At 65.1% G+C, this 114,305-nt stretch carries 99 protein-coding genes, 3 rRNA genes and 3 pseudogenes (1 of these 105 running past the window's edge); 28 read left to right on the forward strand and 77 right to left on the reverse strand.

The window, feature by feature from the left end; all coding sequences use genetic code 11:
• Window positions 1-28: 28 nt before the first annotated feature.
• The 5 genes from rrf to tyrS all read right to left on the reverse strand — a co-directional run bounded on the left by rrf (window position 29) and on the right by tyrS (window position 7,863).
• Window positions 29-145 (reverse strand): 5S ribosomal RNA (gene rrf / locus E3O06_RS09280).
• 122 nt (window positions 146-267) lie between these two features.
• Window positions 268-3,396, reverse strand: a 23S ribosomal RNA gene (locus E3O06_RS09285).
• Between the two features lie 474 nt (window positions 3,397-3,870).
• Window positions 3,871-5,404: ribosomal RNA gene (locus E3O06_RS09290) — 16S ribosomal RNA — on the reverse strand.
• Together the 16S, 23S and 5S rRNA genes form the textbook arrangement of a ribosomal RNA operon.
• 562 nt (window positions 5,405-5,966) lie before the next feature.
• A complete protein-coding gene (locus tag E3O06_RS09295) occupies window positions 5,967-6,530 on the reverse strand; it encodes a GNAT family N-acetyltransferase (protein ID WP_241980025.1) in 564 nt (187 codons plus the stop codon).
• Between the two features lie 31 nt (window positions 6,531-6,561).
• On the reverse strand, window positions 6,562-7,863 hold the full coding sequence (tyrS, locus tag E3O06_RS09300; RefSeq protein ID WP_134503040.1) for a tyrosine--tRNA ligase: 1,302 nt from the start codon (window positions 7,861-7,863) through the stop codon (window positions 6,562-6,564).
• Window positions 7,864-8,008: 145 nt separating this feature from the next.
• On the opposite strand from tyrS, the gene E3O06_RS09305 reads away from it, so the two are divergent.
• The 3 genes and pseudogenes from E3O06_RS09305 to E3O06_RS18410 form a co-directional block, all read left to right on the forward strand.
• Complete coding sequence (locus E3O06_RS09305) at window positions 8,009-8,668, forward strand: DNA-binding protein (RefSeq protein WP_134503042.1); 660 nt, start codon at window positions 8,009-8,011, stop codon at window positions 8,666-8,668.
• Window positions 8,665-9,264, forward strand: coding sequence for a hypothetical protein (locus E3O06_RS09310; protein WP_134503044.1), 600 nt, complete (start codon window positions 8,665-8,667; stop codon window positions 9,262-9,264). Before E3O06_RS09305 ends, E3O06_RS09310 begins: the two co-directional genes overlap by 4 nt.
• Before the next feature lie 243 nt (window positions 9,265-9,507).
• Window positions 9,508-9,717 (forward strand): annotated as a pseudogene (locus tag E3O06_RS18410) (CPBP family glutamic-type intramembrane protease); the annotation flags it as partial.
• Between the two features lie 59 nt (window positions 9,718-9,776).
• Here the strand turns inward: E3O06_RS18410 and E3O06_RS09320 are convergent.
• The 8 genes and pseudogenes from E3O06_RS09320 to argC all read right to left on the reverse strand — a co-directional run.
• A pseudogene (locus E3O06_RS09320) lies at window positions 9,777-10,241 on the reverse strand (DNA-3-methyladenine glycosylase); the annotation flags it as partial.
• The gene (argH, locus tag E3O06_RS09325) at window positions 10,241-11,677 is read right to left on the reverse strand and encodes an argininosuccinate lyase (RefSeq protein ID WP_166788162.1); all 1,437 of its coding nucleotides are present in this window, start codon (window positions 11,675-11,677) and stop codon (window positions 10,241-10,243) included. The gene argH and the pseudogene E3O06_RS09320, both read right to left, overlap by 1 nt.
• 7 nt (window positions 11,678-11,684) lie before the next feature.
• Window positions 11,685-12,884 (reverse strand): argininosuccinate synthase, encoded by a 1,200-nt coding sequence (locus E3O06_RS09330; protein WP_134503052.1) that lies wholly within the window; start codon window positions 12,882-12,884, stop codon window positions 11,685-11,687.
• 203 nt (window positions 12,885-13,087) lie between these two features.
• Window positions 13,088-14,017: an ornithine carbamoyltransferase gene (gene argF / locus E3O06_RS09335; protein WP_134503054.1), complete on the reverse strand. Its 930-nt coding sequence runs from the start codon at window positions 14,015-14,017 to the stop codon at window positions 13,088-13,090.
• A gap of 105 nt (window positions 14,018-14,122) precedes the next feature.
• Window positions 14,123-15,304, reverse strand: a complete 1,182-nt coding sequence (locus E3O06_RS09340; protein ID WP_134503056.1) for an acetylornithine transaminase — start codon at window positions 15,302-15,304, stop codon at window positions 14,123-14,125.
• The gene (argB, locus tag E3O06_RS09345) at window positions 15,301-16,215 is read right to left on the reverse strand and encodes an acetylglutamate kinase (RefSeq protein WP_134503058.1); all 915 of its coding nucleotides are present in this window, start codon (window positions 16,213-16,215) and stop codon (window positions 15,301-15,303) included. The genes E3O06_RS09340 and argB overlap by 4 nt, the downstream gene beginning before the upstream one ends.
• A 2-nt stretch (window positions 16,216-16,217) precedes the next feature.
• Window positions 16,218-17,399: a bifunctional glutamate N-acetyltransferase/amino-acid acetyltransferase ArgJ gene (gene argJ, locus E3O06_RS09350; RefSeq protein WP_134503060.1), complete on the reverse strand. Its 1,182-nt coding sequence runs from the start codon at window positions 17,397-17,399 to the stop codon at window positions 16,218-16,220.
• Entirely contained in the window at window positions 17,396-18,442 is a 1,047-nt protein-coding gene (gene argC, locus E3O06_RS09355) for an N-acetyl-gamma-glutamyl-phosphate reductase (RefSeq protein WP_134503062.1), read from the reverse strand. The genes argJ and argC overlap by 4 nt, the downstream gene beginning before the upstream one ends.
• A gap of 824 nt (window positions 18,443-19,266) precedes the next feature.
• Between argC and E3O06_RS18415 the strand changes: the two are divergent.
• Window positions 19,267-19,404, forward strand: a pseudogene (locus tag E3O06_RS18415) (type IV toxin-antitoxin system AbiEi family antitoxin domain-containing protein); the annotation flags it as partial.
• A gap of 297 nt (window positions 19,405-19,701) precedes the next feature.
• A complete protein-coding gene (locus E3O06_RS09360; protein ID WP_134503064.1) occupies window positions 19,702-20,271 on the forward strand; it encodes a hypothetical protein in 570 nt (189 codons plus the stop codon).
• A gap of 164 nt (window positions 20,272-20,435) precedes the next feature.
• Here E3O06_RS09360 and pheT read toward each other — a convergent pair whose 3' ends face one another.
• The 7 genes from pheT to E3O06_RS09395 all read right to left on the reverse strand — a co-directional run bounded on the left by pheT (window position 20,436) and on the right by E3O06_RS09395 (window position 29,179).
• Entirely contained in the window at window positions 20,436-23,063 is a 2,628-nt protein-coding gene (gene pheT / locus E3O06_RS09365) for a phenylalanine--tRNA ligase subunit beta (protein WP_134503066.1), read from the reverse strand.
• Window positions 23,063-24,088 carry a phenylalanine--tRNA ligase subunit alpha gene (gene pheS, locus E3O06_RS09370; protein WP_134503344.1) on the reverse strand — a complete coding sequence of 342 codons (1,026 nt, stop codon included), beginning with the start codon at window positions 24,086-24,088 and terminating at the stop codon, window positions 23,063-23,065. Before pheS ends, pheT begins: the two co-directional genes overlap by 1 nt.
• 101 nt (window positions 24,089-24,189) lie before the next feature.
• On the reverse strand, window positions 24,190-25,113 hold the full coding sequence (locus tag E3O06_RS09375; RefSeq protein WP_134503068.1) for an amino acid ABC transporter permease: 924 nt from the start codon (window positions 25,111-25,113) through the stop codon (window positions 24,190-24,192).
• Complete coding sequence (locus tag E3O06_RS09380) at window positions 25,110-25,757, reverse strand: amino acid ABC transporter permease (RefSeq protein ID WP_092111701.1); 648 nt, start codon at window positions 25,755-25,757, stop codon at window positions 25,110-25,112. Before E3O06_RS09380 ends, E3O06_RS09375 begins: the two co-directional genes overlap by 4 nt.
• A gap of 125 nt (window positions 25,758-25,882) precedes the next feature.
• A complete protein-coding gene (locus tag E3O06_RS09385) occupies window positions 25,883-26,749 on the reverse strand; it encodes a glutamate ABC transporter substrate-binding protein (RefSeq protein WP_134503070.1) in 867 nt (288 codons plus the stop codon).
• A gap of 37 nt (window positions 26,750-26,786) precedes the next feature.
• Window positions 26,787-27,575 (reverse strand): amino acid ABC transporter ATP-binding protein, encoded by a 789-nt coding sequence (locus E3O06_RS09390; protein ID WP_134503072.1) that lies wholly within the window; start codon window positions 27,573-27,575, stop codon window positions 26,787-26,789.
• 131 nt (window positions 27,576-27,706) lie between these two features.
• Window positions 27,707-29,179, reverse strand: coding sequence for an MFS transporter (locus E3O06_RS09395; protein WP_338144839.1), 1,473 nt, complete (start codon window positions 29,177-29,179; stop codon window positions 27,707-27,709).
• A gap of 142 nt (window positions 29,180-29,321) precedes the next feature.
• On the opposite strand from E3O06_RS09395, the gene E3O06_RS09400 reads away from it, so the two are divergent.
• Window positions 29,322-30,167, forward strand: coding sequence for a helix-turn-helix transcriptional regulator (locus E3O06_RS09400; RefSeq protein WP_134503074.1), 846 nt, complete (start codon window positions 29,322-29,324; stop codon window positions 30,165-30,167).
• Between the two features lie 61 nt (window positions 30,168-30,228).
• On the opposite strand, the gene E3O06_RS09405 is transcribed toward E3O06_RS09400, so the two are convergent.
• From E3O06_RS09405 to E3O06_RS09425, 5 genes are all read right to left on the reverse strand, one after another.
• Window positions 30,229-31,401, reverse strand: coding sequence for an acyltransferase family protein (locus tag E3O06_RS09405; protein WP_134503076.1), 1,173 nt, complete (start codon window positions 31,399-31,401; stop codon window positions 30,229-30,231).
• Window positions 31,398-33,137, reverse strand: coding sequence for an FAD-binding oxidoreductase (locus E3O06_RS09410; RefSeq protein ID WP_134503078.1), 1,740 nt, complete (start codon window positions 33,135-33,137; stop codon window positions 31,398-31,400). Before E3O06_RS09410 ends, E3O06_RS09405 begins: the two co-directional genes overlap by 4 nt.
• A complete protein-coding gene (locus E3O06_RS09415) occupies window positions 33,134-34,408 on the reverse strand; it encodes a VCBS repeat-containing protein (RefSeq protein WP_198415805.1) in 1,275 nt (424 codons plus the stop codon). Before E3O06_RS09415 ends, E3O06_RS09410 begins: the two co-directional genes overlap by 4 nt.
• A complete protein-coding gene (gene wecB / locus E3O06_RS09420) occupies window positions 34,405-35,571 on the reverse strand; it encodes a non-hydrolyzing UDP-N-acetylglucosamine 2-epimerase (RefSeq protein WP_134503080.1) in 1,167 nt (388 codons plus the stop codon). The genes E3O06_RS09415 and wecB overlap by 4 nt, the downstream gene beginning before the upstream one ends.
• A gap of 66 nt (window positions 35,572-35,637) precedes the next feature.
• On the reverse strand, window positions 35,638-36,321 hold the full coding sequence (locus E3O06_RS09425) for a hypothetical protein (protein WP_134503082.1): 684 nt from the start codon (window positions 36,319-36,321) through the stop codon (window positions 35,638-35,640).
• Between the two features lie 237 nt (window positions 36,322-36,558).
• Here E3O06_RS09425 and E3O06_RS18420 point away from each other — a divergent pair, with 237 nt between their 5' ends.
• From E3O06_RS18420 to E3O06_RS09440, 3 genes are read left to right on the forward strand one after another with little or no spacing between them, the layout of a single operon-like run.
• Window positions 36,559-37,383, forward strand: coding sequence for an alpha/beta hydrolase fold domain-containing protein (locus tag E3O06_RS18420; protein WP_166788165.1), 825 nt, complete (start codon window positions 36,559-36,561; stop codon window positions 37,381-37,383).
• On the forward strand, window positions 37,380-37,910 hold the full coding sequence (locus E3O06_RS09435; RefSeq protein ID WP_134503086.1) for a hypothetical protein: 531 nt from the start codon (window positions 37,380-37,382) through the stop codon (window positions 37,908-37,910). Before E3O06_RS18420 ends, E3O06_RS09435 begins: the two co-directional genes overlap by 4 nt.
• Entirely contained in the window at window positions 37,907-38,833 is a 927-nt protein-coding gene (locus E3O06_RS09440; RefSeq protein ID WP_166788166.1) for an LLM class flavin-dependent oxidoreductase, read from the forward strand. The genes E3O06_RS09435 and E3O06_RS09440 overlap by 4 nt, the downstream gene beginning before the upstream one ends.
• Window positions 38,834-38,836: 3 nt before the next feature.
• Here the strand turns inward: E3O06_RS09440 and E3O06_RS09445 are convergent, their stop codons facing one another.
• The 4 genes from E3O06_RS09445 to infC all read right to left on the reverse strand — a co-directional run bounded on the left by E3O06_RS09445 (window position 38,837) and on the right by infC (window position 41,134).
• Entirely contained in the window at window positions 38,837-39,637 is an 801-nt protein-coding gene (locus E3O06_RS09445) for a TrmH family RNA methyltransferase (RefSeq protein WP_134503090.1), read from the reverse strand.
• 138 nt (window positions 39,638-39,775) lie between these two features.
• Window positions 39,776-40,168 carry a 50S ribosomal protein L20 gene (gene rplT / locus E3O06_RS09450; RefSeq protein ID WP_104196972.1) on the reverse strand — a complete coding sequence of 131 codons (393 nt, stop codon included), beginning with the start codon at window positions 40,166-40,168 and terminating at the stop codon, window positions 39,776-39,778.
• Between the two features lie 50 nt (window positions 40,169-40,218).
• On the reverse strand, window positions 40,219-40,413 hold the full coding sequence (rpmI, locus tag E3O06_RS09455; RefSeq protein WP_092111710.1) for a 50S ribosomal protein L35: 195 nt from the start codon (window positions 40,411-40,413) through the stop codon (window positions 40,219-40,221).
• Window positions 40,406-41,134 (reverse strand): translation initiation factor IF-3, encoded by a 729-nt coding sequence (gene infC / locus E3O06_RS09460; protein ID WP_420898876.1) that lies wholly within the window; start codon window positions 41,132-41,134, stop codon window positions 40,406-40,408. The genes rpmI and infC overlap by 8 nt, the downstream gene beginning before the upstream one ends.
• Window positions 41,135-41,321: 187 nt before the next feature.
• Here infC and E3O06_RS09465 point away from each other — a divergent pair, with 187 nt between their 5' ends.
• The gene (locus E3O06_RS09465) at window positions 41,322-41,687 is read left to right on the forward strand and encodes a DUF1844 domain-containing protein (protein WP_134503092.1); all 366 of its coding nucleotides are present in this window, start codon (window positions 41,322-41,324) and stop codon (window positions 41,685-41,687) included.
• A gap of 77 nt (window positions 41,688-41,764) precedes the next feature.
• On the opposite strand, the gene E3O06_RS09470 is transcribed toward E3O06_RS09465, so the two are convergent.
• The 8 genes from E3O06_RS09470 to E3O06_RS09505 form a co-directional block, all read right to left on the reverse strand.
• Window positions 41,765-42,553 carry a DNA-formamidopyrimidine glycosylase family protein gene (locus E3O06_RS09470; protein WP_134503094.1) on the reverse strand — a complete coding sequence of 263 codons (789 nt, stop codon included), beginning with the start codon at window positions 42,551-42,553 and terminating at the stop codon, window positions 41,765-41,767.
• A complete protein-coding gene (locus E3O06_RS09475) occupies window positions 42,546-47,219 on the reverse strand; it encodes an ATP-dependent helicase (RefSeq protein ID WP_134503096.1) in 4,674 nt (1,557 codons plus the stop codon). The genes E3O06_RS09470 and E3O06_RS09475 overlap by 8 nt, the downstream gene beginning before the upstream one ends.
• A 55-nt stretch (window positions 47,220-47,274) precedes the next feature.
• Complete coding sequence (locus tag E3O06_RS09480; RefSeq protein ID WP_134503098.1) at window positions 47,275-48,132, reverse strand: SseB family protein; 858 nt, start codon at window positions 48,130-48,132, stop codon at window positions 47,275-47,277.
• Window positions 48,132-48,878 carry a bifunctional 1-(5-phosphoribosyl)-5-((5-phosphoribosylamino)methylideneamino)imidazole-4-carboxamide isomerase/phosphoribosylanthranilate isomerase PriA gene (priA, locus tag E3O06_RS09485; RefSeq protein ID WP_134503100.1) on the reverse strand — a complete coding sequence of 249 codons (747 nt, stop codon included), beginning with the start codon at window positions 48,876-48,878 and terminating at the stop codon, window positions 48,132-48,134. The genes E3O06_RS09480 and priA overlap by 1 nt, the downstream gene beginning before the upstream one ends.
• A gap of 94 nt (window positions 48,879-48,972) precedes the next feature.
• Window positions 48,973-49,605, reverse strand: coding sequence for an imidazole glycerol phosphate synthase subunit HisH (gene hisH / locus E3O06_RS09490; protein ID WP_134503102.1), 633 nt, complete (start codon window positions 49,603-49,605; stop codon window positions 48,973-48,975).
• The gene (hisB, locus tag E3O06_RS09495; protein WP_134503104.1) at window positions 49,602-50,225 is read right to left on the reverse strand and encodes an imidazoleglycerol-phosphate dehydratase HisB; all 624 of its coding nucleotides are present in this window, start codon (window positions 50,223-50,225) and stop codon (window positions 49,602-49,604) included. The genes hisH and hisB overlap by 4 nt, the downstream gene beginning before the upstream one ends.
• 9 nt (window positions 50,226-50,234) lie before the next feature.
• A complete protein-coding gene (locus tag E3O06_RS09500; protein ID WP_134503106.1) occupies window positions 50,235-51,359 on the reverse strand; it encodes a histidinol-phosphate transaminase in 1,125 nt (374 codons plus the stop codon).
• A gap of 30 nt (window positions 51,360-51,389) precedes the next feature.
• Window positions 51,390-51,809: a LysM peptidoglycan-binding domain-containing protein gene (locus tag E3O06_RS09505; protein ID WP_134503108.1), complete on the reverse strand. Its 420-nt coding sequence runs from the start codon at window positions 51,807-51,809 to the stop codon at window positions 51,390-51,392.
• 288 nt (window positions 51,810-52,097) lie between these two features.
• Between E3O06_RS09505 and lexA the strand changes: the two genes are divergently transcribed.
• The gene (gene lexA, locus E3O06_RS09510) at window positions 52,098-52,805 is read left to right on the forward strand and encodes a transcriptional repressor LexA (protein ID WP_420898878.1); all 708 of its coding nucleotides are present in this window, start codon (window positions 52,098-52,100) and stop codon (window positions 52,803-52,805) included.
• Window positions 52,806-52,904: 99 nt separating this feature from the next.
• Here the strand turns inward: lexA and metE are convergent, their stop codons facing one another.
• From metE to hflX, 3 genes are all read right to left on the reverse strand, one after another.
• Entirely contained in the window at window positions 52,905-55,244 is a 2,340-nt protein-coding gene (metE, locus tag E3O06_RS09515) for a 5-methyltetrahydropteroyltriglutamate--homocysteine S-methyltransferase (RefSeq protein ID WP_134503112.1), read from the reverse strand.
• A 90-nt stretch (window positions 55,245-55,334) separates the two neighbouring features.
• On the reverse strand, window positions 55,335-56,300 hold the full coding sequence (locus E3O06_RS09520) for a methylenetetrahydrofolate reductase (protein WP_241980031.1): 966 nt from the start codon (window positions 56,298-56,300) through the stop codon (window positions 55,335-55,337).
• Between the two features lie 222 nt (window positions 56,301-56,522).
• A complete protein-coding gene (gene hflX, locus E3O06_RS09525; RefSeq protein WP_134503114.1) occupies window positions 56,523-58,100 on the reverse strand; it encodes a GTPase HflX in 1,578 nt (525 codons plus the stop codon).
• A 40-nt stretch (window positions 58,101-58,140) separates the two neighbouring features.
• Here hflX and E3O06_RS09530 point away from each other — a divergent pair, with 40 nt between their 5' ends.
• Window positions 58,141-58,749: a class I SAM-dependent methyltransferase gene (locus E3O06_RS09530; protein ID WP_134503116.1), complete on the forward strand. Its 609-nt coding sequence runs from the start codon at window positions 58,141-58,143 to the stop codon at window positions 58,747-58,749.
• Window positions 58,750-58,849: 100 nt separating this feature from the next.
• Here E3O06_RS09530 and dapF read toward each other — a convergent pair whose 3' ends face one another.
• From dapF to thyX, 15 genes are all read right to left on the reverse strand, one after another.
• Window positions 58,850-59,731, reverse strand: a complete 882-nt coding sequence (dapF, locus tag E3O06_RS09535; protein WP_134503118.1) for a diaminopimelate epimerase — start codon at window positions 59,729-59,731, stop codon at window positions 58,850-58,852.
• Between the two features lie 9 nt (window positions 59,732-59,740).
• On the reverse strand, window positions 59,741-60,736 hold the full coding sequence (gene miaA, locus E3O06_RS09540) for a tRNA (adenosine(37)-N6)-dimethylallyltransferase MiaA (RefSeq protein ID WP_166788167.1): 996 nt from the start codon (window positions 60,734-60,736) through the stop codon (window positions 59,741-59,743).
• A 4-nt stretch (window positions 60,737-60,740) separates the two neighbouring features.
• A complete protein-coding gene (miaB, locus tag E3O06_RS09545) occupies window positions 60,741-62,345 on the reverse strand; it encodes a tRNA (N6-isopentenyl adenosine(37)-C2)-methylthiotransferase MiaB (RefSeq protein WP_134503120.1) in 1,605 nt (534 codons plus the stop codon).
• A 50-nt stretch (window positions 62,346-62,395) separates the two neighbouring features.
• The gene (locus E3O06_RS09550) at window positions 62,396-63,169 is read right to left on the reverse strand and encodes a regulatory protein RecX (RefSeq protein ID WP_166788168.1); all 774 of its coding nucleotides are present in this window, start codon (window positions 63,167-63,169) and stop codon (window positions 62,396-62,398) included.
• 82 nt (window positions 63,170-63,251) lie between these two features.
• Complete coding sequence (recA, locus tag E3O06_RS09555) at window positions 63,252-64,397, reverse strand: recombinase RecA (protein ID WP_134503124.1); 1,146 nt, start codon at window positions 64,395-64,397, stop codon at window positions 63,252-63,254.
• Between the two features lie 310 nt (window positions 64,398-64,707).
• Window positions 64,708-64,929 carry a DUF3046 domain-containing protein gene (locus tag E3O06_RS09560; RefSeq protein ID WP_134503126.1) on the reverse strand — a complete coding sequence of 74 codons (222 nt, stop codon included), beginning with the start codon at window positions 64,927-64,929 and terminating at the stop codon, window positions 64,708-64,710.
• Window positions 64,930-65,044: 115 nt separating this feature from the next.
• Window positions 65,045-65,353 (reverse strand): helix-turn-helix domain-containing protein, encoded by a 309-nt coding sequence (locus E3O06_RS09565; RefSeq protein ID WP_092111752.1) that lies wholly within the window; start codon window positions 65,351-65,353, stop codon window positions 65,045-65,047.
• A 155-nt stretch (window positions 65,354-65,508) separates the two neighbouring features.
• A complete protein-coding gene (locus tag E3O06_RS09570) occupies window positions 65,509-66,069 on the reverse strand; it encodes a CinA family protein (protein ID WP_338144841.1) in 561 nt (186 codons plus the stop codon).
• Complete coding sequence (pgsA, locus tag E3O06_RS09575; RefSeq protein WP_134503129.1) at window positions 66,062-66,655, reverse strand: CDP-diacylglycerol--glycerol-3-phosphate 3-phosphatidyltransferase; 594 nt, start codon at window positions 66,653-66,655, stop codon at window positions 66,062-66,064. The genes E3O06_RS09570 and pgsA overlap by 8 nt, the downstream gene beginning before the upstream one ends.
• A 3-nt stretch (window positions 66,656-66,658) precedes the next feature.
• On the reverse strand, window positions 66,659-69,598 hold the full coding sequence (locus tag E3O06_RS09580) for an FtsK/SpoIIIE family DNA translocase (protein WP_134503131.1): 2,940 nt from the start codon (window positions 69,596-69,598) through the stop codon (window positions 66,659-66,661).
• Between the two features lie 124 nt (window positions 69,599-69,722).
• Window positions 69,723-70,952, reverse strand: a complete 1,230-nt coding sequence (locus tag E3O06_RS09585; protein ID WP_134503133.1) for an ABC transporter permease — start codon at window positions 70,950-70,952, stop codon at window positions 69,723-69,725.
• A complete protein-coding gene (locus E3O06_RS09590; RefSeq protein WP_134503135.1) occupies window positions 70,949-71,644 on the reverse strand; it encodes an ABC transporter ATP-binding protein in 696 nt (231 codons plus the stop codon). Before E3O06_RS09590 ends, E3O06_RS09585 begins: the two co-directional genes overlap by 4 nt.
• Window positions 71,641-72,699 (reverse strand): permuted SH3 domain-containing protein, encoded by a 1,059-nt coding sequence (locus E3O06_RS09595; protein ID WP_174843218.1) that lies wholly within the window; start codon window positions 72,697-72,699, stop codon window positions 71,641-71,643. Before E3O06_RS09595 ends, E3O06_RS09590 begins: the two co-directional genes overlap by 4 nt.
• Before the next feature lie 338 nt (window positions 72,700-73,037).
• The gene (gene dapA, locus E3O06_RS09600; protein ID WP_092111788.1) at window positions 73,038-74,015 is read right to left on the reverse strand and encodes a 4-hydroxy-tetrahydrodipicolinate synthase; all 978 of its coding nucleotides are present in this window, start codon (window positions 74,013-74,015) and stop codon (window positions 73,038-73,040) included.
• Between the two features lie 44 nt (window positions 74,016-74,059).
• Window positions 74,060-74,770 (reverse strand): FAD-dependent thymidylate synthase, encoded by a 711-nt coding sequence (thyX, locus tag E3O06_RS09605; protein ID WP_134503349.1) that lies wholly within the window; start codon window positions 74,768-74,770, stop codon window positions 74,060-74,062.
• 128 nt (window positions 74,771-74,898) lie between these two features.
• On the opposite strand from thyX, the gene E3O06_RS09610 reads away from it, so the two are divergent.
• The 4 genes from E3O06_RS09610 (at window position 74,899) to E3O06_RS09625 (ending at window position 77,329) form a co-directional block, all read left to right on the forward strand.
• Window positions 74,899-75,369: a TlpA family protein disulfide reductase gene (locus tag E3O06_RS09610; protein ID WP_134503137.1), complete on the forward strand. Its 471-nt coding sequence runs from the start codon at window positions 74,899-74,901 to the stop codon at window positions 75,367-75,369.
• A complete protein-coding gene (locus E3O06_RS09615; protein ID WP_134503139.1) occupies window positions 75,362-75,841 on the forward strand; it encodes a DUF4395 domain-containing protein in 480 nt (159 codons plus the stop codon). Before E3O06_RS09610 ends, E3O06_RS09615 begins: the two co-directional genes overlap by 8 nt.
• A 154-nt stretch (window positions 75,842-75,995) precedes the next feature.
• Entirely contained in the window at window positions 75,996-76,427 is a 432-nt protein-coding gene (locus tag E3O06_RS09620; protein WP_134503141.1) for an OsmC family peroxiredoxin, read from the forward strand.
• 11 nt (window positions 76,428-76,438) lie between these two features.
• Complete coding sequence (locus E3O06_RS09625) at window positions 76,439-77,329, forward strand: TIGR01777 family oxidoreductase (protein ID WP_134503143.1); 891 nt, start codon at window positions 76,439-76,441, stop codon at window positions 77,327-77,329.
• Between the two features lie 15 nt (window positions 77,330-77,344).
• Here E3O06_RS09625 and E3O06_RS09630 read toward each other — a convergent pair whose 3' ends face one another.
• The 4 genes from E3O06_RS09630 to E3O06_RS09645 all read right to left on the reverse strand — a co-directional run bounded on the left by E3O06_RS09630 (window position 77,345) and on the right by E3O06_RS09645 (window position 80,613).
• Window positions 77,345-77,788 (reverse strand): tetratricopeptide repeat protein, encoded by a 444-nt coding sequence (locus E3O06_RS09630; protein WP_134503145.1) that lies wholly within the window; start codon window positions 77,786-77,788, stop codon window positions 77,345-77,347.
• Complete coding sequence (dapB, locus tag E3O06_RS09635) at window positions 77,785-78,552, reverse strand: 4-hydroxy-tetrahydrodipicolinate reductase (RefSeq protein ID WP_134503147.1); 768 nt, start codon at window positions 78,550-78,552, stop codon at window positions 77,785-77,787. Before dapB ends, E3O06_RS09630 begins: the two co-directional genes overlap by 4 nt.
• Before the next feature lie 50 nt (window positions 78,553-78,602).
• Window positions 78,603-79,205, reverse strand: a complete 603-nt coding sequence (locus tag E3O06_RS09640; RefSeq protein WP_134503149.1) for a histidine phosphatase family protein — start codon at window positions 79,203-79,205, stop codon at window positions 78,603-78,605.
• A 64-nt stretch (window positions 79,206-79,269) separates the two neighbouring features.
• Window positions 79,270-80,613 (reverse strand): M16 family metallopeptidase, encoded by a 1,344-nt coding sequence (locus E3O06_RS09645; protein ID WP_134503151.1) that lies wholly within the window; start codon window positions 80,611-80,613, stop codon window positions 79,270-79,272.
• Window positions 80,614-80,826: 213 nt separating this feature from the next.
• Between E3O06_RS09645 and E3O06_RS09650 the strand changes: the two genes are divergently transcribed.
• The gene (locus E3O06_RS09650) at window positions 80,827-81,417 is read left to right on the forward strand and encodes a TetR/AcrR family transcriptional regulator (protein WP_134503153.1); all 591 of its coding nucleotides are present in this window, start codon (window positions 80,827-80,829) and stop codon (window positions 81,415-81,417) included.
• A gap of 20 nt (window positions 81,418-81,437) precedes the next feature.
• Here the strand turns inward: E3O06_RS09650 and E3O06_RS09655 are convergent, their stop codons facing one another.
• A complete protein-coding gene (locus tag E3O06_RS09655) occupies window positions 81,438-82,457 on the reverse strand; it encodes an aldo/keto reductase (protein WP_241980032.1) in 1,020 nt (339 codons plus the stop codon).
• Window positions 82,458-82,838: 381 nt separating this feature from the next.
• On the opposite strand from E3O06_RS09655, the gene E3O06_RS09660 reads away from it, so the two are divergent.
• Window positions 82,839-84,452 (forward strand): peptide chain release factor 3, encoded by a 1,614-nt coding sequence (locus E3O06_RS09660; protein ID WP_134503155.1) that lies wholly within the window; start codon window positions 82,839-82,841, stop codon window positions 84,450-84,452.
• 66 nt (window positions 84,453-84,518) lie between these two features.
• Here the strand turns inward: E3O06_RS09660 and E3O06_RS09665 are convergent, their stop codons facing one another.
• Window positions 84,519-86,204, reverse strand: coding sequence for a ribonuclease J (locus tag E3O06_RS09665; RefSeq protein ID WP_134503157.1), 1,686 nt, complete (start codon window positions 86,202-86,204; stop codon window positions 84,519-84,521).
• A 263-nt stretch (window positions 86,205-86,467) separates the two neighbouring features.
• A complete protein-coding gene (locus E3O06_RS17550) occupies window positions 86,468-86,644 on the reverse strand; it encodes a hypothetical protein (RefSeq protein WP_166788170.1) in 177 nt (58 codons plus the stop codon).
• Window positions 86,645-86,940: 296 nt separating this feature from the next.
• Between E3O06_RS17550 and E3O06_RS09670 the strand changes: the two genes are divergently transcribed.
• Window positions 86,941-87,444: a glutathione peroxidase gene (locus E3O06_RS09670; protein ID WP_134503159.1), complete on the forward strand. Its 504-nt coding sequence runs from the start codon at window positions 86,941-86,943 to the stop codon at window positions 87,442-87,444.
• A gap of 89 nt (window positions 87,445-87,533) precedes the next feature.
• Here E3O06_RS09670 and E3O06_RS09675 read toward each other — a convergent pair whose 3' ends face one another.
• The 5 genes from E3O06_RS09675 to E3O06_RS09695 all read right to left on the reverse strand — a co-directional run bounded on the left by E3O06_RS09675 (window position 87,534) and on the right by E3O06_RS09695 (window position 93,843).
• On the reverse strand, window positions 87,534-88,316 hold the full coding sequence (locus E3O06_RS09675) for an HpcH/HpaI aldolase/citrate lyase family protein (protein WP_134503351.1): 783 nt from the start codon (window positions 88,314-88,316) through the stop codon (window positions 87,534-87,536).
• A 137-nt stretch (window positions 88,317-88,453) separates the two neighbouring features.
• Complete coding sequence (locus E3O06_RS09680; protein ID WP_134503161.1) at window positions 88,454-88,960, reverse strand: MaoC family dehydratase; 507 nt, start codon at window positions 88,958-88,960, stop codon at window positions 88,454-88,456.
• Window positions 88,961-88,992: 32 nt separating this feature from the next.
• Window positions 88,993-90,159: an acyl-CoA dehydrogenase family protein gene (locus E3O06_RS09685; protein WP_134503163.1), complete on the reverse strand. Its 1,167-nt coding sequence runs from the start codon at window positions 90,157-90,159 to the stop codon at window positions 88,993-88,995.
• Window positions 90,159-92,231: an acetyl/propionyl/methylcrotonyl-CoA carboxylase subunit alpha gene (locus E3O06_RS09690; RefSeq protein ID WP_134503165.1), complete on the reverse strand. Its 2,073-nt coding sequence runs from the start codon at window positions 92,229-92,231 to the stop codon at window positions 90,159-90,161. The genes E3O06_RS09685 and E3O06_RS09690 overlap by 1 nt, the downstream gene beginning before the upstream one ends.
• A gap of 4 nt (window positions 92,232-92,235) precedes the next feature.
• Window positions 92,236-93,843 carry a carboxyl transferase domain-containing protein gene (locus E3O06_RS09695; RefSeq protein ID WP_134503167.1) on the reverse strand — a complete coding sequence of 536 codons (1,608 nt, stop codon included), beginning with the start codon at window positions 93,841-93,843 and terminating at the stop codon, window positions 92,236-92,238.
• 80 nt (window positions 93,844-93,923) lie between these two features.
• On the opposite strand from E3O06_RS09695, the gene E3O06_RS09700 reads away from it, so the two are divergent.
• The gene (locus tag E3O06_RS09700) at window positions 93,924-94,523 is read left to right on the forward strand and encodes an SACE_7040 family transcriptional regulator (protein ID WP_134503169.1); all 600 of its coding nucleotides are present in this window, start codon (window positions 93,924-93,926) and stop codon (window positions 94,521-94,523) included.
• Window positions 94,524-94,591: 68 nt separating this feature from the next.
• On the opposite strand, the gene E3O06_RS09705 is transcribed toward E3O06_RS09700, so the two are convergent.
• The 4 genes from E3O06_RS09705 to pdhA all read right to left on the reverse strand — a co-directional run bounded on the left by E3O06_RS09705 (window position 94,592) and on the right by pdhA (window position 99,056).
• Window positions 94,592-95,254 carry a VOC family protein gene (locus E3O06_RS09705; RefSeq protein WP_134503171.1) on the reverse strand — a complete coding sequence of 221 codons (663 nt, stop codon included), beginning with the start codon at window positions 95,252-95,254 and terminating at the stop codon, window positions 94,592-94,594.
• A gap of 213 nt (window positions 95,255-95,467) precedes the next feature.
• Window positions 95,468-96,886 (reverse strand): dihydrolipoamide acetyltransferase family protein, encoded by a 1,419-nt coding sequence (locus E3O06_RS09710; protein ID WP_134503173.1) that lies wholly within the window; start codon window positions 96,884-96,886, stop codon window positions 95,468-95,470.
• Window positions 96,883-97,842, reverse strand: a complete 960-nt coding sequence (locus tag E3O06_RS09715; protein WP_241980068.1) for an alpha-ketoacid dehydrogenase subunit beta — start codon at window positions 97,840-97,842, stop codon at window positions 96,883-96,885. Before E3O06_RS09715 ends, E3O06_RS09710 begins: the two co-directional genes overlap by 4 nt.
• A gap of 98 nt (window positions 97,843-97,940) precedes the next feature.
• Entirely contained in the window at window positions 97,941-99,056 is a 1,116-nt protein-coding gene (pdhA, locus tag E3O06_RS09720) for a pyruvate dehydrogenase (acetyl-transferring) E1 component subunit alpha (protein WP_134503177.1), read from the reverse strand.
• 131 nt (window positions 99,057-99,187) lie between these two features.
• On the opposite strand from pdhA, the gene E3O06_RS09725 reads away from it, so the two are divergent.
• The 7 genes from E3O06_RS09725 (at window position 99,188) to E3O06_RS09755 (ending at window position 106,994) form a co-directional block, all read left to right on the forward strand.
• Window positions 99,188-99,652, forward strand: a complete 465-nt coding sequence (locus tag E3O06_RS09725; protein ID WP_134503179.1) for an Lrp/AsnC family transcriptional regulator — start codon at window positions 99,188-99,190, stop codon at window positions 99,650-99,652.
• 182 nt (window positions 99,653-99,834) lie between these two features.
• Window positions 99,835-100,320 (forward strand): NADH-quinone oxidoreductase subunit B family protein, encoded by a 486-nt coding sequence (locus tag E3O06_RS09730; protein ID WP_134503181.1) that lies wholly within the window; start codon window positions 99,835-99,837, stop codon window positions 100,318-100,320.
• Entirely contained in the window at window positions 100,317-102,395 is a 2,079-nt protein-coding gene (locus E3O06_RS09735; RefSeq protein ID WP_134503183.1) for a proton-conducting transporter transmembrane domain-containing protein, read from the forward strand. The genes E3O06_RS09730 and E3O06_RS09735 overlap by 4 nt, the downstream gene beginning before the upstream one ends.
• Window positions 102,392-103,345, forward strand: coding sequence for a respiratory chain complex I subunit 1 family protein (locus E3O06_RS09740; protein ID WP_134503185.1), 954 nt, complete (start codon window positions 102,392-102,394; stop codon window positions 103,343-103,345). Before E3O06_RS09735 ends, E3O06_RS09740 begins: the two co-directional genes overlap by 4 nt.
• 12 nt (window positions 103,346-103,357) lie before the next feature.
• Window positions 103,358-104,017 (forward strand): hypothetical protein, encoded by a 660-nt coding sequence (locus tag E3O06_RS09745; RefSeq protein ID WP_134503187.1) that lies wholly within the window; start codon window positions 103,358-103,360, stop codon window positions 104,015-104,017.
• Window positions 104,017-105,465 (forward strand): proton-conducting transporter transmembrane domain-containing protein, encoded by a 1,449-nt coding sequence (locus E3O06_RS09750; RefSeq protein WP_134503189.1) that lies wholly within the window; start codon window positions 104,017-104,019, stop codon window positions 105,463-105,465. Before E3O06_RS09745 ends, E3O06_RS09750 begins: the two co-directional genes overlap by 1 nt.
• Window positions 105,465-106,994, forward strand: coding sequence for a hydrogenase large subunit (locus E3O06_RS09755; protein WP_134503191.1), 1,530 nt, complete (start codon window positions 105,465-105,467; stop codon window positions 106,992-106,994). The genes E3O06_RS09750 and E3O06_RS09755 overlap by 1 nt, the downstream gene beginning before the upstream one ends.
• Before the next feature lie 27 nt (window positions 106,995-107,021).
• On the opposite strand, the gene E3O06_RS09760 is transcribed toward E3O06_RS09755, so the two are convergent.
• The 5 genes from E3O06_RS09760 to rpsO all read right to left on the reverse strand — a co-directional run bounded on the left by E3O06_RS09760 (window position 107,022) and on the right by rpsO (window position 113,189).
• On the reverse strand, window positions 107,022-107,357 hold the full coding sequence (locus tag E3O06_RS09760; protein WP_241980047.1) for an ArsR/SmtB family transcription factor: 336 nt from the start codon (window positions 107,355-107,357) through the stop codon (window positions 107,022-107,024).
• Between the two features lie 74 nt (window positions 107,358-107,431).
• The gene (locus E3O06_RS09765; RefSeq protein WP_134503193.1) at window positions 107,432-108,283 is read right to left on the reverse strand and encodes an SGNH/GDSL hydrolase family protein; all 852 of its coding nucleotides are present in this window, start codon (window positions 108,281-108,283) and stop codon (window positions 107,432-107,434) included.
• A gap of 156 nt (window positions 108,284-108,439) precedes the next feature.
• The gene (locus E3O06_RS09770) at window positions 108,440-110,734 is read right to left on the reverse strand and encodes a polyribonucleotide nucleotidyltransferase (RefSeq protein ID WP_134503195.1); all 2,295 of its coding nucleotides are present in this window, start codon (window positions 110,732-110,734) and stop codon (window positions 108,440-108,442) included.
• Between the two features lie 492 nt (window positions 110,735-111,226).
• On the reverse strand, window positions 111,227-112,753 hold the full coding sequence (locus tag E3O06_RS09775) for an amino acid permease (protein ID WP_174843219.1): 1,527 nt from the start codon (window positions 112,751-112,753) through the stop codon (window positions 111,227-111,229).
• A 166-nt stretch (window positions 112,754-112,919) separates the two neighbouring features.
• The gene (rpsO, locus tag E3O06_RS09780; RefSeq protein ID WP_092112143.1) at window positions 112,920-113,189 is read right to left on the reverse strand and encodes a 30S ribosomal protein S15; all 270 of its coding nucleotides are present in this window, start codon (window positions 113,187-113,189) and stop codon (window positions 112,920-112,922) included.
• Between the two features lie 207 nt (window positions 113,190-113,396).
• On the opposite strand from rpsO, the gene E3O06_RS09785 reads away from it, so the two are divergent.
• On the forward strand, window positions 113,397-113,729 hold the full coding sequence (locus tag E3O06_RS09785) for a DUF7882 family protein (protein WP_134503197.1): 333 nt from the start codon (window positions 113,397-113,399) through the stop codon (window positions 113,727-113,729).
• Between the two features lie 33 nt (window positions 113,730-113,762).
• Here E3O06_RS09785 and E3O06_RS09790 read toward each other — a convergent pair whose 3' ends face one another.
• Window positions 113,763-114,305: the end of an aminotransferase gene (locus tag E3O06_RS09790; RefSeq protein WP_134503201.1), read on the reverse strand. 2,406 nt of this gene lie beyond the right edge of the window; only the last 543 of its 2,949 coding nucleotides appear in the window; its start codon lies off the right edge, out of view — the gene reads right to left on this strand; it ends in the stop codon at window positions 113,763-113,765.

Genomic DNA, 114,305 nt, shown 5'->3' on the forward strand with positions numbered 1-114,305 from the left:
GGGTGGCCTTTCTGGTGTTTCAAGTTAAGTCCGGCGGTGTCCTACTCTCCCACAGGGTCCCCCCTGCAGTACCATCGGCGCTGAGAGTCTTAGCTTCCGGGTTCGGAATGTGACCGGGCGTTTCCCTCTCGCTATAGCCGCCGAAACATCTTCCGATGAATCGATTCTATATTTTTTAGTTATAGCACTCCCCTGAAAGGAGTGTTGTTCTCGACCGTACATCGAGAACCACATAGTGGACGCTAAAGCAGCTTCTTCAAACTGAGTGTTATCAAATTATCGGCTTATTAGTACCGGTCAGCTCCATGGGTCTTTAGTCCCCACTTCCACATCCGGCCTATCAACGCAGTAGTCTAGCTGCGAGCCTCTCCCCCGAAGGGATGGAAATCTCATCTCGAAGCCGGCTTCCCGCTTAGATGCTTTCAGCGGTTATCCGTTCCGAACGTAGCTAATCAGCGGTGCTCCTGGCGGAACAACTGACACACCAGAGGTTCGTCCATCCCGGTCCTCTCGTACTAGGGATAGATCTTCTCAAATTTCCTGCGCGCGCAGCGGATAGGGACCGAACTGTCTCACGACGTTCTAAACCCAGCTCGCGTACCGCTTTAATGGGCGAACAGCCCAACCCTTGGGACCTACTCCAGCCCCAGGATGCGACGAGCCGACATCGAGGTGCCAAACCATGCCGTCGATATGGACTCTTGGGCAAGATCAGCCTGTTATCCCCGAGGTACCTTTTATCCGTTGAGCGACAGCGCTTCCACAAGCCACTGCCGGATCACTAGTCCCGACTTTCGTCCCTGCTCGACTTGTCAGTCTTACAGTCAAGCTCCCTTGTGCACTTACACTCGACACCTGATTACCAACCAGGTTGAGGGAACCTTTGGGCGCCTCCGTTACTTTTTAGGAGGCAACCGCCCCAGTTAAACTACCCACCAGGCACTGTCCCTGAACCGGATCACGGTTCGAAGTTAGGTATCCAATATGACCAGAGTGGTATTTCAACAATGACTCCACCTGAACTAGCGTCCAAGCTTCACAGTCTCCCACCTATCCTACACAAGCCACACCGAACACCAATACCAAGCTGTAGTAAAGGTCACGGGGTCTTTCCGTCCTGCTGCGCGTAACGAGCATCTTTACTCGTAATGCAATTTCGCCGAGTTCGCGGTTGAGACAGCTGGGAAGTCGTTACGCCATTCGTGCAGGTCGGAACTTACCCGACAAGGAATTTCGCTACCTTAGGATGGTTATAGTTACCACCGCCGTTTACTGGGGCTTAAATTCTCAGCTTCGCCTTGCGGCTAACCGTTCCTCTTAACCTTCCAGCACCGGGCAGGCGTCAGTCCGTATACATCGTCTTGCGACTTAGCACGGACCTGTGTTTTTAGTAAACAGTCGCTTCCCACTGGTCTCTGCGGCCTTCGAACGCTCCCGGAGCAAGTCCGTTCACGCCTCAGGCCCCCCTTCTCCCGAAGTTACGGGGGCATTTTGCCGAGTTCCTTAACCACGATTCTCTCGATCTCCTTAGTATTCTCTACCTGATCACCTGAGTCGGTTTGGGGTACGGGTGACTAAAACCTCGCGTCGATGCTTTTCTTGGCAGCATAGGATCACTGATTTCACCCTTACGGGCTACCCATCGGGTCTCAACCTTATATGAGAGACGGATTTGCCTATCTCTCGGCCTACATCCTTAGACCGGGTCAACCATCGCCCGGCTCAGCTACCTTCCTGCGTCACACCTGTTAATACGCTAACCGCACCAGCATAGGGTCGCACGCTAGGCCCCACGCTTCACCCCGAAGGGATCCATCTAGGGGATTCAGATGCTTAGCATTACTGGATTAGCTTGGGCGGTTTTTCGTCAGTACGGGAATATCAACCCGTTGTCCATCGACTACGCCTGTCGGCCTCGCCTTAGGTCCCGACTTACCCAGGGCGGATTAGCCTGGCCCTGGAACCCTTGATCTTTCGGAGGACGGGTTTCTCACCCGTCTTTCGCTACTCATGCCTGCATTCTCACTCGTGTGGCCTCCACGGCTGGTTTACACCGCCGCTTCGCTGGCCACACGACGCTCTCCTACCCATCAACACGGCTGAACCAACACCACAAGGGTGCGGCTAACCAAAAATATCAATGCCACAACTTCGGTGGCGTGCTTGAGCCCCGTTACATTGTCGGCGCGGAATCACTTGACCAGTGAGCTATTACGCACTCTTTCAAGGGTGGCTGCTTCTAAGCCAACCTCCTGGTTGTCTGTGCAACTCCACATCCTTTCCCACTTAGCACGCGCTTTGGGACCTTAGTTGGTGGTCTGGGTTGTTTCCCTCTCGACGATGAAGCTTATCCCCCACCGTCTCACTGCTGCGCTCTCACTTACCGGCATTCGGAGTTTGGCTGACGTCAGTAAGCTTTTGGGCCCCATCGGCCATCCAGTAGCTCTACCTCCGGCAAGAAACACGCAACGCTGCACCTAAATGCATTTCGGAGAGAACCAGCTATCACGAAGTTTGATTGGCCTTTCACCCCTATCCACAGCTCATCCCCTCCATTTTCAACTGAAGTGGGTTCGGTCCTCCACGACGTCTTACCGTCGCTTCAACCTGGCCATGGATAGATCACTTCGCTTCGGGTCTAGGACATGCGACTGAATCGCCCTATTCAGACTCGCTTTCGCTACGCATTCCCCTCTCGGGTTAAGCTCGCCACATATCACTAACTCGCAGGCTCATTCTTCAAAAGGCACGCTGTCACCAGAACAAAGCTGGCTCCAACGGTTTGTAAGCAAACGGTTTCAGGTACTATTTCACTCCCCTCCCGGGGTACTTTTCACCTTTCCCTCACGGTACTTGTTCACTATCGGTCATGTAGGAGTATTTAGGCTTATCAGGTGGTCCTGACGGATTCACACGGGATTTCTCGGGCCCCGTGCTACTTGGGATACTTCTCGGGCGATTGCTGCATTTCGACTACGGGGTTCGCACCCTCTATGACCAGGCTTTCAATCCTGTTCGTCTATACAACGTTCTAACCCTTACCATTCGGTAGAATAGGCAGAAAAGTCCCGCAACCCCGACCATGCAACGCCTACCGGCTATCACACATGATCGGTTTAGCCTCATCCGGGTTCGCTCGCCACTACTAACGGAATCACTGTTGTTTTCTCTTCCTGTGGGTACTGAGATGTTTCACTTCCCCACGTTCCCTCTACCCGCCCTATATATTCAGGCGGGAGTCACCAGGTCACCTCACGGGCCTGGCGGGGTTTCCCCATTCGGACATCCTCGGATCACAGTTCGTTTATCAACTCCCCGAGGCTTATCGCAGATTACTACGTCCTTCTTCGGCTCTACATGCCAAGGCATTCACCGTTTGCTCTTAAAAATTTGAAATCACATGAGTTTGAATCGATTAAGTATGCCGAATAAATTCGACATCGAAATTGACCAATGATCTAATTAATTAGATCTTTGTAATTGACCGCAGCATCCGAAGATAACTGCGGCAAATTTAAGATGCTCGCGTCCACTGTGTAGTTCTCAAAGTACGGGCGGTACCCCTCCACGCCGGCAAGTGATGCCAACGCACAGACGTCCAGAAGAATCAGATCACCAACACCGAAGTGTTCATGTTCCGGTCCCTCAGGACCCAACAGCGTGCATATACAAGTCTCTCTGACACCTACTTTTCCAACCCAGCTCTTGCGAACCAGGCGTACCGAGTAGATCTCAGCCGTTCTTGCATCAATGTCAATGTTCCACCCATGAGCGCCATCCAAGATCGTGCAGTTCAGTAAGAACCGGCGCCTTGGTATGACTGGCCGTCGTGTTCCGCTGTATACAGACGGGACGGCACGTGCTCCTTAGAAAGGAGGTGATCCAGCCGCACCTTCCGGTACGGCTACCTTGTTACGACTTAGTCCTAATCACCGATCCCACCTTCGACAGCTCCGTCCCTTACGGGTTCGGCCACTGGCTTCGGGTGTTACCGACTTTCATGACTTGACGGGCGGTGTGTACAAGGCCCGGGAACGTATTCACCGCAGCGTTGCTGATCTGCGATTACTAGCGACTCCGACTTCATGAGGTCGAGTTGCAGACCTCAATCCGAACTGAGACCGGCTTTTTGGGATTCGCTCCACCTTACGGTATCGCAGCCCTTTGTACCGGCCATTGTAGCATGCGTGAAGCCCAAGACATAAGGGGCATGATGATTTGACGTCATCCCCACCTTCCTCCGAGTTGACCCCGGCAGTATCCCATGAGTTCCCACCATTACGTGCTGGCAACATAGGACGAGGGTTGCGCTCGTTGCGGGACTTAACCCAACATCTCACGACACGAGCTGACGACAACCATGCACCACCTGTATACCGACCTTGCGGGGCGCCTGTTTCCAGGCGTTTCCGGTATATGTCAAGCCTTGGTAAGGTTCTTCGCGTTGCATCGAATTAATCCGCATGCTCCGCCGCTTGTGCGGGCCCCCGTCAATTCCTTTGAGTTTTAGCCTTGCGGCCGTACTCCCCAGGCGGGGAACTTAATGCGTTAGCTGCGACACGGAGACCGTGGAATGGTCCCCACATCTAGTTCCCAACGTTTACGGCATGGACTACCAGGGTATCTAATCCTGTTCGCTCCCCATGCTTTCGCTCCTCAGCGTCAGTTACGGCCCAGAGATCTGCCTTCGCCATTGGTGTTCCTCCTGATATCTGCGCATTCCACCGCTACACCAGGAATTCCAATCTCCCCTACCGCACTCTAGTCTGCCCGTACCCACTGCAGGCCCGAGGTTGAGCCTCGGGTTTTCACAGCAGACGCGACAAACCGCCTACGAGCTCTTTACGCCCAATAATTCCGGACAACGCTTGCACCCTACGTATTACCGCGGCTGCTGGCACGTAGTTAGCCGGTGCTTTTTCTGCAGGTACCGTCACTCCCAGGAAAACCCAGTCGCTTCTTCCCTACTAAAAGAGGTTTACAACCCGAAGGCCGTCGTCCCTCACGCGGCGTTGCTGCATCAGGCTTGCGCCCATTGTGCAATATTCCCCACTGCTGCCTCCCGTAGGAGTCTGGGCCGTGTCTCAGTCCCAGTGTGGCCGGTCACCCTCTCAGGCCGGCTACCCGTCGTCGCCTTGGTGAGCCATTACCTCACCAACTAGCTGATAGGCCGCGAGCTCATCCTTGACCAAAATTCTTTCCACCCCAGAAGATGCCTTCCAAGGTAATATCCGGTATTAGCTACAGTTTCCCGCAGTTATCCCAGAGTCAAGGGCAGATTGCTCACGTGTTACTCACCCGTTCGCCACTGATCCAAGGAGCAAGCTCCTCTTCACCGTTCGACTTGCATGTGTTAAGCACGCCGCCAGCGTTCGTCCTGAGCCAGGATCAAACTCTCCGTAAATGTTTGAATAGCTCACCAGCAAGCTGATGGCCCATCTAGTGCACCCACAGACCGGAATAGGTCTAGAAGATGCAAGTTTGAAACTGACAAGAACAAATCATTACTGACTTGCTTTGTTTAGTTGCCCAACCGAAGTCAGGACTTTTTCAATATTATTTCCAAAGGAATCTCATAAGCTGCACCCCGCTAGAAACGGGCCACAACCACGAGGTTTTTGGCATTTGACATTGTGCACGCTGTTGAGTTCTCAAGGATCGGACACACCCAGCCGCCGGCCACGAAGACCATTGCACTGGAGTACTTCTCTTATTTCTTGTCGCTCAGCCGAAAGTCAATTGCTTGAGCTTCAGGTGAACTTCATCAAGCCACTGTCGCGCGGAAAATTCCGGGCTATTTTGACTTGGGATTGGTCCCGCTTGAGGCCGGAAGCACTTGGCTTTTTCCGAACCTGTGGGGTGACTTAGATGACATTACGGTGAATCCTGATACCCCGCAACTCACTGCTACATCCCGGGCGTGTCGGGTGCGGACATCCGCTCGAAACATGCCCGAAACGCCACGGTCAGGGCTCGGGGGCGAACGCCACGAAGAGTTCGCTCACGGAGTTGTAGTACTGGTCGGTTCGGCCTTGGTGCGTCATTCCGATGCGCAGGCACACCCGCTGCGACGGTCGGTTACTCGGGGTCGTGACGGCAACGACCCGGTCGAGTCCCGTCTTCCAGCCCTCGGCCAGCACAGCGGATGCCGCTTCGGTTGCGTAACCCTGGTGCCACGCGTTCGGGTGAAAGTGCCAGCCGATCTCGGTGTCCCCCGACGGCTCGAGCGGGGTGAGCGCGCTGGACGCGGGGATGGACTTCAGCAGCAGGTTGCCGAAGATCTCGCCGGTATCGGCATCGGTCACCGCCCGGATGGCGTGAATGGGATGCTCCATTCCCTGCCAGCGCTTGATTACGGCCATCGCCTCAGCGCGGTCGGTCATGACCCGCGGGTGCAGTCCTATGTGTTGTTGCACAGACCACAGGGAATAGAGACCGAAGACGAAGTCGGTGTCATCGAGAGTCCAGGGGCGCAGCAGCAGGCGTTCGGTTCGGAGAGTTTCCACGTCGACATCTTGCCACCCGAGCATCCGCACCTCCTGCAACCGGGCCGCTAAACGGCTATTCGACGAAGATGCCCGCGAGCGTCTTCTTGCCGCGGCGCAACACCGCTACTCCCCCCGGCAGGACTGACCCTTCGATGGTCAGGTCGACACTCGTGACCTTCTCGTTGTTCAGGTACACCCCACCCTGTTGTACGGCTCGTCGGGCGTCGCCGAGGCTCTTCGACAGCTCGGTGTCGACGAGCAGCTGCAGCACGGTCGCGTGTGGCGCCGTCGTGGTGTGCGGCAGTTCGCGCAGCGCGGCCTCGAGGGTATCGGGGTCGAGTTCGGCGAGGTCGCCCTGGCCGAACAGTGCTTCGGCGGCGTGGATGGCAGCATCCGTTGCCGCTTGCCCGTGCACGAGACTGGTCACCTCGAGGGCGAGCCGGCGTTGCGCTTCGCGGCGGAACGGTTCGTTCCGGGCGAGCTCGGAAAACCCCTCGATCTCAGCGCGGGTGAGGAACGTGAAGACCTTGAGCCGGAAGACCACGTCGGCATCGTCGGTGTTGAGCCAGAACTGATAGAAGGCGTAGGGGCTCGTGAGGTTTGGGTCGAGCCAGACCGCGTTGCCCTCGCTCTTGCCGAATTTTGTTCCGTCGCTGTTGGTGATGAGCGGGGTGCCGATGGCATGCACCGTGCCGCTTTCGGCGCGACGGATGAGATCGGTTCCGCTCGTGAGGTTGCCCCACTGGTCGCTGCCGCCGGTCTGCAGCACGCAGCCGTAGCTGCGGAACAGTTCGAGGTAGTCCAGGCCCTGCAGAATCTGGTAGCTGAATTCGGTGTAGCTGATGCCGGCGTCGGAATTCAGGCGCGCGCTGACGGCATCCTTCTTGAGCATGGTGCCCACGCGGTAGTACTTGCCGATTTCGCGCAGAAAGTCGATGGCGCTCAGGGGCGCCGTCCAGTCCAGGTTGTTCACGAGCGTGACGGCGTTGTCGCCCTCCGAACTGAGAAACCGCGAGACCTGAGCCTGCAGGTAGCCGACCCATTCCGCCACGGTGTCGGTGGGAGTCAGCGTGCGCTCGGCCGTGGGGCGCGGGTCGCCGATGAGGCCGGTGGAGCCGCCGACCAGGCCGAGCGGATGATGCCCGGCCAGTTGCAGGCGCCGCATCAGCAGCAGCTGCACCAGGTTGCCGAGGTGCAGGCTCGGCGCGGTCGGGTCGAATCCGCAGTAATAGGTGATCGGGTCACCATCGAGCAGCGCTTTGAGCTCGGTCTCGTCGGTGGAGACGTGCACGAGGCCGCGCCAGTTGATCTCCTCCCAGACGGAATCGAAGGAGGGATCATTGGTCTGCTGGGCGAGGATGGTGGGGTCTGACACGCGTTCAGATTACCAGCCGGGGGCGTCTCGCCGAATTACCGGCGGCGTCCGCTCTGCTGCGGCACTGATTCAGGCTAGAGACTCAATTTAAGTTGATTTAGCCTGTGGGCTGAATTACACTGAATGCAGGACGGAGCCTCAGACCATGTTTGTCATCACCGCCGACCAGATCGACAGCCGCAACGATCACGATCGTGCGCGCGAGATGATCGCACAGCTCGTGGCGCAGAACCCGCACGCGTTCAGCCTGCCGCCGGACCAGACCGCGGGCGACGAGATCCAGCTGCTGGTGTCGGCTGCCGGGCCCGCGCTCGACGCGATTCTCGCCCTGCACCGCTCCGGCCACTGGAGCGTCGGTCTCGGCGTGGGAAGTGTGCGCACCCCCCTGCCGGCCTCGACCCGGCAGGCTACCGGCGACGCCTTCATCGCCGCACGCGACGCCGTGCTGCGGGCGAAGAAGACCGAAGCTCACTTTGCGCTCGAGCCGGGCCGAACGGATGCTGCCGCCGCTGATACCGCCACTGGCATCGAGGCGCTCCTCACCATGCTGCTGCTGTTGCGTCAACGGCGCACCCCCCAGGGGTGGCAGGCTGGCGACCTGTTCGAGAGCGGACTGGCCCAGACGGACATCGCCGAACGGCTCGGCATCACGACCGGGGCGGTGAGCCAGCGGCTCAAGGCGGCGCAGTACCGCGTCGAGCAGGCGGCACGGCCGGCGTTGGTTAGGCTGCTGGAACAGCTTGATGTCGCCTCGAACGCTGGCACGAACGAAACGGCCAATATCGAAACGGAAAGCAGGCCATGACCTTCACCATTCTCACGTTCCTGTACTGGGCCGCGCTGCTCCTGGTCACGCTCGCCTCGCTCACCTTCGCGGCGATCGCCTTCAAACTGCACCGCCAGCTTTACGCGATCGCCGCTATGGCAGGCCTTGCCGTTGCCCTCGTGCTCGCCGCCGTTCCGGTCGGAACCGGCCCGAGCGCCTTCGGCATTGTGCTGGGCATGCTCGCCCTCGCCCTCGCCGTGATCGGCGGCGGCCCGGCAGCGGTGCTCGCCCTCGATCTCGCGACCAACAATTCGGTACCGCCGGGCCAGCACGGCGGAATCATGGTGCGGGGCGCCGGCAAACCAGCCCCCACGATGGCCGAGGTCAACGACCCAGAAATCCACGAGGTGCTGCGCGGCGGGGTGACCATCGGCATCCTGGAGCGTCTCGCCGTGGCCGGAGCTATTCTGGCCGGTTTTCCCGAGGCGATCGCCGTGGTCGTCGCCATCAAGGGCGTAGGCCGGTTCACGGAGCTTGCCGCGGCAGAATCGCGAGAGCGGTTCATCATCGGCACCCTGTCGAGCCTCACCTGGGCGTGCGCTTGCGCCGCGCTCGTGCCGATGGCACTGGTCTAGACCCGGGATGTAGTGACTTTCGCCACTACCCCGCGCAACCCGCTTCGATTTGACTGAGGGTGGCAGCACGATCCGGCCGCGCCCCTCAACCGAACGCGCTTCTACGGACTGCGCCGAGCCGAGTCGAGAACCATACGCCTCACCGCGTTCTACCTGCCACTGTTCGCCCTGACCTTCTTTCAGTACGGCAAGGGCCTCAATCCCGACCTCGACGCTCAGGCGATTGCGATCGCCTGCATCCTGATGATCGGTGTCGGATTCGTCGAAGAGCTGATCTTTCGCGGCTTCCTGTTCCAGGCGATCCTGGCGAAGAAGACCGTACTCCGGGCCATCTACCTCAGCGGTATCACGTTCGGCTTGGGCCATATCGTCAACCTGCTGCGCGGCTATTCCGGCTTTGACCAGCTCATTCAACTGGTCGCGGCCATCGTGATCGGGATCGCGCTTGGTTACGTGGTCGCCATCACCCGCAGCATCCTGCCCGTCGTGCTGTTTCACATTCTTTTCAACATCAGCGGCGCCCTCACCACCCATGATGTCGTCTGGGAACGGCCCAGATCAGCACCGTCATCGCCGAGCACGATGCCGAGCGCCTTGGTCAGCCGGGCCGGGCCGCGTGCGAGGTCGGCATCCGTTTTTGACGTTGGGCGGCGAATGCGGGCCTCATCGATTCCCGCGATAACTTCACCGCCCCGCAGCAGCAACGCCGAGGCCTCTCCCTCCGGCGAGCAGACGACGTTGGCGCAGACGTGCATCCCGTAGCTGAAATAGGCATAGAGGTACCCGGCCGGGCCGAACATCGTCGCGGTGCGCGGCGTGCGCCCGCGAAACGCGTGCGAGCCCGGGTCGATTCGACCGAGATAGGCCTCGACCTCCGTGATGCGCACCGAAACGGCCCCGCGGGTGAGCACCGCGCCGAGCAGCAGCGGGGCGACCTCGAGTGCGGGTCGCTCCAGCACGCCCGGCGCGAACGGCACTACCGGCTGAGCGCGGCCGTCAGGTCGCGCACGCGAGCCACGAGGTGCGCGCGCTGCTCGGCGACGCGCACCGGGGCGGTGCCGCCGACGCCGTCGCGGCTGTCGACCGATCCGCGAATGGTGAGCACGTCGCGTACCTCGGGAATGAGGTGCGACGACAGCGCTTGAAGATCGTCGTCACCGACCTCGTGCAGGTCGAGATTGTTCGTCTCAGCGAACTTCACCAGGGACCCGGTGATCTCATGCGCGTCACGGAACGAGACGTGGCGTTTGACGAGCCACTCCGCGACATCCGTGGCGAGTGAGAAACCCTGCGGGGCGAGCTCAGCCATCCGCTCGGTGTGAAAAGTGAGGGTGGCGACCATGCCGGAGAAGGCAGGTAACAGCACCTCGAGGGTGTTGATCGAGTCGAGGACCGGCTCCTTGTCTTCCTGCAGGTCGCGGTTGTAGGCGAGCGGCAGGCCCTTGAGGGTGGTGAGCAGGCCGGTGAGGTTGCCGATCATGCGGCCGGACTTGCCGCGCGCGAGCTCGGCGATGTCGGGGTTCTTCTTCTGCGGCATGATCGAAGACCCGGTGGAATAGGCGTCGTCGAGGGTGACGAACCCGAATTCGCGGGTGTTCCAGAGAATGATCTCCTCGGCCAGCCGGGACATGTCGATGCCGATTTGCGCGGTGATGTAGGCGAATTCGGCGACCAGGTCGCGGCTCGCGGTGCCGTCGATGGAGTTCTCGACCACGGCGGCGAAGCCCAGGTCGGCGGCTACCAGGCGCGCGTCGAGACCGAGGGTGTTACCGGCGAGGGCGCCGGAACCGTACGGGGAGGCATCCGCTCGTCTTCCCCAGTCCGCGAAGCGGTCGAGGTCGCGCACGAGCGGCCAGCAGTGCGCGAGCAGGTGGTGGGCGAGCAGCACCGGCTGGGCGTGCTGCAGGTGGGTGCGTCCGGGCATGATGGCGTCTTCGTGCGCCTCGGCCTGGGCGGCGAGGGCATCGATCAGTTCGATCACGAGCGACGCAAGAATGGCGGCGTGGTCACGCAGCCACATGCGCACGAGCGTCGCAACCTGGTCGTTACGGCTGCGGCCGGCGCGAAGCTTGCCGCCCACCTCGACGCCGATGATGTCGATGAGGCCGCGCTCGAGGGCGGAGTGCACGTCTTCGTCGGCGTCGGCCGGCAGAAAGTCACCGGCGACGACGGCGCGCTCGAGTTCTTCGAGCGCACCGACCATCTGGGTCAATTCGGTGTCGGTGAGATATCCGGCGGCCGCGAGGGCCCTGGCGTGAGCGCGGCTGCCCTGCAGGTCGTATTCGGCCAGCATCCAGTCGAACTGGGTCGATTTGCTCAGCCGAGCCAGTTCCGGTGACGGTCCCCCGGCGAAACGGCCACCCCAGAGGGCGCCCGCCTTGCCGGCACGGTTCGCGTTCTTCTCACTCGACACGGATGCTCTACTTCGCGGCGGCGTCGCGTCGTGCGGCCACCTTGCTCGGCAGCGACCACAGTTCGATGAAACCCTTGGCCATGGACTGGTCGAAGGAGTCACCCGTGTCGTAGGTGGCGAGGTTGAAGTCATACAGGCTCGTCGTGCTGGAACGGCCAGTGACGACGGCACTGCCGGCGTGCATCTTCAAGCGGATGTCGCCGGTCACGTACTTCTGCGTGTCCTCGATGAACACGTCAAGGCTCTTCTTCAAACCGGAGAACCACAGCCCGTCGTAGACGAGCTCGGCCCACTTGCTTTCGACGCCGCGCTTGTAGCGGGCAACGTCGCGCTCCAGGGTCATGTTCTCGAGCTCTTCGTGCGCGGCAATCAACGCGATACCGGCCGGAGCCTCGTAGATCTCACGGCTCTTGATTCCGACGAGGCGGTCCTCGACGATGTCGACGCGGCCGACACCCTGGTCGCCGGCGAGACGGTTCATGAGCTGGATCATCTGCAGCGGGGTGACCTTCTTGCCGTCGATGGCGACGGGCACTCCCTGATCGAAGGAGATGACGACCTCGGTGGGCGCGCGGGTGACCGACGGGTTCTGCGTGTAGGTGTAGAGGTCTTCGATCGGCGCGTTCCACGGGTCTTCGAGGAATCCGGTTTCAACGGCGCGACCCCAGACGTTCTGGTCGATGGAGTACGGGCTCTTTTTGGACTGTGCAATGGGCAGGTCGTGCTTGGCGGCGTACTCGATGGCTTTGTCGCGGGTCAGCGCGAAGTCGCGCACCGGGGCGAGCGAGGTCAGTTCGGGGGCGAGGGCCGCGACGGCCGCTTCGAACCGCACCTGGTCGTTGCCCTTGCCGGTGCAGCCGTGGGCGACGCTGTCGGCGCCGAGTTCCTTGGCGGTGGAGGCGAGGTACTTGGCGATCAGCGGACGGCTGATGGCCGAGACGAGCGGGTAGCGCTTCTGGTACAGGGCGTTCGCCTTGAGCGTCGGCACGATGTAGTCGTTCGCGAACTCGTCCTTGGCGTCGATGACGATGGATTCGACGGCGCCGCAGTCGAGGGCGCGCTGACGGATCACGTCCATGTCTTCGCCCTCCTGTCCGACGTCGACAGCGAGGGCTACGACCTCTTTGCCGGTGGCATCCTTGAGCCAGCCGATGCCGACCGAGGTATCCAGTCCACCCGAGTATGCGAGTACAACGCGTTCCGCCATGGTTCTCCCTAAATCTTGATCTGTCTAAAGTTTACGTGCTGTGCAGGAACCCGCCGGTCGAGGCACGAGGTACGAGGTATCGAGACCAACCGAGCCGGGTCACGATCGCTCCTTCGTCGCGCCTCGACCAGCGACACCCGCCGGTCGAGGCGCGAGGCACGAGCGATCGAGACCAACCGAGCCAAGTCTCGACCAGCGAGATTTCAGGCCGCGTTTTGCGCGAGCAGCCAGACCAGCAGGGCTTTCTGGGCGTGGAGGCGGTTCTCCGCCTCGTCCCAGATGATGCTCTGCGGGCCGTCGATGACGTCGGCGGTCACCTCGTAGCCGCGGTCGGCCGGCAGGCAGTGCATGAAGTGCGCGCCCGGCTTAGCCAGCCCCATCAGCTCAGCGTCGACCCGATATCGGCCGAGATCGCCGAGCCGCGCGGCCTTCTCTTCTTCCTTGCCCATCGACACCCAGGTGTCGGTGATGACCACGTCGACGCCGGTGACGGCCTCACGCGGATCGGTGTACAGCGCGACGGAGCCGCCGGTGCGGGCAGCGATGGCCGTCGCATCCGCTACCACCTGGTCGGTTGGCGTGTAGCCAGCCGGGGATGCAATGCGCACGTGCATGCCGGCGGTCGCGCCGGCGAGCAGGTAGGACTGGCCCATGTTGCAGGCCCCGTCGCCGAGAAAGGCGAGGGTCTGGCCTTTGAGGTCGCCACGGTGTTCACGGATGGTGAGTAGGTCGGCGAGCAGCTGGCACGGGTGAAAATCGTCGCTGAGCGCGTTGACGACGGGCACGGTCGTACCGAGAGCCATTTCTTCGAGTCCGGCCTGGCCGTAGGTGCGCCAGACGATCGCGGCCACCTGGCGTTCGAGCACACGGGCGGTGTCGGAGGCGGTCTCCTTGCCGCCGAGCTGGCTGTTCGCGGTACTGATGATGAGCGGGCTGCCGCCGAGGTCGGCGATTCCGACCGCGAAGGACACCCGGGTACGGGTCGAGGACTTGTCGAAAATAACCGCGACGGTCTGCGGGCCGGCGAGCGGTCGCACCGCGAATCGGTCTCGCTTCAGCTCCAGGGCCAGATCGAGAATCTCGGCCTGTTCGGCCGGGGAGATGTCGTCGTCGCGCAGGAAATGGCGGGTCACGGTGTCACTTTCTCTTGGAGTTTAAACAGTGAGTGAGCGGATGCCGCTCCCCCGGTTGAAGCCTGCGCGCCGGCCCAGACCCGCGCAAAGTGGGATTCGTCCAGCCTAGAGGCTGGCGAGCGCACGCCCGAACCGCTCCTCGAAGTCGGCGAGTTCGGCGTCGCCGACGATCAGGGGCGGTGCGATGCGAATGCTGGTCTCGTTGGCGGCATTCACGATGAGACCGTTGGCGAGGGCGGCCGCGCTCAGTTTCAGCGCGACCGGTTCGGTCAGGCCGACGCCGAGCAGCAGGCCGCGCCCGCGTACCTCTTCGATCAGCGGCGAGTGGAACCCGAGAATGATCTCGCGCAGCTGCTGGCCGCGACGGGCGGCGTTGGCGGCGAGGTCGTCACGTTCGATCACGCCGAGCACGGCGTTCGCGGTTGCGGTGACGAGCGGGTTGCCGGCGAAGGTCGAGCCGTGCTGGCCGCGGCGGAACAGTTCCGAGGCCCAGCCGAAGGTGACGAGCGCTCCGATGGGAACACCGCCGCCCATCCCTTTGGCGATGGTGACAGCATCCGGAAGGATCTCGTCGTGGTTGTAGGCGAACCAGGCGCCGGTGCGGGCGATTCCGGTCTGGATTTCGTCGATGATCAGCAGCACGCCGTGCTCGGTGCACAGCTCGCGGGCGCGTTTCAGAAAACCGACCGGCAGGTCGATGACGCCGGCCTCGCCCTTGACCGGTTCGAGGAACAGGGCGGCGACGGTGTTGTCGATGGTCGCTTCGAGATCCTTGATCGTGCTGTCGATGTGTTCGACGCCGCCGGGCACCGGTTCAAAGGACTCACGCATGTGCGGTTTGCCCGAGAGGGCGAGGGCGCCCATGGTGCGACCATGAAAGGAATCGTGCAGCGCGATAATGCGGCCGCGGTGGCCCTTGTTGTTGAGCCTGGCCAGTTTGAACGCGGCCTCGTTCGCCTCGGCGCCCGAGTTGCAGAAGTACACCCGACCGTCGTCGCCCGCACCGGTGATGCGTTTCAGCCGTTCGGCCAGTTCGATCTGCGGCGGCGTCGCGAAATAGTTGGAAACGTGGCTGATGGTGCCGATCTGTTTGGTAACAGCTGAGACGACCTCGGGGTGGGCGTGGCCGAGCGAGTTCACGGCGATGCCGGCGAGAAAATCGAGGTACTGCGTGCCCTTGTCATCCCAGACATAGCACCCTTCACCGCGCACGAGCATGGCCAGCGGCGGGCTGAAGGTGCGCATCATCGAATCGGCGAATCGGTTCTGCCAGGAAACGTCAGTCATGCGGGTACTACCTCCGTGCCAATGCCGCTTCCAGTGAAAATTTCGAGCAGGATCGAGTGCGGCACTCGCCCGTCGATGATCGCGGCCTTGGCGACGCCGCCGTCGACGGCGTCGAGGCAGGCCGTCATTTTGGGAATCATGCCCGATTCCAGTTCGGGCAGCAGGCCGCGCAATTCGAGTACGTCGATGATCGAGACGAGCGAATCCCGGTTCGGCCAGTCGCGATAGAGCCCGGCGACGTCGGTGAGAATCACGAGTTTGGCCGCGCCGAGCGCGATCGCGAGTGCGGCAGCAGCAGCGTCGGCGTTGACGTTGAGGGACTGGCCCGGGACATCCGTATCGGGGGCGATCGACGAGACCACCGGAATGCGGCCGGCGGCGAGCTGCGCGAGCACCGCTTCGGGGTCGACGCCGATGACGTCGCCGACGAGTCCCAGGTCGACTTCTTCGCCGTCAATGACCACCCCGCGGCGGCGCCCACGGAACAAACCGGCGTCCTCGCCGGAGAGTCCGGCGGCGAGCGGGCCGTGCTGATTGATGTGGCTGACCAGGTCGCGGTTGATCTGCCCGGTGAGCACCATGCGCACCACGTCCATCGCCTCGGGCGTGGTCACCCGGTAGCCGCCGCGAAACTCGCTCTCGATGCCGAGCCGTTTCAGCATGGCGGAGATCTGCGGTCCGCCGCCGTGCACGACAACCGGGCGGATGCCGGCATACCGCAGGTAGACCATGTCTTCAGCGAAGGCGTGCTGGAGCTCTTCGCTCACCATGGCGTTGCCGCCGAACTTCACGACGATGATCTGGTCGTGAAAGCGTTTGAGCCACGGCAGCGCTTCGATCAGCGTTTCCGCTTTGACGGATGCTTCGGCCTGGCTGGTCTCGTCGGCGCTGGTTCTCGCTGTGTCGGTCATGATCAGCTCGAGTACGCGCTGTTCTCTTCGACGTAGTCGTGGGTGAGGTCGTTGGTCCACAGTGTGGCGGTTTCGCTGCCCGCGTGCAGGTCGATCAGCACAGTCACGCCGCGGCTCGAGAGATCGACGAGGTCGCGCGGCTGGTCCGGCTCGCCCGCGGTGCACACCTGCACGCCGTTGATGGCGACATCGATGCCATACGGGTCGAAGGCGGCGTCCTTGACCGGCACCGTTCCGGCGGCGGCGAGCACGCGGCCCCAGTTCGGGTCATTGCCGAAGATGGCCGATTTGAACAGGTTACTGCGTGAGACCGCGCGCGCCACGGTGACGGCTTCGTCCTCGGAGACCGCGTTGGTGACGGTGATCGCCACATCATGCGCGGCGCCCTCGGCATCGCCCTGCAGTTGCAGCGTGAGGTCGCGGCAGATTTCGACGAGCGCTGCCGTGAATTCGGTCAGGTCGGTGGCGACGCCGCTCGCGCCGGAGCAGAGCAGGCTCACGGTGTCGTTGGTCGACATGCAGCCGTCGGAGTCAAGGCGGTCGAAGGTGACCCGGGTGGCGGCGTGCAGGGCCGTGTCGAGTTCGGCCGACTCGAGCACGGCGTCGGTCGTGATGACGACGAGCATGGTGGCGAGACCGGGCGCGAGCATGCCGGCGCCCTTGGCCATGGCACCGATGCTCCAGCCGGCCGGCGACGTGTGCGCCGCCTGCTTCGGCCGGGTGTCTGTGGTCATGATGGCCTGCGCGGCCAGGAGGCCGGCGGCGGGCGTGGTGGCGGCATCCGTTGTGATGGCCGTGGTGGCGTCAAAGACGCCGGCGGTGACGAGGTCGAGGTTGAGCTGTTCCCCGATCAGTCCGGTAGAACAGACCAGAACGTCACCCGAGGAGATGCCGAGTCGCTTCGCCACGGCCTCGGCGGTGGCGTGCGTCGTCTGGAAGCCGATGCTGCCGGTGTAGCAGTTGGCGCCGCCGGAGTTGAGCACGATGGCGCTGACTCGGCCATCGCTCATGACCTGGGTGCTCCAGATGACCGGGTTGGCCTGGCAGCGGTTGCTCGTGAACACGGTCGCGGCGTTCTGCAGCGGGCCGAGGTTCTGCACGAGGGCGAGGTCGAGGCCGCCGGACTTCTTCAGGCCGGCGGTGACGCCGGCAGCAGCAAAACCGGCGGGAAGGGTGACACTCACGGAGCAACTCCATTCATGGTCAGACCGAGCGTTTCGGTCAGGCCGAGGGCGATATTGGCGGATTGGATGGCAGCTCCGGCGGTGCCCTTGACGAGATTGTCGATGGCGGTGATCGTGACGACGCGGCCGGCTGCTTCATCGACGGCCAGTCCGATCAGCGCGGTGTTGGCGCCGAGCACGTCATTCGTGCGCGGAAAGTGACCATCGGGCAGCAGGTGCACGAACGGCTCGTCGGCGTAGGCGTTCTCCCAGGCGGCGCGCACGGCTGCGGCGCTCGTGCCCGGCACCAGACGGGCGGTCGCCGTCGCGAGGATACCGCGGGACATTGGCACGATCACCGGGGTGAATGAAATGGTCGCCGTGGTGGTACTGCCGGCCCAGCGCAGCGACTGCACGATCTCGGGAATGTGACGGTGGGTACCGCCGACCGCGTAGGGGTTGGCGGAGCCGAGGATCTCGGCCGCGAGGTTCGGCAGCTTGAGGCTCTTGCCGGCGCCGCTCGGGCCGACGGCGAGTACGGCCACGAGGTCCTGCGCTTCGATCACGCCGGCGTGGATGCCGGGGGCCAGGGCCAGGGCCACCGTGCTGGCATTGCAACCGGGCGCGGCGATGCGGCGAGCGCCAACGAGCCGCTCGCGCTGTTTGCCGTGCCCGCTCGGCAGTTCGGGCACCCCGTAGGTCCAGGCGCCGAAGTAGTCGCCGCCGTAGAACGCCGCCCAGTCCTCGGCGCTTTCGAGGCGGTGGTCGGCGCCGCAGTCCACGACGAGGGTCTCGGCGGGCAGGTGCGCGGTGAGCTCGCCGGATTTTCCGTGCGGCAGGGCGACGAAGACCACGTCGTGGCCGCTGAGATTCTCCGGCGTCGTGTCGACCAGGGTCAGGTGCGCGAGGGAACGAAGCTGCGGTTGCACATCGACCAGGCGCTGCCCGGCATTGCTGTGCGCGGTGACCGTGCCCACCTCGAATTCGGGGTGACCGGCGAGCAGCCGCAGCAGCTCACCGCCCGCATACCCGCTCGCGCCCGCCACTGCTACCGAAAAAACCATGTGTTAAACCTAGCGCGGCCCCGGCGGCCCCGTTTCCGCGCCGGGCGCGGCGTCAGTCGGCTCGTGGCACGGGTTTGAGAAGCTGGCACGTGTTCAAACCAGTGCCAACCTCTCAAACGCGTGCCGCGACGAACGGGTGCGACTGGCTGGCCTCGGCGCGCGCCGATCGGCAGCCCACGGCATCCGTTCAAGGCAGCCGGCCCCGCCACCTCGTGGCCTGTGTTTGAGAAGCTGGCACGTGTTCAAACCAGTGCCAACCTCTCAAACGCGTGCCGCGACGAACGGGTGCGACTGGCTGGCCTCGGCGCGCGCCGATCGGCAGCCCACGGCATCCGTTCAAGGCAGCCGGCCCCGCCACCTCGTGGCCTGTGTTTGAGAAGCTGGCACGTGTTCAAACCAGTGCCAACCTCTCAAACGCGTGCCGCGACGAACGGGTGCGACTGGCTGGCCTCGGCGCGCGCCGATCGGCAGCCCACGGCATCCGTTCAAGGCAGCCGGCCCCGCCACCTCGTGGCCTGTGTTTGAGAAGCTGGCACGTGTTCAAACCAGTGCCAACCTCTCAAACGCGTGCCGCGACGAACGGGTGCGACTGGCTGGCCTCGGCGCGCGCCGATCGGCAGCCCACGGCATCCGTTCAAGGCAGCCGGCCCCGCCACCTCGGGGCCTGTGTTTGAGAAGCTCGCACGTGTTGAAACCAGTGCCAACCTCTCAAACGCGTGCCGCGACGAACGGGTGCGACTCCTCCACGGCCCAGACCGGAGCCAGCCCTCCACAGGTCGTGACCACACCGGCTCGTTGTGCATGGCTCGCGTCACACTGAGGACGTGCGCGACATTTTGGAAACCTGTGACGCCCGCTACGACGGCCTGATCCCTGCCGAGGCGCTGCGCGCTTCGGGCATGAACTCCCACGCCGTCGATTCACTTCTCAGACGCGGTGAGATCGTGCGGATTCGACGCGGGTGGTACGCTCTCGGCCCGCTCTGGAAGAACATCAGCGCCGATGGTCGATACCGCCTCTTCGTTCGGGCGACAGCAGCCCGGGCCGAGCGTGACTTGATGTATTCGCATCATTCCGCGGCCGTAATCCACGGATTGCCGCTGATTGGCCCGTGGCCCCAGGGCGTGCATGCCATCGATCCCGACACCGCCGGTGGCAGTAGCTCGAGGCTCCTCACAACTCATCGAGGGCCGGCAGACCCATCTCCCGTGGTTATCGACGGCGTCCGAGCAACGAGTCTGTCACGTACTTTGATCGATATGGCTGCGACGACGAGCTTTCTGGTCGGGGTCACGATGATTGACTACGTTCTGCATTGTGAAGCAGCACGGCTGAACGCCGGCCAGAGGTCAGGGAGCGTCGGGGCACCACCGATCACTCATTCGACCCTACTGACCGAGCTGGAGCGGGTGCACCCGAGAAATGGACACCGGGCAGCCGAGCGCGCCATCATGTTCGCCGACGGCCTCTCAGCTAATCCCGGCGAATCACTCGGGCGAGTGCGGTTCGAGGAATTGGGCTTCGTAATTCCCGAATTGCAAGTGCGCTTCGACGTTGACGGGCGCACGTACTACGTGGACTACTTCTGGCGAGGGGTACGCAAGATCGGCGAGTTCGATGGCCACATCAAGTACACCCGTGCGGCGGAGATGGCCGGTCGCGACATCGTGCAGGTTGTCATCGATGAAAAGGACCGGGAGAGCGTTCTACGGCCGGAGGTCAACAGCTTCGACCGGTGGGGATGGAAACTCGCGCTCTCGCCGCCAGCGTTCTATCGTTTCCTGATGGACAAGGGTGTGCCGCGAGCGCCAACCAGACGCCGCAGCTGACGGAGGCACGCTTAGTACCTCCGGCTGCCCGGCTGAGGCTTCGCGGCACGCGTTTGAGAAGCCCGCACGCGTTCAAACCAGTGCCGCCCTCTCAAACACGTGCCACGACGAGCGGATGCCGCGGACCGGCCCGAAAGGGCGACTCACGACATCCGCGTCCAGCGCTACTCGCGGAGGGTCGCTCCGAAGCGCTCGGCGGCGACCGCGACGCCGGCCAGGCGGGCGGCGCTGGCCTCGGCGGCGGTCAGCGTGCGCTCCTCGCCGCGAAAACGCAGCGCGAAGGTGAGTGACTTTTGGCCGGGTTCGACACCGGCACCACGATAGTCATCGACGAGCTCGATGTGCTCGAGCAGGTCGCCGGCTCCCTCTGCCACGGCCGTGCGCAGGGCTGCAGCCGGTACCGAGGCCGAGACGACGAGCGAGAGGTCCTGGGTGGCGGCGGGCATCGTGCGGATCGGCGTGACCGTAAGGTCACCGCCCGCCTGCGCGAAAACCAGCCCGAGGTTGATCTCGGCGACGGCGACAACGGCGGGCAGATCGTAGTCGTCGGCGACGGCGGGAAGCAGCTCGCCGGCGAATCCGACCGAGACCGTCGAGGCCGCAGCGGTCGCGGCCGGAACCGTGACGAACAGCTCCGCGGTGCGGCCCGGGTGCATCGCCGGGTGCCGACCCTGGCGCACCTCAATGCGCACGCCGGTGGCCAGCGCCACCTGCTGCACGGCGGCCAGCGCCGACTGCCAGCCGGCGGCAACCGCGGGCAGGCCTGGCTGGTGTCGCACGTCGTTGCCAACGAGAACGACGCCGACCAGGAGCGGCTGCGGTACGATTCCCGCGATCAACGAAGCCTCGGCCTCGGCGCTCGGGCGCTCTCCCCCGGCAGGCAGCACGGCCGTACCGTAGGTCACGCCGGCCTCGGGGCGAAAGACGAGTCCCTGCTCATAGATGGCGACGTCGACCAGTCCGCGTGACCGGTTCCGGTGCGCGATCTGCAACAGGCCGGGCAGCATCGAGGTGCGCAGGAACGGCGCCTCGCCGTCGAGCGGGTTCGCGACCTTCATCTGCGGAATCGACACCGGGACAGCGGATGCCGCGCCCCCGTCGGCCGCGATCGCGCCGGAATCCGCTTCGGCGGCGGAAACGGCACCGAGCGCTGCAACGCCCGCACCGAACAGGTTGTTGGCCTGCTCCGAAACGAACGGGTAGGTCAGCACCTCGGTGTGGCCGGTGGCCGCGAGGGTCTGCGCGACGGTGCGGCGCAGCGTCTGCGTGCGGGTCAGGCCGCGGCCGGGCGGGGCGATGGGCAGCACCGACGGGATGCGGTCATACCCGACGATGCGGGCGACCTCCTCGGCCAGGGTCCACTTGTCGGTGAGGTCGGGGCGCCAGCTCGGCGGGGTGACTTGCAGGTCACCATCCGCTTCGACCAGCGAAACACCGACGTCGACCAGAGCATCGCGCACCTCGTCGCCGGTGTAGGCCAGGCCGATGAGGCCCGACACGAACCCGGTTGGCAGCCGAATCGGTTCAGACGCGGGCGCCTCGTTGTAGACCGAGCCGAGGTCGTCGGCGGTTCCGCCGGCGAGGTCGACGAGCAGCTGCACGACGCGGGCGGCGGCAACGGCAGCAACCTGCGGGTCGACACCGCGCTCGAATCGCTTGCTCGCCTCGCTCGGCAGCTTGTGGCGGCGGGCAGAGCGTGCAATCGATACCGGGTCGAAGTTGGCGGCTTCGACGAGCACGTTGACGGTCTGCGCGCTGATCTCGGTGTTCGCCCCGCCCATCACGCCGGCCAGGCCGATCGGCCCGGATTCGTCGGTGATCAGCAGATCTTCGACACTGAGCGTACGGGTGACCGCGTCGAGCGTGGTAAATTTCTCGCCCGCGGTCGCGCGTCGCACGATGATGCCGCCGGTCAGCTTGTCGAGGTCGTAGCCGTGCAACGGCTGGCCGAGCTCGAACATCACGTAGTTGGTCACGTCGACGACGAGGGAGATCGAGCGGATGCCGACCAGCCCGAGACGGGCGATCATCCAGGCCGGGGTCGGTCGTGTCGGGTCGACTCCGCGCACGACGCGGGTCACGAACACGGTCGCGCCGTTTCGGTCGCGAATGGGTGCCTGGTCGTCGATCGTCACCGGGAACCGGGTGACCGGAGCCACGACCGTCAGGGCGAGCGCAGGGTCGCGGAACGCAACACCGGTCGCATGCGAGTATTCGCGGGCGACGCCGCGAATGGAGAAGGCGTAGCCCCGGTCGGGGGTGACGTTGATCTCGACGGCGCTGTCATCCAGGCCGAGCAGGGCGATCGCATCCGTTCCGACCGGGGCATCGATGCCGAGGTTCTTCAGCAGCAGAATGCCGTCGTGCTCGTCGCCGAGACCGAGCTCACGGGCCGAGGCGATCATGCCGTCGGACGTGTGGCCGTAGGTCTTGCGGGCGGCGATCGGAAATGGTCCGGGCAGCGAGGCGCCGGGCAGGGTCACGACGACCTTGTCCCCGACGGCGAAGTTGTGCGCGCCGCAGATGATGCCGTGCACGGCCGGGCCGCCGTCAGCGGCGAGCTCGCCATCCGGCGCCACGCGCACCTGGCACCAGTTGATGGTCTTGCCGTTGGTCTGCTCTTCGCCAACGAATTCGAGCACCTCACCAACCACGATCGGGCCGGAGACCTCGAATCGGTGGATCTCTTCCTCTTCGAGGCCGACGCTCACGAGTGCAGCGTGTACATCCTCCGGCGTGGTGCCGGGCGCGAGGTCGACGAATTCGCCGAGCCAGGACAGTGGCACCCGCATTAGACCGTCATCCCATACTGCTGGCTGAACCGGATATCGCCCTCGACCATGTCGTGCATGTCCTTTACGTCATTTCTAAACATCACTGCTCGTTCCACACCGACACCGAACGCGAACCCGGAGTAGACCTCGGGGTCGATTCCGGCCGAGCGCAGCACATTCGCGTGCACCATTCCGCAGCCACCCCACTCGATCCAGCGTGCGCCGTCCTTGAAGGTCGGGTGCCAGACGTCGAGCTCAGCACTCGGCTCGGTGAATGGAAAATAGTTGGGGCGCAGTCGAACCTTGGCTTCGGGGCCGAACAGAGCCTTGACGAAGTGGTCGAGCGTGCCGCGCAGGTGCGCCATGGTGAGGCCCTTGTCGATGGCAATGCCCTCGATCTGGTGGAACACCGGGGTGTGGGTCGCGTCGAGTTCGTCGGTGCGAAAAACTCGTCCAGGCGCGACGACGTACACCGGCAACTCGCGCGACAGCAACGCGCGCAGCTGAACGGGCGAGGTCTGTGTGCGCAGAACGAGGTGGGCATCCGTCGGTTCGACGAAGAAGGTGTCCTGCATGGCGCGGGCGGGGTGATCTTCGTCGAAGTTGAGTCCGTCGAAGTTGAACCATTCGCTCTCGAGCTCCGGCCCTTCGGCGACTTCCCAGCCCATCGCGACGAATACGTCGGCGGCACGCTCGCTGAGCAGCGAGATCGGATGCCGCGCCCCGGCCTTCCAAGCGGATGCCGCAGCGGTCACGTCGACCGTTTCGGCGAGCAGGCGGGCGGCCGCTTCGGCCGTGCCGATTTCGTCTTCGCGAGCGGTCAGCGCTTTGGTGACGCCGCCGCGGGCCTGGCCGACCAGCTTGCCGGCTGCGGCCTTCTGGTTGCCGGGAACGCTGCGCATGAGCGCGTTGAGCTTCGACAACGGCGACGACTCCCCCGCGTGCTCGCTGCGCACCAGCTTGAGCGCGGCGGTCGTCGCGGCGGCGGCGATGGCGGCCAGTGCGGCGTCGACCGCGGCGTTGACGGCGGCTTCCGAGATCAACGGCTCGGGCTGAGCGGATGCGGCGGCGTCAGCCGGATCGGATGGTGTGGTGGGCTCTGGGGGAACGCTGGGAACAGACACAAGGCCCAAGTTTAGCGGGCTCAGTACTGGCCCTTACTCTGAGCCCCCAAGGCGTTCGCATAGACGAGGTTTGGGTCTCCGGGTTTGGCAGGCCCCTTGGTGGTGTCCGTTGCAGTGACCCCACCGCTCTGCGAACCGGTGCGACGCGCAATGATGCGGGCCAGCCAGGACAGGGACAGGTTCATGGCGAGATAGATCACCAGCACGACGAAGAAGAAGGAGAACTGGTAGCGATTGCCGAAGAACTGGGAGAGGTTGTAGTTGCCGCTGCGCAGAAGCTCGTTATAACCGACCACGAAGGCCAGCGAGGTGTCCTTGAGCAGCACGACCAGCTGGGCGATGATGATGGGCAGCATCTGGCGGAATGCCTGCGGAAATTCGATCCGGAAGCGAGTGGCGACCGGGGTGAGGCCGATGGCCAGACCAGCTTCGCGCTGCCCGCTCGGGAGTGCTTTGATTCCGGCGCGGAGCGCCTCGCCGATGATCGCGCCGTTGTAGACCGCGAGGGCGCTGACACCGGCCCAAAACGATCCGGTGGAGAACACCAGCAGAATGAACAGCATCATGAGCAGCACGGGCATGCCACGGAAGAATTCGAGCACGACCGTCGTCGGGATGCGCACCCAAGCGCTGTCGGCTGCGCGGCCGAACGAAAAGAGAACTCCGACGATGAGGGCCAACACCGCGGCGACGGCTGCCATCCGCAGGGTGTTGAGGGCACCGATGCCGAGGGTGCGCCAGACCTGAACATCATTGAAGACGTCCCACCGGGAGGCGTCCCACAGACCGGGCTGCACGGCACCATTAGCGCTCGCCTTGGGCAGGCCGAGTACCACGACGAGGGCGACGAGTCCGCCAGCGATGAGCACAATACCGAGGAGCGAAATCACCCGGGACCGCGCACGGGCCCTGGGGCCGGGAACGTCGTACAGTACGGAAGTCATCGGAGTACCGCCACCTTCTTTTCGATCCGGCCGGCGACCAGGCCGAGCGGAATGGTGATGATGAGGTAGAACACGGCGACGGCGAGCAAAATGGCGATGACCGCGTCACCGCGATCATTGGTGATCTGACGGGCGGCGCCAAAGAGCTCGAACACGAAAAAGGCTCCGGCGACCGAAGTGTTCTTGGCGAGGGCGATGAACACGTTGATCAGCGGGGGAATAACCATGCGAACGGCCTGCGGCATCACGATGAAGGACAAGGTCTGCCCAAACGTCAGGCCGATGCTGCGGGCAGCTTCAGCTTGGCCGACATGCACACCGTTGACACCCGAACGCAGCGCCTCGGCGACGAAGGGCGAGGTGTAGACCGTCAGCCCGATCGCGGCCAACTGAAAGTAGCCGGGGGAGAATTGTAGGTACGGCAGCAGATAGGCGCAGAAGAACAGTACGAGTGTGAGCGGTGTGTTCCGCACGATTTCGGTGTAAACGGTCGCGAAGGCACGAAACGACCCCACCGGTGAGATCCGCATCGCCGCGACGACGATGCCGAGGATGAAAGCGCCGATTCCGGCGAGGGCGAGGAGGCCCAGGGTATTCCGGAAGCCTTCCAGGAACGTTGGCAGGTTGTCGATGACTGCGTCCACAACTCACCTCCTCTTCTGATGTCCATGGTGGAGCCTAGGGTTTGGCTGGAATACTCACGGATGGCCCGTCCGACTACGAACGGGCCATCCGTGCTGACTACTGGTACTGCAGGGGCGGTGTTGGCCTAGTAGCGGTCAACGGTCGGCGGCTCGGGAGTGTCGAGAACCGTTCCGGCGGTGGACTCCCAGGCGTCAACCCAGGTACCGTCTTCGAAAGCTTCCTCGAGCACATCGTTGATGAAGGCGCGGAATTCGGTGTCATCAAGCGCAACGCCGATACCGTAAGGCTCTTCCGTGAACGGGTTGTTGACAACCTCGAACTCGCCCTCGTTCTGGTCGGCGAGGCCGGCCAGAATCACGTTGTCCGTGGTGACGGCGACAACTTCACCGCTGCGCAGCGGGCCCAGGCAGTTGGAGTACGTGTCCGTGGCGATAATGTTGCTGGTGAATTCGGCGATGTTCTTCTCCGACGTAGAGCCGCTCACCGTGCAGACGGGCTGGTCGGTGAGGTCTTCGGGGCCGGTGATGTCGGTGTTGCCGGCGAGAACGAGCAGGTCCTGACCAGCGGAGTAGTACGGCCCGGCGAAGGACACGACCTCTTTGCGGGTGTCGTTGATCGTGTAGGTGGCGACGACGAGGTCAACCTGGCCATTCTGGATGAATGGTTCGCGGTTGGCCGAGACGGTCTCGGTCCACTTGATCTTGTCGGGGGCAATGCCGAGTTTGGCTGCGATCAGCTTGCCGATCTCGACATCGAATCCCACCGGGTCACCATCGGCGCCACGAAGACCGAAGAGCGGCTGGTCGAACTTCGTGCCGATCGTGATCTCGCCGGCTTCGGCGAGGGCTGCCATGGTGGTGCCCGCCTCGAATTCGGGGGCTTCCTCGACGGGCACTGCCTCATTCGATGCACCCGAATCGGTGCAGCCACTGAGCACGAGCGCGCCCGCGAGGGCCAGCGCCGAAATTACAAGGCCTTTTTTGAGTCTCATTTGTCTACTCCTGGATGCTGTGTCGTGGAAAGGACGGTTAGTGTTCGAGAATTTTGGAGAGGAAATCCTGGGCGCGGAGGCTCTGCGGGTTCGTGAAGAACTCTTCGGGGGAAGTCTCCTCGACGATTTCGCCCTCGGCCATGAAGATGACGCGGTCAGCAGCCTTGCGGGCGAAGCCCATCTCGTGGGTGACGACGATCATGGTCATGCCCTCATTGGCGAGGTCGACCATGACCTCGAGAACCTCGTTGATCATTTCAGGGTCGAGCGCACTGGTGGGCTCGTCAAGCAAAATCAACTTCGGCTCCATCGCGAGGGCACGAGCGATAGCGACACGCTGTTGCTGACCACCGGAGAGCTGGGCCGGCATCTTCTTTGCCTGGTTGGCCACGCCAACGCGTTCCAGCAAGGCCATGGCCTTTTTCTCAGCCTCGGCCTTCGATAGTCCCCGCACCTTCATCGGGCCGAGGGTCACGTTCTCCAGCACGGTCTTGTGTGCGAACAGGTTAAACGCCTGAAAAACCATGCCGACATCTGCGCGCAGGTGGGCCAGCGCCTTTCCCTCGGCCGGCAGCTTCACACCATCGATGGTGATCACACCGTCGTCGATGGTCTCGAGGCGGTTGATGGCCCGGCACAGGGTCGATTTTCCCGACCCGCTCGGCCCGATGACTACGACCACCTCACCGCGGTTGACCACGGCATTGATGTTCTTGAGAACGTGAAGTTCCCCGTAGTGCTTGTTGATGTTCTTGACGACGACTAGCGGTTCCCCCCGACGAACGGTGATGTTCGACGTAGCCGGGGACGAATCAGTTGGCTCCATACTCCCCAACTTAGGTCAGAACAAAGGTCGAGGTATGCCAAATGCCCGGACAGTAACGCATTTGTAACAGTCCGGGCAGTGGGCGTTCGTGCTATGTGGCAGGTCGATATCCGCTCATCGAGAGTGGGGTCTCAGCCCTTCGGTCGGTTCGGCAGGCGCAGAAAGAGCGCGACAGCAAGGGCCGTGACGAGGCACAGCGCCGTGTTGACGACGATTGCGCCGAGCACGCCGTCGAGCACCGTCGCCGGCGTCTCGGCACCGAGCTGGTGAACCCGGGCGGCGACGATCGCGCTCATGATCGGGATGCCCATTGTGATGCCGACCTGCTGGCTCATGGTGGCCAGTCCGGTGGCCAGGCCCTGCTCGCGATCGGCGAGGCCCGAGGTGGCGGTGACCATGAACCCGACGATCACGACGAGGTTGGCGACACCGCCGACGAAGGTGGCGATGAGCAGCAGCACGATGGAGCTGCTCGTCGTTCCGAGGAACAGCAGCGAACCCGTGGCCGCTGCCTGCACGACAAATCCTCCGACGATGGACCGCTTCGTGCCCCACCGGCCGATCAGACGCGGGCCGATGATTCCGCCGAGAACCGTGCCGACTCCCAGCACTGCAAAGGAAAGACCGGCCAGCAGGGGCGAATAGCCGAGCGTTTTCTGCAGGTACAACGTGAGTAGAAACACCAGCGACGTCTCGGTGACGAAGGCGAGCATGCCGGCAATGTTGCCCCAGGCGATGGTGCTGCGGCGAAGAACGGCAAACGGTACCAGCGGATGCTCCGCCTTGCGTTCCACCGCCCAGAAGAGCGCCAGAAGCAGCACGCCCGCTCCGAGCGACCCCACGGTGACCGGGTCCGTCCACGATGTCTGCGCCGCTGAGGACAGTCCGTAGACAATGGCCAGGAGCCCCGCCGTCACGGTGATCGCCCCGGGCAGGTCCATTTTCGATCGGTTAGCCGGTCGCGATTCGGCCACAACCATCGGCGCCAGCACAACGACGGCGAGCGCGATGGGAACGTTGATGAAGAACGCCCACCGCCAAGAGAGCAGGTCGGTCAGCACGCCGCCAAGAATCGCGCCAGTGGTGAAGCCTGCGGCCATCAGTGCGCCGTTGAGCCCGAGAGCCTTCTCCCTCAGCTTTCCCTCGGGAAAGGTTGTGGTCAGGAGCGACAGCGCCGCGGGAACCACGGCTGCCGTTGCCAACCCCTGCAGAACGCGGGCGATCAGCAGCAGGGCAGGCGACGTGGCCAGTCCCCCTATGAGCGAGCCGACGCCGAGCACGGCCATGCCCAGAACGAAGAGACGCCGACGTCCGACGACATCACCGATGCGGCCGAACAGCAGCGTGAACCCGGCCGCGCAGAGTGCGAATGATGTGGCCACCCACTGCAGGGTGTCCAGGCCGAAGCCGATCTCATCGCCGATCGCCGGCAATGCCACGTTGAGAATAGAGAAGTCGACAGCGAGGGTGAAACTCGCCGTCAGGAGCAGCACGAGGATCAGCCTCTGCTTGCCGGTCATGCTCGTGGATGACGCCGCCGCGCCCGCCACAGTAGGTGGCGGTGTTGCGTTCGTCGTCTCGCGGACGCCGTTCGTTTGTGTCATGGGGTGCACCTTCCGGTTGCCAGTAGCGGTTGTCTTCTTCCTGCCTCCAGCCTGTGCACTCCGGCCGGGAACAACCACACCGCGTCGTGCGTATCCCTGGCAAGGGTAGGTAATCCTCGCTCGGGTAGGACAGACTGAAAATATGACTGGCCCCACAGAACTTGGTGAATTTCTCCGGATCCGACGTTCCGGGTTGCAGCCGGAGGACGTCGGGCTTCAGAATTACGGCGTCCGGCGCGTTCCCGGGCTGCGCCGGGAGGAACTGGCGATGCTGGCGGGAGTGAGCATTACCTACTACACGCGCCTCGAGCAGGGCCTGAGCAGCAATGCCTCGGAATCGGTGCTTGAAGCCATCACCAGGGCGCTCCAGCTGAATGAGGCCGAGCGCTCGCATCTGATGGATCTCGCCAAGCCGACGAGAACAAAACGTCGCAGTGGCTCGAAACCAGACAAGGCCAGGGCCGGAACCCTTCGCCTGATCGAATCCATGTCGAGCATGCCGGCCGTTGTGTTGGGCCGCCGCAGTGAGGTTCTGGCGTGGAATTCGCTCGGCCATAAACTCGTCGGGTCGCACCTGGACTTCGAGAGTCCGCACTGCCCCGCCGACCGGCCCAACATGACGCGGATGCTGTTTCTCGATGCCCACACGCGCGAGTTATATGCGAGCTGGTGCGAGGAAGCGACACGAGCGGTTTCGTCACTGCGCCTGTTGGCTGGACGTTTCGACGACGACCTGGACTTGATTTCGCTGGTCGGCGAGCTGACCGTGAAAAGTGCGGAATTTGCGAAACTGTGGGCGAAGCATCCGGTTGAGAATTGCATGTCGGGTCTGAAGTACTTCCAGCATCCTTCCGTCGGTTCGATGGAATTGGACTTCGAGGTGCTCATATCACCGGATGAATCGGGCCACCGAATATTGATGTACACCGCTGAGCCGGATTCTCCGAGTGCGGCGGCGTTGCAGCTTTTGCAGGCCACGGCGGCCTGACTCTCGGCCGCAGAGGGTGGTTTCCGTACACGTCGGAAACCACCCTCAGGCCGGTGCAGACCTACTCGGTCAGAACCGGTACGGGCGCCGCGACCGGCACCCGACGAGGTCTGGCCCAGCGGTCCATCGCCGGCTTTTCGACCAGGGCATACAGCCCCCATCCTCCAAGCAGGGTCGCGCCGAAGAAACCAACCACCACGAGCAGCGCAATCGGCGTGGAATAGGTCTCGTTCCCGAGCAGAATTCGCCCGAAGAAGATCACGACGCCCTGGCACAGATAGAAGCCGAACGAGGTATTGCCCAGCCACTGCATGACTCGGCTGGCCAGGAAGGCGTTCCCGCCCCTCAAGTCGGCGGCAGCGCTGGTACAGACCAGGGCTCCGATGGGAATGATCATGGCCAGCGTGAACGAGTACACAAAGGGCACAACTTGGGCGACGCCGTAGCCCACGAGGCAGAGCAGGAGAGCCTGGTACATCTTGAGGGGAATCCACCGCCCCGACATCACGATCAGGGCCAGGATCGAGCCGAAAATGAACTCGAACAGACGCGGGGGCGGAAAGATATAGCCGAACCAGAACTGGGTGACCGAAATGGGTGTCAGGGCCGAAACCGGCGTCGCGGGAATGAGGTAGAGCGTGACGAGCTGCACTCCGGCCATGCACAGCACCATGACTCCCGCCCACGCCCAGAGGCGCCTGGGCGGAATTCGCCGCAGGAGGTTGATGATGAGCGGGAACAGCAGATAAAAGAGCAGCTCACTGCACAGGGTCCAGGACGGCGGGTTGACTGCCACATAGACCGATCCATCGGGCGAGTACGAGTTCAAGAGGAAGAGACTCGATATCGCCCCTAGCGGTGTCGTCAAGGCCGCGGCGAACAACACCATAGCCAGTACCCACATCACAATGTGGTTGGGAAAGATCTTGAGGAGTCGACGACGCCAGAAGCGCAGGAACGGTTCCCCCGGTCTCGACGCCCACGCGAGCAGGAAGCCGCTCAGCACGAAGAAGAACGAAACTCCCGCGTAGCCCGCCTTGCTGAAGATGGACTCGAGGGTGTCCCCGAGCTCCTGGTCCTCGAACGGGTTGATGGCGTTGTTCGGTGGGATGGGCGAGTTCGACAGGGTGATGTGGAAGCAGAACACCAGGAGCGCTGCAAAAAAGCGCAGCCCGGTGAGCGACGGGAGCTTGCTCCGGACTGCGTGGGGCGCCGGCTGTAGGTTCGTGCTCATCGTCGGGCCGCCGCTCGGTCTTCAGCGGATGTTGCTGGCAGTTCGATGCCGAGCCGATGGCCGAAGAAGCCGGTCGGATCCCACTCCAGTTTGGCTTGCTGGAGGCGGGGATAGTTGTCCTTGAAGTACAGCTGTTGCCAACCAACGCCGGAGCGATTGTGCTCCGCCATGGCAACGTCCGTGTCGGGATAGTTGATGTAGCAGCCGTCCGTGTCATCACCGGGAACAGGGACTCCACCGGTGGCGGCGAACATGCCCTCGTAGGTGTCTCGCTCCCACCCGAGATAGTAAGCGTCTTCGGCCTGGTCGGACCAAAACGTCTGCAGGCAGAGCTTGAACGATGAGTTGCGCTGCGCGTTTGCCGTGGCGTGTTGTTCGACGGCATTCACCTGCCCGCCGAAGGAGAATAACACCATCATGGTGTTGGGGTTGGTGAAGCCGGGCTTCGTCATCTGCTGGTAGAGCACGCGGAGCTGCGCATTCGAAAACCGCTTGTTCATGTACGCCGACTTGTGCGCCCCCCGGCTGGTGGGATTCGTGATGGTGGGGTTGTCTGTTCCCACGAGTCGGGTGGCCTGCAACCAGGGAATCTCCTTGGGCGTGAAAAAGTCCGGAACGGCCGGAATCTCCCCGTTCGCCGTCGTGACCGGTTGTGGAGTGATTGCGACGCCAGCGAGGATGGCCGCCAGGTATTCCTCAAGTACAGCGCGCGCCTGGGGCGCGCCCGAGTCGATCTGGGTGAACATTCCCAGGCTCCCATGTGCCTTGTGGCTCACGTTGAACAGGCTGCTCAAATTCGCCTCTGGTGTTCCCGGCGAGCGATGCCTCTCGTGCCAGTCACCGAAATTCGTGAGCAAACGGCTGAATTTCTGCTCGTCCAGCTGGTCCCAGGGCAGGCTGATGGCGCTGACGAGAACCTTCGACGGTGCCGGGATGAGCTGCTTCTGGGGAGAAGCACCCCTGGCTCCCGGTGAACGAAACCAATATTTCGTGATGAGTCCGAAATTGCCGCCACCCCCGCCGGTATGGGCCCACCACAGGTCGCGTTTGTCCCCGACATCGTCTCGGGTCGCAACAACGGTTTTTACCGTGCGATCGGCGGCGACGGTCACCACCTCCACGGCAAACAGGTGATCCACGGTGAGTCCGTGGGCGCGGGACAACAGTCCATACCCACCGCCGGAGATGTGCCCACCAATTCCGACGCTGTAACAGATGCCCCCGGGGATGGTGACTCCCCAGTTCTTGTACAAGGTTTCGTAGACGTTCATGATGCGGGCGCCCGGCTCAACGGCGAAAGCCCTCATGCCTTTGTCGTAGTACACGGCGGTCATCGGCGAGAGGTCAAGGATGACCTGAATCTCCGGGTTGCAGACGAAGTCGGCAAAGCAATGCCCGCCGCTGCGGATCGACACCTTCTTCTTCTGGGCGACGGCATCTCGGAGTGCTGATTCCGCATCCGTCGTTGTGGTGACGAGTCTGACGTAGTCAGGGTTCGCCACAAATCGCTGGTTGTTTCCGGTCATCAGATCGGCGTACCGCCCGTCCCCCTTAAGCACAGTGGACCCGTCGGGGGTATTGGGGCCGGACGATGACGGAATCGAGCCGGTCAGCGTATCGGACGTGGCCGCGGACAGCGAGCCAGGTGACAGCGCCAGGGCTGCTCCGGCAAGGGTGCCGGTTGTACCGGTGAGGAACAACCGACGGTTGAGCGGGGAAGCTATTGAGCGCTTCATAGGAACTCTCCTGCCGCGGGTCCTTGAACGGTCAAATTTTGGTGCAGGGTGATCTGCGCCTTCGGTGCGACAAAATAGTGCGCGACCGAGTATGAGATGGTGGCGAAGTCGTCCACGCCACTTCCGCTGAAGTCGCCCGCCACGATTCGAGCGACCGATTCGCGCGATACCCGCCACTTCAGGAACAAGCCCCGCGCTGCGTCGACCGCCTTGTAATACATCGCGCCCTGCCACGGATCAGGTCCGCGCAGCCCGACCAGAAATTCGTCGTCACCGTCCCCATCGAAGTCGCGACACATGACCGTGTGGCCCGTTCCCTCCCCGTTCTCATTCGGGTCACCGTAGATATCGAGCACGTGCCGCCTCCACTCGCCCGGGACCCCGTTTTCGGTCGCCGTGCGGGCATACACCGCCACGGTATTTCCGTGGAATGGCTCGACAGCGGCGACGTACGCCAGAGCATTCGTTCCGAGACGTCCCCCGTCGACATCCCCGCTGCCCTTGAATGTGGTCTGCTCGAACTGTGATTCCTCGCCGTCACCGACGTGCTCCCAGGTCCACTCCCTCCCAACCGCGTCGTAGTAGAGCCAAGTCACACCCTCATCGGATGCCATCAGGATGGAATCAAGGTCGGACCCGGGAATCAGGCCTTCCTTTCGGGCAACGCCATGGATCATTCGAAAGTCCCGGTTGGAGACGACCTCCATCGGCCACTCCGCAGCAGACCTGACATCCGCTGGTTGGGTGAAGAGCACGATGGGGAGCACGGCATGCACGCCCTCCACGGCCACGATCGGAAAGCCGATTATCTGCATCACATCGTTGCGCGTGAAGTGACCCAGGCGCAGGCGGTGCATCCCCGTGGCGCGACCAACATAGTGGCGCACCCATTGCTCACTCGTTTCGGCTGCGTTTCCCGGGTTTTCCAACCAATCGATCTTGCCGCCCTCCGGGTCGGCGTGGTGGATCGTTCCGCCGGGGCCGTAGAGCTGGTAGCACACGGCAAGATCGGCCAGTCCGTTACCGGTAATGTCGCCGTGGTCCATCCCCACGGGTTCCTTTACCTTGTCCACGACAAGGCGCTTCTGCCACCCAGGGTTCTGGTACCAATAGATCTCACCGAGCGAGAGGCCGTAGCCGACCAGGTCCGGTCGACCGGTTCCCGTGATATCAGCGGCCTCAAGCCAGTACCCGTCCCGAAGAAAGTCGGTGACCGTCTCGGAACCGAAACGCGGTTCGAGGATACGAGACGCGTACGCGGACATCGTCATGCTGCGACTCTCACCGGCTCGGCCCCGGGAACAAAGGGCATGACAGCCGGTCCCCGGCCGAAGAAGTGCGCCACCGCGGCGACGGTGCGTTGGGTGGCGCATCCGTCCCCGTACGGGTTGATGGCCTCGGCCATCTCACGATACGCATCTTCGTCGTCGAGAAGGTGCCGCACCTGTGCCACGATGTGCGGGCGGGACCGGCTGACGAGTCGGGAACTGCCCGTCAGGATCGATTCTTGTCGCTCGGTGATGTCGCGCAGCACGAGCGTCGGCTTGCCGAGGGCCGGGCCTTCTTCTTCAGCCCCCGAACTGTCCGACAAGATGATGTCGCTGCGAACGAGCAATCGGCAGAAACTCAGATACGGGAGCGGATCCACGATCGTGACGTTGTCGAGGCCGGAGAGGATGGGAAGCATGATCGAGCGCACGAGGGGGTTCAAGTGCAGGGGCACGACGATCCGCACCCCAGGATCCTGGGCGATATCGAACAGTGCGCCCGCGATTTCCCGCATCGGCTGACCCAATGATTCCCGTCGGTGTGAGGTGGCGACGATCACGCGACGCGGATCGTCGTCCAGGTCCTCGAGCGCGGCGTCTCCATAGGAACCGAGGTTCTGCAGCCCCCATTCCAGGGCATCCACGATGGTATTTCCGGTCACGACGATCCGATTCTCTGGGATTCCCTCGCGAATGAGGTTGGCGCTGTTCCCCATCGTCGGTGCGAGGTGCAGGGCGGCGATTTGACCCACGAGCTTTCGGTTCACCTCTTCCGGATACGGAGATAGGTTGTTACCGCTCCTGAGACCGGCTTCGACGTGGATGATCGGAATCTGTTGGTGCAATGCGGCCAGCGCCCCAGCCAGAGTGGATGCGGTATCGCCGTGAACCATGACCGCGTCCATGCCGGCCAGGTGATCGCCGTCGCTGATGCCTTCGAGGATGCGGTGGGTGACCTGGCTGAGGGTCTGCTTGTCGCGCATAACCCGGAGGTCGAGATCGGGGGTGATACCAAATTCGGCCAGCGTCGAATCCAACATCTCCCGATGCTGCCCGGTTGAAATAAGTACCGGCGTGAATCGGGGGTCTTCCTGCAACGCTTTAATGATGGGTGCGAATTTCACGGCTTCGGGCCGGGTTCCAAAAATCAATCCGATGGTCTTCATGGTGCTCCTCAAGAGGTCGAGCCAGGTTTCGCAAGGGCGCCCCGCACTATGGCGAGGACTCCGAATTCAGATCCGGTGGTATTCGACGGCAAGCCACACGCAGTCGGTGTCGGCGTGGTATTGGTGCCAGGGGTAGTGGAAGGTTCCGCCGACTCCGATGCAGAACGGAATCGGGTTGGTATTCCCTGGGCTGAGCAACTGATCTTCGTAGAGTGTGTCGTGGCTGTCGGACATGAACTTCTGCATTCGCCCGCGCCCGAGCACCTGGGTGTGCACTTCGATGAAGTCGTGCTGGTTGTGGATGCCGCAGTCGGTGCCGGCCGGGCTGAACCAGAGGTTCGCCCGCACTTCAAAGAGGGCCCGTTCATTGGCGTCGTCAGCTGTTCCGAGGATCTCGGCGCAATTCAATTTCACCGTGCCAAGCCGGTCCTGCGGGGATTTCAGAAGAACCGGGGAATCCGATCGGGAATCGAAGAAGTTCGTCCACCCACGGTGCACGAGTTGAGCTTCCTGGAGGGCTGGGGACTCAATGGTCAAGACGATGAGTTTCTCACCAGTGACCGTCGCCTGCCGAAGAATCGTGGATGAAAGGGCGGGCAGGATGCTCCGTTGGGAGCCGGAGGTGAACGCGCGGGTAGGTGCCACGTTCATGACGATGCCTGCACCGACGATCGGCACGTCTGCCGGATCATCGAGCACGCGGGCTGAAATAAGATCACTGGTGAAGTTAAGGAGTCTCGCTCTTTCCATTTCTTAGGTCCCTCAGTTTGGCCTCTGCGAGGCACTCAGGACACAAGATGCCGCTTCAGCGGCCCGGGAAGAGAACTGAAACAACGCGGTCACCTGCGCCGATCAACAGCTCTGTTACAACGCCCCCAGTATGGGTGGTGGTATTCCCCAGTATCCACACCCTGTCAGTGATAGGCAGCGCAGGGAGAGGCGGTGACCCGCCGTTCTTGTCAGGATCGACCTATGAGATTCGGCGCGATGACAGCAGCAGCCGTGCGGTGGTCCGAGTCGGAAGTGCAGGCCGAAGACGGGTATCGCATCCCGCTCAGAATCTATGACGGTCCCCGCTCCGGCCTGGCCACACTGGTATGGGCGCACGGCGGAAGCTGGACGCGCGGTTCCCTTGAAGACTGGCACGCGGCATGCCTGGCCCTGACCTCCCTGTGCGGCCTTCGTATCGTCAATGTCGGCTATCGGCTGGCTCCGCGGTGGACGCACCCCACCGCCCTGAATGACCTCCTCAGCGTGGTGCGGTGGGCGACCGCGCATCTGACAGACCCCGCGAGCCAGCTGGTGATTGGCGGGGACAGCGCCGGAGGCACGATTGCCGCTGGCGCTGCATTGTGGTGCCGTGATCACGGAATGCCCGTCGCGGGACAAATACTGGCCTACCCCCCCTTGGACCCAGAGTGCACAGCGCCTTCTTACCTCGCCATGCCGGCACGATTCCCGGAGCGTCGCCAGCTGCAACAAGCGTGGGCTCGCTACCGGGGGCCACTCGCCGACCGAAGGGATGAGTCCTACCTGACACCGCTGAACGGGTCAGACCTGTCCGGACTCTGTCGCACCGCCCTCATCACGGGGACCTTCGATCCTGTCTCAGACGACGTGCGATCCTACGCCGCAAACCTGCAGCGGGACGGAGTTCCTGCCCTTCTGCACACCGATCCGGCGCTGGAGCACGGCGACTTTCTGTTTCAGCGAGGACCGCGGCCCAATCCTGTGCACGTTTGGATCAACACAGTGCTGGACACCTGGTTCGACACCACACACGACCACAACAGAATGAGGACTCCACGATGACCAGCCCATACCCGAGTGAGCTCTCGGTGACAGACAATGCTTCAGCCCTTCTCCGGCACTTCGCCGATCTCCGTGACGGCACGCACGGTGAGGCGCACAGTCGTGCCGACAAGGAGGCTCTGTTCGCGACCACAGCGACGCTCATGGATTCGCCGTGCCGCTCAGCGCTGACAGAACTGAATGCGGCGCTCTTGCTGAACACTGGAACGATCCACAGCACCGGTGTGGCCCGAACGCAGGACGGCGGGCTCGGCTGCTCGTGGACGCTGTCGTGGCCCCGTCAGGTAGCCGCAGAGATCCCTCCGATCACTCTGATGGCCTACTTCGGCCGCAACTTTCACCATCCACATCTCCGCGGAGGGACGGTGCGCGAATGGCCTCTCAACGTATTCACCCCCCTGCAGGCTGCGGGCGAGCTGCCGACGTTACGCGCGATAGCGTCCGCCGAACTGCACAATCTGGTCTTCCTCGCGGATTTCCGCATCGTGCCGGCAACCGGACCTGCTGACGCAGTTTCGCCGTGGTGAGGCTGTCGATTCTTGACCAGTCGCCGATCGCCGAAGGTACGACCGCTGCCGCGGCAATCCGCGACACGGTGCGGCTGGGGACGGTGGCGGCCGAGCTCGGTTATGAGCGTTTCTGGGTGGCCGAGCATCACGACTCCCCCAGTTTCGCTGGCACCGCACCGGAGATTTTAGCGCTCGCGCTCCTCGAAAACACGAGCGGGATCCGGATCGGTACCGGCGGGGTGCTGCTCGCTCGGTACACTCCGGCGAAGGTGGCCGAGACGTTCAATATTCTGGCTGCCTTGCACCCAGGGCGAGTCGACCTGGGCATAGGGCGGGCCGGCGACCGCGACGGCTCATACCCCGCGAAGGTTGTTGAGCTGCACGAGAGGCTGGGTCTCCTGCCCGATGATCCGGAACGCACGGATCTTCGACTCTGGATGCTGGGCGCCGGCCGCAGCACTGCCCCGGTCGCCGGAGCGATCGGAAGCGGCTACGCGCACGCCCACTTCTTGAATCAGGAATCCGCACAGGCTGCCCTGCACGCCTATCGAGACAGTTTTCTTCCCACCGTCCATCGCCCGGAGCCCGAGCCTCTTCTTGCCCTACGAGTCATCACAGCGGAGCACTCCAGCATCGTGTCCGGGTTGCGGGAGATCGCCCTGCTGTGGCGGTCACGCAAAGACCTGGGTGATGACAGCCCGTTCCCCGCCATGAACGTGTCCTTGGCGCACCGCTGGAGCGGGCACGAAACGACCCGCCGCGCTGCCAACCAGTCATCGATTATTTCGGGAACACCACAGGACGTGAGACATCAGCTTGAAGATCTGGCCCGCCTCCACGGTGTCGACGAGATCATGGTCAACAGCCCAATTGCCGGGTATGCGGATCGAGAAGCTTCGTATGCCTTGCTCGCTAAGGCTTTTGCCTTGGTGCGGAAGTGATGCTCAGGCGCGTTGGGCGAATGCACTTTCATACAGGCAAACGGATGCCGCGGTCGCCAGGTTCATCGACTCGGCTTCGCCGTAGATCGGCACGCTGACACTGCGATCGACCCGAGCGAGGTCCTCGTCGGTCAGGCCGCGCGCCTCGTTGCCGAACAGCCAGACGGTCGGAGCGGCCAGCAGCCCCTCGTTGCGGGCGGCCAGCAGGTCGGAGCCCTTGATGTCAGCCGCGAACAGTTGCAGTCCGGCGGCCCGAGCGCGATCGAGCACATCGGAAAGATCGGCCGCGATGGCGACGGGCAGGTGAAAGATGGAGCCGGTCGAGGAACGGATGACCTTGGGGTTGTACAGGTCGACGCTGCGACCGGTGAGGATGACGGCATCCGCGCCAGCAGCATCCGCTGCCCGGATGATGGTGCCGGCGTTTCCGGGGTCACGCACCTCTTCGAGAATGGCGACGAGCTTGGGCTCGGCGTTGAAGATTTTCTTGACCGAGGTGGGGAACTGGTGGCAGACGGCGACGAAGCCCTGCGGGGTGACCGTGTCGGCCATGGCCTCGAGTACCTCTTCGGAGACGAACTCCACCTCGACCTGGGCGTCTACGGCCTTCTGGGCCAGGTCGGTGTAACGGTCGAGAGCTGTGGGAGTGGCAAACAGCTCCACGACGAGTTCCGGACGAAAGGTGAGGGCTTCGGAAACGGCCTGCGGGCCTTCGAGCAGAAAGAGACCGGACTCGAGGCGCGCATCGCGCTTGGCAAGTTTTGCGACGGCACGGACGCGCGGTGAACGGGGATTATCAAGCATGTTGTTCAGTTTAGCTGCACAACGTTTACAGAAAAGGAGCGGGCGACCAGGTCGCCCGCTCCTCACTGAAGGTGCTGCTGACTGTTCAGAACGTTCACGCCCAGGAGGCAGACGGTGCTGAACAATCGAGATAATGCATTACGCCGTGACGGCGACCTTCGGTGCCGAGGTATCGGCGGGAAGGGCTGCCTTGGCGCTCTCGACGAGGGCGGCGAACGTCGCTGCCTCGTTGACGGCCAGGTCGGCGAGGATACGACGGTCAACCTCGATGCCGGCCAGGCCGAGGCCCTGGATCAGACGGTTATAGGTGAGGCCGTTCGCGCGCGACGCAGCGTTGATCCGCTGGATCCACAGGCGACGGAAGTCACCCTTGCGTGCACGACGATCACGGTAGCTGTAGGTGAAGGAGTGAGTGAGCTGCTCCTTGGCCTTGGTGACCAGGCGTGAACGCTGTCCGCGGTAGCCCTTGGCGCGTTCGAGAATAACGCGGCGACTCTTGTGGGCGTTTACGGCCCTCTTTACTCTTGCCATTTTTTACAAATCCTTATTCGTTGACGAGGCCTGGTTTATGGGCCAAAAAATTACAGACCGAGAAGCTTCTTGATGGTCTTCTGATCCGACTTGGCCAGCACCTGGTCCTGGTTCAAACGGGACTTGCGCTGCGTGCTCTTGACTTCGAGGTTGTGACGAAGTCCGGCCTGCTGCTTCATGATCTTTCCGCTACCGGTGACCTTGAAACGCTTCTTGGTTCCGGAGTGGGTCTTCATCTTAGGCATGTGGTTCCTCCTGTTTCGCTGCCTTGTCGGCAACCTTGTCTGCCTTATCGGCTACCTTGTCTGCCTTCTCGGCAGCCTTGTGGGCGTTGATCTCAGCCTTGGCTTCTGACTTGTTCTTCAACGGGCCAATCACCATGACCATGTTTCGACCGTCGATCATCGGAGTAGATTCCACAGAACCGTACTCGGCGACATCCTCGGCAAATTTTTGGAGCAGACGTACGCCCTGGTCGGGTCGGGACTGTTCGCGGCCACGAAAAAGAATCATGGCCTTGACCTTGTCACCGCTCTTCAGGAAGCCCTCGGCGCGTTTGCGCTTGGTCTCGTAGTCGTGCGTGTCAATCTTGAGACGGAAACGAACCTCCTTGAGGATCGTGTTCGCCTGGTTGCGCCTGGCCTCCTTGGCCTTCTGCGCAGCCTCGTACTTGAACTTGCCGTAGTCCATGATCTTGGCCACGGGCGGCTTGGCTTCGGGTGCAACTTCGACGAGGTCGAGGTCGGCATCCTGTGCCAGGCGCAGGGCAACATCAATCGCCACGACCCCGACCTGCTCGCCGTTGGGACCAACGAGACGAACTTCGGGGACGCGTATACGGTCATTTGTACGGGGATCGCTGATGCGTCTCTCCTCTTGGTTAACTTCGTGATCACAACCAGACAGCGGATGCCGACTGGGGACGAAGAGAGGAAAATCACGCGTTTTACAGACCAACTTTTTCATTGGCCTGCATTTCACGACACCCTGTCTACCCTCGCCCTGCCACCTGCCCGAAGGAGGTGATAACGCGACGGCGGAGTGCAATCTACCCGGTAACCTTGATGAAGCGGTATGCGCGGGTGGGAGATTCTCCACTTTCGTACCGAGACTATTGTCCCGGAACCGAAGATCAGCCTAGCAGAGGAATGCAGTGAGCCAAAGTTTTGAGCACGATACGAGTTTTGAGCAGAATGCGGCACAAGCAACACGCGATATCGCCGATGTAGCCGCGGTGGAGATCATCACCACGGCCGCAGTGCACCTGATGAGTGCCGCCGCCGTGAAGTGCGGACTCGCCGAAGATCCCGACGCCCAGATCGACCTCGACGAAGCCCGCAAGCTCATCACGGCCCTCGCCGGCCTCGTGACAGCCGCCGCACCCGACATCGCCGATATGCACGCCCGCAGCCTGCGTGACGGCCTGCGCTCCCTGCAGCTCGCGTTCCGCGAGGCCTCCTTCGTGCCGGACCCGATCGGCGAGGGCCCCGGCGAGAAGTACACCGGCCCGGTCAACTGACTCCCTGCCCTACGAGCGGATGCCGCCGGTCACCCCGACCGACGGCATCCGTTTTGCGTTCCTCGGCAGCAACGAGTTCAGGTCTGGCAGCGCGGGCACCAGAAGGTGTTGCGCTGCTCCACGTTGCTGCGGCCCAGGGTGCTGCGTTGGATGCGGGTGCCACAGCGTCGGCATGCCTGACCGCCTCGCCCGTAGACCCAGGTTTGGGCTCCGCGGCGCAGGTTGCCGGTGGTCGTGCGTTCGTCGCGGTCTTTGTTGGCCAGGAGCAGGCGCCGGGCCAGACCCACGAGCCCTGGCAGGTCGGTGACCTCGGCCATGGGGCGGGTCGGTAACAGTCCGCGCAGAAAGCAGAGCTCGTTGACGTAGACGTTACCGAGTCCGGCCAGGTTGCGCTGGTCGGCGAGGGCCAGAGCGACCGGTTGTTCGGGCCGGGCAGCAAGGCGAGTGGCGACCTCGGCGCTGTCGGCGACACCCCACTCGGTGTCGAGCAGATCGGGCCCGAGGTAGCCGACCGCCTCGGCCTCGGCCCGAGTCGGCACGAGCTCCAGCACGCCGAGTTCGAAACCGACGGCGACCCACTCGTCCGTCTGCAGCACGATCCGTGCCTGAAAGGCCGGCCGCTGCCACCGTGTGCCCGGCCGGTAGAGGTGCCAGGCACCCTCCATCTTGAGGTGGGAGTGGATGCTCGTCTCGCCGACCCGGTGCAGCAGGTGTTTGCCGCGACTGACCACGTCGTGCACGGTCTGCCCCGTCAGGTCGACGGTCGCGAAAGCGGGTACCCGAATGTCGCAGCCGGTCAGGATGCTGCCGCGCAGGGCCTGGTCGAGGGTACGCGCGGTGCGGTAGACGGTATCGCCCTCAGGCACGCAGCCTCAGTCCCTTCGGAGTCTCGGTGAACCCGGCAGCGCGCAGGGCCACGCCCACGTCGGTACCGATCACGAACACACCATTGGCCGTTTCCACCGCGATCTTCTGCACCCGGCCAGTGGTGACGAGGGCGGCCAGACTCACGGTGGCCGCCGCGAGCACGGCCTCATCCGTTTCGAAGGCAACCACGGTTTTGCCGCCGCGCTCGACGTACAGCACGAGGGCTCCGTCGACGAGCACGACGAGTGCGCCCGCTTTGCGGCCCGGGCGATGGATGGTGTCGCCGGGCAGTGTCGGCCACGGCAGGGCGGCGCCGTAGGGGTTCGCCGGGTCGGTTGCGGCGAGGGCGACCGCGACCGGCGCGGCCTTCCGATCTGCACCAGACGGGCCCGCTACCCCGACGGCGAAGGTGCGCAGCCGGTCGATGGTGCCGCCGGTGGCGAACTGGGCGGCGCCGAGCCCTTCGATGAAGTACCCGCGTCGACAGCGTGCCATTTCTTCGAACCCGGTGAGCGTTCGGTAGACGAGGGAGAATCCGCCGATGACGCTCTCGGCCATCACCGCCCCACGCGTGACCACTCCATAGCGTTCGAGCAGGGTCTCCCCCAGTGCGTGCGCGCGACGGGTCGGTGACTCGTCGGCCACCGGCAGGATCGACCAGCGTCCCGACACCGTCGGCGGACCGCTGCGGCTCGGCAGGTTCGGCCTCGGCATCGACCGCCCGCGATGCAGGTGGGCGCGGGGCACGGCCCGGCTCTGCCGGTGGGCGGTATGGCCTCCGGCCAGCAGCGACCGCACCGGGGCGAAGGTGTCGTTGTTGATCAGACCGGCCCAGACCAGGTCCCACAGCGCCTGCACCAGTGCGGCGTCGTCCTGGCTGCCGACGGCATCGGCCAACTGCCGGAAGAAGTAGGCACCCCCATTCCCCAGGGTTGCGAGGATCTCCTGTTGCAGGGGCGTCGTCTCGACATCGATGGGCAGTGGCAGGGTGAGCTGGGCGGTTTCGGCGAGGTGCAGGCTGACCCAGCCGTCGTTGCCGGCGAGGGTTCCCGCACCCGCCCAGAGCACCTCCCCCGCGTTGGTGAGTTCGTCGAGCATGCCCGGCCGGTAGTCGCTCACCCGGGCGGGCAGAATGAGCGTCTCCCAGGCGGAGGCCGGAATGCGCGCACCCTCCAGCTGCTCCACAACGGATGCGACGCCGTCGATTCCGCGCAGCTTGCCGCCCACGTGTTGCCACGCCGGCAGAAACCGGCCGATGGCCTGCTGGTCGACCGGTTCTACCTCATGCCGCAGCGCCGCCAGGGAACGGCGGCGGAGGCGCCGCAGCACCTCGGCGTCGCACCATTCCAGGCCGCTGCCGTTGGGGCGAAATTCGCCGGCCACGACGCGTCGGGCGTCGGCGAGGCGGCCGAGGGCGATCTGCACGACGGCGATGCCGAGCCCGAACCGGTCGGCGACGGCGGCGGCGGTGAACGGCCCGTGCGAGCGTGCGTAGCGGCTCACCAGGTCGCCGAGCGGATCAGCAACGGTTTCGGTGAAGGCGGCAGACACCCCGATCGGGAGGGGAACGCCGAGGGCGTCGCGCAACCGGCTGGCGTCTTCGACCGCAGCCCAGCGTTCCTGACCCCCGATGCTCACGCGCATGGCTCGGCGCGCATCGACGAGGCTGTGCAAGGCCTGCGCAGCGAGGAGGACGCCTTGCTCGTCGGACGCGAGCGACGACTCGGGCGTGGGCAGGAGCATCCGCTCGGCGACCTCGCTGGCGCTCTGCGGCCCGAGGGTGCGCAGCAGATCGGCGACGCCTTCCATGCCTTTGGCCAGGTAGTCGGGCGCGAGCCGTTGCAGTTCCCGGTCGGTCTGGTCGATGACGGCGGGATCGAGAAGCTCCCGCAGTTCGACCCGGCCGAGCAGTTCGGCCAACAGGCTTGAGTCGATCGCGAGGGCCGTGGCGCGCCGCTCGGCGAGCGGGGTGTCTCCCTCGTACATGAAGGCGGCGACGTAGCCGAACAGCAGGGTGCTCGCGAACGGGCTGGCAGTGTCGGTCGTGATCTCGACCAGCCGGAGTTCGCGCGAGGCGATCTGGCGGGCCAGCGCCCCGAGGGCAGGGAGGTCGTAGACGTCTTGCAGGCATTCCCGCAGGGTCTCGAGAATGATCGGAAAGGTGGGAAAGGTGCGGGCCACGTCGAGCAGCTGCGCGGCCTTCTGCCGTTGCTGCCAGAGCGGCGACCGGGAGCCGGGCTTGTACCGGGGCAGCAGCAGGGCCCTGGCTGCGCACTCACGAAACCGGGAGGCGAACAGGGCCGAGCCGCCGACCTCGTCGGTGACCAGCTGCTCGAGCTCGTCGGGGTCGAAGACGAACAGTTCGCTGCCGGGTGGTTCCGTTTCGGTGTCGGGGATGCGCACGACGATACCGTCGTCGCTCGCGACGCAGGAGCCGTCGATTCCGTAGCGTTCGCGCACCCGTGCGCCGACGGCGAGGGCCCACGGTGCGTGTACTGGGGTGCCGAATGGGGAATGCAACACGACCCGCCAGTCCCCCAGTTCATCGCGGAACCGTTCGACAACGAGGGTGCGGTCGGTCGGCAGTTGTGCGGTTGCCGCACGCTGCTCGTCGAGGAAGGCCAGCAGGTTGCTGATGGCGCGCTCGTCGAGGCCACCCACAGCGCAGCGTGCTCGAGCGTCGACGGGTGGCAAACTCCCGACCTCCCGCACAAAGGCTCCGATAGCCTGGCCGAGCTCGGCCGGGCGGCCGAGGCCGTCACCCTTCCAGAACGGCAGCCGCCCTGGCTGCCCGAAGGCGGGCACGACGAGCACCCGGTCGTGGGTGATCTCCTGGATGCGCCAGCTCGTGGTGCCAAGGGCGAACACATCATTCACGCGTGACTCGTAGACCATCTCCTCGTCGAGTTCGCCGACTCGCTTGCCGGTGACCTGGTCGCCACCGACCATGAAGACGCCGAACAATCCGCGGTCGGGAATGGTGCCGCCACTCGTGACCGCGAGCCGTTGTGCGCCGGGGCGACCGGTGAGGGTGCCGGCATCGCGATCCCAGACGATGCGCGGGCGCAGTTCGGCGAACTGGTCGGAGGGGTAGCGACCGGCGAGCAGGTCGAGGGTGGCTTCAAAGGCGGAGCGCGGCAGGGTCGCGAACGGCGCACTGCGCCGCAGGGTATCGAACCAGGTTTCTACCTCGATCGATTCGAGCGCGCAGGCCGCTACGGTCTGCTGGGCCAGAATGTCGAGCGGGTTGGTGGGCACCCGCAGCGATTCAATCGCCCCGGCCACCATGCGCTCGGCGGCGACGGCAGCGTGGATGAGGTCGGCCCGATGCTTGGGGTAGATCACCCCCCGAGAAATCTCTCCGACCTGGTGTCCGGCCCGGCCAAGCCGCTGCAGCCCGCTTGACACCGATGGCGGTGATTCCACCTGCACGACCAGATCGACGGCGCCCATGTCGATGCCGAGCTCGAGGCTCGACGTGGCGACGACACAGCGCAGCCGTCCCGATTTCAAATCGTCTTCTATGAGCGATCGCTGTTCTTTGCTGACCGAACCGTGATGAGCGCGAGCGAGCAGCGGCTCAGTTCCCGCGCTTTGTCCGCTCGCGCCCATGAGCTCGGCCGGTGCGCGAACTGCCGGCTGGGCGCCCGCAGTGCCGAGACCTCCCAGCGAATCGGGCACTACAGTCGGCACCGTAACCAGAGCGGATGTCTCCTCCCCGGCCAGCCGTTCGGCATAGATCTCGTTGAACCGGGCCGTGAGTCGTTCGGTGAGTCGACGGGAGTTCGCGAAGACGATGCTCGAGGAATGCGCGAGCACCTCGTCGACGATGGCCTCTTCGACGTGCGGCCAGATGGAACCGGTCTGCGGAGCGGCGGCCGACGTGACCCCCTCGCCTTGTGGCACCGGTCCGAGGTCGCTCATGTCGTCGACCGGAACGACCACGCGCAGGTCGAACCGTTTCAACGCGGGCGGTGCCACGATCTGCACGGGCGCTGCTCCGCCGAGAAACCGAGCCACCTCACTCTGCGGGCGCACGGTGGCCGACAATCCGATGCGCTGGGCCGGGTGGCTGAGCAGGGCATCGAGTCGTTCCAGGGAGACGGCCAGGTGGGCGCCACGCTTGCTCGCAGCCACCGCGTGTACCTCATCGAGGATGACGGTTTGTATACCCCGCAGCGATTCACGGGCCGCCGAGGTCAGCATGAGAAACAGGGACTCCGGAGTGGTGATGAGGATATCGGGCGGCGAGGTGACCAGTTTGCGTCGGTCGGCGGCCGGGGTGTCTCCCGAGCGCACGCCGACGGAGACGTGCGGCGGTTCCAGGCCCAGGCGCTGGGCGGCGCGGCTGATGCCCACCAGGGGCGCGGTGAGGTTGCGTTCCACATCGACGCCGAGGGCCTTGAGCGGGGAGATGTACAGCACGCTGGTGCTGGGCACGCGAGTGCCGGTTGCGGCGTCTGGCTCCGCTTCGGTGTACAGCCGGTCAATCGCCCACAGAAAGGCAGCAAGGGTCTTGCCCGATCCGGTCGGAGCCACGACGAGGGCGTGCGAGCCCTGCGAAATGGCAGTCCATGCGCCCAACTGGGCGGCGGTCGGCGCGGCAAACGCTTCGGTGAACCAGGCGCGTGCGGCCGGGGAGAAGCGATCGAGAACGTCGGTCATACCGTCATTCTCGCCCGAACCACCGACAACGCCCTCAACACGCCAGAAACTTGAGCTATGTCGACGCAACGAGCTTGACGCGCAGCGAATCGACGCCGGTCGTGATGATCTCGCTCTCCGACCACCGGATGCCCAGCCGGCTCAGAATCGCATCGAGATCGGCCTGGGTGAGCCCGTCGACCAGCTCAAGCTGCACCACGAGTTCGGGGCCGTCGAGCCGGGCCAGGGGGTCACCGGCGGAGAGCGCAACGGTCAGCACCGACAGTTCCGTCGCGATCGAGGCAGCGAAGGCGTCGGCGACATGGCGGCTCGCATAGCTCGGTGTCCACGGCAAGGATTGCGCGATCGCCCACAGCGCCGGACGACGAATGACGAATTCACCGGGCGAGGTCGGATCGAGCACGACGAGGTCGGTGTTCTCCTGCGCAGCGGCCAGGGCGACGCGCACGGCATCCGCTGGAACCGGCCGGGCGAGGGGGTTCCATGCCGTCATGGCGGCGGTCGAGGAGAAGGCGGGCAGCACGGTCCGGCCGTCGGGGCCGGCCACGGTGATGATCGACAGTTCCTGCGTCTTGTCGATCGTCTGGCCGCGCGCGTTCAGGGCTGCCTCGCCGAGTTTGGTGACCAGCGGAATCAGCAGGCGGGAACCGCGGATGGCGTCGATGACGTTCTCTTCGCCGACCTCGCGGGCCTGAAAGCGCGCGAGGGCCGCTGCGAGGGCCGCGGGAGCAGCCCCGTCGTCGCCGGCGTCGAGGTTCGCCTCGAATTCTCGGCCGGCCCAGGGTTGCCCGGCCGAATCGGCCAGCTCGTTCGGCTCCCCGGGCTGGCCCGGCGAGCTCGCTGAGCCCAACTGCGGTACGCCGGGCCGACCCGAGGGTTCGCCCGTGGAGCCGAGGTTACGCGCCTTGGCCATTAGTCGCCCGCGACGTCCAGGGCCTCGGCCAGGGTGAACGCGCCGGCGTAGAGCGCCTTTCCCACGATGGCGCCTTCCAGGCCCAGCGGCACGAGCTTGCGCAGCGCTTCGATGTCATCGAGGCTGGAGATGCCACCGGAGGCGATGACCGGCTTGCGCGTGCGGTCCAGCACCTGACGCAACAGGTCGATGTTGGGGCCCTGCAGGGTGCCGTCCTTGGTGACGTCGGTCACCACGTAGCGGGCGCAGCCGGCCGCTTCGAGGCGTTCGAGCACCTGCCAGAGGTCTCCGCCGTCCTTGGTCCAGCCGCGCGCGGCGAGCGTCGTGCCGCGTACGTCGAGGCCGACCGCAACGGCTTCGCCGTACTGGGCGATCACACTGGCCGCCCATTCCGGGTTTTCGAGGGCCGCAGTGCCGAGGTTGATGCGTTTCACGCCCGTGGTCAGTGCGGCTTCGAGGGATTCGTCATCGCGGATGCCGCCGGACAGCTCGATCTTGACCCCCTTGACCTGACGAATGACCTTCTTGATCACTCCGGTGTTGTTGCCCCGACCGAACGCCGCGTCGAGGTCGACGAGGTGGATCCATTCGGCGCCCTGCCTGGCCCAGTCGGCCGCAGCGTCGACCGGGTCACCGTAGTTCGTTTCCGTGCCCGCTTCGCCCTGCGTCAGGCGAACAGCCTTGCCGCCCGCCACATCGACGGCGGGCAGGAGGACGAGCCTCGGTGTCTTGTTGAACTCGCTCATTGGTGTCCTTGATTGGTGCGGTCGCGTGCTGCGACCAATGTCATGGCAGGTGCCGGTTCGGATGATGCGGGTTGTGAAGTCTAGGCGCGCCGGGCTATTGGCGCAGCGTGCCGATCCAGTTCTTCAACAAGCGGATGCCCGCCTCGCCCGATTTTTCCGGGTGGAACTGGGTGGCGCACAGCGGCCCGTTTTCGATGGCGGCCAGGAACGGTGCCCCGTGCTCGGCCCAGGTCAGTCGAGGTTCGGGAAACGGCGGCATGACCTCGAGCGTCCAGGACTGGGCGGCGTAGGAGTGCACGAAATAGAAGCGTTCCTCTTCGATTCCGCGAAAGAGCTCAGAGCCCGGCGCGCTTGTGACGGTGTTCCAGCCCATGTGCGGCAGGATCGGCGCCGGAAGCTCGGTGACCGTTCCGGGCCATTCGCCGAGTCCCTCGGTATCGATGCCGCGCTCGACACCGTGCTCGAACATCACCTGCATCCCCACGCAGATGCCCAGTACCGGGCGGTCACCGGCCAGGCGTCGATCGACGATCTCGTCACCGCGCACCGCTGTGAGGGCTTGCATTACGGCGCTGAACGCACCGACACCGGGCACGACGAGGCCGTCGGCTTCCAGGGCGATTTTGCGGTCGCTCGTCAGGGTGACGTCAGCGCCGGCCAGTTCAAGCGCCTTGACCGCGGAGTGCACATTGCCGGTTCCGTAGTCGAAGACGACGACCCGGGTCACAGGGCCCCCTTGGTCGACGGGATGCCGTGCACGAGCGGGTCAAGGGCCTTGGCGAGGCGGAACGCACGGGCGAAGGCCTTGAATTCGGCTTCGGCGATGTGGTGGGGGTCGCGGCCGCCCAGCAGGGTGACGTGCACGGTCAAACCGGCGTGAAAGGTGATGGCTTCGAAGACGTGACGAACCATGGAGCCGGTGAAGTGGCCGCCGATGAGGTGAAATTCGAAGCCGGCCGGTTCGCCGGTGTGCACGAGATACGGCCGACCGGAGATATCGACGACGGCCTGGGCGAGCGCTTCATCGAGCGGCACGAGGGCGTCACCGTAGCGGGAGATGCCCGACTTGTCGCCGAGCGCCTGACGGATGGCCTGGCCGAGCACGATTCCCACGTCTTCGACGGTGTGGTGCACGTCGATTTCGATGTCGCCGGACGCGCGCACGGTGAGATCGGTCAGCGAGTGTTTGGCGAACGCCGTCAGAAGGTGGTCGTAGAACGGTACCGAGGTGTGGATGTCGCTGACGCCGGTGCCATCCAGGTTCAACGAGAGATCAATGCTCGATTCACTCGTCTCCCGTTGCAGGTGTGCGACGCGGGGCGCGGAGATACCGTCAGTTGAACTCATACCGCTAGCTTATTCGGCTCTGGCCGACTCGGTTTGACCGGGACGTTCCGTTCGTCCCAGGCGAGCCAGGGCGTCGAGGAACAGGGTGGTCTCCTCTTCGGTGCCGGCCGTCACCCGCAAATGGCCGGGAATGCCGATGTCCCGGATGAGTATCCCCTCAGCGAGGAGCGCCGTGAAGGTCTCCTGCGGATCGGCCACTCCTCCGAACAGGACGAAGTTGCTCCCGCTCCGGTGCGGGGCATAACCCAAACGGGCCAGCTCGACCACGAGCCGGTCGCGCTGCCCACGAATATCGTCGACCATCGCGAGCATCTCGGCGCTGTGTGCCAGGGCGGCGTTTGCCGCGGCCTGGGTCAGGGCGGAGAGGTGGTAGGGCAGTCGAACCAGGCGCAGGGCATCCGTCACGGCCGGATCGGCCGCCAGATAGCCCACGCGGGCACCGGCGAAGGCGAAGGCCTTGCTCATCGTGCGCGAGACGAGCAGGCGTTCCCGACCCGGCAGCAGGGTGAGCGCGCTCGGCGTTCCGACGGGCGCGAATTCGGCGTAGGCCTCGTCGACGACGACGATGCCGTCGGTCGCGTCGTAGGCGGCGGCAATGGTCTCGAGCGAGAGCGGGGTGCCGGTGGGGTTGTTCGGAGAGCACAGAAAGATGATGTCGGGGCTGGTGCGCGTGATTTCGCTCACTGCAGTAGCTGGCGACAGTTCGTAGTCGGCGTCGCGGGCACCCGCAATCCAGGTGGTATCGGTTCCCGACGCGAGGATCGAATACATCGAGTAGGTCGGCGCGAAGCCGAGCAGGCTGCGTCCAGGTCCGCCGAATGCCTGCAAAACCTGCTGCAGCACTTCGTTGGAACCGTTGGCCGCCCAGATATTGTCGGCGGTCAATCCCTCGCCGAGATAGCGCGCGAGCGCCTCGCGCAGGGCGGTGAATTCTCGGTCGGGATACCGATTCACCGAGCGGATGGCCTCGGCCAGGCCTGCAAGGATGTCACGGGCGACCGCCTCAGGAATGGGATGCGTGTTCTCGTTGACGTTCAGGGCCACCGGAACGTGCAGTTGCGGAGCACCGTACGGGGTCAGGCCTTGCAGGTTGGTGCGGAGCGGAAGATCATCGAGGCTGGTCACACTCTCCATGCTACGACCCTGTGCCGGGCGCAGGGCTCGTTACGAGTCGGTGGGGATTTCCAGTCGCTGGCCGGGCTGCAGCGTTTCAACGGAGAGAGAGTTCAGCCGCTTGATATCCGCGACGACGTCGCGCGGGTCGGCGGACGGTGAGATCTCTTCGGCGAGGTCCCACAGGGTCTGGCCGGGTTCGACCGTGATGAATCGGGCGGAGCCGACGTCGGTCGGCGAGTAGGCCAGGGTGGCAACGGTTCCCGAGTCGCTCGTGTACGACACGAGGTCGATGCCGGAGGCCGAGTCCGACGCGCCGGCCGCTCCCCCATTGACGGCGAAGGCGACAGCGGCGAGCACGAGTGGCACGGCGGCGAGGGTCGTGAGTACGACGCGCCCACGCCGGGTGAGGCGAAATCGGGTGACGGGGGCGTCGTGAAGGGGTACTGCGGGTGCACATGCTGTGGTCATGTCAAACCTCCAGGGTTGGCGGGCTGCGAGTCTCGTATCCGGCCCTCGGCCGGGAGGACCGGATACGAAACTATGTTCCGAATATAACTTCGAACAATCGAACATGCAAGCTTTTTCTGGTCTTCGCCCGGGATTTCGCGCAACACACTCGAATAAGTGTTTGTTTCAGGGCGGAGAACTGGATAAACTTTCGATAGAACAATTGCTTGATTTACACTCAACCAGACACCACCGACATTCCCGCAAGGCATGATTTTAGGCTGGGCGGGACCGACTCCAGAAGGGCAGATCGTGACACAAGACACCGGCGCTACCCGCGACAAGGGCGGCACTCGACGCCGCAAGAGTTTGAGCCAACGCCAGCTCGCTATTCTCGACGTGATCCAGCGTTCGGTGAGCTCGCGCGGCTACCCGCCGAGCATGCGTGAGATCGGTGACGCGGTCGGACTCGCCTCTCTGTCGAGCGTGACCCACCAGCTCAACCAGCTCGAACTCAGCGGCTACCTGCGCCGGGACCCGAATCGCCCGCGGGCACTCGAAGTGCTCATCGAGATTCAACGTGCCCCCGAAGACGCCGGCACCGGCGACCAGGACAGCTTTCACCCGGGCGTGCAGGTCGGTGACGCGGCGATGGTTCCCTTGGTCGGTCGAATTGCTGCCGGAATCCCGATCACGGCCGACCAGCAGATCGACGAGATCTTCCCGCTGCCCCGCCAGCTCGTGGGCCAGGGCGAACTTTTCATGCTCAAGGTCGTCGGTGAGTCCATGATCGACGCCGCTATCTGTGACGGCGACTGGGTCGTCGTGCGGCAGCAGAAAACCGCGGAGAATGGCGAGATCGTTGCGGCCATGCTCGACAACGAGGCCACCGTCAAGGTGTTACGCAAGCGCGACGGCCACACCTGGCTGCTTCCGCGGAACAGCAACTTCGAACCGATCGTCGGCGACTTTGCCGACATCCTCGGCAAGGTCGTCGCGGTGTTGCGCTCGGTCTAGTAGTCGGTGCACCGCCCGGAGACGCACCAGAGGGGCCCGACCACCAACCGGTGATCGGGCCTGTTTCTGGCGAGGTGCCTGCCCGTTTAGACGCTGGAGTTAGGCGTCGACCCTGGCACTACGACGTTCGCGCACCACCCGCGTCGCGGCGAGCATGTTGTGCAGCGACTGCACGGTCTCCTCGTAGCCGCGCGTCTTCAGCCCACAGTCCGGGTTCACCCAGACCTGGCGTTCGGGAATGGATTCCAGAGCGGTATCGAGCAGGGTCGTCAGCTCGTCGACGCTTGGCACCCGCGGCGAATGGATGTCGTAGATGCCGGCGCCGATACCGTGGTCGAACCCGCCGGCCTCGATCTCCCGCACCACCTCCATGCGCGACCGGGCCGCTTCGATGCTCGTCACGTCGGCATCGAGGTTGCGGATGGCGTCGATGACGACTCCGAATTCCGAATAGCAGAGGTGCGTGTGAATCTGGGTCGCATCCGCTACCCCGGCCGTGGCGAGCCGGAAAGAGCCAACCGACCAGTCCAGGTAGTCGGCGTGGTCCTTCTTCTTCAGGGGCAGCAGTTCGCGCAGGGCTGGCTCGTCGACCTGAACGATCTGGATGCCGGCGGTCTCGAGGTCAGCGATCTCATCGCGCAGGGCGAGCGCCACCTGGCGGGCCGTTTCGCCGAGCGGTTGGTCGTCGCGCACGAATGACCAGGCCAGGATGGTCACCGGACCGGTGAGCATGCCCTTGACCGGCTTGGCGGTGAGGCTTTGCGCGTACACCGACCAGTCCACCGTGATCGGTGCCGGGCGCGACACGTCGCCCCACAAGATGGATGGCCTGGTGCAGCGGCTGCCGTAGGACTGCACCCAGCCGTTTTCGGTCACGGCGAACCCGTCGAGGTTTTCCGCGAAGTACTGCACCATGTCGTTGCGTTCGGGTTCGCCGTGCACGAGCACGTCGAGTCCGATCTCTTCCTGCAGTGCAACGACGCGGCCGATCTCGGCGCGCATCAGATCGCGGTAGTCGTCGGCGCTGAGAGCTCCGTTGAGAAATTGGGCGCGTGCTCGGCGAATGTCTGCGGTCTGCGGGAACGATCCGATCGTGGTCGTCGGCAGCGACGGCAGCTGGAGCGCCACGTCCTGGGCGATCAGGCGATCAGCGTATGCCCCGCGGGTGAAGTCGGCGCCCTGCAGCGCGGCGGCACGATCACGCACGGCTCCGTCATGCACACCGGGAGCGGTCCGCCGCGCTGCCAACGCAGCCTCGGCTTCGGCCAGCGGTGCTGTGATGGCGCCCCGACCAGATTCGAGGCCGAGCGCGAGGGTCGCGACCTGGCCGACTTTCTGGTCGGCGAAGGCCAGCCAGCGAGTCAGCGAGCCCGGCAGGGACGTTTCATCACCGACGTCGTGCGGCACGTGCATCAGGGAGGTCGACGTGGACACGGCCACGGTATCGGTCAGCCCCCGCACGCTTTCGGCGGCCGCGAAGGCGCCGGTCAGGTCGCCGCGCCAGATGTTGTGTCCGTCGATAACCCCGGCAACGAGGGTCTTGCCGGCCAGCCCGGGAGCCGCCTGCGGCACGGCGCCCCGCACCAGGTCGAGGCCGATCGCCTCGACGGCCGTGGCGGCAAGCACCGGAAGTGCGTCATCGAGGCTGCCGTACGGTGCCGCGACGAAAAGGGCTGGCCGTCCGGTCAGCCGGCCGAGCACCCCATAAGCGGATGCGACGGCGGCCAGCGTGTCCGCGCGCGGCACGTCGATGGATTCGCTGACCAGGCCCGGCTCGTCGAGCTGCACCCACTCGGCACCAGCATCCGCGAGCCGGGTCAGCAGCGCCGCGTAGACGGGAATGAGATCGTCGAGTCGGGAGAGCGGCGAGAACCCGACCGGTGCGTCGTCGCTGGCCTTGCTGAGCAGCAGGAAGGTGACCGGGCCCACGAGCACCGGGCGGGTGAGGAACCCGGCCGCTTTCGCCTCGACGAATTCGCGTACGATGCGGTCATCGGCGAGCGAGAACACGGTCTCCGGACCGATTTCGGGCACGAGGTAGTGGTAGTTGGAGTCGAACCACTTGGTCATCTCGAGGGGCAGATTCTCGCCCTCGCCGCGGGCCAGGGTGAAGTATCCGGCGAGGTCGAGGGTTCCGTCGGCGGCGACGTGCGAGGCGAACCTGGTCGGAATCGCTCCAACGGCAACAATGGTGTCGAGCACCTGGTCGTAGTACGAGAACGCCTCGGGGATCGCGGAGTCTGTGCGCCCCAGACCGAGTTCAACGAGCCGATTGCGAGTGGCAGCGCGAAGCTCGGCGGCAACACGTTCGAGATCGGCGGCGTCGATCGTGCCGGACCAGAACGCTTCAACGGCTTTCTTCAGCTCCCGCCGTCGCCCGATGCGCGGATAACCGAGGATGGTGCCGGTGGGAAAGGCGGGAGATGCGGAAATGGGCATGGTGATTCCTTCACGGGAGCAATAGCGGTTTGAACGGTGGGAGAAAGCGAACGTGATACGGGTGGGCCTACACGCTTGCGCGTGCGAGGCCTAGGGCATGGCTGCGGGCACCGGCAGCGCCCCGCACCCCTCGAGCACCGACAGCACGGTCTCGTGCTGGTTGAAGGCGTACAGGTGCAGGCCGGGGGCACCGCCGGCGAGAACGTCCTGGCCGAGGCGTACCGCATAGTCGATGCCGATCTGCCGCTGTCCTTCCTCGGTCGGTTCGACCTCGAGCTCGATGGACAGTTCGGCCGGCAGTTTCTCGCCGGAGAGCTGCAGGATACGACGCAACCGGTTCGGACTGGTGACCGGCATGATCCCGGGAAGAATGGGAAAGAGCACCCCGGCGGAGCGGGCCCGCTGGATGAAGCTCAGGTAGTCGTCGGCGTGGAAGAACAGCTGGGTGATCGCGAGGTTGGCGCCGGCGGCCTGCTTGGCCAGAAGGGTGTCGATGTCCTGCGCGACCGACCGCGAGTTGGGGTGGCCGTTCGGGAAGGCCGCAACACCGATGCGCACCCGGCTGCGCTCGGTTTTCAGCCCGCGGGCGGCGGGCAGACCGGGAATCACGGTCTCGATGTATGGCACCCGTTCGGTCTGCACCCGGTGGATGAGCTGCACCAGCTCCCCGGCGCTGTGCAGGTCGCCGAGAAAGGCGGTGTCACCTTCCACTGCGCCCTGCGGAGCGTCCCCGCGAATGGCGAGAAAGCTGCGGATACCGGCGTCGAGGAACTCCCGAATGAGGCGGCTGGCCTCGGCGTGCGAGGAGCCGACGCAGGTGAGGTGCGCCATCGCATCCACTGTCGTGTGGTCCTTGATGTAGCGCAGCACGTCGAGCGAGGAGTTGCGCGACGAGCCGTTGGCACCGTAGGTGACGGAGATGAACTCGGGGCCGGCTGCGGCCAGGTGATCGATGGTGCGCGTCAGAGCGGATGCCGCCGCCACGGATTTCGGCGGATACACCTCGAAGGAGAACGCCGGGCGGGCGTTACACGCGGAAATCCCTGTCGTGGTCATGTTTCCTCATTCGGCAGAAGCGGTACAGCTGTGGTGGCCAGGCGGCCGCGGACACACCAGAAGACTGATGGGTTTTCGCGGGCGGGTGCCGGGCTCGGCTGTCGCTCCATGCCGGGGAATGAATTCCGTCGGCAACGATTGATTAGACACTAACAACACCGACGCCGCGGCGCACGAATGTGACAGTTCGTGTCATCCGGGCGGTCGCCGGTCGGTCAGAACCTAGGCGGACACCGCCGGGAGGATCACGAACGGGGCAAACTGCGGCTCGATCTCCGGTGTGACGAACGCCGTCACGTGAGTGCCGGCTTCTACGTAGTCGGTCGCTTCGATGCGTCCCTGATCGTGCAGCACCGCGATGAGGTCGCCGCGGTCGTAGGGAATGAGCAGGTCGAGTTCGATCTGCGGCGTCGGCAGCAGCAGCGCCACAGCGGCCAGCACGGTTTCGATGCCCTCACCACTGCGGGCCGACACGAACGTCGCCTTCGGCTCGAGGCCGCGCAGCACGAGCCGGTCGTCGTCGCTGATCAGGTCACTCTTGTTGAAGACGACCAGTTCGGGAATGTCGCGGGCGCCGACCTCGGAGATGACGTCGCGCACGGTGGCGAGTTGGGCGACCGGGTCGGGGTGGGATCCGTCGACGACGTGAATGATGACGTCGGCGTCGGCGACTTCTTCGAGGGTCGAGCGAAAGGCTTCGACGAGTTGGTGCGGCAGGTTGCGCACGAACCCCACCGTGTCGGTGAGGGTGTACAGGCGGCCGTCGGCGGTCGTCGACTTGCGCACGGTGGCGTCGAGGGTAGCGAACAGGGAGTTCTCGACCAGCACTCCGGCCTTGGTGATGCGATTGAGCAGGCTGGACTTGCCGGCGTTGGTGTAGCCGACGATGGCCACGGAGGGAACGGCGTTGCGCTTGCGGTTGGCGCGTTTGGCCTCGCGAGCCGGCTTCATCTCGACCATTTGCTTGCGCAGTTTGGACATCCGGGTGTGGATTCGACGACGGTCGAGTTCGATCTTGGTTTCACCGGGGCCACGGGAGCCCATTCCGGCTCCGGCGCCACCGACCTGGCCACCGGCCTGGCGGGACATCGAGTCCCCCCAACCACGCAGGCGCGGCAGCATGTAGGCCATCTGGGCGAGTTCGACCTGCGCCTTGCCCTCGCGACTCTTGGCGTGCTGGCTGAAAATGTCGAGGATCACGGCGGTACGATCGATGACCTTGACCTTGACCACGTCTTCGAGGGCACGCCGCTGGCTGGGAGCCAGTTCGGTGTCGGCGATGACGGTGTCCGCGCCGAGGGCCTTGACGATGTCGGCGACTTCCTGGGCTTTGCCCTTGCCGAGGTAGGTGCTGGGGTCGGGGGTGGCCCGGCGCTGCAACAGCCCGTCGAGCACGGTCGCCCCGGCGGTTTCGGCGAGGGCGGCGAGTTCGCGCATGGAGTTTTCGGCGTCGTCGACGGTGCCGTGGGTGTAGACGCCCACCAGCACGACATTTTCGAGGCGCAGCTGCCGGTATTCGACCTCGGTGACGTCTTCAAGTTCGGTGGAAAGCCCGCCGACGCGACGCAGGGCATTACGGTCGGCCCGTTCGGACTGGTCGCCGTCGTGCTCGCTGCCGTCGTACCCGCCCGAGGCTTGATCCTGCAGGGCCTGAGCCGACCCGCTGCGGAACAGGGAGTAACCGGCAGCCTTGCTGTCGGCGCTCGCCAACACTCGCGCGACAACATCGTCTGCGTCGAGGGCTTCCGCGCCTGGGTTTTCTACCGCGTCGTTGCCCGAAGGCGCCGTTGGATCATTCATCCCATTAACCTTAGTTCAACGAAGTTGAAAGGTTCCTCCTATGTCGTCCGACCACTATTTTTCTCCGGCGCCCGGCACCGCACTGAAAACCCGCCAGATCACCGTGCAGCTGCACGGGCAGGATCATGAGCTCACGACCGCCAATTCGGTGTTCAGCCCCGCCCACATCGACACCGGTACCGAGGTTCTGCTCAAGTACGCCCCCGAGCCGCCCCTGACCGGCCACTTTCTCGACCTCGGTTGCGGCTGGGGTCCGATCGCGTTGCACCTGGCCATGGCCTGCCCCGAGGCCACCATCTGGGCCGTCGACGTGAACGAGCGGGCACTCGACCTCGTGCGCACCAACGCCGCCTCCCTCGGCCTGACCAACATCAAGGCCGTGCTCGCCGCCGACGTTCCCGCAGATATCGCGTTTCGCACCATCTGGTCTAACCCGCCCATTCGCGTCGGGAAAGACGAGCTGCACGGCCTCATGCAGACCTGGCTGCTCCGCCTCGAGCCCGAAGCGGATGCCTGGCTCGTCGTGCAGCGCAACCTCGGCTCGGACTCGCTCCAGCGCTGGCTAGCCGCCGAGCTCCCCGCCAACTTCGAGACCACCCGCGAGGCCATCAGCAAGGGCTTCCGAGTGCTGGCAGTACACCGCAATTAGCAGCACGCGTCGTGGCGGCGCGGTTGTCCGCGGGGTTGCGAGTGTCTGAGCGAGGAACGGATGACCTCGCCGCCACGGCCCCGCCCGAAGGCAACCAGCACTAACCCAGGTTCAGAACCCCGTCGAAAACAAGCTCAGCCGGCCCAGACAGCGACACGTGCTCGCCATCTTCTGCCGGAAACATCCGCACCCCGAGCACACCGCCCGGCAGCTCCACCCGCCACTGATGCGGCGCCGATTTTCCGGCCCAGTGCCGTGTAGCCAGGGCCGCTGCGGCGGCACCGGTGCCGCAGGAGAGGGTTTCGCCGCTGCCGCGTTCGTGCACTCGCATGCGAAACCGTCCGACGCCGTTGACGACGAGCGGATCATTCGGCACCACGAATTCAATGTTCACGCCTCCGGCCGGTTCGGGGTCGAGCTGAGGAATGAAGGTGAGGTCGGCGGCATCGAGTTCGCCATCGTCGGCGAGGGCCACCACCGTGTGCGGGTTGCCCACGTTGATGCCGAGGCCAGGACGCGCCACCGGCAGGTTCTTGGTACGCACGAGCGGTTCGGTACCGTCGAGCTTCCACCGGCCGAGATCGACCTGGAAACCCGAGGCATTGCGCTGCACGTCACGCACACCACCGCGGGTTCCGATCGTGAGGGTGTCGCCGGGGAGCAGCTCGGCGAGGTCGTTCTCAAGCAGGAACTTGGCATAGACCCGGATGCCGTTGCCGCACATTTCCGAGACGGTTCCGTCGGCGTTCCAGTAGTCCATGAACCATTCGGCCGCGTCGTCTTCGGCGAGGGCCGCCGCACCGTCCGGCAGGTTCTTGCTGCGCACCGCACGGATGATTCCGTCGGCTCCGACCCCGAACCTGCGGTCGCAGACGACACGAATCTGCGCCGGGGTGAGTTCCAGCGTGCCGTCCGGATCAGCGAACAGCACGAAGTCGTTACCCGTGCCGTGGCCCTTGGTGAAGTTCACAGTGATGCCCATGCTGCCAGTTTACGGGGCAGCCACCGGGAGGTTTTGCGGCGCGAAGCTGGTCGCACCGCCCCGGTCCACGTGCGCAAGGGCATCCTCGACGCGGTCCGGCGCATCCGATTCGATCCAGTGCGTGTGGGCGTAGCGTTTGAACCAGCTCACCTGCCGGCGAGCATAGCGGCGGGTGAGCTGTTGGGTCGCTTCGATGGCCTCGCTCTCGCTAAGAGTGCCGCGCACCTGCCCGAGGGCCTGGGCGTAGCCGATCGCGCGGCTCGCGGTGATACCGTTCTCGATGCCCGCCGCGAGCAGGTCGCGAGCTTCGTCGACGATGCCGGCCGTCCACATCCGTTCGACGCGCGCGTCGAGCCGGGGGGTGAGCCGCTCTCGCGGCGTGCGCAGGCCGAGCAGCACGCTGGGCTGCCAATACACCGGCTCGTCCGGGAGGGCGGCGAGGTGTGGGGCGCCGGTGAGCTCGACGATCTCGAGCGCCCGAACGAGGCGGCGCCCGTTGCTCGGTCCGATCCGCAGCGCGGCCTGCGGGTCGACGGCCTGCAGCCGCGAGTACATCAGGCCGGGTCCCATGTTCAGGAGTTCGGCTTCGAGCCGGGCCCGCAACATTGGATCGGTGCCCGGAAATTGAAAGTCGAACACGACCGACGACACGTAGAGACCCGACCCGCCGACCAGGATGGGGACGGCCCCGCGCCGGGCGATCTCCGTGATGGCCGTGCGGGCATCCGTTTGGTAGTTGCTGACGGTGGCCTCGTCGGTCACGTCGAGCACGTCGAGCAGGTGGTGCGGGATGCCGCGGCGTTCGGCGAGGGTGAGCTTGGCCGTGCCGATGTCCATGCCGCGGTAAAGCTGCATGGCATCGGCGTTGACGATCTCGACCGGCTGTCCGCGCTCGATGAGCCGTTCGGCCAGATCGAGGGACAGTTCGGATTTGCCGGTGCCGGTTGATCCGACGATGGCGATCAGCACCGCTGCTTCAGGCGATACTGCTGATTCAGACGACAAGCTCCTAGCGCTCGTCGTCGTTCACGTTGTAGATGGGAATCGTGGTCGCGCCACTCTCGAGCCGCAGGCCGATCGTCGGCAGCCCGAGCGAAACCGGCCCGCCACCGCCGGACGCACCTCCATGAGTGGGTACTCCACAGGATTCGGCCTCCATGCGGTCCCAGGCGTCGCCCGCCCGGGTCGAGCGGATGCGCAGGGGCGCTCCGGTGGACGAGTCGGCGATGAGGTGGAATGGAGCAGCCTGGGTGACGATGACGGTGACCATATCCCCGGGCCGGGGGCGGGCGGAGCCGGCCGGAACATCGAAGTGCACGAGTCGACTGTCGGGGGCACGCCCGCTGAGGCGGTGGGTGTCGTTGTCTTTGCGGCCGCCATTGGCGACGAGTAGTTCAACCTCACGGCCGATCATCGCCTGGTTCTCCTCAAGGGAAATGCGCTCCTGCAGGGCGGCAAGACGCTCGTAGCGGTCTTGCACGATCGCCTTGGGGACCTGGTCGGGCATCGTCGCGGCGGGGGTACCCGGGCGAATGGAGTATTGGAAGGTGAACGCGGTCGCGAACCGGGCCTGTTCAACGACGCGCAGTGTCTCCTGAAAGTCTTCTTCGGTTTCGCCGGGGAAACCGACGATGATGTCGGTGCTGATGGCGGCGTTCGGCATCTGAGCACGCACCCGGTCGAGAATGCCGAGGAACTTCGCGCCGCGGTAGGACCGACGCATCGATTTGAGGATGCGGTCGGACCCGGACTGAAGCGGCATGTGCAGCTGCGGCATCACGGCGGGGGTTGCAGCCATGGCGTCGATGACGTCGTCGGTGAACGCGGCCGGGTGCGGGCTGGTGAAGCGGATGCGCTCCAGCCCCTCGATCTTGCCGGCCGCGCGCAGCAGCTTGCCGAAGGCGAGGCGGTCGCCGAACTCGACCCCGTAGGAGTTGACGTTCTGGCCGAGCAGGGTGACCTCGATGGCGCCGTCGTCGACGAGCGCCTGGATCTCGGCGAGGATCTCACCGGGGCGGCGGTCCTTCTCCTTGCCCCGCAGCGCTGGCACGATGCAGAACGTGCAGGTGTTGTTGCAGCCGACCGAGATGGAGACCCAGCCGCTGTAGCTGGAGTCACGCTTGGTGGGCAGGGTGGACGGGAACGTCTCGAGCGATTCGAGGATCTCGAGCTGGGCCTCACCGTTGTGCCTGGCCCGTTCGAGCAGGCTGGGCAGGGAGCCCATGTTGTGGGTGCCGAAAACCACGTCGACCCACGGCGCCTTCTCGAGGATGGTGGTCTTGTCTTTCTGGGCAAGGCAGCCGCCGACGGCGATCTGCATACCGGCGTGCTTACGCTTGACCGAGGCGAGGTAGCCGAGGTTGCCGTAGAGCTTGTTGTCGGCGTTCTCGCGCACCGCGCAGGTGTTGATCACGACGATGTCGGCCTCGCCACCGTTGGCCGAGACGTAGCCGGCCGCTTCGAGTGAGCCGCTCAGGCGTTCGGAGTCGTGCACGTTCATCTGGCAACCGAAGGTGCGCACCTCGTAGGTGCGCGCGCGCCCCGAATCGTCGATCGCGGCTGCCGAGGGGGTGATCACGGTTCGGCGGGCTTGTTCGGGGGCGACAATACTCATAGTGGGTGTAGTTTACGCGAGCAATTCAGTGTGCGGGCCGTGTGCCAGCGCTACCGGAATCGAACGCGGGAGGCGCCACCGCCGCCGCGGCTGTCCATGGCCGCCTTGACAGCCAGTCGTACCGCTGCCGAACTGTAGCCCTTGCGCATGAGAAAGCCGGTGAGACGGCGGTCGATGGTCTGGTCGTCGAAGCGTTCCATCTGCCCGATGCGCTTGGTGGCAAGGTCGATGGCACGTTCAGCTTCGTCGTCGGGAAGTTCTTCGAGTTTGTCCAACATGACGCCCGGGTCGAGTTTGCGCCGACGCATTTCAGCTTCAACGCCGGTGCGGCCCAAGCCCTTGCGCACGTTGTGGCTGTGGATGATCTGGTCAGCGAGCTTGCCCTCGTCGAGGTACTCGAGCTCGATGAACTTTTCGATGATCTCACTCGCTTCGCCCGAGTCGACACCGGTGGCATTCAGTACCAGCAGCGCCTCGACCGTTGACAGGGAGCGGCCGCGCAGCCGGTGCAGCAGAACCTTCTCAGCGCGCTCTCGCTGGTCGAGTGCATCGGCTGCGGTGACAGCCTCGTCGTCATCGGGATCGCTGTCTTTCAGCACGATATCGGCCTCGTTGACGGCAGCCTTAGCATCGGTATCAGCTTCAGCCTTGCTGGCAGCTGCCGCTGAAAACCGGTCGATCTCTGTCGGACCGGTCTCAAGCGAGGCGGCTTCAAGCGGCGAACGACGCTTCATTCCCGGTGCCGCGCCGTGCAGGTAGGTCACGGGAGCCAAATCGGCGTCTGCGCGTTCTGCTGCATCATCCTGGGGTTCGAAGTGAACCATTCCCGTGACCTGCCTTTCCCTACGTTCGGTGTTGAAGAGTGCTGTGCTGAACCGTGCGGTGCTGCGGTGTGGCGTTGCCTGGTTAGGCGGTTTTGCGGGCGGCCGGGGCTTTGGTGACGACCGGGCCGCCCGCGAGAAGTGCCTCAGCATCCGCTTCAGCCTTCGCCTTCGTTTCGACCTCCAGGGCAATGGCGGCGGCGGCCTTTTCGGTAGCCTTGGCGGCGATGCCTTCGGGGCCGATGCCGAGCTTGATTAGAATCTTGCGCTCGATCTCGTTGGCCATCTCGGGGTTCTTGAGCAGGAAGTTGCGCGAATTCTCTTTACCCTGGCCCAGTTGGTCGCCGTCGTAGGTGTACCAGGCGCCGGACTTCTTGACGATGCCCTGATCGACACCGAAGTCGATCAGGCTGCCCTCGCGGGAGATGCCGATCCCGTAGATGATGTCGAACTCCGCCTGCTTGAAGGGCGGTGCCATCTTGTTCTTGACGACCTTGACCCGGGTGCGGTTACCGATGGCCTCTGTACCGTCTTTCAGGGTTTCAATGCGGCGAATGTCGAGGCGCACCGAAGCGTAGAACTTGAGGGCTTTACCGCCCGAGGTGGTCTCGGGGCTGCCGAAGAACACGCCGATCTTTTCGCGCAGCTGGTTGATGAAGATCATGGTGGTGTTGGTCTGGCTGAGGCCACCGGTGAGCTTGCGCAGGGCCTGGGACATGAGGCGGGCCTGCAGGCCGACGTGGGAGTCACCCATCTCGCCCTCGATCTCGGCACGCGGCACGAGGGCGGCAACAGAGTCGACGACGATGAGGTCGATGGAGCCGCTTCGCACGAGCATGTCGGCTATTTCGAGTGCCTGTTCACCGGTGTCGGGCTGGGAGACGAGGAGGGCATCGATGTCGACGCCGAGCTTCTTGGCGTATTCCGGGTCGAGGGCATGCTCGGCGTCGATGAAGGCGGCGATGCCACCATTCTTCTGAGCGTTCGCGATGGCGTGCAGGGTCAGGGTGGTCTTTCCCGAGGATTCCGGGCCGTAGATTTCGACGATGCGGCCGCGAGGCAACCCACCGACGCCGAGCGCGACGTCCAGGGCAATCGACCCGGTAGAAATGGTTTCAACGGGCGCACGTTCATCGCTGCCGAGGCGCATGACCGATCCCTTGCCGAACTGACGGTCGATTTGGGCGAGGGCGGTTTCGAGGGCTTTCTCGCGGTTCGCTTGTGATGCCATGGTCGTGATCTCCTGGGTTCTGCACGGTCGAAATATCGGTGTGTGCATGGTGGCGCCTATAGGCTGTCGGCCCAGGTATCGGGAAGACCCCGATGCCTGTTTCGACAAGGCAATTGCTGACTATCTCTGACAAATGCGACTGTACGCCGCACCCCCGACACTGGCCGAAGGCACGATCAAACGGTGCACGAACTGTCAGATTGTCCGCTGTGGAGGAGCCTATCAAAGCCGAACAGGTATTCGAGCATAATGCCGAAAAATTTGCGGCGTGTCGAAGTATCGGCCTAAGCGGGGTACTGACAGTGCGCTATTACCGAGGAGTCGGGATACCCGCGCCATACCAGCGGCTGCGCGGCACGTCGACCTCGACACAAAGAGCCAGCCAGACGTCGCGAGCGGGGACACCGGCGGCGAGGGCCTGGTCGGCGGTTCGACCGCCGAGCGGCGTGAGAACGAGGTCGCGGGTAAGTACCCGCCCGTAGGCGTCGCCGAACTCGTCCTTCATCGCGGTGCGAAATTCGCTCAGTCGCACGACACTCCTTCAAGCTGCCCTGACAGGCAGCGACTCCTGAAATGACAACCACCGCCGACACTCAGTGTCGGCGGTGGTTGGTGGTGATATGAATCCTGAGGATGCCGATTGGTGGCTAACGCACCATGAAGTCAGCATCGAACGTGGTGACGAAGTCGTCCGGTACCGTATCGGGGAACTGATCGATTCCCTCGATGACGGCGAGACGGTCACCAACTTCACGCATGATGACCGAAATTGGAGTATCCAGTGCGTCGGCGACAGAGGCGAGGATCTCTGAGGACGCCTCTTTCTGTCCTCGTTCTACCTCGCTGAGGTAGCCGAGCGCGACGCTTGCTTTGCTTGCGACCTGACGCAGGGTACGCCCCTTTTGCAGGCGGAAGTCCCTGAGCACATCGCCGATTTCCTGACGAACAAGAATCATCGGAACCTCCTTCTTATGCCTAATAACTTGAGCCCAAACTATCGGATTTTTAGTTGGTGCCTAGACTACGTCATTCATCTGACAAGCTGACACTAACCGGAAAACATTGGGCTTTGCTTGTGAATTCCTTCGATGTAACCAGCCCGTAACACGAACTATTCCGCGTCACCCTGCACTATCAGCGCACGCACAGCATCGACTGCCTGACGCACGGTTTCGGCGCGAATCTCGGCTCGATCACCGTGCAGGTGCAGCGGCACGGCCCAGGAACCGGTGCCCTTGGACAGGCCGATGAACACCGTTCCAGCCGTATGGCCCCCGTCCGGCCCGGGCCCGGCCACGCCCGTGGTCGACACACCGACATCGGCACGCACGTCGTTCACCGCGAGCAGGGTGCGCACGCCGCTCGCCATCTGCTTGGCGACGTCGGCGTGAACTGGCCCGTGCACGTTGAGCACGCTGCTGTCGACCTGGAGCAGGCTGCGCTTGAGTGCGGTGTCATAGGCGACCACTCCCCCACGCACGACAACGGATGCGCCGGGGATACGCACGAGTTCAGCCACGAGGAGGCCGCCGGTCAATGATTCGGCGACCGCGATGGTGAGGTGGCGCATGGTGAGTTCCGCGATCAGCTCGGCCGTCGCATCCGCTGGCTCGCATGAGTCCGCCGAGTGAGTAACGGGGAGTGAACCCGTGGCCGGCGTCGGGTCAGGCAATGTCGTGCTTTCGCAGTCGCCAGGCCGAGACGAGGTAGTCAAGGCCGGAGACCACGGTGAGCACGAGGGTGATGGTCATGGTGGCCGTGTTGAGCCAGTGCACCCACTCGCCGAAGACCAGCCAGAACGGGAGCAGGGCGAGCGAGATCGACACGGACTGGGACACCGTTTTGAGCTTGCCGCCGCGGCTGGCCGGAATGACCCGATCGCGCAGCATCACGAACCGGAACACGGTGATGCCGATTTCGCGCACGAGGATGACGATCGTCACCCACCACGGTAGTTCCCCGAGGATGGACAGGCAGACCAAGGCCCCACCGGTGAGGATCTTGTCGGCGATCGGGTCGAGGATTTTGCCGAGGTCGGTCACGAGATTGTGGCGGCGGGCGATCATACCGTCGATGCCGTCCGTGGCGATCGCGATGATGAACAGCACGGCGGCAGCCCAGCGCAGGGCCTCGTGGGCACCGTTGTCGGCGAGCAGCATCCAGATGAACACGGGAGCGAGCAGGATACGCACGACCGTGATCAGGTTGGGCACATTCCAGTTGCTGGGGCGGGCGACGGATGCTTGCGGTGCTGCCATGGTTCAGTCCCTGCCGGTTAGTTTCCAGGCATCCTCGTCGTCCTCGGTGCCGTCCACCTCAGGATACCCCTGTGACATTTTCTCGACCGGGTCATCGGCATAGCGCGGGTCGGGCGCCGACTCGGCACGTGAGGAATCGGACTGGGCCTTCAGGGCATGCTGCTCGTCGTCGGAGCCGCGCAGGCGAGCGAGCACGCTGGGCAGCTGCTCGGCATTGACGAGCACATCGCGCGCCTTCGAGCCTTCGGACGGGCCGACGATCTCGCGGGATTCGAGGAGGTCCATCAGGCGGCCGGCCTTGGCGAAACCGACGCGCAGCTTGCGCTGCAGCATCGAGGTCGATCCGAACTGGGTCGAGACGACGAGTTCGGCGGCGGCGAGCAAGACCTCGAGGTCGTCGCCGATGTCGGAGTCGATCTCCTTACGCGGGGCGACCATGGAGACGTCGGGCCGGTAGTCTGGCCGGGCCTGCATGGTGACGTGCTTGACGACCTTCTCGATCTCGTCTTCGGTGACCCAGGCGCCCTGCACGCGCACGGCCTTGGAGGCGCCCATCGGCAGGAACAGCGCGTCTCCCTGGCCGATGAGCTTGTCGGCGCCGGGCTGGTCAAGGATGACCCGGGAGTCGGTGACGCTCGTGACGGCGAAGGCGAGCCGTGAGGGCACGTTGGCCTTGATCAGCCCGGTGACCACGTCGACGCTCGGGCGCTGCGTGGCCAGCACGAGGTGGATTCCGGAGGCGCGGGCGAGCTGGGTGATGCGCACGATGGAGTCTTCGACGTCGCGCGGCGCGACCATCATGAGGTCGGCCAGCTCGTCGACGACGACGAGCAGGTACGGGTAGGGCTTGAGTTTGCGTTCGCTGCCGACCGGCAGCACGATTTCGCCGTTGACGACGGCCTTGTTGAAGTCGTCGATGTGGCGAAAACCGAAGCTCGCGAGGTCGTCGTAGCGCATGTCCATCTCTTTCACGACCCATTGCAGCGCTTCGGCCGCTTTCTTCGGGTTCGTGATGATGGGAGTGATGAGGTGCGGAACGCCAGCGTATGCGGCGAGCTCGACCCGTTTCGGGTCGATGAGCACCATGCGCACGTCGCTCGGCTTGGCGCGCATGAGCAGGCTCGTGATCATGGAGTTGACGAAGCTCGACTTGCCAGAGCCGGTGGAACCGGCCACGAGCAGGTGGGGCATCTTCGCGAGGTTGGCGATGACGAAGCCGCCGCCGACGTCTTTGCCGACGCCGATGGTCATCGGGTGAGTGGCGTTGGTGGCGGTGCTCGACCGCAGGACGTCACCGAGGGTGACGATTTCACGGTCGGTGTTGGGAATCTCGATGCCGATGGCGCTCTTGCCCGGAATGGGCGAGAGGATGCGCACCTCGTTGGAGGCGACCGCGTAGGAGAGGTTCTTGCTGAGCGCGGTGACGCGCTCCACCTTGACCCCCGGGCCGAGTTCGATCTCATACTGGGTGACCGTCGGACCACGGGAGAATCCGGTGACCTTGGCATCGACCTGGAACTGGCGCAGTACCTCGGTGATCGACTTGACCACGTCATCGTTCGCGGCTGAACGTGCCTTGGCCGGCGGTCCGGCGGTGAGAGTGGATGCCGCCGGCACGAGATACGGAATGGCCGGGTGTGGATCTGCCAAATCGGAATCGGCACCTGCGAGCGGCGGGAGGGCTGCACCGTCGGCGTCCACTGCCTGGCTCAATTCGGGGAAGACGTCGTCGAAGCCGGGCAGAACTTCGGTGTGGCCGGCCGGGTCGTCGGAGTGCAGGCCGGTGGACGGGCCAGTGCCGAGCTCGACTTCGCCGGTGAACCGCTTGACGGCGAGTTCGGCCTTGCGCAGGTCTTCGAGCACCTCGGTGCCGTAGTGGTCCCCTTCGAGCGGCGTGGTGTGGTCGGTGACCTCGGATTCGATGGCGCTGTCGAAGCCGCCGCGGGACTGGTTGCCGCCGAGCAGCACGCTCATTGGGTCAGCAGCGAGCGGGTCGGCTTCGACTGGGCCAGGTTTCGACTCGGTGCCGCTTTTTTCAACGGAGTAGGCACTGCCGAAGTCGGGGTCTTCCTCGCGCTTGCTGTTGTTGCGGCGCCACCACGGCAGCGCACCCTCCGGGCCGCCTTCGTCGTCGACGCCGTCGAGCTCGACCTGCGCGGTCTTTCCCGGCTTGGTACCCTTGATGGCTTTCTCGGCCGCTCGTTCTTCATCGTCGGTCAGCTGGGCGCCGAACAACCAATCGTAGAGTTCTCGGGAACGCTGGCCGATCCGGTTCGGCGGGGTCTTGGTGATGATGAACAAGCTCAGCAGCAACAACAGGATGACGACGATCGTGGCGCCGATCGACGTGGTCAGCAGAATCAGCGGAGCGGCAATCATCCACCCGATCACGCCGCCGGCCAGCGCGAGGGCCGGCATGCCGTCTTGCGGCTCTGGCTGCACACCGAAGATGTGGCACAGCCCCGAAATCGTCACGAGCAGAAGGCTGAGCCCGATGCCGATGCGGCCGTTGTCGTGCACGGAACTGGGCTTGCGAAACAGCCAGACGGAGAACACCAGCAAAATGACCGGCAGGGCGAAGGCGACCCGGCCGAACAATCCACCAAAGGTGTAGGCGTCGAGCTTCTGGGCGACGACGTCGTTGATCAGGAACCATTCGACGATGGCGCCCGAGATGGCGAGCAGCACGAGAAAGAACGGAAGCCCGTCGCGGCGTTCGTCTTTGGAGAGTTTTTCGGGGCCGAGCGCGCGGGCGGCGCCGCCGGTAAGGTGGGCCAGGCCCATCCAGGCGCGCGCGCCGAGGCTCGGTTTCACGTCGACGGCAGTGAACTTGACGGTCTTCTGCGCGGCGGTGCCGCCGCTGCGGGTTGCCGGTTTGCGCGCCGGGGCGCCCTTCGCTGCCGGAGTGCGGGCACGCCCGGTCGACTTAGTGCTCGTAGCCATGAAATAACGCTACCAAGCACCGACGACATTCCCCCGACCCCACGCCCACGGCCTGCCTGACTCGGCGGCCCGAGCGGCTGCGAAAGCCGGGCGGCGGAATCCGTTTGCGGCGTAGTGGACGGCATCAATAACGGATGGCGTCGATCACCTTCACCCGCACCGCGACCAGCGCCGGGATCAGCCCGGCAAGGGCACCGACAACGGTCGCGCAGACCAGGCCGAGAATGGCCGCTTCGACCGGGAACGGTGGAAAGTCGGTGACCTGGCCCTGGCTGATGAAGTCCTCGACGAACGGGCTCTTCACGATGAGCACGGCGGCGATCACGCCGACGATGCCGGCGACGACGGTCGCGACGACGCTTTCCATCATGACGGCGAAGAAGACCCGGGCCGCGGTCGCCCCGAAGCTGCGCCGAATCCCGATCTCCCGGATGCGCTGCTTGAGGGTGACCAGGGCGATGTTCACCAGGCCGAGTGCTCCGAGCAACAGCACCAGACCGGCGATAGCGCCGACCGTGAGCTTGAGGGAGAGGTAGGGGTCTCCGTCCTGGAACGCCGCGTAGTCCTGCCGGTTCACCTGAACGAAGGCATCGCTGCCCAGCGCACCCTGCACGTCGCGTTGCAGCGCCGTCACGAGTTGTTCGGATAGCTCGACCGGCACCCACAGTTCGTACGATGGCGGTCCGAATTGCTGCAGGTTCGGGTCGGTGACGACCGGGGTGATGGCGGTCAGCGCGTCGGCGAGCATGTACATCGCCGGTTCGGTCTCGTAGGAGAGCGCCGGGTAAACACCGGTGACGACGGCCGTCGTGCTGCGTTCACCGACCAGGGTCGTCGTCGGGTGCGTGCGCAGGTCCGGGCGTCCGAGGCGGTCCCAGAAGATGGAGTTGATGAGCACTGCGGGGGCCAGCCGGGTCTGGTCGGCGTCGGTGAACCAGGTGCCCTCCTCAAGGGTGATGCGGTGCATGGTCCCATACGGCGGGTCGACGCCGATAGTCTGCACCGGCACGGCACCGTCGGCGAACTGCACCGTCTGGCTGGTGTTGACGACCCGGCTGGCGTAGTCGATCTGGTATCGCTCGAGCGCCGTGCGCCAGATTTCGGGCATCGCGGTCGGGTTGGAGCCGTCGTTCATCGACGCCGACAGGTAGAGGCTCGCGGCGCGGCCTCCGGATCGTTCGCTCTGCTCGATGGTGGCCTGCTGGGCCACCCCGCCAAGCCCGACCACGGTCGTGATGGCGCAGACGGCCACGGCCACACCGATCAGCGACAGCATGACGCGGGTCTTGTGGATGCGCACTTCCTGCCACGCCTCGATGACCGCGCCCACGAGGTTACTCACGACACGCTTCATGCCGGAACCGTGCTGGTGGCCTGGAGCACGCCGTGGTCGAGCCGCAGGTGCCGGGTGGCGCGGGCGGCGATGGCCGGATCGTGGGTGATGGTGACGAGGGCTGCGCCGGATTCGGTGGCGACCTCGTCGATGAGGTCCATCACCGTTTCGCCGGTTTCGAGGTCGAGGGCACCGGTGGGCTCGTCGGCGAGGATCAGTCGCGGCCCGCGCACCAGAGAGCGGGCGATCGCCACGCGCTGTTGCTCACCGCCGCTCAATCGGTCGGGCAGCGAGCCGAGTCGGTCGCCGAGGCCGACCCGTTCGAGCATCTCGGTGGCGATGCGGACGCGCTGCCAGAATTGGCGACCCTCGGCGTAGAGCAGCGGTGTCATCACGTTTTCGAGGGCGGTGCGGCCCTGAAGCAGGTTGAACTGTTGAAAGATGAACCCGACCTCGCGTCCGCGCAGCCGGTCCCTGGCGCCCGAGGACAGCGACTGCACCGGGCGTTCTTCGAACAGCATGGTGCCGCTCGTCGGGTTGTCGAGCAGTCCGAGCAGGTTCAGCAGGGTCGTCTTGCCCGAACCGGAACGCCCGACGATCGACACGCGGTCACCCACGTCGACGTCGAGATCGACGCCGGAGAGAATCGTGAGCGGCGGCGCATCGATGAGCTGCACGGTGCGAGTCACGCCCTCGAGGTGCAGCAGGGTCATCTGGAGATCCCGGTGCTCGAGATGCTGGGTCCGAAGCATACTTCGCTGCCGTCGGGCTGAAGTTCGCAGCCCGATTCTCCGCCAGCGACGGCACCGGGCACGAACTGGTTGATCAGGTCACCCTCGACGAGCCCGTCGACGACCTGCACGTTGACGCCGTCGGTCATACCGAGCGTGACCGGGCGTTCCTCGGTGCCGCCGTCCGGCAGCACGTACCAGACGACGCCCGTTTCGGCGGAGCCCTCCACAGCGGTGGTCGGCACAACGAGCACGTTCTCGGCCAGCCCGGCGGCGATGGTGATCTGCGCGGCCAGGCCGGAGAAGACGGTCACTTCGGCCGGAATCGCGCAGGTCACGGTGGTGCCGCTCGTTCCCGTCTCTCCACCGGCCCCGCCGTCACCGCCGGCCTGGGCACCGGCCAGCGGAGTAGTGATGGTCAGGCCGGTGCAGGTGAACGGTGCCGGCCCATTCGTGATCGCAACGGATGCCTCAGTCGGCCTGGTCAGCAGCCGGTACTGCTGCTCGGGGCTGAGCGCTCCGCTCACCGAGAAGCTCGGTGGCGCGACCTGCCCGGTCGCGTCCCCAACGGCCACGCTCTGGCCGTGGATCACAGTGAGCGAGCTGAGGATGCCGGTGATCGGGGCGAGCACCTTGACGAAGGTGACCACCGGTTTGGGCTGGGTGATGGTGACGTTGCCATCGGCATCCGTTGTTTCGACGGGGTCCTTGATTGTTTCGACCCGGATGTCGTAGATCTTGTCGTCTTTGTTCACGGCCTGTCCGGCCGCCACGAAGATCTCGTCAACAGTGCCGATGGCGGTCGCCTTGACCGCGACGGCCGGGTCGGCGCTGACCGTGCCTGGCAGGGTCACGTCGTTGCTGATGGTGCCGAGGGCCACCGGAATCTGGGGTTCGACGATGACACCGGTCGGTTCGGCGGGGTTGCTGTCCACGGCATTGTCGGGGTAAAACGCGAGCTTCACGAGGGCCACCGCGATGGCCGCGATCACAATCAGCCGAAGGACGGGGAAAACCCATTTACGTGCGATGTTCACGAGACTCCCCACCCGGCTGACCGGACCTGGTCAAGCTCGATGGGCTGATCCTAGCGTTAGGTGCGCCTGCGTGTCGCTGTCCACCAGACGGCGTCGGCGGGGTCGACCAGCGCACCTCGCTGATCGAGGCACGAGCTTGCGAGCGATCGAGATCCCGCACGAAGCCAACGAACAGGTCTCGATCGCTCGTTCCTCGCGCCTCGACCAGCGGAACTCGTTCCTCGCGCCTCGCGCCTCGCGCCTCGACCAGCGAAACACGTTCCTCGCGCCTCGACCAGCGAAACACGTTCCTCGTGCCTCTACCAGCGAAGCTCGTGCCGCGAGCAGCCGGCCCGCCCCTAGCGCGTGGTACCGGCGACCTTGGGCAGCGATCCGCCGGCGGCCGCGTTGCGGTCCGGGCGGAAGTTGGAGAAGTCCACGCCGGGGATGTCCCTGACCAGCGACAATTCGTCTTCGATCTGGGCGGCTTCGGAGTCTTCAGGGCCGACCAGGGGCAGGCGCACTCGCGGGCTGCCGATGCGACCGAGTCCGTGCAAAATGTATTTCACGGCGACTGTTCCGGGAACGTGGGTCATCACGGCACGCACGAGCGGTTCCAGTTGCTGGTGAGCGGCTGTGGCTACCTTGAGGTCGCCACGATTGACAGCGTCGACCATGTGTCGGTACGGGGTCGCCGTGATGTTGCCGGTGACGCCGATCAGGCCGGTCGCGCCGATCGACAGGTGCGCCAGCACATTGGGGTCGTCACCGGAGAAGTACATGAGGTCGGTCTGGTTCAGTACCCGGCTGACCTGGGCGAAGTCGCCCTTGGCATCTTTGATGGCGAGGATATTGGGGTGCTTTGCCGCGCGCAGGATGGTCTCGTAGGCGATCGCTACACCGGTGCGACCAGGGATGTCGTAGAGGATGACGGGGAGGTCCGTGGCATCCGCGATCATGCGAAAGTGGGTGAGGATTCCGGCCTGCGTCGGCTTGTTGTAGTACGGGGTGACGATCATGTTGCCGTCGGCACCGGCCTTCTCGCTCTGCCGCGCGAGCTGCATGGCGTGCGCGGTCTCGTTCGAGCCGCCGCCGGTGATGATCTTGGCCCGGCCGTTCGCGACCGATTTGCCGACCTCGACCAGACGGATCTTCTCAGGGTCGGTCAGGGTACTCGTCTCACCGGTCGTGCCCGTGACGACGATGCCATCGGCACCGGCGTTGATGACGTCGTCGATGTGCTTCTCCACCCCGGCCCAGTCCACTTCGCCATCAAAGGTAAACGGGGTGACCAGCGCGACCAGCACCTGGCCAAAGGGATTCGTAGAGGTAGACACGAGGTACAGGCTATCGCTTCCCCGCCCGTCGCTCCGCAAACCAGTTACGGGGAGACTCGACCATTCTGGTTGAAGGCGGCGTGAGTAAGAGGCATGAGCTGCTCGAAGTGGGCCTCCATCTGCTCGGCGCACATCTCAATCTCGCGCTGCGGGAACGACGGGAACGAGGAGCCCTCGCGCTTGGTGCGCAGGCTGAGAAAGTTCATCAGCGAGCGAGCGTTGAGCGTGACATACATCGAGGAATAGATGTTGAGCGGCAGCACGATGCGGGCGACTTCACGGGCGACGCCGGCCTCAAGCATCCGCTGGTATGCCTCGTAGGCGTGAATTGCGGCGGCGCGAGTCTGCTGCTGCACGAGCGCGGTCTGCTCTGCCGAGCCGGGCAGAAAGTCGTAGGCGCCCGGCTTGCCGACCTGCACGAGATTGCGTTCGGCGGACGGCACGTAGAACACGGGGCCCAGCTCCCGGTAGCGCCCCGACTCTTCGTTATAGGACGCGATTCGGTGCCGCATGAACTCGCGGAACACGAAAATCGGCGCCCGCACATAAAACGTCATTGAGTTGTGTTCGAACGGCGAGCCGTGCCGGTCGCGCATGAGGTAGTTGATCAGCCCGCGGTCACGTTTCTCGTCGACCTCGCTCGCGGAGCCGTCGAGCTGGCTCTGTTCCAGGGTCTGCTCCCCCAGGGTCGACACCCGGGCGGCAAACAGCACGTCGGAGTCGTGGGCGCTCGAACGCACCAACTCCACGGTCATCTCAGATCGGAACTCAATTTCAGACACCGCCTCAGGCTAGCCGGTCTGTCGGCCGGATTGCCCCCGCGCGCCCGTAATCTGTCGTCACAGTCCACCGACCGGACCCGCACCCACGTAACGTCGACATCATGAACCCACTCGAAGCGATCGGACTGTTGTTCGCCCTGTTGGCTGCCACGACCGTTCTGGGCCTGGTCTGGCGGGCGCGCCAGGGGCGAGTGGCCTCGGTGGCCGGCGACATAATCACGCCAGCGGATGTCGCCTCGCCGACCGCGTTCGGCCCCGCCGCCACCCTGGTGCAGTTTTCGACCGAGTTGTGCGCGCGTTGCCCGGGTACCCGCCGTCTGCTGGATGCGGTGGCCGAGCAGCGCCCCGGGGTGGTGCACGTGGACGTGGATCTCACCCACCGCCCCGATCTCGCCAACCGGTTCGCCGTTCTGCAAACCCCGACGACCCTGATTTTGGACGGGTCCGGGCGGGTGCGAGCCCGCGTGGGCGGAGCACCCAGTCGAGCCGATATCAGCGCGACGCTCGATGCGATCACGCAGAACACCACCCGTCGCACACTCACCACCGCACCCGGGAGCTCACATGTCTAAGCCACCTCGCGCCCGGCTCGACCCGCGCGGGCCCCGCTTCGGCGCAAGCCTGACGGCCGTGCTGCTGCTCGTGGTCGTGTTCCTCTCGCTCACCGGGGCATCCGCTGCCGCGCTGACCCTGCTGGCAGCGATCACCGCGCTGTTCGCGTGGGGTGCACTGGCCGGCGCCGGTCGGCATCCGTATGGGGTTCTCTTCAAGAAATTCGTGCGGCCACACCTCGCACCACCAACGGAGCTCGAAGACGCGGCCCCGCCCACCTTCGCGCAGGGCGTCGGCCTGGCCGTGACCCTGGTCGGCCTGATTCTGGGCCTGGCCGGTGTACCCGGCGCTGTCGGAATCGCTGCGGCCGCCGCATTCGTCGCTGCCTTTCTAAACGCGGTCTTCGACTACTGCCTGGGCTGCCAGATCTACCTGCTGCTGGTGCGATTCGGCGTACTCAACCGGGGCCGCAGAACCGTCGGAAACGTCTGAGCCGCGCTCTCCACTCCGACCGGGACACGCCCGGCACACCGTCGGTTGCGCTCCCCGGGCGTGTCGGCTGGCTCTCAGGCAATTCCCAGACGAGACTCGTTCGTAGGGCAGGTAGGACGGTTAGGGTGGAATCCAATCACCTGGAGGTAACACCATGCCCACGACGCTCACCAGTGAAGCAACCACCGTCTGGACCGGCGATCTTCCGACCGGTTCAGGCACGGTCACCCTCGATTCTTCGCACGCCGCCGAATTCTCGGTGAACTGGAAAGCCCGCGCTGAAGGCGTCTCCAACACCACCAACCCCGAGGAACTCCTCGGTGCCGCCCACGCAGCCTGCTTCTCGATGGCCCTCGCCGGAGTGCTCGGCAAGGCCGGCCACAGCCCGGAAAATATTCAGACCACCGCCGCCGTCACCTTCGCGGCCGGCACCGGCGTTATCGGCAGCCATTTGCTGGTCAGCGCAAAGGTCCCCGGCCTGTCCGAGGCCGAGTTCGAGGCCTTCGCGCAGGACGCGAAGGAGAACTGCCCAATCTCGAAGGCACTCGCGGGAATTCCCATCACCATTGAGGCCGAGTTGGCCTAGGCCACCCTTCTATGCGCGTTCTGATCGCCGGAGCTTCCGGCCTCATCGGCCGGGAACTGAGCCGTCAACTCGCCGCAGCCGGTCACACTCCCGTGCGGCTGGTACGTCGGGAAGCCCTCGACAAGAACGAAATCCGGTGGGACCCGGCCGCCAACGCCCTGGATGCCCGCGTCCTCGACGATATCGACGCGGTCGTCAACCTGTCGGGGGCCTCCCTCGCACGGCTCCCGTGGACGTCGAGCTATCGCAAAGAAATCCTGAATTCTCGCCTGTCGGCTACCCGCACGATCACCGATGCGCTGGCCAGGGCGGCCACCCCGCCGAGAGTGCTGCTGAACGGCTCTGCCGTGGGGGTCTACGGTGACCGCCCCGGGGAGATCCTGAGCGAGACATCCGCTGTGGGAACAGATTTTCTGGCCGACGTGGTGACGCAGTGGGAAGCCGCCGCTGCGCTCGCGCCCGAACCGACTCGGGTCGTCATGCTGCGCACCGGCCTCGTCCTCGCCAAGGGCGGTGCTTTGAAACCGGTACTGCCACTGGCGAAACTCGGTCTGGCCGGACCACTCGGCGGCGGTGCCCAGCACTGGGCCTGGGTGAGCCTGCACGACGAAGCTGCGGCCATCGTGCACCTGCTGACCTCGACCCTCTCCGGCCCGGTCAATCTGGTCGGGCCGACCCCTGCGACGTCCAACGACATCATTCGGGGACTCGCCACCGCGCTTCACCGACCCTTCGTTCTGCCGGTCCCGAAGCCGATCCTGACGCTCGTGCTGCAGGACGCTGCGCGCCAGCTGCTGCTCGCCGACCAGCAGGTCAGCGCCCAGAAACTGCTCGACGACGGGTTTGAATTCTTCCATCGCACGCCGGCCACCGCGATCGCCTGGATGCTGCGCCAGCCATAGCCGGCCGGCCAGGGGCTACTTCGGCGTGCGCTCGAGGGCGATCGCGGTGCGAATGGCACCACGGGCGCGCTTGCGATCGCCGGACGCGTCGTAGGCCAGTCCGAGCCGCAGCCAGGCGTGCCAGTTCTCGGGTTCGGCTTCCACCTCGGCCTGCGCGGCCGGAAACTGCTCGTCGGCGGCATCCCGGTATGGGCGACCGCTCGGGCGCACCGGCAGGTCGGCGGAGGGAAGCCCGCCGAGATCGTCGAGCTGACGCACGAGCCGTTCCGAGCGGATGCCGAACGCAACCTCCCGGGCGAGGGCCCAGAATCCGATCAGCGGCAGGATGAGGAGCGCGAGCCCGATGGCGATGCCGATCGGCTCACCGCTCTGGACGAAGAGTACTGCGCGAACTCCGACCAGCACGAGATAGAAGACCAGCAGCACCGCCATGACGACGACGGCGATCTTGCCCTTCATTTGGAGGCTCCTTCGGTGGCAGCGGGCGTACCGAACCCCAGATCCACGATCTGGTCGAGGCCGACCGTCACTCCCGTCGCCGTCCGCGCAGCTCGGAGAGCGAGCAGAATGCCGCTCTCATAGGCACTCGGGGACAGCGTGTTGTGGCTGATCGTCAGGGTTTCCCCGGTGCCGCCCAGAAAGACGTCCTGCCGAGCGAGCAGGCCGGACAGGCGCAGGCTGTGCACGGGCACGCTCGAGACCTGCTGGCCGCGGGCGCGCTGGTCGGTATGTGGTGCCGAGACGGGGCCCAGTTCGGCGCGCGCCCGGCCGATCAGTTCGGCGGTGCGCACGGCCGTGCCCGACGGTGAATCGACTTTGGAGGGCTGATGCGCTTCAACAATTTCGATGGAGTCGTAGAACCGGGCGGCGAGGGCCGCGAATGCCGTTGCCAGCACCGACCCGATCGAGAAGTTCGGAATAATGATGACGCCGGTATCGTCGCGGCCGTCCAGCCGCCGGGTAAGAGCGTCGATGCCGTCCTGGCTCCAGCCGGAGGTGCCGACGAGCACCCGCACACCGTGCTCGGTCGCAAAGTCGACGACGTCACGACTCACGTCGGGGCGGGTCAGATCGACGGCGATCTGCGCGGGCAACATCTCGCTCAGCTCACTGTGGGAATCGAGCCTGGCGACGACGTCGAAGCCCTCGGTCCGCTCGATCAGGTCGGAGACCAGGCGGCCCATCTTGCCCGTTGCGCCAATGATGGCCACCGTCGTTGTCATGAAACCAACCTACCAATTAATCGCCCCGTCACTTGCCCGCGCCCGACCGTTTAGAACATCAGGGGTTCGGGCAGCCCGGTGCGCAACTCGACCGGCAGGTGGCCGAGATCGTTGTGGGTGACGAGTGTCCAAGGTCGCCCCGGCTTCTGCTGCAGCACGGTCAGGCCGCAATTTGCCTGGTTGATGCCGACCCAGCGCCAGTCGGGGGCCCCGAGCACCTCACGCACAAACCAGGCGATCACGAAATTGTGGGTGATCAGCAGATCGTGCCGCTGGCTGCGCCGTGGCTGCAGAAATTCGGCGACCGCGTCTTCCATCTGCGCACGTCCCGCCGCGATCTCATCGTCAGTGACCGAGCCGAAGAACGGGTCGTACGCCGATGGCGTTTCGGCAGCCCGGCCGGAGGGAATGCAGTCGAAGAGCAAGGCCGACGGCTCACTCTGCACGGCCGGCAGCCGTTCCGCCATGATCTCCGCAGTTTCGGCGGCGCGCTGGAGCGGCGAATGCCAGGCCCCGGTGAACGGCACCCCGCTGAGGCGGTCAGCAATCAGAAGCGCCTGGCGCTTACCGCGCGGCGAGAGCGGGCCGTCGTGCAGGCCGTGTTCAGCATCCTGCTGCTCGCCGTGGCGTACCAGGTAGATGTACTGGGGCATCATTGTCCATTTCACAGTTCAGAACCCGGCCGGGCCGGATGGTGCAGAAGCGGGGGGCGGCCGGTCAGCCGGGGAGGATGGCCGCGAAGGCGTCGTCTTCCAGGGCTCCGACGGCCGAGATCGACAGGGCACCGCCGGCCAATTCCGCGGCCAGTTCCTGCACGTCGGTCGCGGTGACGAGCGCGAGTCGGCGCAGGGCTTCGTCGAGGTCGGCGAACTCACCGAGGGTGATCTCGGAGCGACCCAGCCGGGACATGCGGGTGTCCGAGTCCTCCAGTGCGAGAGCGGATGCTCCACTCAGCTGGCCGGACGCCCGCTGCATCTCGTCGGCGGTCACGCCGCCATCAGCCAGGCGGTGCAGTTCGCTGACCATGAGCTCGGCCACCTGGCCGGCCTTGGCTGGTGTGCACCCGGCATACATGCCGAACAGGCCGGCGTCGGAGTAACCGGGCGCGAACGAGTAGACCGAGTAGGCCAGGCCGCGCTTCTCCCGCACTTCCTGGAACAGGCGGCTCGACATGCCCCCGCCGAAGATGGAGGTGAGCACGCTCATGGTGACTCGGCGGTCATCGGTCGCCAGCAGGCCGGGCATGCCAAGCAGCAGATTCGCCTGCTCCAACGGGCGTTTGACGATGGTCACGGCCTGGCCCTGGTGAATCTCGGCCGGCGCACCATTACGACGACTGACCGGGGTCTGGGGAATGCTGAGGTCCCAGCCGGCACGCTCGAGGGCTCGGGTCACAGCGGCGACGAGCTCGTCGTGGTCGACGGCACCGGCGACCGTGACGACGAGGTCCTGGGGGCGATAGTTGGCCTGATAGTGCTCCCACACGGCCGTGCGGGTGGCACCCCGAATGTCGTCGGCGCTGCCGCCGATCGGGCGGCCGAGCGGATGCTTACCCAGCACGGCTTCGAAGAATCGCTCGTTGGCGACGTCGGCCGGGTCGTCGTCGGCCATGGCGAGTTCCTCGAGAATGACGCCGCGCTCGGTTTCGAATTCATCGGAATCCAGTTTCGAAGAGGTCAGCATGTCGGTGAGAACGTCGATGGCCATGCCGAGGTCGCGGTCTTGCACCTTGGCGTAATAGCAGGTGTATTCCTTGGCGGTCATAGCGTTGTGTTCGCCGCCGACCGCGTCGAACGAAATCGCTATGTCAAGGGCAGAGCGTGTTGGCGTTCCCTTGAAGAGCAGGTGCTCGAGAAAGTGGGTGGAACCGAAATGGCCCGGTTGCTCGTCGCGGGACCCGACGGCGACCCAATAGCCGATGGTGAGGCTGCGGGCACCCGGTACCTGCTCGCTGAGGACGCGCACCCCGCTCGGCAGGACGGTGCGACGCACGAGGGCATCGCCGGCGGCCCGAAACGAGAGTTCGGCCTGGTCTAGGGGAAAGTCGACTGCACCGTTCATATCATCCACCACCTTACAAGACCAGATCCGGACGCCCGTCGCGGGCGTCGCAACACCGCGAGCCACCCCCAGTTTGGCCGGAATAGCCCGTGCAGCGGCATCCGACAGACTGGTCTGTCTAGGGTGTGTTACAGTCTGGATGCCGACCGGAGAATACCCCCGGATTTGCGCTCATCTGGGGCCGATTACTGCCCCTCAATCAAGGAGTGCCGCATGACCACGCTGACAGCCGAGGCCGTTCGGCCGGCGACCCACGCCAAGGTGCGTATCCTCGCCACCGCCGACCGCCTGTTCTATACCGAGGGTGTTCACACCGTGGGTGTGGACCGCATCATCAGCGAGTCCAAGGTCACCAAAGCCACGTTCTATAAGTACTACCGCTCGAAAGACGCCCTCATCGTCGTCTACCTGCAGGGCCGGGACCGTCTCGCCCGCGAATTTCTCGCGAGCCTCGACACCCGGTATGACACTCCGGAGCAACGACTGCGTGGCGTCGTCACCGAGATCTCAGCCCAGGTCATTCGAGAAGGCTTTCATGGCTGCCCGTTCATCAACGCGGCCGCCCAGTTCACCGACCCGGCCCACCCGGTGCGCCAGGCCGTAGCTGCACACCGCGACTGGTATGGCCGCTCGATCGAGGACATGTTCCGGGGCATGGGCCACGCCAGACCCGGCGACGCCGCCGACGACTTCTTCCTCGCCAGGGACGGCGCCTTCGCCGGCGCCAACCTCGGCGACCCGATCGGCGCTCACACCGCCCTGCTGCGCGCCATCCAGCGTGTGCTCGACGAGTCGGGCGACTAGCGCACGCCCAGGTCGCTGGATCAGTAGGCGGACACCCGGTCGAGGTCGAGCAGGTCATTGCGACCGAGACGGATGCTGGCCGCCACGATCAGGGACTGCACCTGATCGGCTCGGCCGGCGCCAGCCACCGGCGCTACCACGTCGGGTCGGGCGAGCAGCCAGGCGAGGGCAATCGACGCTGGCTCCGCCCCTTGGGCGGCGGCGATGCGGTCCACCACGGCGAGCACCCGCAGCGAGCGACGGTTGAGGTAGACCGCGGCGAGCTGCCCGCGTGCGGTACCGGCGGCATCCGCTTTGGTGCGGAAGGCGCCGGCCAGAAAGCCGTGCGCGAGGGCGAAGCCGGGCATGAGGGCGAGGTGTTGGGCGCGAGCCACGACGGCGACGTCTTTTTCGAGCTCGGCGCGGTGCACCAGGTTGTAGGGCGTTTCAGCGGCGACGAACTTGGGCAGGCCGAGGGCCGAGAGCACCCGGGCCTCCATGAGCCGTTCCGCGGAGAAATTGCTGGCACCGAGATAGCGCACCTTGCCGGCACGAACGAGAGCGTCAACGGCAACGAGGCTCTCTTCGAGGGCCACGGTCTTGTCATCGAAGTGAAAGTAGAGCAGGTCGAGATAGTCGGTGCCGAGCCGCACGAGACTGGCTTCGACCGCGGCCACGATGCTGCGTTGGGTCAGCCCGGGATTGTCGAGATTGCGACCGATCTTGGTCGCCACCACGGTTTCTGCGCGGGTACCGCGCGAACGCAGCCACGACCCGATGATCACTTCACTGCGCCCGGCGGCAAAACTGTCGGCGGTGTCGAGAAAATTACCGCCGAGGCCTCGGTGCGCGTCGAGAATAGCGTGCGAGGCTTCACCGGTCGCCGTCCAGCCGAAAGCGTTACAGCCCAGAGCCAACGGATGCACGCGCAGCTCGGTTCCCGGAATCTGACGCCGCATCGGATCAGCGCTGACCGTTGTCTCGGCCTGCTCGGCCTCGGACAACCCGACACGGTCGATCGACATCGCATCGAGAGAGGACGAGACAACTTGTCGGGTCATCGTGCACTCCTCCCGGTGGTTTTCCCGGTCAGTCCCCTGCCGGGTTTTTCATTCGCAAACTGCTCTTGGCCCGACCTTAGGCGAGGCCACCGACATTTCCGGGCGGCACGCTAAACCGTTACCAAAACGTACGCCGGCTGCGACGGAACAGGAGTGGCGACCGCTGGCCGAATGTCGGTACGCGCCTGATTTGTTAGACTGGCCGTTGCGCGAGTCGGCGCTGGCCGAATGTCGGTACGCGCCTGATTTGTTAGACTGGGCGTTGCGCGAAAAATGGGCCGAGTGTGCAGGTGCACATCCGCCCTGGGCCGCCGGTTGTCGAATCTTCTGATCGATTTGCCGGCGAGGTATCCTGCCCGAACCAGCCGCAGGAAAGCAGCCATGACCACCGTCGCCGACGTGCCCAACCCCCAGGTTCCCCGTGAGGCTCTGCGTCGCCGCACCTTCGCCGTGATCTCCCACCCCGACGCCGGCAAGTCCACCCTGACTGAAGCCCTGCTCCTGCACGCCCGCGCGATCACCTCCGCCGGCGCCACGCACGGGAAGGCTGGCCGCAGCGGCACCGTCTCGGACTGGATGGAGATGGAGAAAGCCCGTGGAATCTCGGTGACGAGCGCCGCGATCCAGTTCGAATACCACAACGCTGTGATCAACCTCGTCGACACCCCCGGCCACGCCGACTTCTCCGAGGACACCTTTCGGGTGCTCTCCGCAGTGGATGCCGCGGTGATGCTCGTCGACGCCGCCAAAGGCCTTGAGCCGCAGACTATGAAGCTGTTCGCCGTCTGCAAGCAGCGCGGACTACCCGTCATCACCGTCATCAACAAATGGGACCGCCCCGGCGACACTCCCCTGGCCCTGATGGATGAGATCCAGACCCGCACCGGGCTGCTGCCCACCCCGCTGAATTGGCCGGTCGGTGAGGCCGGCGACCTGCGCGGCGTGCTCGATCGCCGCTCCGGCGACTTTCTGCGCTACACCCGCACCGCCGGCGGCGCGACCGTGGCCGAATCGGTGCGGCTGGATGCGGCCGAGGCGGCAATCGAGGAAGGCCCGGCGTGGGCATCCGCTGTCGAAGAATCTGAGCTTCTCGACGCGGAATCGCAGAATCACGACTCCGAACTGTTCCTCGACGGGCAGACCACCCCGGTGCTGTTCTGCGCCGCCGTGGCGAACTTCGGGGTGCAGCAACTGCTCGACACCCTGGTTGAGTTCGCGCCGCCGGCCGAAGCCCGCATCGATATTGACGGCAACCCGCGCACGGTCACCTCGCCGTTCTCGGGGTTTGTGTTCAAGGTGCAGTCCGGGATGAACTCGGCGCACCGCGACCACGTGGCCTTTGTGCGGGTGTGCTCCGGCGAATTCCGCCGCGGCATGATCGTGACGCACGCCGCGACCGGCCGGCCTTTTGCCACCAAGTACGCCCAGCAGCTGTTCGGCAAGGAACGCACCGTCACCGACCAGGCCTGGCCCGGCGACATCGTCGGGCTCGTGAACGCCTCGGCACTGCGCGTGGGCGACTCGATCTTCGAAGATGAGCGGGTGGAGTTTCCGCCACTGCCGCTGTTCTCCCCCGAACACTTTCGAGCGATTCGCCCGGTGGACAGCAGCAAGCACAAGCAGTTTCGCCGCGGCATCGACCAGCTCGACCACGAGGGCGTCATCCAGGTGATGCGTTCCGAGGTGCGCGGTGAGCAGGCGCCGGTGCTCGGCGCGGTCGGGCCGATGCAGTTCGAGGTCGTCGAAGACCGCATGGTGCACGATTTCCACGCTGACATTCGCATGGAATCGCTTCCCTACCAGGTGGCCCGCAAAACCGACAAGGAGAGCGCGCTCGTGCTCGCCGGAACCCGCCAGGTGGAAGTCTTCACCCGCTCGGACGGCACGCTGCTCGCCCTGTTCAGCACGCCGTGGCGGCTGCAGGCCATCGCCAAGGAGAACCCGAAGCTCGTGCTGATCGACATTGCGAACGCGACCGCCGACGACTTCATGTAGCCGCTGTGATTAACCAGAACGGCCGCATCCTCGCAGAGGATGCGGCCGTTCTATTGGGTGCAGCGGTTACGCGTCGACCACCACGGAGGTGATGACGGGGCTGCGACGGTACTTGCGGTTCATCCAGCGGCTCACGGACTGCGTGAACAGGTCCTCGAGCTCGGCGCCGTCGACGATCTTGATGCGGTTCGCGGCCTTCATGGCCTCATCGATGACCTTGGTGGCGCCCTTGACCCACTCGTCGTCGTGCACGAATCCGCGGGCCAGGAACTCGACCGGCTCGGAGAGCGTGCCGGTCTTGGCGTTGAGAATTCCGAGGATGGTGATGGTGCCGTCCTCGGCGAGCTTGCGACGGTCCTCCATCGCGGCAGTGGATGCCCCGCCCACGGTCATACCGTCGACGAAGATGTAGTCGGCGACAACGCGGCCGGTGACCTTGGCGTGACCGTCGACGAGGTCGACGACGACGCCGTCTTCCACGACGATGACGTTTTCTTCGGGAACACCGGTCGCGATGGCGAGGTCGGCGTTGGCCGTGAGGTGGCGCCATTCACCGTGGATCGGCATGACGTTGACCGGCTTGACGATGTTGTAGCAGTAGACGAGCTCGCCGGCGCTCGCGTGGCCGGAGACGTGCACCTTGGCGTTGCCCTTGTGCACAACGTTGGCGCCCCAGCGGATCAGGCCGTTGATGACGCGGTAGATGGAGTTCTCGTTGCCGGGGATCAGCGAGCTGGCGAGCAGCACGGTGTCGCCCTCGCCGATCTTGATGACGTGCTCACGGTTGGCCATCCGCGACAGCGCTGCCATCGGTTCACCCTGCGAACCGGTGCAGATGAGAACGACCTTGTCGTCCTTCATCCGCTCGAGCGCCTTCATGTCGACGAGCAGGCCCTTGGGAATGTTGAGGTAGCCGAGCTCGCTCGCGATGCCCATGTTGCGCACCATGGAGCGGCCGACGAAGGCCACCTTGCGGTTGTGCTTGACGGCAGCGTCGATGACCTGCTGGATGCGGTGCACGTGACTGGCGAAGCTCGACACGATGATGCGCCGCGGGGAGGTGCGGAACACGGTGTCGATCGCCGGTCCGATGTCCTTCTCAGCGGTGGTGAAGCCGGGAACCTCGGCGTTGGTCGAGTCCGTCATGAACAGGTCGACGCCCTCTTCGGCCAGACGGGCGAAGGCACCGAGGTCGGTGAGGCGCTTGTCGAGCGGGAACTGGTCCATCTTGAAGTCGCCGGTGGCGAGCACGAGGCCGGCTTCGGTGCGGATGGCGATGGCGAGGCCGTCGGGGATGGAGTGGTTGACGGCGATGAATTCGAGGTCGAACTGGCCGATGGTGCGGCGCTCGCCCTCCTTCACTTCGATGAAGTTCTGGCTGAGGCGGTGCTCCTGCAGCTTGGCGGCGAGGAAGGCCAGGGTGAGCTTGGAGCCGACGACGGGAATGTCGCCGCGTTCCTTGAGCAGGTAGGGGACGGCGCCGATGTGGTCTTCGTGGCCGTGGGTGAGCACGATGGCCTCGATGTCCTGCAGGCGGTCGCGAATGGCGGTGAAGTCGGGCAGGATTACGTTGATGCCGGGCTGGTTGTCTTCGGGGAAGAGAACGCCGCAGTCGATGATGAGCAGCTTTCCCTTGTGCTCGAAGACGGTCATGTTGCGGCCGATCTCGCCGAGACCTCCGAGCGGGATGATGCGCATGCCGCGAGCCGGCAGTGCCGGCGGAGTGCTCAGGTCGAGGTAGTGGTTATTCATGAATCTCATTTCGTTGTCTGCGGTACTGCATGTCCAGGTGTGTGGGGACCGAGCACGGGCATGCGAAGCCGACGAGGAATACTCAGGGGGCTTCAGCGCGCATACGCGTACCTCGTGTCGTGCCTGGCGGGCAAGCAAAATACCGGCCAGATACCCCCTTAGTCTACCGATGCCGGAACGATCGGCGTTTTCGGGCACGAAAAGAGGGACCCTCGCTTGGCGGAGTCCCTCTCTGGTGCCGCTTCACGCGGCCGGGCCGTAGGCTACGCGGCGCTGCGCCCGGCCGTGTTCGGCTTCGGTGACACATACTCGCCGGCCTCGAGGTGTTGAGCGGTTCCACTGACGTAGCCGGTGGCGGTGATGGCACGACGAACGTCGTGCGTGACGTACTCGTTGGCCGTGGTGGTGCGTGTGGCGGACTTTGACACGTAGGAATTCATGGTGCTCCTGATGCGATTGTGACAAGCGGATGCCGACGGCTGGCCACGCTCGATCGTCGGAGCATCTGCACTGGGGCAGGTCTGCAAGGGACGGATTCGAGTGAAACGGGGTGATGGCCCGGTCGGCGGGAACTGCGCTGCGCCGCGCGGGCTGAGAAATCCGGATCCGCTAATGGACCGCCATGATTTCTGAACTGAGAATAGACTACGCGAGCACGCCACCCATTTGGGGGAAATTCACGATCTACACAGGTCCCGTGCAGCCAGCACGGAGACTCGATCGATAAATTCTTCGAATGACTCTTTCTGCGCTGCACGATATTCCCCTCACTCTCATCGACGGAACAGAAACAACTTTTGGTGCCTTTGACGGGAAAACGGTGCTTGTCGTCAACGTGGCGTCGAAGTGCGGCTTCACCCCGCAGTATGCCGGCCTGGAGGCGCTCTACCAGCGCTACGCCGACGACGGCCTGGTCGTGCTCGGCCTGCCGAGCAACCAGTTCATGGGTCAGGAACCCGGCACCGAAGAAGACATCGCCCAATTCTGCGGTATGACCTACGGGGTCACCTTTCCGATGACGGCCAAGGTCGACGTGCGGGGCAAGCACCAGCATCCGCTCTATGCGGAGCTGACGAAATTCAAGCAGGGCCTGCTGCCCGGCCTGATCAAGTGGAACTTCGAGAAGTTCCTGGTGACACCCACCGGTGAAATCGTTGACCGCTTCGCCTCCTCGGTGGAGCCGGAGTCGGCCGAGATCGTCGACGCGATCGAAAAGGTCCTGGCCGCCAAGGCCGCCTGACCCGCGCGCTTTTTCTTTCCGGGCCCGGGCCCGGAAACTGGGCCCAGGACAGATCATGGGCCCAGTTTCCGAAGGTGGGCCCGGCGAAGTCAGAGCGCGGCTCGGCGCAGCACGGCCTCCGCGTGCCGCAGCACCGGGCCGTCGATCATGCGGCCCTCGTGCTGGAAGACGCCGCGAGCAGTCGCGGCGGCCTCGAGCAGTCCGAGGGCGTAGTCCACCTCGGCGGCGGTCGGTTGGTAGGCGGCACGAATGACCGCTACCTGGCTGGGGTGGATGCAGGCGGTGGCGGTGAAGCCGCTCGCGACGGCATCCGCTGCCTCGTCGTGGAGCCCGGCCGTGTCGGTGATGTCGAGGTGCACGGCGTCGATGGCGGCCTTATCGTGGGCACCGGCCGCGAGCAGCACCAGTGAGCGGGCCTGGCGCGCGACGTCACGATAGCGTCCGTCGGCGAGGCGGCTGGAGGTGCCGCCGAGGGAGGCGACGAGGTCTTCGGCGCCCCACATGAGCGCGACGACGTTGCGTTCGGCGGCGATCTCGGTTGCGGAGATCACGCCGGCGGCAGTCTCGCACAGGGCAATCACCCGAAACGCCGCGAGCCGTTCGACCTGGCCGGCGCTGATGGTCTTGGCGAGCATGACGTCGTGGTATTCCGTGCGCTCGAGCGCGGCCAGGTCGAGCGCGAAATCGTCGGTGTCGGACGGATTGATGCGCACGATCGTGCGGGACGGGTCAAGCGGATACTCGATCAACGCCCGCCGCGCCGCCGCCCGGTCTGCGGGCGCGACGGCGTCTTCCAGGTCGAGGATGACCGCATCGGAGCGCTCGGCTGCCTTCGCGTAGCGCTCGGGCCGGTCGGCCGGGCAGAACAGCAGGGCCGGACCGAGGGTGAACGGTGCCGGTGTGAACGGACTGAGGCCGGCCGGTCTGTCGTCGAACGGGTCGGGGCCGGCCGGATCACCGTACTCATCGAAGGAGCCCTGCTCGAACGGGTCACCGTCGAACGGGCCGCTCACTGGGCGGCTCCCTGGCACCAGACCAGGACCGTGCGCACGGCCGTGCCGACGACGACACCGTACTGGTTGCGTCCGGTGTGTTCGAGGGTGATGATGCCCTGACCCGGCCGACTCTTCGACAGTCGCTTGTCGGTGACGATGGTCTCCGAATAGAGGGTGTCGCCGTGATGCAGCGGATGCGGAAACGTCACGGCCGAAAACCCCAGGTTCGCCACGATTGTGCCCTGGGTCAGTTGCGCGACCGAGCTGCCCACCATGGTGGAAAGGGTGAACATGGAGTTGACCAGGCGTTCGCCGAACGGCTGGGTGGCCGACCACGCTGCATCGAGGTGTAGGGCCTGCGTGTTCATGGTCATCGTCGTGAACAGCACGTTATCGGCCTCGGTCACCGTGCGGCCGGGCCGGTGCTGGTAGAGCGCCGAGAGGTCGAATTCCTCGAAGTAGAGGCCTCGCTGCAGGGTCGGACGGCGCTCGCCCGCTGGCGTGTCTGGGGTATCGGGCATCCGCTTCTCCTCGGTCTAGTCGTGCGTCCAGGTCAGGCCGTGAAACCGAGCGACCGGGCGATGACCATGAGCTGCACCTCGGTCGTACCCTCGCCCAGTTCGAGCACTTTGGAATCACGATAGTGCCGGGCGACCGGGTTTTCATTCAGAAAACCGTAACCGCCGAAGATCTGGGTGGCGTCCCGGGCATTGTCCATGGCGGCTTCGCTGCCGATCATCTTGGCGATCGACGCCTCCATCTTGAACGACGTGCCGTTGATCATTTTCAGCGCCGCGTCGTAGTAGGCGAGGCGGGCGCTGTGTACCCGCGCCTGCATGCGTGCCAGTTTGAAGGCGATGTGCTGGTTGGATCCGATGGCGCGACCGAACACGTTGCGGCTCTTCGCGTAGCGCACCGACTCGTCGAGGCAGCCCTGCGCCGCCCCGGCGCAGAGCGCGGCGAAGGCGATGCGGCCCTCGTCGAGGGTCTGCACGAAGTTGGCGAAGCCGCGGCCGCGCTCGCCGAGCAGGTTCGCTTCGGGTACCCGCACGTTGTCGAAGAGCAGCGGATGCGTGTCGGAGGTGTGCCAGCCGACCTTGTCGTAGGCGGGCAGTACGGTGAAACCGGGTGCCGGGGTCGGCACCAGGATGGCGGTGAGTTCTTTTTTTATCGAACCGTCGGCGCGGGTGGACTGGCCGGTGACCGCGGTGACGGTGACCAGCCGGGTGATGTCGGTGCCGGAGTTGGTGATGAACTGCTTGCTGCCGTTGATCACCCATTCGCCGCCCGTCAGTTCTGCGGTGGTCTTGGTGCCGGCGGCATCGGAGCCGGCATCCGCTTCGGTGAGGCCGAACGCGGAGAGAGCCTTGCCGCTCGCGAGCAGCGGCACCCACTCCTGTTTTTGTTGTTCGGTGCCGCGACGGTAGACCGGCATGATGCCAAGGCCCACACCGGCTTCGAGGGTAACGGCGATGCTCTGGTCGACGCGTCCGAGTTGTTCGACAGCGAGGCAGAGCGAAAAATAGTCGCTACCCTGGCCGCCGTATTCCTTCGGGAACGGCAGGCCGAACAGGCCCATCTCACCCATCTGGGCGATGATGCCGTATGGCAGGCTGCGTTTGGTGTCGTACTCGTAGGCGGCCGGAGCGACGACGGTGTCGGCGAAGTCGCGAACCTGGTCGCTGAGGTCCTGCTGGCTGGGGCTGAGTTCGTAGCTCATTATAGATCTCCCTGGTCTGGGGTAGCGGCGGGTTCCGCAGGCGTGGGTTCACGGGGCGTGGGTTCAGCGGCAACGCTCGCGACGATCTGGTCGAGGCGCACGAGATCGCCGGGGGCGACGCTGATCGTGACGGTTCCCGCGTGAGGCGCCACGAGTTTGTGCTCCATTTTCATGGCCTCGATAGTGGCGAGGGTCTGCCCGGCAATCACGAGGTCTCCGGCGCTGACCGGCACGGAAACGACGGTGCCCGGCATCGGTGAACGCACCTCGGGTTGAAACGCGCCGGCCACCCGGTTCCGCCCGGCGAGCTGTTCAGCCAGTAGTTCGGCGCGGCTGGGCAGCAGCAGGTCAAAGGCGACACCGTCGTGGCCGAGATGGAGGTGCCCGGTGGTGCGCGCCAGGTCATAGACGCGAGTTTCTCCCTCGAACTCCACTCGCACGCGGCCGGCGTCCACCGGCGCGAGGCGGCCGATGGCCGGCGCGCGGTCGCCGACGCGAACGGATGCTGCGCCCGGCTCCCCGAGAACAGCCACGCTCAGGATCCCGCCACCGTCCACCCCGAACTCATACCGGGCGGGACGGTGCTCGCCCAGGCGCCAGCCGCTCGGCCGCTGCCAGACCGAGGTCGCCGCATCGGCCGCGGCAGCGTGCAGCAGCAGGGCCGCTGCCGCGAGCACGTGGTCGTCGGCCCGCCGAAAGGCGAGGTGCGGCAGGGTGCGCTCGATCAGCCCGGTGTCGAGCTGACCGGCCCGCACCGCCGGTTCGTGCAGCAGCAGACGGAGATATTCCAGATTGGTATGTACTCCGAGCACCAAGGTGTCGGCGAGGGCACGATCAAGGCGCGCGATGGCGGCAGCCCGGTCGGGGCCCCAGGCCACGACCTTGGCGAGCATCGGGTCGTAGGCGCCCCCGATTTGCAGGCCAGGCAGCAGGGCGCTGTCGACGCGGATGCCGTCGCCGACGGCCTCGCGCAGGGCCAGTACGGTGCCGGTCATCGGCAGAAAGTCGCGGTCGGGGTTCTCCGCGTAGACGCGCGCCTCGATCGCATGCCCGCCCAGACATATATCGCTTTGCGCGAGCCCGAGCGGCTCCCCCGCGGCTATGCGCAGCTGCCAGTCGACCAAGTCGACGCCGGTGACGAGTTCGGTGACCGGGTGTTCAACCTGCAGTCGGGTGTTCATCTCCATGAAGAAGAACTCGTCGGGAGCGTCGGCGGCGACCAGGAATTCAACGGTACCGGCTCCGCGATAGTCGACGCTGCGGGCTGCGGCGCAGGCGGCCTCACCGATGCGGGCTCGGGTCGCCGAGTCGAGCAGCGGTGAGGGAGCTTCCTCGATGACTTTTTGGTGGCGGCGCTGCAGCGAGCACTCGCGTTCGCCGAGGTGGATGACGGCGCCGTAGTTGTCGGCCAGCACCTGCACTTCGATGTGCCGGGGAGTGGCGACGAGTCGTTCCAGAAAGAGGGTGTCGTCGCCGAACGCGCTCGCGGCCACGCGGCGCGCGGTGAGCAGGGCGTCGGGGAGTTGGTCGGCGCTCTCGACGACCTGCATGCCCTTGCCGCCGCCGCCGGCGGAGGGTTTGATCAGCAGCGGGTACCCCACCTCGGCGGCAGCCTCGACGAGCTGCTCGTCGGTGAGCCCCGGCCGCGCGATTCCGGGAATGATCGGCACCCCGAAACCGGCAACGTGATTCTTGGAACGGATCTTGTCGCCCATCACAGCCAGCGCGTTTACGCTCGGCCCGATGAACACGATGCCGGCGTCGGCGCAGGCCTGCGCGAAGGCCTGGTTTTCGCTGAGGAACCCGTAGCCCGGGTGAATGGCCTGCGCGCCGGTCTGCGCGGCGGCATTGAGAATTGCGTCAATGCTGAGGTAGCTCTGGGCCGGGGCGGCGGGGCCGATGCGCACCGCGGCATCCGCCAGCTGCACGTGTCGGGCGCCTACATCGGCGTCACTGTAGACGGCAACCGAGCGGATGCCCCGCTCCCGCAGGGTACGCAGGATGCGGCAGGCGATCTCGCCGCGGTTTGCGACGAGCACGGTGGTGAAGTCTGTGGTGAAGTCAGTGGTCATCGGGTCACATCCGAAACAGGCCGAAGGCGGGTTCGGGCAGGGGAACGGCGGAGCAGACGTCCAGGGCAAGGCCGAGCACGGTACGGGTGTCGGCCGGGTCGATGACGCCGTCGTCCCAGAGCCGCGCGGTGGAATAGTAGGGACTGCCCTGCTGTTCGTACTGGTCGGTGATCGGCTGTTTGAACGCAGCTTCTGCCTCGGCCGACCACTCGTCACCACGCGCCTCGATCTGCTCGCGTTTCACGGTCGCGAGCACCGCTGAGGCCTGCGGGCCGCCCATCACCGAGATGCGGCTTCCCGGCCACATCCAGAGAAAGCGCGGCGAGTAGGCGCGGCCGCACATGGAGTAGTTGCCGGCGCCGAACGACCCGCCAATGACGACGGTGAGTTTGGGAACGCGCGTGGTGGCGACGGCGGTGACCATTTTGGCGCCGTGCCTGGCGATGCCGCCGGCCTCGGCGTCCTTGCCGACCATGAAGCCCGAGATGTTCTGCAGGAAGATCAGCGGGATGCCGCGCTGGTCGCACAGTTCGATGAAGTGGGCGCCCTTCTGCGCAGACTCGGCGAACAGGATGCCGTTGTTGGCGACGATACCCACCGGGTGACCGTGCAGGTGGGCGAATCCGGTGACCAGGGTACTGCCGAACTCCATCTTGAACTCGTGGAACTCGCTCGCGTCGACCAGCCGGGCGATGACCTCGCGCACGTCGTAGGACTGCTGCACGTCGACCGGCACGGCGCCGTACAGTTGATCGGCGAGCGCCGCCGGTTCACGCATGGGCAGCACCGGCCAGGCCGACGGCTCGGGCGCGGGCAGGGTCGCGACGATGTCGCGCACGATTTGCAGAGCGTGTTCGTCGTTCTCGGCGAGGTGGTCGGTGACGCCGGAGACGCGGGAGTGCAGTTCGCCGCCGCCGAGTTCTTCGGCCGAGACGATCTCACCGATCGCGGCCTTGACGAGGGGAGGTCCGCCGAGGAAGATCGTGCCCTGGTTCCGCACGATCACGGTCTCGTCGCTCATTGCCGGAACGTACGCGCCGCCGGCGGTGCAGGAACCGAGCACCGCGGCGATCTGCGGAATGCGGGCGGCGGACATCCGTGCCTGGTTGTAGAAGATTCGGCCGAAGTGCTCACGGTCGGGAAAGACCTCGTCCTGCCGGGGCAGGAAGGCTCCGCCGGAGTCGACCAGGTAGACGCACGGCAGCCTGTTCTCGAGGGCGATTTCTTGCGCACGCAGGTGTTTCTTGACCGTCAGCGGGTAGTAGGTGCCGCCCTTGACCGTGGCGTCATTGCAGATGACGAGCACCGGACGATTGTGCACGAGACCGATTCCAACGATGACTCCCGCGCCGGGGCTGTCGTCGTTGTAGACACCGGTGGCGGCGAGCGGTGCAATTTCAAGAAAAGGGCTGCCCTCATCGAGCAGCCGGTCGACGCGTTCCCGGGGCAGGAGTTTTCCGCGGGCGACATGCCGCTGCCGGGAGGTCTCGGGGCCGCCGAGGGCCGCCAGGGCGAGGCGCGCGCGAAGGTCGGCGACGAAAGCGCGCTGCGCGGTGTCGTTGGCGCGAAAGGTGGGGGCGGTGTGGTCGAGCTCACTGGTGAGGACGTTCATCGCCGGCTGTCTCCTTTGACTGGGCGCCAATCACAGTTAATGATTGGTAACTCAATTTAGGTTAGCTAGTATTAACTGAAATGTCCAGTGATGAAGGAACCACGCCGCGCAGCCGGGCCAAGGCCGACCGGCGCACCGCCCTGCTCACCGCGGCGGCCACCCTGTTTGCCCGCTCGGGCTTCAACGGGGTGTCGATCGAGGACCTCGGTGCCGCCGTGGGGGTGAGCGGACCGGCGGTCTACCGCCATTTCAGCGGCAAGCCGGCCGTACTCGCCGCCCTGCTGATCGACGTGAGCGAGGATCTGGTCATCGGGGGTGGTGCTGTGGTCACGGCGACAACGGATGCCGCAGCAGCCCTACAGGGTCTCGTACGCTTTCACGTGGATTTCGCCCTGGCGAACCCCGACGTGATCCGCGTGCAGGACCGCGACCTCGACAGCCTCGCCGAGTCGGACCAACACCGGGTGCGGGCGCTGCAGCGCGAATACGTGGAACTGTGGGTGCACGTGTTGCATCGAGTACACCCGGCAGCCGACGAGACGAAGCTGCGCATTCGCGCCCACGCCACATTTGGGCTGCTGAACTCGACTCCGCACAGCGCGCGCGCCTCGGCGCAACCTGCCGTGCGCGCCCTGCTTGAGGAAATGGCGCTCGCCGCCCTCGGCCTGCCCGCCGCTTAACAATCCCGGGGGCGCGGGTAGTGAGAGCGCCGCAACGTTCACGAGCGTAGCAAGCGCCCGGGAGCGAGTCAGAAGGCGGCGGTGCAGACGCAGAGTTCATTGCCCTCGACGTCGGCGAGAACCCACCAGTCGGGCGCGTGTTCGTCGGTGAGCAGCACGCCGCCGCACAAGAGCACGGCCGCGACCCGGTCTTCGGCGTCATCGCTCGGAACGTAAACGTCGAGGTGGATACGGTTGCGGTCGGTACGGGCGATCTCCATGTGCTGGAACCAGACCTTGGGGGCGAGGCCGCGCGGATCGACCAGCTCGATGCCATCGTCGCCGGCGACCTCGGTGTAGCCGAGGCCCGCCCGCCAGAATGGGCGCACGGCATCCGCGTCGATGCAGTCGATCGCGATGTCGTAACGCGTCGGCTGCGCGAGGTGGGCCGTGGCTCCGAGGGTGTCGGCGAGCTGCTGCACGCGGGCCGCAAGCTCGAGATCGCGACTGGTCACTCCCCCGGCATCGTGCGAGGTCAGCACGAGCGACACCGTGCCGTAACCGAGGCGCACGTCGGGGTGGTGGTTCAGTGCCTCGGCGACCGCGCCGATGCCGTTGACGAGGTCCAGAGCCGACACGAAGTCTTTCGTGCCAAACGTTGCGTGCAGGCATCCGTCAAGATGCACGAAAGCCGTGCCCGCCAGCTGCGTCTTCGTCGAAAAGGGGGCGAGAAGTGCACCATGAGCGTTCATACCTCCACTTTCCTCCGCTGTCGTACCCCGGTCAATCGTCCATCTGGCGCATAACTCCTGCAATCTGCAGGGCCGAAAAACCCAGCCCCCGGAATTCCGCGGAACTTTCCGGTTGGTTTTACAAATTGCAGGAGTTATGCGCAACCCGTGGGTAGGGACGGGCGGTGCCGGGAATGGTGGCAGAACTGCCGGTGGTGAGGAGGCCGGGAGGCGTCAGACCATGGCCAGCACCCGGGCCGGGTCGGCGAGGATGGTTCCGATGTCGGAGAGAAAGCGGGACCCCTGCTCGCCGTCGACCAGGCGATGGTCGAATGACAGGCTGAGGGTGAGCACCTTGCGCAGCGCGACCTGCCCCCGATATGCCCACGGCTGAGAGCGGATGCTGCCCAGCGCGAGGATCGCCGCCTCGCCCGGGTTGAGAATGGGGGTACCCGCGTCGATGCCGAACACCCCGATATTGGTGATGGTGATCGTGCCGCCGGACAGCGCCGCCGGGGTGGTCGTTCCGGCCCGGGCGGCCGTGGTGAGTTCGGCGAGCGCGGCGGCCAGGCCGCGCAGGTCGAGCCGGTCGGCGTCGACGATGTTCGGCACGAGCAGGCCACGCGGGGTGGCCGCGGCGATGCCGAGGTTCACGTGGTGGAACTGCACGATCTCGCCGGCCGGCTCATCCCACCGGGTGTTCACCGCGGGGGTGCGGCCGACCGCCAGGCAGAGCGCCTTGGCCACCACGGCAAGGATGCCGATGCCGGCGTCGGCAAACTGGCGGTCAGCGCGCAGGGAATCGAGGAGCTCGACGGTGGGGGTGACGTCGATGGTGAGGAACTCGGTCACGTGCGGCGCCGTGAACGCGCTCTGGACCATGGCAGCCGCGGTGATTTTGCGCAGGCTCTTGATCGGCGTGCGGCTCTCGCGCTCCAACGTTTCGGGCCTGGACCGGTCGGGCGGAGCCCCGGGCAGACCGGCCGCCGGCACCGACTCCGTGAGGTGGGCACGCACGTCGTCGCGGGTGATCAGGCCGTCGCGTCCGGTTCCGGTGACGGTGGTCAGGTCGATCCCGAGGTCGCGGGCCAGCGCGCGCACCGGCGGCGTCGAGCGCGGGCGCTCAACAGCGGATGCTGCGGCGGGCGCCACCTGGTCCGGCGCGGCATCCACTGCCGTGGGCGGTTGCGAGGATAGCGCTACCGGCGTATCCCGGTCAGCTGGAGCAGCCGGATCGGGCGCAGGCCGGTCGGCCACGACCGCAGGGCCGCCACCCGGCCGGGCTCGACGCTGGGGGTGGCCGCCGCGCTCCACGGCGGGACCATAGCCGACCAGGTTGGCCTCGCGCTGCTGCACGGGCGCTTCGACCGGGGCTGGAGCATCCACTGCACCGGTGTCAGGGGTATCCGGCTCGCCGCCGATGTCAAAGCTGACGATCGGTTCGCCCACGTGCACGACGACCCCCGCCGGCTGGTGCAGCACGCGCACCACCCCGGCGAACGGGCTCGGCAGTTCTACGACCGCCTTGGCCGTCTCAACGTCGGCGATGTGCTGGTTGAGCGTGACCTCGTCGCCCGGCGCCACCAGCCAGGCCACGATCTCGCTCTCGGTGAGCCCCTCACCGAGGTCGGGCAGCTTGAAGATCTTGATCATCGTCGCCCCATGACCCGGTCGACGCCGTCGAGGATGCGGTCAAGGTCGGGCAGGTGGTGGCTTTCGAGCTTGGCCGGCGGGTAGGGCACGTCGAAGCCGGTCACCCGTACCGGCGCGGATTCCAGGTAGCTGAAGCAGCGTTCGGTGACGGTCGCGATGATCTCGCCGCCGAGACCACCCGACTGGGCCGCCTCGTGCGTCACGACCAGACGCCCGGTCTTACGAACGGATGCCTCCACCACCGCGTAGTCCACCGGTGACAGCGAGCGCAGGTCGATGACCTCAATCGACACGCCCTCGTCCAAGGCGGCGAGCGCCGCGTCGCGCGCCGTGGACAGGAGCGCACCGTAGGCGAGGAGCGTGACGTCCGTTCCTGGACACACGACGACGGCCTGGTCCATCGGGGCACCCAGCTCGGGCACGACCTCGCCCTTCACGTGGTAGCGACGCTTGGGCTCGAAGTAGAGCACCGGGTCATCGCTCGCGATGGCCTGCCGGATGAGACTGTAGGCATCCTGCGCGTTGGAGACGGCGATCACGCGTAGGCCGGAGGTGTGGGTGAAGTACGCCTCCGGTGATTCGGAGTGGTGTTCGGCCGCTCCGATGCCGCCGCCGAACGGCACTCGGATGGTGATCGGCATGCGCACGGCGCCCTGGGTGCGGTAGTGGAATTTGGCGACCTGGCTGACGATCTGGTCGAAGCCGGGAAAGATGAAGCCGTCGAACTGGATCTCGCAGACCGGCCGGTAGCCGCGGTAGGCGAGGCCGACCGCGGTGCCGATGATGGCGGATTCGGCGAGCGGCGTGTCGATGACCCGGCGAGCGCCGAACTGGGCGAGCAGGTCGCTCGTCACCCGAAAGACACCGCCGAGGGCTCCGATGTCTTCGCCGAGCAGCACGACCTTGGGGTCGTCGAGCATGGCCTGGCGCAGGCCCTCGTTGATGGCCTTGCCCATGGTAAGGGTTTTCGTCTCGCTGAGCGGGGTGGGAGTCGGCGCGGTGAGGCCGGGAACGGTCGACACCGTGGCTGGGGTCATCAGGGTGGTCATGGTCATCACGCCTTTCCGTTCTGTTCTAAACCGCTCTGTCCTGCGCCGCCGAAGCTCGTGAGATACCCGGCGTAGTCGGTGCGCTGGCGTTCGAGGGTGGCGTTGGGGGTGACGTAGACGTGGTCGAACACGCTCAGCGGCTCGGGGTCCGGCATGCCGATACAGCCGGCGCGCAGTTCGGCGGCCGCATCGTCGGCGAGAGCCTGGGTGGCCGCCTCGGAGTCGGGGGTGATCTCCCCCAGCGTCGTCAGCAGCCGGTGCAGGCGCAGCAGGGGGTCACGCGTCTTCCACTCGGCGAGTTCGGCCGGGTCGCGGTAGCGGGTGGGGTCATCCGCTGTGGTGTGCGGCCCCATGCGATAGGTGACGGCTTCGATGAAGGTGGGGCCGCCGCCGGTGCGGGCTCGGTCGAGGGCGATGCGGGTGGCTGCCATGACCGCGATCACGTCGTTGCCATCGATGCGCAGGCTCGGGATGCCGAAACCCGGCGCGCGATCGGCGATGTTGCGGTGCGCCTGCACCCCGACCGGTTCGGAGATGGCCCACTGGTTGTTCTGGCAGAAGAAGACCACCGGCGCCTGGAAGCTCGCCGCGAAGACCATGGCCTCGTTGACGTCGCCCTGGCTGGTGGCGCCGTCACCGAAGTAGGTGATGGCGACGGAGTCGACCTCGTCGCGCTGGGCACCGAGGGCCCAGCCGGTGGCGTGCAGGGTCTGCGCGCCGATGATGATTGCCGGGGTGGCCATATTGACCGTGTACGGGTCCCAGCCGGACTGGGCGTTGCCGCGCCAGACCTTGACGATGTCGGTGAGGTTCACGCCTCGGCAGTAGGCGACCGCGTTCTCGCGGTAGCTCGGAAAGATGAAGTCGTCACTGCGCAGGGAGCGGGCGGAACCGACCTGCGCGGCTTCCTGGCCGAGCAGCGGCGGCCACAGGCCGAGTTCGCCCTGGCGTTGCAGGGCGGTCGCCTCGGTGTCGATGCGGCGCACCACGACCATGTCGCGGTACAGCGCGAGCAGGGCCGGGCCATCGAGGTCTTCGACCCACGGGTCGAATTCGCAGGCCGGTATCCGCTCGCCGCCGAGCGAGAGGAGTTGCACCGGCTGAGACGAGAAATCAATCATGGGTCGCTCCGAGCGTCATTGCTAAAGTTGACGTGAGCCTATGTCGACCCGACAGGGAGCACAACCACTTCCAAAAATAGTGAGCAGAGTGCCCTATTCAGGCGCGGCAGACCGTGTTAATGTTTTGCACTATGTACAGCCTTGACAAGACCGACACAAAGCTCCTCCAGGCGCTCTCCGCCGACCCGCGCAGCACATTCGTCGCGCTCGCCGACACGCTGGGTCTATCCCGCAATACCGTGCAGGCCCGGATGAAGCGATTGGAAGATTCCGGAGCCTTTCTCGGCTTCGATCGCCGCATCAATCCGGCCGCGCTCGGCTACCCGCTGACCGCCTTCATCGAGGTGCACGTGCAGCAGAAAAGGCTCGCCCAGATCGTCATCGACCTCGCGTTGATCCCCGAGATCGTGCAGGCGCACGGCATGAGCGGGCAGGCTGACCTGCTCGTGCGGGTGGTCTGCACGGATGCCGCCGATCTATTCCGTATCGACGGAACGATCCTCGCCTGCGACGGGGTCGAACGCACCGAGACCTCGCTCGCGATGGGCGAGGTCATCCCCTATCGCCTCACGCCGTTGCTCGACCGCCGCGGGTAGCCGGATCTATTTGCTAAATTCTTCATATAGTTATATAAAGAAGTAATGAAGTTATTTGCGCTGGTAGTCTTGCACTCAACCAGACGCACCGCAGAATCCGTCGCCTGCCCAACACCTTCGACTTTCGCGCTCCCCACAGAAGGCACCAGCTTCGTGAACATGCATGCACACCGGGGACTCGTATGAGTTTCCTGCGATTGGCCACGCTCATTCGTCACGGCGCGCGCATCGCCGAACCGGCACCGCCCGCACCACCGTTGTTGGCCGGAGCCGAGGTCTTCGGCGGCAGTGTGCAGGTGCGCTTCATCAACGCCGGCGGCTGCAATGACTGTGCCCTCGAAGTGTCGGCCGCCTTCGGACCGGTCTACGACGTGGAACGCTATGGCGCCCGCCTGGTTCCCTCGCCCCGGCACGCCGACGTGCTCCTCATCGTCGGCAGCGTCACTCGCAACATGGCCGAGCCGCTGCGCCGCACGATCGAGGCCACCCCGACCCCCCGGTTCGTGATCGCCGTCGGTGACTGCGCCCTGCACGGCGGCGCCTTCCGCGACGGCTACGGCATCATGGGGCCGGTGTCCGACTTCGTGCACGTCGACATCGAGGTTCCGGGGAGTCCGCCGGAACCGGCCGATATCGTGCGGGCGCTGCGCCGGATGACCGGCCGATGACCGGCATCGGAGTCGGCCTGCTCCTGCACACCCAGACCGGAACGGGCCACCTACTGCAAACCGGCATCGGAGCCGGTCTGCTCCTGCAACTGGGCCTCGGCGCGCTGGCCGTCGTGAGCGCCCTCCTGGCGGCACCGTCCCTGCGGTCGCGGGCGGGGGGTATCCTCTGCACCCTCATCGCCGTGACCGGCTTTGCCACCGGCCTCGCCGCCCTGCTCGGTGCCACCGGAGGTCTGCTCATTCCGATCGCCCTGCCGATGGACCCGCTCCTGCTGGCCCCCGACCGCCTCGGCGGCCTGTTCATGCTCATCGTCTCCGGCGTCGGCATCCTCGTCTCGCTCTACTCGATGGGCTCCACTCGCGGGCCCGACGCGAGCCGCACCGCCTGGGTCGCCATGCCGGTGTTCCTCGTGGGCATGCAGCTCGTACCGGCCGCCACAGACTCGGTCTCATTCCTGCTGGCCTGGGAGATCATGACCCTCGGCTCCACCGTGCTGCTGCTGGCCGACCATGCCAGCCGCGCCACCGTCGCCTCCGCCGGCATCTGGTACTCGGCCATGTCGCAGTTGAGTTTCTTCTTCATCCTCGCCGGATTCGCCGTGCTCGCCGCAGCGTCGGGCGGAACCAGCTTCACCAACCTGCAGGCCATCGAACCCGGCTCCTGGGCGGCGAATGTGGCCTTTGTGCTCTTTTTGCTCGGTTTCGGCGGCAAGGCCGAACTCGTGCCGCTGCACGTGTGGGTGCCCCGGGTGCTGCCCGAAGCGCCCAGCCACGTCTCGGCCGCGATGAGCGGCGCCATGGTCAAGATCGGCGTGTACGGCGGCCTGCTCGTCTGCGTGCGCCTGCTGCCGGACGGCCCGGCCTGGTGGGGCATCGCGATCATGCTGGTCGGCGGCGCCTCCGCTCTCTACGGCATCCTGCAGGCCTCCGTGTCGAGCGATCTCAAGGTACTGCTCGCCTATTCGACGACCGAGAACATGGGTCTGGTCTTTCTCGGACTCGGAGCGAGCATGCTGCTGCGTGGTTACGACGCGCAAGCGGCAGCGGATGCCGCCCTCGTCGCAGCCCTGCTGCTCGCCGTCAGCCACGCCGCGTTCAAATCCACCCTGTTCCTCGGCGCCGGCGCGATCATCCACGCCACCGGGGAACGCAACCTGGACCGCCTCGGCGGGCTCGGTGCCCGCATGCCCGTGACCGCCGCCGCGTTCGGCATCGCAAGCCTCGGCGCCGCCGCCATCCCGATTACGAGCGGCTTCGTCGCCGAGTGGATGCTGCTGCAGTCACTCATCCACGGCGGTCGTCTCGACGGTGCGGTCGTCTCGGTCGCGGCATCCGTTGCCATGCCCCTCGCCGTCGCCGTGATCGCTCTCACCGCCGGCCTCGCCCTGCTCACCTTCGTCAAGGCCTACGGCATCGCCTTTCTCGCCCGCCCGCGCAGCAGTGCCGCAGCGGATGCCCGCGAGGTCTCGCCGCTCATGCAGCTGGCCCTCGTCCTCGGCGCGCTTTTCGTGCTCGCCCTGGGGCTGCTCCCCGGGCCGGTCGCCGCGCTCGTGGCGCACACGGTCAGCCCGAGCCCGACGGCCGCGGTCCAGGCGGTCGGCCTCGGCGGGGTGTCGCTGCCGGGCATCGGCGCGGTACTCGACCCGATCATGCTCGTCATACTGTCAGCCCTCGTCGCCATCCCGGTGATCGTGTCGATCATCGTGTCGGCCCGTCGGCATCCGCACCGCACCATCGACCTGCCCTGGGGCGGCGGCGGCTCCCGGGCGCGGCCGCGCATGCAGTACACCGCGACCTCCTACGCCGAACCGCTCGTTCGGGTCTTCGACGACGTGCTCAAGCCGTCGCGCGACGTGCAGGTCACCCATGTGGCCGAGTCGCGCTACCTGGTGGAACGGGTGCAGGTGGAACAACGCGTTTCTGACGTCTTCGAAACCCGACTGTACCGGCCCGTGCTCAACCTGTTCCAACGTTATGGAATCGTCGTGCGGCATGTCGCCAACGGCAGCATCCATCGGTACCTGTCCTACTCTTTCGTCGCTCTTCTGATCGTGCTGATTGTGGTCTCGCTATGAACGCCGCTTCGAGCGCCATCATCATCGCCTTCGTGCAGGTCGTGCTGTTCGTCTTCCTCGCCCCGCTGCTCATGGGTGTGATCCGCCAGGTGCGGGCCACCATCGAGGGTCGCGCCGGCGCCGGAATCTGGCAGCCGTGGCGTGACGTGCGCAAGCTGCTCGCCAAAGACCCGGTGCGCGCCGAAGGCAGCAGTTGGATGCTCAAGGCCGGGCCGGTCGCCCTGATGGTCTCGAGCCTGCTGCTCTGCGTGCTCCTGCCGCTCGTGGGAACCATCCCGTTCCCGTCCATTCCGAGCGACCTGTTCGTCATCGTCTCGGTCATGCTCATCGGCGTGGTCGCGCTCGCGCTGGTCGGGCTGGACGGCGGCACAGCGTTCGGCGGCATGGGTTCCAGCCGGCACATGACCGTCGCCGCACTCGTCGAACCGACCCTGCTGCTCGCGGTCTACGCCCTGTCGATCCCGGCCCAAACGAGCACCATCTCGGCCATCGTCGAAACCCGGCTGTTCTCCCCTGCGGTCATCATCTCTCCGGTCAGCGTGCTCGCCCTCGTGGCCCTGTCGATCGCGATCATGGCCGAAACCGCTCGGCTGCCCGTCGACAATCCGGGCACCCACCTCGAACTGACCATGCTGCACGAGGCGATGACTCTCGAAGCGAGCGGCCGCGACCTGGCCTGGCTCGAAGTCGGCTCCTGGCTGAAACTGGCCGCCCTGCTCGGCCTGGTCAGCAACCTGGTCGTACCGTGGGGTGTCGTCACCGATTTCAGCGCCCTCGGTCTCGCGATCGGCGTTGTCAGCATCGCCGTCAAGGTACTCGTGCTCGGTGTTCTGCTCAGTGTCGGCGAGATCTTTTTGGCCAAGGTGCGCCTGTTCCAGGTGCCCGAGCTGCTCGCCGGTTCCTTTGCCCTCGCCTTCCTGGCCGTCACCGCCTCCTACCTGGTCGCCTGAGGAGCATCCGTCGTGTTTGAAACTTTCTATCCCCAGCTGATCGGCCTCTGCACCGGCGCCCTGCTACTCACGAGCGCCCTCATGGTCTGGCGCCATTCCCTGCTCGCGTCCATTCGGCTGCTCGCCCTGCAGGGCATGGCCCTCGCCGCGCTCGTCGCGGTGATCGGCATCGCCGAGGGCGAGCCGGAGCTCGTGCTCGTGTCGCTGCTGATTCTTTCGGTGAAGGGCGTCGGCCTGCCCTGGGTGCTCGCGCACCAGTCCAAGGCTTCGATCAAGCAGATCCAGGAATCGCCCCGGCTCAACCCGACCGCCGCGCTGCTCGCCGTCACCCTGCTGACCATCCTCAGCTACGTCGTGGTCAGCCGCGTCTTCGGCCTCGGCGACACGACGACCGGTCATGCCGCACCAATCGGCCTGGCCATGGTGCTGATCGGCTTTCTCCTGCTGATCAGCCGGCGGCGGGCGCGCTCCCAGCTCATCGGCTTTCTGCTGCTCGACAATGGCATCGCCACCCTCGCGTTCCTGACCAGCGGCGGCGTGCCGATCCTGCTGGAGTTCGCGGTCTCCCTCGACGTGCTGCTGGTCGTGCTCATCCTGCACGTTTTCGCCGGCCGTATGCGCACCAAGTTCGGCGGCACGGCCGTCGATCAGCTCAGAGAGTTGCACGACTGATGTCATTCGTACTGTGGATTCCCCTGGTCGGCCCGCTCGTCTTCGCCGGTCTCAGCCTGCTGCTTGGCGGCTCGGCGCTGCGCCGCTTTGTCGGCGTCGCCGCGTCGAGCGCCGTGCTCGTTTCGGGGCTGCTTCTGGTCAGCGCGGTGCTGGGCGGCTCCGTTCCCGACAGCGGCGGCGGCATGCTGCGCGCCGACGCCCTCTCCGCCTACATGCTCAGCGTCGTCGGAGCGGTCGGGCTCATCTCCACCTGGGGCGGCCTGAGCAGCGCGGCGTCGAGCCGCACCAAGGACGCCGCCGGCTACGAGGCTCTCATCGCCCTGTTCCTGGCCGCGATGTCCCTCGCGGTGCTGGCCGACAGCATCGGCCTGATGTGGGCTGCCGTCGAGGCCACGACCATCGCCACCGCATTCCTGGTCGGCCACCACCGCACCCGCCGGTCCCTCGAAGCGGCCTGGAAATACGTCATCCTCGGCTCGGTCGGAGTCGCGATCGCGCTGCTGGGTATCGTGCTGATCTACGCTGCCTCGGTCGGCACCGACACCCCGACCCTGTCCTGGGTGCTCCTGAGCCAATCCACACGAGGCCTCGACCCGGCCCTCATCACCGCCGGCGGAGCCCTCGCCGTACTCGGTTTCGCCACAAAGTCGGGCCTCGCGCCGATGCACAGCTGGCTGCCGGATGCCCACAGCCAGGCCCCAGCCCCGGTCTCCGGCCTCATGTCGGGCGTTCTGCTCTCGGTCGCGCTCTACGCCATCCTGCGCATCCAGTCCATCACCAACCTCGTGATCGGTCCGGAGTTTCTGCGCACCATGCTCAGCATCGGCGGCCTGCTCTCCCTACTCGTGGCCGCCTCGCTGCTCATTCGCCAACGCGACTACAAGCGGATGCTCGCCTACTCCAGCATCGAACACATGGGCCTGATGGCGATCGGGGTGGCGATCGGCCCGGCCGCGCTCCCCTCGGTGCTGCTATACATTCTCGGCCACGGCCTGATCAAGGCAACCCTGTTCGTGATCTCTGGTCGTATTCTCAAGGTCGAGGGCACCCCGGTGATCTCCGATGTCCGCGCCCTGCTGGTGCGACGGCCCGGCCTCGCGGTGCCGTGGCTGATCGCCATGGCCGCCATCGTCGGCTTTCCTCCGTTCAGCATCTTCTTCTCGGAGGTCGGAATCATCATGGCCGGCTGGTCGGTGGGCCTCGGCGGCGTCGTCGGAGCAGCCCTCGTACTGCTGCTGGTAATCTTCGCCGCGTTCACCCGCCTGACCGTGCAGATGACCATCGGCGCTCCCCCGGACGGCGCCGCGTTCACACCCGACTACTCGTCTCACGGCCCCCGCCTGCCGATCATCCTGGCCCTGGCCACGACAGCGACGGTCGCATTCGTGGCCGAACCGGTCGGCACTCTGCTGCTGCAGGCCACAGCCGTTCTGGGAGGTACCAACTGATGCGTGACGAACGAACGCCCGAAGATATCGCCGCTGACAACCTGGCGGAGGGCGATGCCGTTCTGCGTCACCTCGACCGGGCAGCACTACCGCACGCTGCGGGTACGTTGCTCGATGCGGGCAGCCGCCTGGCGCTGGTTGCCTGCCACGAAGACGCCGATGCCTTTCGCATCGTCTACTCCTTCGTCGGCACCAGCCCCGCATTGCGAGCCGACCTGTGCGTCACCGTGCCGCGGGACGATGCCTGGATTCCGAGCCTCGCGGAGAGCTCCCTGCCGGCCGGTAACTTCGAGCGCGGTATCCGCGACCTGTACGGGGTCGTCCCCCGCAACCATCCGCAGCCGCACCGCCTCGTGCGCCACGGCCATTGGCCGCGGGGCTGGTACCCGATGCTGCGCGCCAACACCGTCGTACCCGAGTTCGAGCCCGACACAGAGTCGTTCCCGTTCGTACCGGTGGAAGGCCCCGGCGTGTATGAGATCGCCGTCGGCCCCATTCACGCCGGTATCATCGAGCCCGGTCATTTTCGCTTCTCGGTCGTCGGGGAAACCATCGTGCGGATGGAAGCCCGCCAGTGGTATCTGCATCGCGGTGTCGAGAAGGTGTTCGAGGGCAAGACCGCAGCCGCAGGAGTCCTCCTGGCCGAGCAGATCAGCGGCGACACCGCCGTCGGGCACTCCCTCGCCTTCGTCATGGCCGTTGAACAGGCTGCCGGCATCGAGGTCTCCGAGCCCGACCGGCTGCTGCGTGCCCTGCTGCTCGAGCTGGAACGGCTCTACAACCATGTGACCGACCTCGGCTCCCTGGCCAACGACGTCGGCTTCGGCATCATCGACGCCCAGGCCCAAGGGCTGCGCGAGCAGCTACTGCGCATCAACAAGAGGATCACCGGTCACCGGCTGCTGCGTGGCGCCCTCAGCGTGGGCGGCACCCGCGTGAGCGCACTGCCCGAGGCGGCCGATCTGGTTCGAATCGCTGCGGCCATGGCCGAACTGGTCGGCATCACGCTCGGCCACGCCATCGTGCGCGGCCGTTTCACCGGAACGGCCCGGCTCTCCAACGAACACGCGACCACGATCGGGACGCTCGGATACGTCGCCAGGGCATCCGGCATCGACACGGATGCCCGCAACGAGCATCCGTTCGTCAATCTCGGCGAAGTCTTCCACGTTGTGACCGAAGAGGGCGGCGATGTGATGGCGCGGTACACCGTTCGCGCGCGCGAGGTGGAGGTGTCTGCCGCGGTCGCCGTCGACCTGCTGCGCCGCCTGCAGGGCCACACCGGAAGCATGCGCAGTCTGACCCCGACCTCGGCCGGCACCGGGCTCGCCCTGGTCGAAGCCTGGCGGGGAACCGCAACCCACCGGGTCGAACTGGCCGCCGACGGCACCCTCGCCCGGGTGAAGGTCGTCGACCCGTCCTTTCTGAACTGGCCCGCTGTGCCGGACGCCCTGTCGGAGACGATCGTTCCCGACTTTCCGCTCGCCAACAAGAGCTTCAACCTCTCCTACGCGGGAAACGACCTGTAACGGACAACGACGCCCCCGACGAACGAATTATTCTTTTTCGAGGTGGCGGAGCATGGCGTGCGAGTCGGCGAGATTGGCAAGCACCATGCGTTTGGCCGCGGCGAGCAGCTCAATCGCGCTCGGGTCGCGCAGGGCGTAGAAGATGGAATTTCCCTCGCGGCGGGTGACGACCACGCCGGCGCGGCGCAGCACGCCGAGCTGCTGTGACAGGTTGGACAGCTCGCAGCCGAGAGCTTCAGCGAGGGAACCCACCGATCGTTCACCGGCCACGAGCTGTTCCAGTACCTGCACCCGCAGAGGATGCCCGAGCGACTTGAACAGGTCGGACTTCAATTGGGCAGCGGGCAAACCAGAAGACAGCACAGGTTCAGTATATCGATACCTTATGATTCTTTCAACTAGATGGCTGCCGCGGAATGCGTACCGTTGAATCGCCGTTAGCGGAGGCGCAGCACCCCATCATTCACGAGGGCCCGCGTGTAGCCGAGGCTGTTACCGAGCGCATTCGGGTGAAAGTTGGCCGGCGCGAACGGGTTCAGCGGATCGAACGCAAAGTAGGGAACCCGAGACCCGATACCGTGTCCGGCAAATTCCTGCGACGCATCAACAAAGCGGATGTTCGGATTCGCCAGCGCCAAGACGGATCCCGCGATAACGACGTTGAGTGCGTCAGTGGCACCATTAAGCACATCGCCCAGCGGGGAGAATCCCGGCTTGAACTGGCGCGGATAGCTGAGCACCGCGATCTTTGCCTGCGGCAACGTCGCCGCCACGAGACCGTAGGTCCCCACGAGCTTGGGGGCGAGACCGCTCAACTGAGTAAAGCTGTCGTTGATGGCGTCGATGCAGTCCCCGCTGGCCGGATCGGGAGCGCAGGCCGCCAAAACGGCGTTGGAACCGGCGTCGATGCCGCCGACGGTCAGCGTGACCAGAGCGGCACTCTGGCTGACCCCGAGAAGCTGAGCGGGAACATCCCCTGTGCTGGCACCGGAACACGCTTTGTTCGACACGAGTTTCAAGGGGCTGACCAGGTCCGCGAAGATCGGGTAGCTGGCGCGCTTGGAGCGCAGGCACGGGGTGCCGTCGAGAACGTAGGGCGGGGCACCCTGACCCGACGTGAACGAGTCGCCGAGCGCGACGTAGCTCGACGCTGCGACCGCGGCGGAATGCCTGTCGACGGTCTGCGCGACCACTGGGGCACTGACCGCGCCAGCAAGCAGGGCAGCCGTGAGTACGGCGACGGCGCCGAAGCGGGGCAGGAATCGTGAAGTTTTCCGTTGACTTGTCATGCGCTGCACGGTAGACCCGGTTCGTGTCCACGACAAGGCACGAATGCGTCCGGCACTCACGCGAAAAGGCCCGCACTGCAAGCAGTGCGGGCCTTCCGTCTACCCGACCGACCTGGCGAGAGGTGATCGGGAGATCTATTGGGGCACGGTGTTCGTTTAGTTCGAGGCCTCGACCGAAGCGTCTGCGCTGTCGGAAGCCGCAGCGCGACCCTCGGTGTCAGCCGCCTCGTCGAGCACCGGGGCGAGCGACAGCTTGCCACGGTCGTCGATCTTCGTGATTTCCACGAGGACCTTCTGTCCGACGCCGAGCACGTCTTCGACGTTCTCGACGCGCTTGCCACCAGCAAGTTTACGCACCTCGGAGATGTGCAGCAGACCATCCTTGCCCGGGAGCAGGGAAACGAAGGCGCCGAACGCGGCGATCTTGACGACGGTTCCGAGGAACTGCTCGCCCACCTCGGGGTTGGTCGGGTTCGCAATGGCGTTGACCTGGGCGCGCGCGGCCTCGGCCGACGGTCCGTCGACGGCGCCGATGTACACGGTTCCGTCTTCCTCGATCGAGATGTCGGCACCGGTGGTGTCCTGGATCGAGTTGATCGTCTTGCCCTTCGGGCCGATCAGCTCGCCGATCTTGTCGACGGGGATCTGCACGCTGATGACGCGGGGCGCGGTGGGCGCCATCTCGTCGGGAGCGTCGATCGCCGCGTTCAGCACGGAGAGGATCGTGGTGCGGGCATCCTTCGCCTGCGTCAGCGCGCCGGCCAGGACCGAGGCGGGGATGCCGTCGAGCTTGGTGTCGAGCTGGATCGCGGTGATGAATTCGCTCGTACCGGCAACCTTGAAGTCCATGTCGCCGAGGGCGTCTTCCGCGCCGAGGATGTCGGTCAGTGCCGCGTAGCGGGTCTGACCGTCAACGGTGTCGCTGATCAGGCCCATGGCGATGCCGGCGACCGGGGCGCGCAGCGGCACTCCGGCGTTCAGCAGCGACAGGGTGGACGCACAGACGGAACCCATCGAGGTGGAACCGTTGGAGCTGAGCGCCTCGGAGACCTGACGGATGGCGTAGGGGAACTCCTCGCGCGACGGCAGCACGGGAACCAGGGCACGCTCAGCGAGCGCTCCGTGGCCGATCTCGCGACGCTTCGGCGTTCCGACCCGGCCGGTCTCACCGGTCGAGTAGGGCGGGAAGTTGTAGTTGTGCATGTAGCGCTTCTTGGTGACCGGGCTCAGAGAGTCGATCGACTGCTCGAGCTTGAGCATGTTCAGGGTGGTGACGCCCAGGATCTGGGTTTCGCCGCGCTGGAAGATGGCCGAGCCGTGCACGCGCGGGATGACCGCAACCTCGGCGTCGAGCGGGCGGATGTCTGCCAGCCCACGGCCGTCGATGCGGATGCCCTCGTTGAGGACGCGTGAGCGCACGACGAGCTTGGTGACCGACTTGTAGGCCGCGCTGACCTGGTTGTTGGCGCTCGCGTCGAGCTCGCCGGCTTCGACCTTGGCCGCTATGGCGGTCTTGACGGATGCCTTGAGTGCATCGTCAGCGTTCTGACGCTCGACCTTGTCGGCAATCGTGTAGACCGTCTTGAGCTGGTCGTAGGACAGCGCAGCGACTGCGTCGTAGGTGGCCGGCTGGTACGGCGGGAACAGCGCGAAGTCGGCGGTCGGCTTGGCGGCAGCGTCGGCTACCTGCTGCTGCGCGAAGACGAGCTGCTTGATGAAGGGCTTGGAAGCTTCGATGCCCTGGGCAACGACGGCTTCGTTCGGCGCGATGGCGCCACCCTTGATCAGGTTCCAGGCAGCGTCGGTGGCTTCGGCCTCGATCATCATGATCGCGACGTCCTGCGCGCCGGCGGCATCCGTGACCACGCGGCCGGCGACGACCATGCTGAACACAGCATCGTCTAGCTGCGAGTGCTTCGGGAAGGCAACCCACTGGCCGCCACCGTTCTCGTCGGGGATGAGCGCGACGCGAACGCCACCGATCGGTCCGGAGAACGGCAGGCCGGCGAGCTGGGTCGACATGGAGGCCGCGTTGATGGCGAGCACGTCGTAGAGTTCGTCGGGCTCGATGGCCAGAACGGTGATGACAACCTGGATCTCATTGCGGAGACCGTCGACGAACGACGGGCGCAGCGGCCGGTCGATCAGGCGGCAGGTGAGGATCGCGTCGGTCGAGGGGCGACCTTCGCGACGGAAGAAGCTGCCCGGGATGCGGCCGGCAGCGTACATGCGCTCTTCGACGTCGATGGTGAGCGGGAAGAAGTCGAAGTTGTCCTTCGGCTGCTTGCTGACGCTCGTGGCGGAGAGCAGCATCGTCTCTTCGTCAATGTACGCGGCGGCAGAACCCTGCGCCTGCTGGGCGAGACGCCCGGTTTCAAAACGGATGGTGCGCTTGCCGTACTTGCCGTTGTCGATAACGGTCTCGGCGAACGTGATTTCTGGACCCTCCATGTGGGGGTTTTCTCCTTTAAGTTTGCTTCTCGCCATTCTGGCGACGAAGGCTCGCGTGCCCAAGTGGCGCACGAGTGGGACGAGGAGCTCGAACAGGCAGTATCAGCCCATGTGTCAACTGACTTTCAATCGACACTGTCGCTGTGCTGGCCACCAGTAGAAATTCACCAGAAGCTGCGCGTCTGGGAAACCACCACCGAGGACCAGCTTCCTGCCAGCTGTGCTCCGGTTGCTCAGTCACTTCCGAGGAACGACCGTTATCAGCTTATCAGACCGGGCGTTTTTGCCGACCGGCGCCGCTGTTGTCGGCAGACTTCAAATAGCCCCGAACTGGTGTCATGAAGACGGCAGGGCGGCGCCGTCACTCAGGCAGAGTGATACTGAGCGGAGTGAGGCGTGCAAGTGCAGGGACTCGGACGGCTCGTGATCCTGGTCGCCGACCCTTTTGGGATTCATGGTCTTGGCGAGCGGTGCGTTCACCGCCCGCATTTTCTAGTCGACGCGCTTGGCAGCCACGGGCTGGGCGTCTCTCTCGAGAGCGGCAGCAGCACGCTGCTTGATGCCGAGTACGGAATGGCGGCGGCCGTACGCGAAGTACACGATGAATCCGACGGCCAGCCAGACCGCGAACCGCACCCAGGTAAGGGTGGTGAGGTTCAGCATCAGCCAGGTACAGAGCACGGCCGACAGGATCGGCAGCACCGGCGAGAACGGCACCTTGAAAGCGCGCGGCAGATCCGGGCGTTTCTTGCGCAGCACGACGACGGCGATGCTGACCAGCACGAAAGCCGACAGGGTGCCGATATTGATCATCTCTTCGAGCACGCCGACGTCGGTGAGGCCGGCGATCAGCGCAACGGCGGTACCGGAGATAATCTGAATGCGCGCGGGAGTGCGGCGCTTCTCGCTCGTCACGCTCAGCCAGCGCGGCAGCAGGCCGTCACGGCTCATCGCGAACAGCACTCGCGACAGGCCGAGCAGCAGCACCATGATCACCGTCGTGAGGCCGACCAGAATTCCGATCGAGATGACCTGCGCGGCCCAGCCGGCGCCGACGGCCACGAAGGCGGTTGCAAGGGAGGCATTGGGGTCGTCGGCCAGCACCGTGTAGGGCACCATGCCGGTCAGGACCAGGCTCACGCCGAGGTAGAGCACGGTGACGATGGCGAGCCCGGCGAAGATGCCCCGCGGCAGGGTCTTCTGCGGGTTCTTGACCTCTTCGGCGCTCGTGGCGACGACGTCGAACCCGATGAACGCGAAGAAGACCAGGGAAGCACCGGCCAGCAACCCGAACAGGCCATACTGGGCCGGGGCCGCACCGGTCATGAAGGAGAACAGCGACTGCATCCAGACGTCACCGTCACCGCCGGTCGATGGCACTTCAGCGGGGATGAACGGGGTGTAGTTCTTCGGGCTGATGAAGAACGCGCCGACGATGATGACGAAGACGACGATGGCAACCTTGATGATCGTGAACACGCTCGCGACCCGGGCGGACAGCTGGGTGCCCAGCACGAGCAGAGCGGTGAAGATGGCGACGATAACGAAGGCACCCCAGCTCACATCCAGGCCGATCACATTGATCGTGGCGGGAACGTTCCAGCCAGCGAGATCGAAGACGGTACTGAGGTAGATACCCCAGTATTTCGCGATCACGGCGGCTGCGGTGAGCATCTCCAGGATGAGGTCCCAGCCGATGATCCAGGCGAGCAGCTCGCCGAGGGTGGCATAGGTGAACGTGTAGGCGGAACCGGCGACCGGAACGGCCGAGGCGAACTCGGCGTAACACATGATCGCGAGGGCACAGGTGAACGCGGCCAGCAGAAAAGCGAGGGTGACCGACGGTCCGGCGTAGCTGCCGGCCGCCTTGGCACCGACCGAGAAGATTCCCGCGCCGACAGCCACGGCAACGCCCATGATCATGAGGTCCCAGGTGCCGAGGGTGCGTTTGAGGCTGTGGCCCTTCTCGAGCGAGTCTGCTATCGAATCTTCAATACTCTTGGTGCGCCAGAGACTCATGGTGTGCGGTGTCCGTTTCCTTATTGCCAACCCCATATTCTAGCGTCCGTTCTACCCCCGGTTCGAAGGGTACACAAAACGGGCCGCCACCCGGAGGTGACGGCCCGTTCTGAAGAAGTTCGCGTTGTCAACGCTGCACCGCTTCCTGCAAATCAACTGCAGAAAATTAGCGACGCAGGCCGAGGCTGCCGATCAGTGTGCGGTATCGAGTGATGTCGATGTCCGACAGGTAGCCGAGCAGACGGCGACGCTGACCAACCATAAGAAGCAGGCCACGACGTGAGTGGTGGTCGTGCTTGTGCTCTTTCAGGTGCTCCGTGAGGTCGAGAATGCGCTGCGTGAGCATTGCAATCTGAACTTCCGGGGACCCGGTGTCGCCTGGGTGGGTAGCGTACTTTTCGATGATCGCCTTCTTAGCATCTGGTTCGAGTGCCATAAAGTGGGATCCCCTTTCTCTCACTGCGCGGTGCCCTTGGCTGAATGCCTGAGCTCTCTTTATCCGCGGCCGTTGAACGGCAACCTACATACTTTAGCAGAGTGGGCGACCGGTGCGGTCCCCGGGGCGAATCGGGCAACAACATGGCCGGCCTGTCCCCTCCTGCGCGTACCGCTACAGTGGGGGAATCATCGAGGAGGGGCACCTATGGGTACGTTGCTTTACGGTAATCCGGGCATCGTGATCACCTTCGACGATCGAGCACTCCTGCACCTGCAGATCGTGATCAGCACCAAGCTGCGCCGACGCGAGAGTTTCGTCTTCACCTGGACCGATTCGGTCGACGAGGGCAGCGGCCGCAGCGCGATCTGGCTCGACCCCACGAGCACGCTCTACTACCGCTATTTCGGCAGCCGCACCCCGTCGATCAATCGCGAATGGATCGAAGCGCTCATGCTGTCGGCCAACAGTGCCGGCGGCCTGATCTTCATCGCCGAGCCCGAGCCTTCGGCCCCCGCACTGGCGAAGACGCGCCGGTAGCCCACGGGCATCACCGGGGTTGCGCCGCGCGTCTCAGGTGGAGAGCTCGCCGAGCACGCCTTCCAGGGCGTGCAGAAAATGGTCGGCGCTCGCCATGCTGAGACAGAGCGGAGGCTTGATCTTGAGCACGTTCTTGAAGTCTCCGGTGGGCTGCACGATGCAGCCGCGCAGCAGCAGCTCGTCGCAGAGCCGGGCGGCGACGGCGGTGGCCGGTGTGAACTCGGCCCGATCGCTGACCAGTTCGACGCCGAGATAGAGCCCCATGCCGTAGACCGCGCCGACAGAATCGAATCGGTCGCCGAGCCGTTCGAGCCCCTGCTTGAGGTGCCGGCCGACGACCTCGGCGTTCTCCTGCAGGCCCTCATCACGCATGATGTCGAGCACGGTGAGGCCGATGCGGCAGCTGAGCGGGCTGCCGCCGGCGGAGGAGAAGAACGGCCCGTCATCGGCGAAACGTTCAGCCACGTCGCGGCGGGTGATGACCGCTCCGAGCGGATGCCCGTTGCCCATCGCCTTGGCGATCGTGATAATGTCCGGCACCACATTCTGCTGTTCGGTGCCCCAGAAGTGTCGGCC

The sequence above is a fragment of the Cryobacterium glaciale genome, from assembly GCF_004402535.1.
Classification (GTDB): Bacteria; Actinomycetota; Actinomycetes; order Actinomycetales; family Microbacteriaceae; genus Cryobacterium; species Cryobacterium glaciale.

Excerpts from the sequence above, each read along its gene's own strand:
- E3O06_RS09295 (WP_241980025.1), bottom strand. The coding sequence starts at position 6,530 with ATGCTCGGGTGGCAAGATGTCGACGTGGAAACTCTCCGAACCGAACGC.
- E3O06_RS09305 (WP_134503042.1), top strand. The coding sequence starts at position 8,009 with ATGTTTGTCATCACCGCCGACCAGATCGACAGCCGCAACGATCACGAT.
- E3O06_RS09310 (WP_134503044.1), top strand. The coding sequence starts at position 8,665 with ATGACCTTCACCATTCTCACGTTCCTGTACTGGGCCGCGCTGCTCCTG.
- E3O06_RS09330 (WP_134503052.1), bottom strand. The coding sequence starts at position 12,884 with ATGGCGGAACGCGTTGTACTCGCATACTCGGGTGGACTGGATACCTCG.
- E3O06_RS09340 (WP_134503056.1), bottom strand. The coding sequence starts at position 15,304 with ATGACTGACGTTTCCTGGCAGAACCGATTCGCCGATTCGATGATGCGC.
- argB (WP_134503058.1), bottom strand. The coding sequence starts at position 16,215 with ATGACCGACACAGCGAGAACCAGCGCCGACGAGACCAGCCAGGCCGAA.
- argC (WP_134503062.1), bottom strand. The coding sequence starts at position 18,442 with ATGGTTTTTTCGGTAGCAGTGGCGGGCGCGAGCGGGTATGCGGGCGGT.
- E3O06_RS09360 (WP_134503064.1), top strand. The coding sequence starts at position 19,702 with ATGGCTGCGACGACGAGCTTTCTGGTCGGGGTCACGATGATTGACTAC.
- pheT (WP_134503066.1), bottom strand. The coding sequence starts at position 23,063 with ATGCGGGTGCCACTGTCCTGGCTCGGCGAATTCGTCGACCTCGCGCCC.
- E3O06_RS09375 (WP_134503068.1), bottom strand. The coding sequence starts at position 25,113 with ATGACTTCCGTACTGTACGACGTTCCCGGCCCCAGGGCCCGTGCGCGG.
- E3O06_RS09385 (WP_134503070.1), bottom strand. The coding sequence starts at position 26,749 with ATGAGACTCAAAAAAGGCCTTGTAATTTCGGCGCTGGCCCTCGCGGGC.
- E3O06_RS09390 (WP_134503072.1), bottom strand. The coding sequence starts at position 27,575 with ATGGAGCCAACTGATTCGTCCCCGGCTACGTCGAACATCACCGTTCGT.
- E3O06_RS09395 (WP_338144839.1), bottom strand. The coding sequence starts at position 29,179 with ATGACACAAACGAACGGCGTCCGCGAGACGACGAACGCAACACCGCCA.
- E3O06_RS09400 (WP_134503074.1), top strand. The coding sequence starts at position 29,322 with ATGACTGGCCCCACAGAACTTGGTGAATTTCTCCGGATCCGACGTTCC.
- E3O06_RS09405 (WP_134503076.1), bottom strand. The coding sequence starts at position 31,401 with ATGAGCACGAACCTACAGCCGGCGCCCCACGCAGTCCGGAGCAAGCTC.
- E3O06_RS09410 (WP_134503078.1), bottom strand. The coding sequence starts at position 33,137 with ATGAAGCGCTCAATAGCTTCCCCGCTCAACCGTCGGTTGTTCCTCACC.
- E3O06_RS09415 (WP_198415805.1), bottom strand. The coding sequence starts at position 34,408 with ATGACGATGTCCGCGTACGCGTCTCGTATCCTCGAACCGCGTTTCGGT.
- wecB (WP_134503080.1), bottom strand. The coding sequence starts at position 35,571 with ATGAAGACCATCGGATTGATTTTTGGAACCCGGCCCGAAGCCGTGAAA.
- E3O06_RS09425 (WP_134503082.1), bottom strand. The coding sequence starts at position 36,321 with ATGGAAAGAGCGAGACTCCTTAACTTCACCAGTGATCTTATTTCAGCC.
- E3O06_RS18420 (WP_166788165.1), top strand. The coding sequence starts at position 36,559 with ATGACAGCAGCAGCCGTGCGGTGGTCCGAGTCGGAAGTGCAGGCCGAA.
- E3O06_RS09435 (WP_134503086.1), top strand. The coding sequence starts at position 37,380 with ATGACCAGCCCATACCCGAGTGAGCTCTCGGTGACAGACAATGCTTCA.
- E3O06_RS09445 (WP_134503090.1), bottom strand. The coding sequence starts at position 39,637 with ATGCTTGATAATCCCCGTTCACCGCGCGTCCGTGCCGTCGCAAAACTT.
- rplT (WP_104196972.1), bottom strand. The coding sequence starts at position 40,168 with ATGGCAAGAGTAAAGAGGGCCGTAAACGCCCACAAGAGTCGCCGCGTT.
- rpmI (WP_092111710.1), bottom strand. The coding sequence starts at position 40,413 with ATGCCTAAGATGAAGACCCACTCCGGAACCAAGAAGCGTTTCAAGGTC.
- infC (WP_420898876.1), bottom strand. The coding sequence starts at position 41,134 with ATGAAAAAGTTGGTCTGTAAAACGCGTGATTTTCCTCTCTTCGTCCCC.
- E3O06_RS09475 (WP_134503096.1), bottom strand. The coding sequence starts at position 47,219 with ATGACCGACGTTCTCGATCGCTTCTCCCCGGCCGCACGCGCCTGGTTC.
- E3O06_RS09480 (WP_134503098.1), bottom strand. The coding sequence starts at position 48,132 with ATGGCCAAGGCGCGTAACCTCGGCTCCACGGGCGAACCCTCGGGTCGG.
- priA (WP_134503100.1), bottom strand. The coding sequence starts at position 48,878 with ATGAGCGAGTTCAACAAGACACCGAGGCTCGTCCTCCTGCCCGCCGTC.
- hisB (WP_134503104.1), bottom strand. The coding sequence starts at position 50,225 with ATGAGTTCAACTGACGGTATCTCCGCGCCCCGCGTCGCACACCTGCAA.
- E3O06_RS09500 (WP_134503106.1), bottom strand. The coding sequence starts at position 51,359 with ATGGAGAGTGTGACCAGCCTCGATGATCTTCCGCTCCGCACCAACCTG.
- E3O06_RS09505 (WP_134503108.1), bottom strand. The coding sequence starts at position 51,809 with ATGACCACAGCATGTGCACCCGCAGTACCCCTTCACGACGCCCCCGTC.
- metE (WP_134503112.1), bottom strand. The coding sequence starts at position 55,244 with ATGCCCATTTCCGCATCTCCCGCCTTTCCCACCGGCACCATCCTCGGT.
- E3O06_RS09520 (WP_241980031.1), bottom strand. The coding sequence starts at position 56,300 with ATGACCACGACAGGGATTTCCGCGTGTAACGCCCGCCCGGCGTTCTCC.
- hflX (WP_134503114.1), bottom strand. The coding sequence starts at position 58,100 with ATGAATGATCCAACGGCGCCTTCGGGCAACGACGCGGTAGAAAACCCA.
- E3O06_RS09530 (WP_134503116.1), top strand. The coding sequence starts at position 58,141 with ATGTCGTCCGACCACTATTTTTCTCCGGCGCCCGGCACCGCACTGAAA.
- dapF (WP_134503118.1), bottom strand. The coding sequence starts at position 59,731 with ATGGGCATCACTGTGAACTTCACCAAGGGCCACGGCACGGGTAACGAC.
- miaB (WP_134503120.1), bottom strand. The coding sequence starts at position 62,345 with ATGAGTATTGTCGCCCCCGAACAAGCCCGCCGAACCGTGATCACCCCC.
- E3O06_RS09550 (WP_166788168.1), bottom strand. The coding sequence starts at position 63,169 with ATGGTTCACTTCGAACCCCAGGATGATGCAGCAGAACGCGCAGACGCC.
- recA (WP_134503124.1), bottom strand. The coding sequence starts at position 64,397 with ATGGCATCACAAGCGAACCGCGAGAAAGCCCTCGAAACCGCCCTCGCC.
- E3O06_RS09565 (WP_092111752.1), bottom strand. The coding sequence starts at position 65,353 with ATGATTCTTGTTCGTCAGGAAATCGGCGATGTGCTCAGGGACTTCCGC.
- pgsA (WP_134503129.1), bottom strand. The coding sequence starts at position 66,655 with ATGGCAGCACCGCAAGCATCCGTCGCCCGCCCCAGCAACTGGAATGTG.
- E3O06_RS09580 (WP_134503131.1), bottom strand. The coding sequence starts at position 69,598 with ATGGCTACGAGCACTAAGTCGACCGGGCGTGCCCGCACTCCGGCAGCG.
- E3O06_RS09585 (WP_134503133.1), bottom strand. The coding sequence starts at position 70,952 with ATGAAGCGTGTCGTGAGTAACCTCGTGGGCGCGGTCATCGAGGCGTGG.
- E3O06_RS09590 (WP_134503135.1), bottom strand. The coding sequence starts at position 71,644 with ATGACCCTGCTGCACCTCGAGGGCGTGACTCGCACCGTGCAGCTCATC.
- thyX (WP_134503349.1), bottom strand. The coding sequence starts at position 74,770 with ATGACCGTGGAGTTGGTGCGTTCGAGCGCCCACGACTCCGACGTGCTG.
- E3O06_RS09610 (WP_134503137.1), top strand. The coding sequence starts at position 74,899 with ATGAACCCACTCGAAGCGATCGGACTGTTGTTCGCCCTGTTGGCTGCC.
- E3O06_RS09615 (WP_134503139.1), top strand. The coding sequence starts at position 75,362 with ATGTCTAAGCCACCTCGCGCCCGGCTCGACCCGCGCGGGCCCCGCTTC.
- E3O06_RS09620 (WP_134503141.1), top strand. The coding sequence starts at position 75,996 with ATGCCCACGACGCTCACCAGTGAAGCAACCACCGTCTGGACCGGCGAT.
- E3O06_RS09625 (WP_134503143.1), top strand. The coding sequence starts at position 76,439 with ATGCGCGTTCTGATCGCCGGAGCTTCCGGCCTCATCGGCCGGGAACTG.
- E3O06_RS09630 (WP_134503145.1), bottom strand. The coding sequence starts at position 77,788 with ATGAAGGGCAAGATCGCCGTCGTCGTCATGGCGGTGCTGCTGGTCTTC.
- dapB (WP_134503147.1), bottom strand. The coding sequence starts at position 78,552 with ATGACAACGACGGTGGCCATCATTGGCGCAACGGGCAAGATGGGCCGC.
- E3O06_RS09640 (WP_134503149.1), bottom strand. The coding sequence starts at position 79,205 with ATGCCCCAGTACATCTACCTGGTACGCCACGGCGAGCAGCAGGATGCT.
- E3O06_RS09645 (WP_134503151.1), bottom strand. The coding sequence starts at position 80,613 with ATGAACGGTGCAGTCGACTTTCCCCTAGACCAGGCCGAACTCTCGTTT.
- E3O06_RS09650 (WP_134503153.1), top strand. The coding sequence starts at position 80,827 with ATGACCACGCTGACAGCCGAGGCCGTTCGGCCGGCGACCCACGCCAAG.
- E3O06_RS09655 (WP_241980032.1), bottom strand. The coding sequence starts at position 82,457 with ATGACCCGACAAGTTGTCTCGTCCTCTCTCGATGCGATGTCGATCGAC.
- E3O06_RS09660 (WP_134503155.1), top strand. The coding sequence starts at position 82,839 with ATGACCACCGTCGCCGACGTGCCCAACCCCCAGGTTCCCCGTGAGGCT.
- E3O06_RS09665 (WP_134503157.1), bottom strand. The coding sequence starts at position 86,204 with ATGAATAACCACTACCTCGACCTGAGCACTCCGCCGGCACTGCCGGCT.
- E3O06_RS17550 (WP_166788170.1), bottom strand. The coding sequence starts at position 86,644 with ATGAATTCCTACGTGTCAAAGTCCGCCACACGCACCACCACGGCCAAC.
- E3O06_RS09670 (WP_134503159.1), top strand. The coding sequence starts at position 86,941 with ATGACTCTTTCTGCGCTGCACGATATTCCCCTCACTCTCATCGACGGA.
- E3O06_RS09680 (WP_134503161.1), bottom strand. The coding sequence starts at position 88,960 with ATGCCCGATACCCCAGACACGCCAGCGGGCGAGCGCCGTCCGACCCTG.
- E3O06_RS09685 (WP_134503163.1), bottom strand. The coding sequence starts at position 90,159 with ATGAGCTACGAACTCAGCCCCAGCCAGCAGGACCTCAGCGACCAGGTT.
- E3O06_RS09690 (WP_134503165.1), bottom strand. The coding sequence starts at position 92,231 with ATGACCACTGACTTCACCACAGACTTCACCACCGTGCTCGTCGCAAAC.
- E3O06_RS09695 (WP_134503167.1), bottom strand. The coding sequence starts at position 93,843 with ATGAACGTCCTCACCAGTGAGCTCGACCACACCGCCCCCACCTTTCGC.
- E3O06_RS09700 (WP_134503169.1), top strand. The coding sequence starts at position 93,924 with ATGTCCAGTGATGAAGGAACCACGCCGCGCAGCCGGGCCAAGGCCGAC.
- E3O06_RS09705 (WP_134503171.1), bottom strand. The coding sequence starts at position 95,254 with ATGAACGCTCATGGTGCACTTCTCGCCCCCTTTTCGACGAAGACGCAG.
- E3O06_RS09710 (WP_134503173.1), bottom strand. The coding sequence starts at position 96,886 with ATGATCAAGATCTTCAAGCTGCCCGACCTCGGTGAGGGGCTCACCGAG.
- E3O06_RS09715 (WP_241980068.1), bottom strand. The coding sequence starts at position 97,842 with ATGGGCAAGGCCATCAACGAGGGCCTGCGCCAGGCCATGCTCGACGAC.
- pdhA (WP_134503177.1), bottom strand. The coding sequence starts at position 99,056 with ATGATTGATTTCTCGTCTCAGCCGGTGCAACTCCTCTCGCTCGGCGGC.
- E3O06_RS09725 (WP_134503179.1), top strand. The coding sequence starts at position 99,188 with ATGTACAGCCTTGACAAGACCGACACAAAGCTCCTCCAGGCGCTCTCC.
- E3O06_RS09730 (WP_134503181.1), top strand. The coding sequence starts at position 99,835 with ATGAGTTTCCTGCGATTGGCCACGCTCATTCGTCACGGCGCGCGCATC.
- E3O06_RS09735 (WP_134503183.1), top strand. The coding sequence starts at position 100,317 with ATGACCGGCATCGGAGTCGGCCTGCTCCTGCACACCCAGACCGGAACG.
- E3O06_RS09740 (WP_134503185.1), top strand. The coding sequence starts at position 102,392 with ATGAACGCCGCTTCGAGCGCCATCATCATCGCCTTCGTGCAGGTCGTG.
- E3O06_RS09750 (WP_134503189.1), top strand. The coding sequence starts at position 104,017 with ATGTCATTCGTACTGTGGATTCCCCTGGTCGGCCCGCTCGTCTTCGCC.
- E3O06_RS09755 (WP_134503191.1), top strand. The coding sequence starts at position 105,465 with ATGCGTGACGAACGAACGCCCGAAGATATCGCCGCTGACAACCTGGCG.
- E3O06_RS09765 (WP_134503193.1), bottom strand. The coding sequence starts at position 108,283 with ATGACAAGTCAACGGAAAACTTCACGATTCCTGCCCCGCTTCGGCGCC.
- E3O06_RS09770 (WP_134503195.1), bottom strand. The coding sequence starts at position 110,734 with ATGGAGGGTCCAGAAATCACGTTCGCCGAGACCGTTATCGACAACGGC.
- E3O06_RS09775 (WP_174843219.1), bottom strand. The coding sequence starts at position 112,753 with ATGAGTCTCTGGCGCACCAAGAGTATTGAAGATTCGATAGCAGACTCG.
- rpsO (WP_092112143.1), bottom strand. The coding sequence starts at position 113,189 with ATGGCACTCGAACCAGATGCTAAGAAGGCGATCATCGAAAAGTACGCT.
- E3O06_RS09785 (WP_134503197.1), top strand. The coding sequence starts at position 113,397 with ATGGGTACGTTGCTTTACGGTAATCCGGGCATCGTGATCACCTTCGAC.